97 protein-coding genes and 1 pseudogene are annotated in these 98856 nt (G+C 61.2%); 44 read left to right on the top strand and 54 right to left on the bottom strand.

Going from position 1 to position 98856, the window contains the following annotated elements; translation table 11 throughout:
* Positions 1-96 precede the first annotated feature (96 nt).
* Positions 97-843, top strand: a pseudogene (locus ACIQJ2_RS28400) (tyrosine-type recombinase/integrase); the annotation flags it as partial.
* Here the strand turns inward: ACIQJ2_RS28400 and ACIQJ2_RS28395 are convergent.
* The 12 genes from ACIQJ2_RS28395 to trbB form a co-directional block, all read right to left on the bottom strand.
* Positions 809-1105, bottom strand: coding sequence for a helix-turn-helix transcriptional regulator (locus tag ACIQJ2_RS28395; RefSeq protein ID WP_400676489.1), 297 nt, complete (start codon positions 1103-1105; stop codon positions 809-811). The pseudogene ACIQJ2_RS28400 and the gene ACIQJ2_RS28395 sit on opposite strands and share 35 nt — an antisense overlap.
* A 309-nt stretch (positions 1106-1414) precedes the next feature.
* Positions 1415-1630 carry a DUF2274 domain-containing protein gene (locus ACIQJ2_RS28390; protein ID WP_400676487.1) on the bottom strand — a complete coding sequence of 72 codons (216 nt, stop codon included), beginning with the start codon at positions 1628-1630 and terminating at the stop codon, positions 1415-1417.
* Between the two features lie 2 nt (positions 1631-1632).
* Complete coding sequence (locus ACIQJ2_RS28385) at positions 1633-2778, bottom strand: TrbI/VirB10 family protein (RefSeq protein ID WP_400676485.1); 1146 nt, start codon at positions 2776-2778, stop codon at positions 1633-1635.
* Positions 2775-3731 carry a P-type conjugative transfer protein TrbG gene (gene trbG / locus ACIQJ2_RS28380; RefSeq protein ID WP_400676483.1) on the bottom strand — a complete coding sequence of 319 codons (957 nt, stop codon included), beginning with the start codon at positions 3729-3731 and terminating at the stop codon, positions 2775-2777. The genes ACIQJ2_RS28385 and trbG overlap by 4 nt, the downstream gene beginning before the upstream one ends.
* Positions 3728-4417 (bottom strand): conjugal transfer protein TrbF, encoded by a 690-nt coding sequence (gene trbF, locus ACIQJ2_RS28375; protein WP_400676481.1) that lies wholly within the window; start codon positions 4415-4417, stop codon positions 3728-3730. Before trbF ends, trbG begins: the two co-directional genes overlap by 4 nt.
* Positions 4414-5787: a P-type conjugative transfer protein TrbL gene (gene trbL / locus ACIQJ2_RS28370; protein ID WP_400676479.1), complete on the bottom strand. Its 1374-nt coding sequence runs from the start codon at positions 5785-5787 to the stop codon at positions 4414-4416. The genes trbF and trbL overlap by 4 nt, the downstream gene beginning before the upstream one ends.
* Before the next feature lie 3 nt (positions 5788-5790).
* The gene (trbK-alt, locus tag ACIQJ2_RS28365) at positions 5791-6078 is read right to left on the bottom strand and encodes a putative entry exclusion protein TrbK-alt (protein WP_400676477.1); all 288 of its coding nucleotides are present in this window, start codon (positions 6076-6078) and stop codon (positions 5791-5793) included.
* 10 nt (positions 6079-6088) lie between these two features.
* Positions 6089-6859, bottom strand: a complete 771-nt coding sequence (gene trbJ, locus ACIQJ2_RS28360; protein WP_400676475.1) for a P-type conjugative transfer protein TrbJ — start codon at positions 6857-6859, stop codon at positions 6089-6091.
* Positions 6856-9306, bottom strand: coding sequence for a conjugal transfer protein TrbE (trbE, locus tag ACIQJ2_RS28355; protein WP_400676473.1), 2451 nt, complete (start codon positions 9304-9306; stop codon positions 6856-6858). The genes trbJ and trbE overlap by 4 nt, the downstream gene beginning before the upstream one ends.
* A gap of 10 nt (positions 9307-9316) precedes the next feature.
* The gene (locus ACIQJ2_RS28350) at positions 9317-9595 is read right to left on the bottom strand and encodes a VirB3 family type IV secretion system protein (protein WP_127645684.1); all 279 of its coding nucleotides are present in this window, start codon (positions 9593-9595) and stop codon (positions 9317-9319) included.
* A complete protein-coding gene (locus ACIQJ2_RS28345) occupies positions 9595-9927 on the bottom strand; it encodes a TrbC/VirB2 family protein (RefSeq protein ID WP_400676470.1) in 333 nt (110 codons plus the stop codon). Before ACIQJ2_RS28345 ends, ACIQJ2_RS28350 begins: the two co-directional genes overlap by 1 nt.
* Positions 9924-10922: a P-type conjugative transfer ATPase TrbB gene (trbB, locus tag ACIQJ2_RS28340; RefSeq protein ID WP_400676468.1), complete on the bottom strand. Its 999-nt coding sequence runs from the start codon at positions 10920-10922 to the stop codon at positions 9924-9926. Before trbB ends, ACIQJ2_RS28345 begins: the two co-directional genes overlap by 4 nt.
* A 263-nt stretch (positions 10923-11185) precedes the next feature.
* Here trbB and ACIQJ2_RS28335 point away from each other — a divergent pair, with 263 nt between their 5' ends.
* Positions 11186-12796, top strand: a complete 1611-nt coding sequence (locus tag ACIQJ2_RS28335; RefSeq protein WP_400676466.1) for a hypothetical protein — start codon at positions 11186-11188, stop codon at positions 12794-12796.
* A gap of 95 nt (positions 12797-12891) precedes the next feature.
* On the opposite strand, the gene ACIQJ2_RS28330 is transcribed toward ACIQJ2_RS28335, so the two are convergent.
* The 13 genes from ACIQJ2_RS28330 to ACIQJ2_RS28270 form a co-directional block, all read right to left on the bottom strand.
* Positions 12892-13338 (bottom strand): ribbon-helix-helix protein, CopG family, encoded by a 447-nt coding sequence (locus tag ACIQJ2_RS28330; protein ID WP_400676464.1) that lies wholly within the window; start codon positions 13336-13338, stop codon positions 12892-12894.
* Positions 13339-13348: 10 nt separating this feature from the next.
* Complete coding sequence (locus ACIQJ2_RS28325) at positions 13349-15334, bottom strand: conjugal transfer protein TraG (protein ID WP_400676462.1); 1986 nt, start codon at positions 15332-15334, stop codon at positions 13349-13351.
* Between the two features lie 128 nt (positions 15335-15462).
* Entirely contained in the window at positions 15463-16458 is a 996-nt protein-coding gene (locus ACIQJ2_RS28320; protein ID WP_083220383.1) for a LysR family transcriptional regulator, read from the bottom strand.
* A gap of 98 nt (positions 16459-16556) precedes the next feature.
* Positions 16557-17291, bottom strand: a complete 735-nt coding sequence (locus tag ACIQJ2_RS28315; protein WP_400676460.1) for an autoinducer binding domain-containing protein — start codon at positions 17289-17291, stop codon at positions 16557-16559.
* A gap of 68 nt (positions 17292-17359) precedes the next feature.
* Positions 17360-19423, bottom strand: coding sequence for a relaxase/mobilization nuclease domain-containing protein (locus tag ACIQJ2_RS28310; RefSeq protein WP_400676458.1), 2064 nt, complete (start codon positions 19421-19423; stop codon positions 17360-17362).
* Positions 19420-19749 (bottom strand): hypothetical protein, encoded by a 330-nt coding sequence (locus ACIQJ2_RS28305; RefSeq protein WP_400746653.1) that lies wholly within the window; start codon positions 19747-19749, stop codon positions 19420-19422. Before ACIQJ2_RS28305 ends, ACIQJ2_RS28310 begins: the two co-directional genes overlap by 4 nt.
* Positions 19746-20666 (bottom strand): lytic transglycosylase domain-containing protein, encoded by a 921-nt coding sequence (locus ACIQJ2_RS28300; protein WP_400676456.1) that lies wholly within the window; start codon positions 20664-20666, stop codon positions 19746-19748. The genes ACIQJ2_RS28305 and ACIQJ2_RS28300 overlap by 4 nt, the downstream gene beginning before the upstream one ends.
* A 4-nt stretch (positions 20667-20670) precedes the next feature.
* Positions 20671-21006, bottom strand: a complete 336-nt coding sequence (locus ACIQJ2_RS28295; RefSeq protein ID WP_400676455.1) for a DUF736 domain-containing protein — start codon at positions 21004-21006, stop codon at positions 20671-20673.
* A 67-nt stretch (positions 21007-21073) separates the two neighbouring features.
* The gene (locus tag ACIQJ2_RS28290; protein WP_400676453.1) at positions 21074-21619 is read right to left on the bottom strand and encodes a S26 family signal peptidase; all 546 of its coding nucleotides are present in this window, start codon (positions 21617-21619) and stop codon (positions 21074-21076) included.
* A complete protein-coding gene (locus tag ACIQJ2_RS28285; protein ID WP_400676451.1) occupies positions 21616-22134 on the bottom strand; it encodes a DUF2840 domain-containing protein in 519 nt (172 codons plus the stop codon). The genes ACIQJ2_RS28290 and ACIQJ2_RS28285 overlap by 4 nt, the downstream gene beginning before the upstream one ends.
* Entirely contained in the window at positions 22134-23255 is a 1122-nt protein-coding gene (locus ACIQJ2_RS28280; protein ID WP_400676449.1) for a replication initiator protein A, read from the bottom strand. Before ACIQJ2_RS28280 ends, ACIQJ2_RS28285 begins: the two co-directional genes overlap by 1 nt.
* Positions 23256-23525: a helix-turn-helix transcriptional regulator gene (locus ACIQJ2_RS28275; RefSeq protein WP_400676447.1), complete on the bottom strand. Its 270-nt coding sequence runs from the start codon at positions 23523-23525 to the stop codon at positions 23256-23258. It lies immediately after the preceding gene.
* Between the two features lie 194 nt (positions 23526-23719).
* Entirely contained in the window at positions 23720-23941 is a 222-nt protein-coding gene (locus tag ACIQJ2_RS28270; protein ID WP_400676445.1) for a helix-turn-helix domain-containing protein, read from the bottom strand.
* Between the two features lie 134 nt (positions 23942-24075).
* Between ACIQJ2_RS28270 and ACIQJ2_RS28265 the strand changes: the two genes are divergently transcribed.
* From ACIQJ2_RS28265 to ACIQJ2_RS28245, 5 genes are all read left to right on the top strand, one after another.
* Positions 24076-24366, top strand: coding sequence for a DNA -binding domain-containing protein (locus ACIQJ2_RS28265; RefSeq protein WP_400676443.1), 291 nt, complete (start codon positions 24076-24078; stop codon positions 24364-24366).
* A 76-nt stretch (positions 24367-24442) separates the two neighbouring features.
* The gene (locus ACIQJ2_RS28260) at positions 24443-25351 is read left to right on the top strand and encodes an ABC transporter ATP-binding protein (protein ID WP_400676441.1); all 909 of its coding nucleotides are present in this window, start codon (positions 24443-24445) and stop codon (positions 25349-25351) included.
* Between the two features lie 47 nt (positions 25352-25398).
* A complete protein-coding gene (locus ACIQJ2_RS28255) occupies positions 25399-26142 on the top strand; it encodes a hypothetical protein (RefSeq protein WP_400676439.1) in 744 nt (247 codons plus the stop codon).
* 80 nt (positions 26143-26222) lie between these two features.
* A complete protein-coding gene (locus ACIQJ2_RS28250; protein ID WP_400676437.1) occupies positions 26223-26879 on the top strand; it encodes a transglycosylase domain-containing protein in 657 nt (218 codons plus the stop codon).
* A gap of 76 nt (positions 26880-26955) precedes the next feature.
* Entirely contained in the window at positions 26956-27960 is a 1005-nt protein-coding gene (locus ACIQJ2_RS28245; protein ID WP_400676435.1) for a S41 family peptidase, read from the top strand.
* Positions 27961-28024: 64 nt separating this feature from the next.
* Here ACIQJ2_RS28245 and ACIQJ2_RS28240 read toward each other — a convergent pair whose 3' ends face one another.
* The 4 genes from ACIQJ2_RS28240 to ACIQJ2_RS28225 form a co-directional block, all read right to left on the bottom strand.
* Positions 28025-28549, bottom strand: a complete 525-nt coding sequence (locus ACIQJ2_RS28240; RefSeq protein ID WP_174064964.1) for a DUF2285 domain-containing protein — start codon at positions 28547-28549, stop codon at positions 28025-28027.
* Between the two features lie 64 nt (positions 28550-28613).
* Positions 28614-28817 carry a transcriptional regulator domain-containing protein gene (locus tag ACIQJ2_RS28235; protein WP_400676432.1) on the bottom strand — a complete coding sequence of 68 codons (204 nt, stop codon included), beginning with the start codon at positions 28815-28817 and terminating at the stop codon, positions 28614-28616.
* A 306-nt stretch (positions 28818-29123) separates the two neighbouring features.
* Positions 29124-29966: a DUF932 domain-containing protein gene (locus tag ACIQJ2_RS28230; protein WP_400676430.1), complete on the bottom strand. Its 843-nt coding sequence runs from the start codon at positions 29964-29966 to the stop codon at positions 29124-29126.
* Between the two features lie 347 nt (positions 29967-30313).
* Positions 30314-30631, bottom strand: coding sequence for a DUF736 domain-containing protein (locus ACIQJ2_RS28225; protein WP_400676428.1), 318 nt, complete (start codon positions 30629-30631; stop codon positions 30314-30316).
* 275 nt (positions 30632-30906) lie between these two features.
* Here ACIQJ2_RS28225 and ACIQJ2_RS28220 point away from each other — a divergent pair, with 275 nt between their 5' ends.
* On the top strand, positions 30907-31500 hold the full coding sequence (locus tag ACIQJ2_RS28220) for a hypothetical protein (RefSeq protein ID WP_400676426.1): 594 nt from the start codon (positions 30907-30909) through the stop codon (positions 31498-31500).
* Positions 31481-33661: an SEC-C metal-binding domain-containing protein gene (locus tag ACIQJ2_RS28215; protein WP_400676424.1), complete on the top strand. Its 2181-nt coding sequence runs from the start codon at positions 31481-31483 to the stop codon at positions 33659-33661. The genes ACIQJ2_RS28220 and ACIQJ2_RS28215 overlap by 20 nt, the downstream gene beginning before the upstream one ends.
* Positions 33662-33958: 297 nt before the next feature.
* Here the strand turns inward: ACIQJ2_RS28215 and ACIQJ2_RS28210 are convergent, their stop codons facing one another.
* Together ACIQJ2_RS28210 and ACIQJ2_RS28205 are read right to left on the bottom strand one after the other, a co-directional pair.
* Entirely contained in the window at positions 33959-36001 is a 2043-nt protein-coding gene (locus ACIQJ2_RS28210; RefSeq protein ID WP_400676422.1) for a ParB/RepB/Spo0J family partition protein, read from the bottom strand.
* Positions 36002-36108: 107 nt separating this feature from the next.
* On the bottom strand, positions 36109-36324 hold the full coding sequence (locus ACIQJ2_RS28205; RefSeq protein ID WP_400676420.1) for a hypothetical protein: 216 nt from the start codon (positions 36322-36324) through the stop codon (positions 36109-36111).
* A gap of 405 nt (positions 36325-36729) precedes the next feature.
* Here ACIQJ2_RS28205 and ACIQJ2_RS28200 point away from each other — a divergent pair, with 405 nt between their 5' ends.
* The 11 genes from ACIQJ2_RS28200 (at position 36730) to mug (ending at position 51568) form a co-directional block, all read left to right on the top strand.
* On the top strand, positions 36730-38658 hold the full coding sequence (locus ACIQJ2_RS28200; protein WP_400676418.1) for an ATP-binding protein: 1929 nt from the start codon (positions 36730-36732) through the stop codon (positions 38656-38658).
* Positions 38659-38822: 164 nt separating this feature from the next.
* The gene (locus tag ACIQJ2_RS28195; RefSeq protein WP_400676416.1) at positions 38823-40958 is read left to right on the top strand and encodes an ATP-dependent nuclease; all 2136 of its coding nucleotides are present in this window, start codon (positions 38823-38825) and stop codon (positions 40956-40958) included.
* On the top strand, positions 40958-42769 hold the full coding sequence (locus ACIQJ2_RS28190) for a UvrD-helicase domain-containing protein (protein ID WP_400676414.1): 1812 nt from the start codon (positions 40958-40960) through the stop codon (positions 42767-42769). The genes ACIQJ2_RS28195 and ACIQJ2_RS28190 overlap by 1 nt, the downstream gene beginning before the upstream one ends.
* 20 nt (positions 42770-42789) lie before the next feature.
* Complete coding sequence (locus tag ACIQJ2_RS28185; protein WP_400676412.1) at positions 42790-44172, top strand: FRG domain-containing protein; 1383 nt, start codon at positions 42790-42792, stop codon at positions 44170-44172.
* 177 nt (positions 44173-44349) lie between these two features.
* Positions 44350-44961: an AbiEi antitoxin N-terminal domain-containing protein gene (locus tag ACIQJ2_RS28180; protein ID WP_400676494.1), complete on the top strand. Its 612-nt coding sequence runs from the start codon at positions 44350-44352 to the stop codon at positions 44959-44961.
* A complete protein-coding gene (locus tag ACIQJ2_RS28175; RefSeq protein ID WP_400676410.1) occupies positions 44954-45832 on the top strand; it encodes a nucleotidyl transferase AbiEii/AbiGii toxin family protein in 879 nt (292 codons plus the stop codon). Before ACIQJ2_RS28180 ends, ACIQJ2_RS28175 begins: the two co-directional genes overlap by 8 nt.
* Complete coding sequence (locus ACIQJ2_RS28170; RefSeq protein WP_400676408.1) at positions 45829-46659, top strand: hypothetical protein; 831 nt, start codon at positions 45829-45831, stop codon at positions 46657-46659. Before ACIQJ2_RS28175 ends, ACIQJ2_RS28170 begins: the two co-directional genes overlap by 4 nt.
* The gene (locus tag ACIQJ2_RS28165; RefSeq protein ID WP_400676406.1) at positions 46656-47828 is read left to right on the top strand and encodes a hypothetical protein; all 1173 of its coding nucleotides are present in this window, start codon (positions 46656-46658) and stop codon (positions 47826-47828) included. Before ACIQJ2_RS28170 ends, ACIQJ2_RS28165 begins: the two co-directional genes overlap by 4 nt.
* A 458-nt stretch (positions 47829-48286) precedes the next feature.
* Entirely contained in the window at positions 48287-48892 is a 606-nt protein-coding gene (locus ACIQJ2_RS28160; RefSeq protein ID WP_400676404.1) for a dihydrofolate reductase family protein, read from the top strand.
* Positions 48893-49037: 145 nt separating this feature from the next.
* A complete protein-coding gene (locus ACIQJ2_RS28155) occupies positions 49038-51017 on the top strand; it encodes an oleate hydratase (protein WP_400676402.1) in 1980 nt (659 codons plus the stop codon).
* Positions 51014-51568: a G/U mismatch-specific DNA glycosylase gene (mug, locus tag ACIQJ2_RS28150; protein ID WP_400676400.1), complete on the top strand. Its 555-nt coding sequence runs from the start codon at positions 51014-51016 to the stop codon at positions 51566-51568. Before ACIQJ2_RS28155 ends, mug begins: the two co-directional genes overlap by 4 nt.
* Before the next feature lie 44 nt (positions 51569-51612).
* On the opposite strand, the gene ACIQJ2_RS28145 is transcribed toward mug, so the two are convergent.
* Both ACIQJ2_RS28145 and ACIQJ2_RS28140 read right to left on the bottom strand, forming a co-directional pair.
* Positions 51613-52569 carry an alpha/beta hydrolase gene (locus tag ACIQJ2_RS28145; RefSeq protein ID WP_400676398.1) on the bottom strand — a complete coding sequence of 319 codons (957 nt, stop codon included), beginning with the start codon at positions 52567-52569 and terminating at the stop codon, positions 51613-51615.
* 149 nt (positions 52570-52718) lie between these two features.
* Complete coding sequence (locus ACIQJ2_RS28140; protein WP_400676396.1) at positions 52719-53273, bottom strand: NADPH-dependent FMN reductase; 555 nt, start codon at positions 53271-53273, stop codon at positions 52719-52721.
* A gap of 59 nt (positions 53274-53332) precedes the next feature.
* Here ACIQJ2_RS28140 and ACIQJ2_RS28135 point away from each other — a divergent pair, with 59 nt between their 5' ends.
* Positions 53333-53815: a MarR family winged helix-turn-helix transcriptional regulator gene (locus ACIQJ2_RS28135; RefSeq protein WP_400676394.1), complete on the top strand. Its 483-nt coding sequence runs from the start codon at positions 53333-53335 to the stop codon at positions 53813-53815.
* A gap of 6 nt (positions 53816-53821) precedes the next feature.
* Here ACIQJ2_RS28135 and ACIQJ2_RS28130 read toward each other — a convergent pair whose 3' ends face one another.
* Complete coding sequence (locus ACIQJ2_RS28130) at positions 53822-54358, bottom strand: DUF6622 family protein (RefSeq protein ID WP_400676492.1); 537 nt, start codon at positions 54356-54358, stop codon at positions 53822-53824.
* Between the two features lie 54 nt (positions 54359-54412).
* Between ACIQJ2_RS28130 and ACIQJ2_RS28125 the strand changes: the two genes are divergently transcribed.
* The 3 genes from ACIQJ2_RS28125 to ACIQJ2_RS28115 all read left to right on the top strand — a co-directional run bounded on the left by ACIQJ2_RS28125 (position 54413) and on the right by ACIQJ2_RS28115 (position 56101).
* On the top strand, positions 54413-55027 hold the full coding sequence (locus ACIQJ2_RS28125; protein WP_400676392.1) for a TetR/AcrR family transcriptional regulator: 615 nt from the start codon (positions 54413-54415) through the stop codon (positions 55025-55027).
* 135 nt (positions 55028-55162) lie between these two features.
* The gene (locus ACIQJ2_RS28120; protein WP_400676390.1) at positions 55163-55531 is read left to right on the top strand and encodes a DUF4180 domain-containing protein; all 369 of its coding nucleotides are present in this window, start codon (positions 55163-55165) and stop codon (positions 55529-55531) included.
* A gap of 18 nt (positions 55532-55549) precedes the next feature.
* Positions 55550-56101, top strand: a complete 552-nt coding sequence (locus ACIQJ2_RS28115; RefSeq protein ID WP_400676389.1) for a GNAT family N-acetyltransferase — start codon at positions 55550-55552, stop codon at positions 56099-56101.
* Between the two features lie 27 nt (positions 56102-56128).
* Here the strand turns inward: ACIQJ2_RS28115 and ACIQJ2_RS28110 are convergent, their stop codons facing one another.
* Together ACIQJ2_RS28110 and ACIQJ2_RS28105 are read right to left on the bottom strand one after the other, a co-directional pair.
* Entirely contained in the window at positions 56129-56692 is a 564-nt protein-coding gene (locus ACIQJ2_RS28110) for a methylated-DNA--[protein]-cysteine S-methyltransferase (protein ID WP_199148747.1), read from the bottom strand.
* Between the two features lie 139 nt (positions 56693-56831).
* A complete protein-coding gene (locus ACIQJ2_RS28105) occupies positions 56832-56969 on the bottom strand; it encodes a hypothetical protein (protein ID WP_400676387.1) in 138 nt (45 codons plus the stop codon).
* A gap of 217 nt (positions 56970-57186) precedes the next feature.
* Between ACIQJ2_RS28105 and ACIQJ2_RS28100 the strand changes: the two genes are divergently transcribed.
* A complete protein-coding gene (locus ACIQJ2_RS28100; RefSeq protein ID WP_400676385.1) occupies positions 57187-57804 on the top strand; it encodes a 2'-5' RNA ligase family protein in 618 nt (205 codons plus the stop codon).
* 9 nt (positions 57805-57813) lie between these two features.
* Here ACIQJ2_RS28100 and ACIQJ2_RS28095 read toward each other — a convergent pair whose 3' ends face one another.
* Both ACIQJ2_RS28095 and ACIQJ2_RS28090 read right to left on the bottom strand, forming a co-directional pair.
* A complete protein-coding gene (locus tag ACIQJ2_RS28095; protein ID WP_400676383.1) occupies positions 57814-59454 on the bottom strand; it encodes a SulP family inorganic anion transporter in 1641 nt (546 codons plus the stop codon).
* Between the two features lie 189 nt (positions 59455-59643).
* A complete protein-coding gene (locus ACIQJ2_RS28090) occupies positions 59644-60558 on the bottom strand; it encodes a LysR family transcriptional regulator (RefSeq protein WP_246762099.1) in 915 nt (304 codons plus the stop codon).
* Between the two features lie 58 nt (positions 60559-60616).
* On the opposite strand from ACIQJ2_RS28090, the gene ACIQJ2_RS28085 reads away from it, so the two are divergent.
* From ACIQJ2_RS28085 to ACIQJ2_RS28075, 3 genes are all read left to right on the top strand, one after another.
* Positions 60617-61591 (top strand): quinone oxidoreductase family protein, encoded by a 975-nt coding sequence (locus ACIQJ2_RS28085; RefSeq protein WP_400676381.1) that lies wholly within the window; start codon positions 60617-60619, stop codon positions 61589-61591.
* 259 nt (positions 61592-61850) lie between these two features.
* Positions 61851-63032, top strand: a complete 1182-nt coding sequence (locus ACIQJ2_RS28080) for an MFS transporter (RefSeq protein WP_400676379.1) — start codon at positions 61851-61853, stop codon at positions 63030-63032.
* Positions 63033-63131: 99 nt separating this feature from the next.
* Positions 63132-64193, top strand: a complete 1062-nt coding sequence (locus ACIQJ2_RS28075) for a succinylglutamate desuccinylase/aspartoacylase family protein (protein WP_400676377.1) — start codon at positions 63132-63134, stop codon at positions 64191-64193.
* A 5-nt stretch (positions 64194-64198) separates the two neighbouring features.
* On the opposite strand, the gene ACIQJ2_RS28070 is transcribed toward ACIQJ2_RS28075, so the two are convergent.
* Entirely contained in the window at positions 64199-64351 is a 153-nt protein-coding gene (locus ACIQJ2_RS28070; RefSeq protein ID WP_400676375.1) for a hypothetical protein, read from the bottom strand.
* Positions 64352-64482: 131 nt separating this feature from the next.
* Complete coding sequence (locus ACIQJ2_RS28065; RefSeq protein WP_400676373.1) at positions 64483-65004, bottom strand: MarR family winged helix-turn-helix transcriptional regulator; 522 nt, start codon at positions 65002-65004, stop codon at positions 64483-64485.
* Between the two features lie 152 nt (positions 65005-65156).
* On the opposite strand from ACIQJ2_RS28065, the gene ACIQJ2_RS28060 reads away from it, so the two are divergent.
* From ACIQJ2_RS28060 to ACIQJ2_RS28050, 3 genes are all read left to right on the top strand, one after another.
* Positions 65157-65513, top strand: coding sequence for an ArsC family reductase (locus tag ACIQJ2_RS28060; protein ID WP_400676371.1), 357 nt, complete (start codon positions 65157-65159; stop codon positions 65511-65513).
* 8 nt (positions 65514-65521) lie between these two features.
* Positions 65522-65995 carry a Cys-tRNA(Pro) deacylase gene (ybaK, locus tag ACIQJ2_RS28055; protein WP_400676369.1) on the top strand — a complete coding sequence of 158 codons (474 nt, stop codon included), beginning with the start codon at positions 65522-65524 and terminating at the stop codon, positions 65993-65995.
* Between the two features lie 93 nt (positions 65996-66088).
* Positions 66089-67342 (top strand): aminopeptidase, encoded by a 1254-nt coding sequence (locus tag ACIQJ2_RS28050; protein WP_400746650.1) that lies wholly within the window; start codon positions 66089-66091, stop codon positions 67340-67342.
* A 161-nt stretch (positions 67343-67503) separates the two neighbouring features.
* On the opposite strand, the gene ACIQJ2_RS28045 is transcribed toward ACIQJ2_RS28050, so the two are convergent.
* The 3 genes from ACIQJ2_RS28045 to xseA all read right to left on the bottom strand — a co-directional run bounded on the left by ACIQJ2_RS28045 (position 67504) and on the right by xseA (position 70347).
* Complete coding sequence (locus ACIQJ2_RS28045) at positions 67504-67926, bottom strand: VOC family protein (RefSeq protein WP_400676365.1); 423 nt, start codon at positions 67924-67926, stop codon at positions 67504-67506.
* Positions 67927-68143: 217 nt separating this feature from the next.
* Complete coding sequence (locus ACIQJ2_RS28040) at positions 68144-68737, bottom strand: NAD(P)H-dependent oxidoreductase (protein WP_400676363.1); 594 nt, start codon at positions 68735-68737, stop codon at positions 68144-68146.
* Positions 68737-70347: an exodeoxyribonuclease VII large subunit gene (gene xseA, locus ACIQJ2_RS28035; RefSeq protein WP_400676361.1), complete on the bottom strand. Its 1611-nt coding sequence runs from the start codon at positions 70345-70347 to the stop codon at positions 68737-68739. The genes ACIQJ2_RS28040 and xseA overlap by 1 nt, the downstream gene beginning before the upstream one ends.
* Positions 70348-70583: 236 nt before the next feature.
* Between xseA and ACIQJ2_RS28030 the strand changes: the two genes are divergently transcribed.
* On the top strand, positions 70584-70814 hold the full coding sequence (locus tag ACIQJ2_RS28030) for a homogentisate export protein (RefSeq protein ID WP_199148512.1): 231 nt from the start codon (positions 70584-70586) through the stop codon (positions 70812-70814).
* Between the two features lie 103 nt (positions 70815-70917).
* Here ACIQJ2_RS28030 and ACIQJ2_RS28025 read toward each other — a convergent pair whose 3' ends face one another.
* Positions 70918-72747 (bottom strand): hypothetical protein, encoded by a 1830-nt coding sequence (locus ACIQJ2_RS28025; protein WP_400676358.1) that lies wholly within the window; start codon positions 72745-72747, stop codon positions 70918-70920.
* 236 nt (positions 72748-72983) lie between these two features.
* Between ACIQJ2_RS28025 and ACIQJ2_RS28020 the strand changes: the two genes are divergently transcribed.
* A complete protein-coding gene (locus ACIQJ2_RS28020) occupies positions 72984-73997 on the top strand; it encodes a glycosyltransferase (RefSeq protein ID WP_199148510.1) in 1014 nt (337 codons plus the stop codon).
* Positions 73994-74380: a GtrA family protein gene (locus tag ACIQJ2_RS28015; RefSeq protein WP_400676356.1), complete on the top strand. Its 387-nt coding sequence runs from the start codon at positions 73994-73996 to the stop codon at positions 74378-74380. The genes ACIQJ2_RS28020 and ACIQJ2_RS28015 overlap by 4 nt, the downstream gene beginning before the upstream one ends.
* A 9-nt stretch (positions 74381-74389) precedes the next feature.
* Here ACIQJ2_RS28015 and ACIQJ2_RS28010 read toward each other — a convergent pair whose 3' ends face one another.
* Positions 74390-75376 (bottom strand): Gfo/Idh/MocA family protein, encoded by a 987-nt coding sequence (locus ACIQJ2_RS28010; RefSeq protein WP_400676354.1) that lies wholly within the window; start codon positions 75374-75376, stop codon positions 74390-74392.
* A gap of 315 nt (positions 75377-75691) precedes the next feature.
* Here ACIQJ2_RS28010 and ACIQJ2_RS28005 point away from each other — a divergent pair, with 315 nt between their 5' ends.
* From ACIQJ2_RS28005 to ACIQJ2_RS27990, 4 genes are all read left to right on the top strand, one after another.
* Positions 75692-76261, top strand: coding sequence for a cysteine hydrolase family protein (locus ACIQJ2_RS28005; RefSeq protein WP_400676352.1), 570 nt, complete (start codon positions 75692-75694; stop codon positions 76259-76261).
* Positions 76258-77256: a GlxA family transcriptional regulator gene (locus ACIQJ2_RS28000; protein ID WP_400676350.1), complete on the top strand. Its 999-nt coding sequence runs from the start codon at positions 76258-76260 to the stop codon at positions 77254-77256. The genes ACIQJ2_RS28005 and ACIQJ2_RS28000 overlap by 4 nt, the downstream gene beginning before the upstream one ends.
* Before the next feature lie 106 nt (positions 77257-77362).
* A complete protein-coding gene (locus ACIQJ2_RS27995) occupies positions 77363-78313 on the top strand; it encodes an aldo/keto reductase (protein ID WP_400676348.1) in 951 nt (316 codons plus the stop codon).
* Between the two features lie 13 nt (positions 78314-78326).
* Positions 78327-78770 carry a GNAT family N-acetyltransferase gene (locus ACIQJ2_RS27990; RefSeq protein WP_400676346.1) on the top strand — a complete coding sequence of 148 codons (444 nt, stop codon included), beginning with the start codon at positions 78327-78329 and terminating at the stop codon, positions 78768-78770.
* Here the strand turns inward: ACIQJ2_RS27990 and ACIQJ2_RS27985 are convergent.
* Together ACIQJ2_RS27985 and ACIQJ2_RS27980 are read right to left on the bottom strand one after the other, a co-directional pair.
* Positions 78760-79377, bottom strand: coding sequence for a hypothetical protein (locus ACIQJ2_RS27985; RefSeq protein ID WP_400676344.1), 618 nt, complete (start codon positions 79375-79377; stop codon positions 78760-78762). The genes ACIQJ2_RS27990 and ACIQJ2_RS27985 overlap by 11 nt on opposite strands.
* Positions 79378-79582: 205 nt before the next feature.
* Positions 79583-80476: a LysR family transcriptional regulator gene (locus tag ACIQJ2_RS27980; RefSeq protein ID WP_400676342.1), complete on the bottom strand. Its 894-nt coding sequence runs from the start codon at positions 80474-80476 to the stop codon at positions 79583-79585.
* A 130-nt stretch (positions 80477-80606) separates the two neighbouring features.
* Between ACIQJ2_RS27980 and ACIQJ2_RS27975 the strand changes: the two genes are divergently transcribed.
* From ACIQJ2_RS27975 to ACIQJ2_RS27960, 4 genes are all read left to right on the top strand, one after another.
* On the top strand, positions 80607-81602 hold the full coding sequence (locus tag ACIQJ2_RS27975) for an aldo/keto reductase (protein WP_400676340.1): 996 nt from the start codon (positions 80607-80609) through the stop codon (positions 81600-81602).
* Positions 81603-81855: 253 nt separating this feature from the next.
* The gene (locus ACIQJ2_RS27970; protein WP_400676338.1) at positions 81856-87369 is read left to right on the top strand and encodes an MG2 domain-containing protein; all 5514 of its coding nucleotides are present in this window, start codon (positions 81856-81858) and stop codon (positions 87367-87369) included.
* An 8-nt stretch (positions 87370-87377) separates the two neighbouring features.
* Positions 87378-89465 (top strand): penicillin-binding protein 1C, encoded by a 2088-nt coding sequence (pbpC, locus tag ACIQJ2_RS27965; protein ID WP_400676336.1) that lies wholly within the window; start codon positions 87378-87380, stop codon positions 89463-89465.
* 93 nt (positions 89466-89558) lie between these two features.
* On the top strand, positions 89559-89918 hold the full coding sequence (locus ACIQJ2_RS27960) for a nuclear transport factor 2 family protein (RefSeq protein ID WP_199148498.1): 360 nt from the start codon (positions 89559-89561) through the stop codon (positions 89916-89918).
* A gap of 247 nt (positions 89919-90165) precedes the next feature.
* Here ACIQJ2_RS27960 and pheT read toward each other — a convergent pair whose 3' ends face one another.
* The 5 genes from pheT to infC all read right to left on the bottom strand — a co-directional run bounded on the left by pheT (position 90166) and on the right by infC (position 95488).
* Positions 90166-92589 (bottom strand): phenylalanine--tRNA ligase subunit beta, encoded by a 2424-nt coding sequence (pheT, locus tag ACIQJ2_RS27955; RefSeq protein WP_400676334.1) that lies wholly within the window; start codon positions 92587-92589, stop codon positions 90166-90168.
* A gap of 16 nt (positions 92590-92605) precedes the next feature.
* Positions 92606-93688 carry a phenylalanine--tRNA ligase subunit alpha gene (gene pheS, locus ACIQJ2_RS27950; RefSeq protein WP_199148496.1) on the bottom strand — a complete coding sequence of 361 codons (1083 nt, stop codon included), beginning with the start codon at positions 93686-93688 and terminating at the stop codon, positions 92606-92608.
* A gap of 298 nt (positions 93689-93986) precedes the next feature.
* The gene (gene rplT / locus ACIQJ2_RS27945) at positions 93987-94391 is read right to left on the bottom strand and encodes a 50S ribosomal protein L20 (protein WP_004108079.1); all 405 of its coding nucleotides are present in this window, start codon (positions 94389-94391) and stop codon (positions 93987-93989) included.
* Positions 94392-94428: 37 nt separating this feature from the next.
* On the bottom strand, positions 94429-94632 hold the full coding sequence (gene rpmI, locus ACIQJ2_RS27940) for a 50S ribosomal protein L35 (protein ID WP_003570998.1): 204 nt from the start codon (positions 94630-94632) through the stop codon (positions 94429-94431).
* Between the two features lie 319 nt (positions 94633-94951).
* On the bottom strand, positions 94952-95488 hold the full coding sequence (infC, locus tag ACIQJ2_RS27935; protein WP_184363066.1) for a translation initiation factor IF-3: 537 nt from the start codon (positions 95486-95488) through the stop codon (positions 94952-94954).
* A 278-nt stretch (positions 95489-95766) separates the two neighbouring features.
* Here infC and ACIQJ2_RS27930 point away from each other — a divergent pair, with 278 nt between their 5' ends.
* Entirely contained in the window at positions 95767-96579 is an 813-nt protein-coding gene (locus tag ACIQJ2_RS27930; RefSeq protein WP_400676330.1) for an alpha/beta hydrolase, read from the top strand.
* Positions 96580-96815: 236 nt separating this feature from the next.
* Positions 96816-97415 (top strand): transglutaminase-like cysteine peptidase, encoded by a 600-nt coding sequence (locus tag ACIQJ2_RS27925; RefSeq protein ID WP_199148494.1) that lies wholly within the window; start codon positions 96816-96818, stop codon positions 97413-97415.
* 117 nt (positions 97416-97532) lie between these two features.
* Here ACIQJ2_RS27925 and ACIQJ2_RS27920 read toward each other — a convergent pair whose 3' ends face one another.
* The gene (locus ACIQJ2_RS27920) at positions 97533-97718 is read right to left on the bottom strand and encodes a hypothetical protein (RefSeq protein ID WP_199148493.1); all 186 of its coding nucleotides are present in this window, start codon (positions 97716-97718) and stop codon (positions 97533-97535) included.
* Positions 97719-97836: 118 nt separating this feature from the next.
* Positions 97837-98820, bottom strand: coding sequence for an iron exporter MbfA (mbfA, locus tag ACIQJ2_RS27915; protein WP_199148492.1), 984 nt, complete (start codon positions 98818-98820; stop codon positions 97837-97839).
* Between the last annotated feature and the right edge of the window lie 36 nt (positions 98821-98856).

Raw genomic sequence — 98856 nt, 5'->3', positions numbered from 1 at the left:
GTCAGCGGCAATCAGCATGATAACTTGATCCCGACCGCGACCTAAGAATCTCATCCAGATTGTCGCAAGCGTCTCATCCTGATTGCCGCGCTATAGGTCTTCGCGTTTGCGAAGCTGCACGGGGAGAAGGTAGCGAACCCCGCCGAAGAGGTCGGGCCGGCGTCGATAGCGACCTTCGTTCCCAAGGACCGCTCGCTTTCGCCCGCTGAAATTCGAGTGATGCTCGGCCAGCTAGAGCATGTGGCGACGCTGCCCACCATTCGGCTCGGTCTGAAGCTGATCCTGCTCACGATGGTCCGCAAGAGCGAGTTGCAGGACGCGGTGTGGGGTGAGGTCGACTTCGAGAATGCGGTGTGGTCGATCCCGAAGGAGCGGATGAAGCGCTCCAAGCCGCACAACGTCTATCTGTGCGAACAGTCGCTCGACATCCTCGTTGCGCTCAAGACCTGTGCGGGCAATTCGCGCTACCTGCTGCCCTCGCGCTACGACGCTGATGCGCCGATGTCGCGCGCGACCTTCAACCGCGTCACCACGGCCGTCGTCGTGCAAGCCAAGAAGGCGGGACTGCCGTTGGAGCCGTTCACCGTGCATGACCTTCGCCGTACGGGATCGACGCTGCTCAACGAGCTGGGCTTCAACAGCGACTGGATCGAGAAGTGCCTGGCGCACGAGGACGGGCGTTCTTCGCGCGGCGTCTATAACAAGGCCGAGTATGAGCACCAGCGCCGGCACATGATGCAGGAATGGGGCAATCTGATCGACGCATGGGTTGGCGGCCAGAAATACACCCCGACGCTCTATCCGCCCTCTATGGACCTTCTGGTCCCGGAGCCCGGCCTTTGACCGGACGGGTCTTCCTGAGCGTAACGTTGGGCGCTGGCGCACGCTTGGCCGTCTTCGCCTTGGAGGCTCGGCGGCGTTCTTCAAGCCAGGCCTCCACTTCGCCGAGGTCCCACACGACGGTTCGAGAGGTCAGGTAGAAGCGCTGCGGAAACTCGCCGCGCTGCTCCATGTCGTAGATGGTCGTGTCGGCCAAGGGAACGATCTCTCGAAGCTGGTGCCTGCGGATGGTGCGTTTGTTGAGAGGGGCCGGTGTCTGGCTCATCGTCCAGCTCCACTGTCTGCGACCCTGCCATTCCATGTATTCATGCCAGACCTCCTTTGATGCGGCCGGGGCAGCGGCTTGGCTGCATTCCCGGCGTCTGGCGAACCATGGCGAAGGACCGGCCGCCCGTAGCGTGCCGCATTCGCGTTCGCTCGCGCACGGCACCCCAACCAACCGGGTTCGCATGACGTGTGCGGTGATTAGGGGCGCTAATCACCGCATATCGTGCGGAGATTATGCTCGTGAGAGCGGAAGCCGCCCGACGCGAGCGCAACGGCGTCGCCGGTACGACCCCCACCGGCATGCAGGTCAGCCCGTGGTGCGCCGGGCCTTGGCGAACCCGCGATCGGTCGAGATGAAGCGTTCGAGCATCGGCACGATGAGCTTGGCGGGTTCGATGGGCGCACTGCCTTCGGCGAGGAGGCGGCCGTAGTCAGTGAGGTCGCGATGGAGCGCGGCAGGCAGCTCCAAGGCGATCTTCACAGGTTTGTCGTCGGCGATAGGGCCGAGCTTCAGCTTGGTCATGGTCAACTCCTGTAGGGTTCGAGCACCAAATCCTTGGTGACAATGACGCGGACCGGGAAACCGGGCCGGATGGTCAGAGTCGGCGCGACCTGCAACTGGCGCTGGACGATCTGCTGACCGGCCTGATTGATGGTGTCCTGCGCGCCGTCGCGGATGGCGCGTATCAGGCGATCGTTATCGTCGGTCGCGAGTTCCGCGCCGACGCCGAGGAGGGTCGAGAGCGCGGCGGCCTTGGCGAGATCCCACCAGTGGTAATCGACGCCATCCTCCAGGCCGGCATAGCCTTGCGGGTCCGCGCCCGGCTGGCGTTCGAGAACGAACGAGCGGCCATTCGGCATGATGAGGCGATTCCAGACCAGCAGCACGCGGCGCTGGCCGAACTGCACGGCGTTGTCATACTGGCCGATGAGCCTCGTGCCTTGCGGCACGAGCAGGATACTGCCGGTCGGGCTATCATAGATGTTTTCCGTGACCTGCGCGGTGATCTGGCCGGGAAGATCGGAGCGGATGCCGGTGATGAGCGCGGCCGAGATGACGGCCCCGGCCTGAAGCACGAAGGGCGACGCCGGCGGCGTCACGCGATCATGCGTCATGGTGCGCCGGTCGGCCGCCGCGTTGAGAAAGGCAAGCTGCCGATCCTGGGGGGTCGGTTGCCTTGCGGCGCCGTTGCCGGGGTCAAACCCGGCGAGGCCGGGCGTGGCTCCCGGCGTCGCGGCGGCCGTCGATCCCTGCCGCGACTGGAAGAATACGGTGCTGAGGCGTGCGGCTTCTTCCTCGGCGCGGCGGCGCTGCTCGGCCTCGTCGACGCCCGGCGTCGGAACGACAGGCGGCACGACGTGCTGGCCGGCATTCTGCGCGGACAGGATGGGGCCGCCCAGATCGCCCGGCAACGCCGGTCCAAGAATGGGACCTGTATAGTCGCGCGGCAGGCCGGCAAGACCATCGGCGGGCTGGCGGTTGGACGTAGAATATAGCTCCTGACCATCATCGCCGCCCGTGCGCGTCTGGAGCGCATAGATCAGCGCCCCACCGATCCCGACCATAGTGACGGCGGCGACGCTGGCGAGCATCTTGCGTGACAACCGCGTGACTCGGGGCGCTTCGGCGCGCAGCCGCATCGGGGCGGCATTGGTATCGGCTTCGGTCATGACTGTGGCCTCCCGTCGGTGCGGACGATCCTGACGGTCTGCTGGTTCTTGCCACCGCCAAGACGCAGCTCGGCCGCGCCGAACAGACGGTCGACGATCAGCATGTGTTGGTATATGCGGCTGTTGGCGATCTGTGCCTCGCCTTCGGGGCCAATGACGAAGATCGGCGGCATTTCACCCTGCACGATCCCGCGCGGAAACTCGACATAGACGCGACGGCCGTCGTCATAGACCGTGACAGGTTTCCACGGCGGCGTGCTGCCGGTGAGGCCATAGCGGTAGTTGCGCGCGGCGACGGCCGGAATGACCGGCGTAGCCGGAACGGCTTGACGCCCACCGCCTGCCGGCTGCGGATAGGCCCAGGCGACGGCGGGCATATAGGGTTTCTCGCCCGCGCGCAGCTCGACCATGTAGGTGCGGCGATCCGTAGTAATGACGAGATTGGTCGTGATGTCGGCGCGCGTCGGCTTGACCAGCACATGAACGCGGCGGCTGACGCCGGAGCCGGATTCCGTGTCGCCGATGATCCAGCGGGCGGTATCGCCGGCAGCGATCGGTCCCGCGCCGGTCAGGCTCTCGCCGGGTTCGAGCGCAATATTGGTAATCTGGCCGGGCGCGGCATAGACTTGATAGAGCGCGCCTTCCGACCATGGATAGACCTGAATGGCATTGAAGTAGCCTTCGCGGCGCGGCTGCACGCGAGCGGCCGCATTAGCGTTCTCGACGCGGCCGGTCGCCGTGCTGGCACTCTGGCCGCCGCGCGCGACCGTCCAGGCCGGAGGGACATGCAAGGGCTTCAGCCGCTCGTCCGTCACCGATGCAGGAAGGGCCGGCAGCGGCGGCACGCTATTGTCGTAGCTGATCTGCGGCGGCTTGGTGGATGCGCAGCCGGCGAGCATGGTCGCCGACAACAGCAGTGCGGGAACGGCAGAGGTGCGAACAGCCCGGTTCATTGGCCCATCTCCCGCGACCAGTTGATGGCGTTGACGTAGATTCCGAGCGGATTGGCTTTCAGCCGATCGGCGTCTCGGGGCGGCTGGACGGCGATGGTCAAGATTGCCGTCCATCGCTCCGTCGTGGCGAGCTTGCCATCCTCGTAACGCCGTTCGGTCCAGGCGACGCGGAAGCTATCGACCGAGGCGCGGATGACGCTGGAGACCTCGACGGCGATCTGCTGCTTGCCGACCTTTGTGAACGGGTCGTTGGTGCGAGCATAGTCGTTGAGCGCGCCGGCGCCGCGATCGGTCGTCCATTCATAGGCACGAAGCCAGTTCTGCCGGACGATGATCGGATCGGCCGGAATGGAGCGCACCTGTTCGATGAAGCGGGCAAGATGCCAAGCGATCTGCGGATCGGTCGGCCGATAATCGGTGACGGCCGGAGCAATGGTCTGCGCCTGGCCGAGCTTGTCGACCTGCACCACCCAGGGAACGACCGTGCCCTGTACCGACTGCCACACGAGCGCTGCGGCAAAGCCTGCGGAGAGAACAAACGAGCCGAAGGCCATGTAGCGCCAGTTCTTCGCCTGCACGCGGGCCGAGCCGATGCGCTCGTCCCAGATTTGTGCGGCCTTCTGGTACGGTGTTTCGGGCTCGGGTGTCTTGCCGTAATGTGCGGCGGGTCGCCTGAAGAGGTTCATGAGCGGTCACTTTCAGAGAGGTTGACGGAAGAGCCGGAGCCGTGGCTGTCGCCGGATCGGACGGCATGGGCGGTCGCCTGCATGCCATGGCTGACGGACTGGCCGTGCTTCATGCGCCTGCCCCAATCGGGAGCGCCGCCGGTGGATGCGGCTGGGGAGCTGGCGGATGCGGTGTCATTGGCCGTGTCGGATCCGCCGATGGTGCCGCCGGTCGAAGAGCCGCCGGTCGCACCGAACCCGGCCTTTATGCCATCGGAGAAGCTGGATTTGACGCTGGTTGTGGCGCGGCGCAGCGGCGACGTGGCCGCATTGCCAGCCGCGTTACCGGCAGCATGCGCGACACCGCCCATGCCCGATGCCACGCCAGATGCGCCGGACTTGCCGAGCAAACCCAGCGAATAGGCGGAGGATGCTGCGCCGGCGGCTGTAGCACCGCCCCGGACGGCGGCAGCGCCACCCGAAAGCGCCGCGGCTCCGCCTTTGGCGGCCAGCATCGCGCCGCCGCCAGCGGCCAGAGCTGCGCCGCCGACCGCAAGCCCGGTTCCTACGGCAGCGCCAGCGCCAAGCTGCGGGCCGCCGGAGACGAGGCCATTGGCGATGCCGGGGCCGAAGATGCCGAGACCGACCAGCGAGAGTGCGGCGAGCACGACGGCCATGGCGTCGTCGATGCTCGGGGTCTGACCGCCGAAGCCTTGGGTGAACTGGCTGAACAGCGTCGAGCCGATGCCGATGATGACGGCGAGAACCAGAACCTTGATGCCGGACGAGATGACGTTGCCGAGCACCTTTTCGGCCATGAAGGCGGTTTTCCCGAACAGGCCGAACGGGATCAGGACAAAGCCGGCGAGCGTCGCCAGCTTGAACTCGATCAGTGTGACGAAGAGCTGGATGGCGAGGATGAAGAAGGCGAGGATCACCAGCGCCCAGGCGAAGAGCAGGCACGCGATCTGGATGAAGTTCTCGAAGAAGGCGACCCAGCCCATCAGGTCGGAGATGGATTCGAGCAGCGGCCGGGCCGCGTCGAGGCCGGTCTGTGCGACCTTGCCGGGGCGGAGCAGATCGGCGGTGGAAAAGCCGGTGCCGCTCGCCTTGAGGCCGAGGCCGGCGAAGCTGTCGAAGACGATCTTCGCGAGGTTGTTCCAGTTGCCGATCAGGTAGGCGAAGATGCCGACGAACAGCGTCTTCTTGACGAGCCGCGCCATGATGTCGTCATCGGCGGCCCAAGACCAGAACAGCGCGGCCAAGGTCACGTCGATGACGATCAGCGTCGTGGCGATGAAGGCCACTTCGCCGGACAGAATGCCGAACCCTGAATCTATGTAGCGGGTGAAGGTTCCGAGGAAGTTGTCGATGACGCTTGCGCCGCCCATGGCTCACCGCCCTTCGTTGGCGGACGGCACGGCCGGCGCAGCCGTGCGGCCAAGGAAGCGGTCGCGGGTCTCGGCCCAGACGCGCAGGCACCCCGTATCCTCGGCCGCTTTCTGGCCAAGCTGCTGGCACCGACGTTGGCCCTCGCGCAGCGGATCGCGCGAGGGCTCATGAAGACGCACGGGCGAGGATGGCGCAGCCTGTTCCTTGCGGGTCATCTCGATTGCCGTCGCGGTGACTGCGACGGCGACGAATATGATTGCGCCCAGCCGGGCCAGCATCTTGCCATCCATCGTCCGCGCCTCAGTTGCCGTTGTTGAACATCTGCGCGTTGCCGGGCGCGTAGCCGCCGCCCGGTGTCAGGAACCGGCGGCGCTGTTCGCGGCCCTGTTCGGCAGCGGCGCTGCGCTCCGCCTCCGTCAAAGCGCCAGCGCGCCCATTGGCGGCGAGCAACGCGACGAGATCGGAAAGCTGCTGCGACTGGAGGGCGAGAAGCTGGTTGCCGGCCTGCGTCGCCTGAAGTGCGCCGGTCGCGCCCTGGCTCTGGCCGACCAGCGCCGACATCTGCGCGCGGTTGCTGTCGATGTTGCCGACAGCGCCGGCCTGCACGCGCATCGCGTCCTGCAAGCCGCCGACCGTGTTTTGCCAGCGCGAACGGGCATTGGCCACAAGCTGCTGATCGCTCGTGGACATCGAGACGTTCCCGTATTTCTGGGAGAACATCTGGTCGATCTGCTGGACGTTGAAGGCGATGCCCTGCGCCTGGCTCAAGAGCTGCTGCGTCTTCTGGACGTTCTGCTGAAGCTGCTGGAGCGCCGAGAACGGCAGGCTGGCGAGGTTCTTCGCCTGATTGATGAGCATCTGCGCTTCGTTCTGAAGCGAGGTGATCTGGTGCGTGATCTGTTCCAGCGAACGTGCTGCCGTCAGCACGTTTTGCGCATAGTTGGTCGGGTCATAGACGATGCGCCAGGCATGGGCCGGCGTCGCCATCATCGGTGACAGGGCGATCGGCGCGGCGGCGAGCATGGTTGCCGCGAGCGCCAGGGTGCGCGAACGGATAAGGCGGGTCTTCATGATGCAGTCTCCTTTTCTGCGTGGGGGAGCGGGAAAGTCGGGATGAGATCGGCAGCCCAGCCGGCGTCGCGGGCCTGAAGCCAGGCGCCAAGAAAACCGTCGCGGCCATGTTCGGCGACGAGGTTGGCGATCAGGGTCTGGTCGGATTTTGAAGAAGCGGCGCAGAGCGCGAGGCCGACTTCGCTGAGGCCCAGCTCGAAGAGTCGGTTGCCGCGCCGCGACTGGTAGTAATAGTCCCGCTTTGGCGTTGCCCGCGCGAGGATTTCGATCTGGCGGTCATTGAGACCGAAGCGGCGATAGATCGCGGTGATCTGCGGCTCGATCGCGCGTTCGTTCGGCAGGAGCAGCCGCGTCGGGCAACTTTCGATGATGGCCGGTGCGATACTCGAATTGTCGATGTCGCTGAGCGATTGCGTGGCGAAGATGACGGATGCGTTCTTCTTGCGCAGCGTCTTCAACCATTCGCGGAGCTGACCGGCAAAGCCGTCGTCGTCGAGCGCGAGCCAGCCTTCGTCGATGATGAGCAGCGTTGGGCGGCCGTCGAGCCGATCGCCGATGCGGTGGAAGAGATAGGCGAGTACGGCGGGCGCAGCCCCCGTGCCGACCAGCCCTTCGATCTCGAACGCCTGCACGGCGGCGCTGCTGAGATGTTCGGCCTCTGCGTCGAGCAGCCGGCCATAGGCCCCGCCGACGCAATAGGGCCGAAGCGCCTGCTTGATGTCGTTGGACTGGAGCAGGACGCTGAGGCCCGTGATGGTGCGTTCCTCCACCGGCGCGGAAGCGAGCGAGGTCAGCGCCGTCCAGATATGCTCCTTGACTTCCGGCGTGATCGGCACGCCCTCGCGCATGAGGATCGCCGCTATCCAGTCACCGGCCCAGGCGCGTTCATAGGTGTCATGGATGCGCGCGAGCGGCTGAAGCGAAACGGAGGTGTCGGAGCCTTCGGTCAGGCCGCCGCCGAGATCGTGCCAGTCGCCGCCCATGGCGAGTGCTGCGGCACGGATCGAACCGCCGAAATCGAAGGCGAAGACCTGCGCGTTTTCGTAGCGCCGGAATTGCAAGGCCATCAGCGCGAGCAGCACGGATTTGCCCGCGCCGGTCGGGCCGACAACGAGGGTATGCCCGACATCGCCGACATGAAGGGATAACCGGAACGGGGTCGAGCCTTCCGTTCTGCCGTAGAGCAGCGGGGGAGCATCGAAGTGCTCGTCCCGTTCCGGCCCCGCCCACACGGCAGAGAGGGGGATCATGTGGGCGAGATTCAAAGTGCTGATGGGTGGCTGGCGGACGTTGGCGTAGGCATGACCGGGGAGCGAGCCGAGCCATGCATCGACGGCATTCACCGTCTCGATCATCGCGGTGAAGTCGCGGCCTTGGATGACCTTCTCGATCAGCCGCAACTTCTCGTCGGCAAGACGCGAATCGGCGTCCCAGACCGTGATCGTCGCGGTGACATAGGCCATGCTGGCGACATCCTGCCCAAGCTCCTGCAAGGCCATGTCGGCGTCGAGCGCCTTGTTGGCGGCATCGGTATCCACGAGCGCGGATGCCTCGTTGGTCAGGACTTCCTTGAGGATCGCAGCGATGCTCTTGCGCTTGGCGAACCACTGGCGGCGGATTTTGGTGAGCAGCATCGTCGCATCGGTCTTGTCGAGCAGGATCGCGCGGGTGCTCCAGCGATACGGGAAGGCCATGCGATTGAGATCGTCGAGCAGGCCGGGCGTCGTCGCGCTCGGAAAACCGGTGATGGTGAGGACGCGCAGATGATCGCTGCCAAGGCGCGGCTCGAGTCCCCCGGTCAGCGGTTGATCGGCGAGCAGCGCATCGAGATAGACCGGCGTTTCCGGCACGCGGACGCGGTACTGTTTTGTCGAGACGGTCGAGTGCAGATAGGTCAGCGTCTCGCCGTCATCGAGCCAGCCGCATTCCGGCATAAAGCCGTCGAGCAGCGCCACCACGCGGTCGGTACGATCGGTGAAGGCGCGCAAGATCTCGTTCGGATCGACGCCGCTGCGCTCGCGGCCCTCGTAAAGCCAGGTCTCGGCGCGGGCTGCTTCCTCTGCCGGGGGCAGATAGAGGAATGTCAGGAAATAGCCTGACACGAAATGCGCGCCGGCTTCTTCGAAATCGGCCTTGCGCTCGGCGTCGACCAGGCCAGAGGCCGGATCGGGAAATTGGCTTGCGGGATAGGTCGAGGCTTCCGAACGCTGCGCCTCGACGAAGATGCTCCAGCCGGAGCCGAGACGACGGAAGGCGTTGTTGATGCGGCCGGCGACGGCGACCAGCTCGGCGGCGACGGCGGAATCGAGATCGGGACCGCGAAAGCGCGCCGTGCGCTGGAAGCTGCCGTCCTTGTTGAGCACGACGCCCGGCGCCACCAGCGCGACCCAAGGCAGATAGTCGGCAAGGCGGCTCGCGGAGCGGCGATATTCGGCAAGGTTCATCATGTGCGCCTCCTCAGACCGACAGATGACCGGGGATGCGCAGATGGCGGCGGCCGACTTCCACGAAGAGCGGATCGCGCTTGGCGGCCCAGACCGCCGCGAAGTGCCCGACGGCCCAGATAGCCAAGCCGACCAGCCAGAGGCGCAGACCGAGGCCGACGGCCCCGGCCAGCGTCCCGTTCAGGATCGCGATGGAGCGCGGCGCTCCGCCGAGCAGGATGTGCTCGGTCAGTGCGCGGTGGACCGGCACGGTGAAGCCCGGCACGTCCAGTTGTTCGAACGCCGTCGCCATCAGATGAGCGCTCCGCCGCCGAACGAGAAGAACGAGAGGAAGAACGAGCTGGCCGCGAAGGCGATGGAGAGACCGAAGACGATCTGGATCAGCTTGCGGAATCCGCCCGACGTGTCGCCAAAGGCGAGCGCGAGGCCCGTCGCGATGATGATGATGACGGCGACGATCTTGGCGACCGGGCCTTCGATCGACTGGAGGATTTTCTGGAGCGGCGCTTCCCACGGCATGGAAGAGCCGGAGGCGTGGGCGACCGGGACGAGGACGAGATTGACATAGGCGAAGGCGGCGGCGGACGCGATCGTGCGACGCACGCGCAGGCAGTTGTGGATCATGCGGATTCTCCTGTGCTGGTGGGGATGGCCAAAGGGCTGGGTTGGGTGACGCGGTAGTCGCCGTCCGGGCCGAGCCCTTCGACGCGGGCGAGTTCGGCGAGCCGGCGTGCGGAACCGCGGCCGGAGAGGACGGCGACGAGGTCGATGGTCTCGGCGATCAGCGCGCGCGGGACCGTGACGACGGCTTCCTGAATCAGCTGTTCGAGCCGGCGCAGCGCGCCGATGCCCGTTCCAGCGTGGATCGTGCCGATGCCGCCGGGATGGCCGGTGCCCCAGGCTTTGAGAAGGTCGAGCGCTTCGGCGCCGCGTACCTCGCCGATGGGGATGCGGTCTGGGCGCAGGCGCAGTGAGGAGCGGACAAGGTCGGAGAGCGTGGCGACGCCATCCTTGGTGCGCATCGCGACGAGGTTCGGCGCGGTGCATTGCAGCTCGCGCGTGTCCTCGATGATGACGACCCGATCGGCGCTCTTCGCCACCTCGACGAGCAGCGCATTGGTCAGCGTGGTCTTGCCCGTGCTGGTGCCGCCCGCGACGAGGATATTGGCGCGCGCCGCGACGGCTTCGCGCAGGGTCGCGGCCTGCTCGGCGGTCATGATCCCGGCAGCCACATAGTCGGCGAGCGTGAAGACCGCGACGGCGGGTTTGCGGATCGCGAAGGCCGGCGCTGCGACGACGGGAGGAAGCAGTCCCTCGAACCGCTCGCCGCTCTCGGGCAGCTCGGCCGAGACGCGCGGGGATCGGGCGTGAACCTCCGCGCCGACATGGTGTGCGACCAGGCGCACGATGCGTTCGCCATCGGCGGGCGACAGGATTTCGCCGGTTTCGGACAGCCCTTGGGAAAGCCGGTCGATCCAGATGCGCCCATCAGGGTTCAGCATCACCTCGACGACGGCGGGGTCTTCCAGAAAGCGCGCGATGGCAGGACCGAGCGCCGTGCGCAACATGCGCGCGCCGCGCTGGATCGCCTCTGGTTTCTGATGAGAAGAAGAAGTCATGCCGTCCCCAAGCCAAGGGGACGCAACAGAGAGTTCCCCGATCGGGGTCGATTAAAAGAGCCCGAAATCGGGCCTGTTCAACAAATATCGAAGCCCGTGCGGCGGCCGGCGGCTATCGGCGGCGAATAGGATGGACAACGTCTGTGGTGACTTCCAGACTGTCCGCTAGCGCCTTCGCGATTTCGAGAAGCGAACAGAAAACCAAGAATATGGGTAGCGTGACGAGAGATTGGAAAGCGCGCGTCTGATCTACTTGTTAGATCTTGACCGCTAAGCCCGAATGGCGATTTTCACGCAAGCCATCTATATCTATCAGTAATATCAACTCTCTCAAAAACTGCTGCGAGGCAATCACCATTCCGCCGATAATGAAAGCTCTAGGCCTCACGCCAACCGAGAAGCATCTTGCCAAGCTGGCGGATGATACGTTCCTGGACCTCTGGTCCTGGCCCAACGTGTTCAAGAAGGCAGGTAAGGAACTATGTGACCTTCTGGTTGTCTGTGGTGACGATGTGCTGATGTTTAGCGACAAGCATATCGCGTGGCCGGATGCCCCTTTCGAACTCGCATGGACACGCTGGTACAGCCGTGCGATCGGTGAATCCGCCGAGCAGATCCGCAAGGCGGATCTCTGGCTGAAAAAGAATCCCCAAGCCGTATTCGCGGATGGCAAATGCCAACAGCCCATCCCGCTGAAATTGCCGCCGATCGGGCAAAGGCGCGTCCACGGCATCTGCGTCGCTTCCGGCGGAGAGGAGGCCGCTTCATCCTATTTCGATGACCCGGACGGAACATTCATGATCCTGCCGCACCTCCGCGGAAAAGACCATGTTGACTTCACCCTTCCGGGTCATCAGCCTTTCTGCATTGGGGATGTCGATCCCGATGGTCCATTTGTCCATGTGTTCAACATGGCAACGCTTGATGTCGTCATGTCGGAATTCGACACGATCACCGACTTCACAAAATACCTCAACGCGCGTGCAGATCTCATTCGATCGGGAAGGTTGTCGCTTTCACCGAGTGAAGCAGAGCTGGTGGCCAACTATCTGTTGATGATGGAGCCGAACGGGGAGCATCGATTCCCTACAATCTCGGATGTGAAGGATGCCCATGCGGATGCAGATACGGCGATAGCATTTGTGCAGGGTGAATACGCCTATCTTGTCCGCTCCCCGGAATATCAACGGCGACGGACGGCCAACCGCATCTCGTATGAATGGGACCGGCTGATAGGACTTTTCACCCACGGAGTCCTGAACGACACCCAATTCCGAATCTTGGATACCGATCCCACGGTCGAGCTAGCGGAACGAGCGCTGCGGATTATGGCGAGAGAAGATCGGGTGCAGCGGCGAGTGCTAGCCGAGGCGATCATCGGTGCGCGGGAAGCCCTTGAAGCGCAGAAGATGGGGCGGCTTGCCCGCGTCGCGGTGACGCGGGATCGATCCACGGGTGAGAAGGTCGCATATGTTTTTCTTGTTCTCGCCGGCGCCGACGCCATGGAACAGGCCGACTATCGCCGCGTCAGAGCAACTATGCTGCAGACATACTGCCTCGCAGTTTTGCAGGACGACCGCGATCTGAAACTTTGCGTTGGGATTGCTGTGATGGCGATCTCCGATACGGGCGATTCGGAGGATCTCGTAGCCTATCCTCAACAGGAGTGGACACCGGAGTTGATCGAAGATTTGCGCCTAGATCGCGAAAATTTCGAGGTCCTGCAAAAGCCCCTTGAATTGAAGACCACGACCGTTCGAGCTAGCAGCTTCCCTCCCGACCCCGCGTTTGAAGGCATGAGCCGGCAGCAGCGTCGCGCGCTGGAACGTCAACGAGCAAAGCAGCAACGATCGCGACGAGATGAGCGGCGATAGCTCGGCAGTTGAACGACAGTGTTCCGGACAATCTGTGGGCCGGAGAAACGGAAAGTTTCATGAGCTGGCCGCGGAGTCGAAATCCGACATTCTTCTCAGGGTCTATTGTCAGCCTCCGTCTTAGCGCGTTCAGAAGCGTCAATATCTCGCGACAGCTCTTTCAGGAACCTGTCGCCGGTCGCCAGGCGCTTGCCGAGGGTCTGCATGAAGCCGTCGAACCGCTCCGCGCCCTTGGCGCGCGCAGCGGCCTGTGCGGTGTCCGACATCGGCGGGGTGAAGGTCAGCCAGAAGCGGACGAACAGGGCCAGCGTCTCACCGAGCACAGCAAGATTCTCGTCGAGCGCCCCGACCTGACGGCCGAGCCGGTCGAGACGGCGGGACATGGCGGCTTCCAGCTTCTCGGTCGTGTCGCCTGACAGGAAGGATGCGACGGCCGCCTCCACGATCGCGGATTTGGAGATGTTCCGGCGCAGCGCCAGCGCCTCGACCTGTTTGAGCAGGGCCGGATCGAAATAGACGTTCATGCGGGTGCGCGAAGTCATGGGTGGCTCCTCAAAGCTCGATGCCGTCGCCGGGGTCGAGCGAGGCTTGCCGCGCCGTCATCCGCATCCGGGCGCGCATGGCGTTGGCCTTGGCGGCGTCGACGTCGGGTTCATCGTCCAGAAACTTGAATTCCTGTGCGGGCGACGGCGGCGGAGGCAGGATTTCTTCTTGCTCGGGCAGTTCGGGTTCGCGGCGGATGCCGGCATTGGCGGGATCGACGCCATCATCGCTGCCTCCGGCTGCGCCAGCCGGGCCAGCCGCCGCGACGACGCGGCAGGACCAGTCATCGGTTGCAAGGGCGTTCGCGGGTGTGGCCACCAGCTCGGGTGGCGCGACGATGCGCTCCTGCAAGCGCGCATCCTCGAAATACTTCGCCTTGATCGCGCGGATCGGCGGTGTGCCCGCCACCATGACGATTTCCTCATGGGGCGGGAGCTGCATGATCTCGCCGGGCGTCAGCAGCGGGCGGGCCGTCTCCTGCCGCGAGACCATCAGATGGCCAAGCCAGGGCGACAGCCGGTGGCCAGCATAGTTGGTAGAATCGCGCAGCTCGGTCGCGGTGCCGAGCGCATCGGACACGCGCTTGGCGGTGCGCTCGTCGTTCGTGGCGAAGCTGACGCGCACATGGCAATTGTCGAGGATGGCGTTGTTCGGCCCATACGCCCGCTCGATCTGGTTGAGACTCTGGGCGATCAGGAAGCCCTTGAGGCCGTAGCCCGCCATAAAGGCGAGCGCAGATTCAAAGAAGTCGAGCCGCCCCAGCGCCGGAAATTCATCCAGCATGAGCAGCAGCCGATGGCGTTCTCCGGAGGTGTTCAGCTCCTCGGTCAGCCGGCGGCCGATCTGGTTGAGGATCAGGCGAACGAGCGGCTTGGTGCGGTTGATGTCGGAGGGCGGCACGACAAGGTAGAGGCTGACGGCCTTCCTGCTGCCGACGAGATCGGCGATGCGCCAGTCGCAGCGTGCAGTCACACGCGCCACCACCGGATCACGGTAGAGGCCGAGGAACGACATGGCGGTCGACAGCACGCCCGACCGCTCGTTGTCGGACTTGTTCAGCAGCTCGCGGGCCGACGAGGCGATGACGGGATGAACTCCGGCTTCGCCGAGATGCGGCGTGTCCATCATCGCGCGCAAAGTGGCTTCGACCGGGCGGCGCGGATCGGAGAGGAAGTTGGCGACGCCTGCGAGCGTCTTGTCCTTCTCCGCATAGAGAACATGCAGGATCGCGCCGACCAGCAATGAATGGCTGGTTTTTTCCCAATGGTTGCGCTTGTCGAGCGAGCCTTCGGGATCGACCAGGATGTCGGCGATGTTCTGGACGTCGCGGACTTCCCATTCCCCTTGCCGGACCTCCAGCAGCGGATTGTAGGCGGACGATTTCGCATTGGTCGGATCGAACAACAGGACGCGGCCGTGCCTGGCGCGAAAGCCAGCGGTCAGTCCCCAATTCTCGCCCTTGATGTCGTGGACGATGCAGCTTCCCGGCCAGGTGAGCAGGGTCGGGACGACGAGGCCGACGCCCTTGCCCGATCGGGTCGGGGCGAAGCACAGCACGTGCTCGGGGCCATCATGGCGCAGGTAGTCGCAATCATAGCGGCCGAGCACGACGCCATCGGGACCGAGCAGGCCGGCGGCGCGGATTTCCTTGTCTTCGGCCCAGCGTGCCGATCCGTAGGTCGCGACATTGCGCGCCTCGCGCGACCGGATGATGGACATGGTGATCGCGGCAACGATGGCGAAAAGTCCGCCGGATACTGCGATGATGCCGCCCTCGGTGAAGATCGCGGGGGCATAGGCATCGAAAGAGAACCACCACCAGAAGAAGGCGGGTGGGTAATAGATCGGCCATCCCGCCAGCTCGAACCAGGGGCTTCCAAGCTGCGCCTGAAAGCCGAGCCGCCACGCGGTCCATTGCGTCGCCAACCACATCATCACGAACACGATCGTCAGGACGACGGCAATCTGGCCCCAGAGAATTCGGCCTCCACGCATACGAGCTCCAATCGGCAAAATTTTTGGAGCCGATCAAAGAATGCGGGATTTCGGAAGGAGCAACAGTTAAGACGATGCGGGAGGGCGGCCGGATACTGTCGACGGCGAATAGGATGGGCGCGTCAGATCTATTCTGCGCACGCCGTGGTTTCTGTTCGCCGCATCTTCGATGCCAGTGTGAGCAGATTTCGTAATGCGGCGCCGCGATTGTTCGGTGACCAGACCGCCGAGAAAACCACGGGATCAGGTTCATCAATGATCGGAACAAGCGCGACACCAAACGTAGGAGAAAGCTGGCTCGCAGCTCCTAACAGCGTGATTCCGAAGCCCTGCGCTACCATGGATAGAAGTGTGCCGCGCTCAACCGCGAATCGATGGATGGCAGGCGGCGGCCACCCTCGGGCAAGCCGCAAGATAATATGGTCGTGAACTTGTGGTCCGGTCCCACCATGGCGGACAAGAAAAGTCTCGGCAGCGAGATCAGTCCACTGGACACCTACCCGGCCGGCCAGTCTATGCTTTGACGGGAGCGCGACGACGAGCGGCTCAGTCCATATCGGTCGGGAATGGCAATCGGGCAGCTCAAAAGTGCCAACAAGGAACGCCACGTCGAGCTGACGGGCGCGTAGTTGCGTAATGGCGTCGCGTGCCGATCCTTCGGCCATATCAAGTGCTATGGCCGGATATTGCTCACGGTATCGCGTCAGCAGGCGATCGAGAAAGCTGCCTGCTATCAGGCCGTGAACACCGACGCGCAGGCGGCCGGATTCTCCCGATGCCGCCAAGCTTGCGGATTTCACAGCATTCTCAAGGTGGTCGACGCCGGCTGTCACGCGTTCGACAAAATAGCGTCCAGCTTCCGTCAGGCGAACGCCGCGGGTATTGCGCTCGAAGAGCGGAGTGCCAAGCTCATCTTCCAGCGCCTTTATGCGAGCGCTGACACTTGACTGGCTAGTGCCCAATGCTTTCGCCGCGTGGTGAAAGTTGAGATGCTCCGCAACGGCAATTGCTTGAATCAACGAGGCCATAGAGATGCGGTTGCGCAGGATCGCACAGCAGGTCAATGGTTTCGGTTCTGCTTCTGTTGACCTATTCGTTTGCCCGGCCTTGTTAGCGACGGCCATGGAATGCGCTCCTCCGTGCTCGCTTCACTCGTGGCCATCGCACTCGAAAATGAGGAATCCATCTAGGTTGCGTTTTGCAATGTTGAAAACGCGGGCAATTAATTCTCCCGTACTTGGAAGGAAGGCGAGACGTTCAGGAGGTCAAGCTTGGACGCTTTAAAAACGGCCGATGATAACGTCAGTGAACCGAGCTTCCGGCGCGCGCAATGCAAGTGCTCTCTGGCCATCGAACTACTAATTTTCAGCTGGGCCGCGATCTGCTTGGGCGCATAGCCGCGCGCGTAAAGCTCAAGGCATTGTTGCTGTCGATGGCTCAGGCGGACTTGCCTCGGCTCCCGTGCATGAAGCAGGAATGCGACTTCATGGAGGTAAGGAGCAAGCGCGGAAACAAACGCCTGGTAGCGCCATCTTTTTTGTTCCCACTCCCGGCAGGAATGAAATGATGTCAGCGTTATAAGCGCTCGCTCCCCGGAGGCTCCCCGCATCGGTACAGACACTCCTTGCCGCCCAACGCCGAAGCTTTCTGCCTCCGCAAATAGCCAGCGCAGCGAGGCCGTGCTGGCAACTGCCTGCCAATCAAACGGCAGCTTCCTGGTGATGCCGTCGGCAATCGGGTCGATTCCCAGATAACCACGATCAAAGTAACGGCCTTCCCATTCCCTTGAATATGTAACGTATCGAATCGGATCGTCAGCAGGCGCCAATGCGCCATCAGCCATATAAGCAATATTCGCGGCATCGATCTCTGTAGATATTTCCATCAGAACAGATTGTATCTGGTTCTCAAACTTGACGTTCTCTAGCCTCCGTACAGCGTCTTGCAGCACAATCATCGCACATCTCCTCCCGGCCTGCTCGTCGGGAGATGCTGCATGTATTGCCCGGCTACAGCAACCGTGCCTTATAGTCCCAAGCCGCGTTGCCGCCCCAACTGCCACGACACCGATCCGCCTTGAACGACGCCACTGACCTCGCGCCCGAGTTGGCGGTCGATGACCGGCCGCCATGGGACCATCGTGAACTCGTGGCTCTGCTCGACTAGGGCGAATTTGCCGCTCAATAGCTGGACGGTGCCGGTGAACTTGCCCGCGATGGTCTCGCCGTCAGCGGCGGGGCGAAAGGGCAGGTTCTTGCTTGCAGCCAGCTCGCCGCCGATGCGTTCGATCTCCCGTGCGCGCAACGTGGCGAGAAGGTTGCGCCGGTAGAGCGTGCCGCCGTTCGGGCCGGGCGAAGCATCGCCATGGTCGATATGATGCTGGCGGCGTCGGTCGATCGCGTCGCGAACCTGCTGGCCGAAGCCGGCCGGCGCAAGGTCGGAAGCGTCGGGCGTCACCAGCCGGCGGTCGAGCCAGGTCGCGCCGTCCGCGCCGATCTGCTGTTCGAGTCGGGCGGCCGAGAGGATGCGAATATTGGCCTGCCGGTTGCGGCCGGCGTCATAGGCGGCGGCGCGGCTCTCGAAGTCCTCGGGGATGCGCCACTGGTCGGCGTCGATCCGCTCGGCGATTCCGGCGCGGCGCAGCGCCTCCAATCGGCGCACATGGGCATCGACGTAGCCCTCATAGTCGCCGCCCGGAACACGGCCTTCGAACCTCGCCTGTTCGAGATGGCGGCTCGGCCGATAGACGCCGCCCTCGGCGATGCCTGCGATGGTCCGATCGGATGGCCGTCTCGCCGTCTCGGCCGGGCCGATCTCGATGACGCTGCCGATCCGCGTATCCTCGACGCGGGCTGGATCGATGCCGGCGATATGGTGGGTGCGCCCGTCCACGCCGTCGACCACGACGGTCAGGTTCTCGCCCAGCTCGTCGGTGAGATATTTATCGACGACGCGGCCGGTGATCGCGACTTCGAGCGCAGCGTCGTGAATCTGGAACGTCATCGGATCTCGCTCCAATCCGTCGGCCTTCAGCGCCTTGTGCATATTACGGATGATGTCGCCGCGCTCGCGCAGCTCGCGCAGCGCCGGTTCCATCCGCTCGCTCAATTCCCAGACGCCGGGCGCGTGCTCGGTGGCGAGGCCCATCTTCTCCAGCTTGCCGAGACGGCGCAGGCGCAGCGTGCGGTCGAACTGGCGGCGATGATCGGCCGCCTCATGGCGCAAGTCGAGGAAGCGGTCTTCGGCTACCTCGGACATGGCGCGGTCGATACGGGTGAAGCGGTCCTGATCGATCTCGGCCGAGAGCTTGCGGCTCTGCTCGATCTCGGTGACGGGACCGAGTTCGAGCGTCGCCAGATCGCTCGCCCGCTCGCGGATGCCGTTGGCGAGATAGTCGCCGTTGATAACGAGGTTCTCGCCCAACTCGTCCTTGCCGCGCACGATGACATGGACGTGGGGATGGCCGGTGTTGTGGTGATTGACCGCGACCCAATCGAGCCGGGTGCCGAGATCGGTTTCCACCTGAGCCATGAGGTCGCGCGTATAGGCGGTGAGATCGGAAAGGTCTGCGCCATCCTCGGGCGAAACGATGAACCGAAACTGGTGGCGATCGTCCGCACCGCGCTCGACGAAGGCAGCGCCGTCGGCGCGGTCGTCGGTCGCCGAATAGAGCTGGCCTTGCTCGCCATCGCGGGAAGTGCCGTCACGCTGGATGTAGCGAAGATGGGCGGCGGATTTGCCATTCTTTCCCGCGCCCTGGACGTAGCGGGTTTTGACGACGACGCGTCGCTGTCCGGGGCTGCTGTGCTTCCATCCGCCCGACAAGGTTCGGGCGCGCACGAAGGCCGCGCCACGTCCCCGTTTCAGGCCCGGTGCGCCGCTCGCCCGCGAAGCCTTGCCGCCCTTGGCCGACGCCTGCGTGCGGGCGCGCTGCGATGATGATCCCGACGAACGCGACGGGCTGTTGCTCTGCTGGCGGGCGATCTTCTTCGCCTGCGTGAGAAAGCTCTTGGCCTTGCTCATCTTGGGGGCATCGCTGCGGACGCGCCCGGGCCTCGGGCGGAAGCGAAACTCCTCGTCGTCGCTCAAACCCGCGCCTCCGGCCCGAAGGCGTCCAGAGCGGGGAAACGGCCCGATTTCGGGCTATGGTGCCGCTCGAAACCCAGCAAAGGCAAGGCTTTGCGCGACATCGCGGCACGCCGGCTCCAAAATGAAGGTGCCGCAACCGCCGCGCCAAAACAGTGTGCAGACAAGGGCTTGCCCTGAAACCGGCCCGACGTGGTGCCGGTTTCCTTTATCTTGCCCTCCGCCTTTTCTGACCTTTCCGCCCTTCCGACCGGGAATGCAGCTAGGCGCGACCTTGCCTGACTGCGCACCGGGCCAAGCGCAAGCGGACGCGGGAACGCTATCCTCATGGCGCCCTCCCGTCGTCGGCCTGCGCGACGAACATGCTGCCGTCACGCGGCTCCGCATCGCGATGCTCGCGCACCGGAACGGTGGGGCGAGAGTCGCCTGATGTACCGATGGTCTGCACTGGATCGGCTGTTCGCGTGTCGGTCGGGCGCATGACGAAGAGCGGTGCGTCGCGCCAATCGGACGGCGGCTCCGCGCGTTTCGCCGGATCGCCGGACGGAGCCGCGCCGCCGAGCAACGGTACGAGCGCGGCGACATAGGCGCGGGTTTCTGCCGGCAGCGGCCGGCCCGTCGCCCTATGATCGTCATAGCGGCCGGGACCGGCATTGTAGGCGGCGAGCATCGCCGCGACAGTGCCGTAGCGATCCCACATCTCGCGCAGATAGGCGGTCCCGGCGATGATGTTGTCGCGGGGATCGTAAGGATCGCGGCCGAGGCGATAGCGCATGCGCAGGCCCGCCCAGGTGTCGGGCATGACCTGCATGAGCCCGATCGCGCCCGCCGTCGAGATCGCGCGCACATCGCCCGCGCTTTCGGCGCGCAGCACCGCACGAATCCAGTGCTCGGGAATGCCGAAGCGCTGCGACGCTTCGGCGATATGCGCGCCGTGCGGATCGCTGACGGGCCGCGCGACGACGGCAGATTGCGCGATCGTGACAGTCGGCCCGGACGAGAACGCCAGCACGGCCAGCGCGATCAGGAGGGCATAGCGCCGTGCCGACCTTTCTCCGCCGAACCGCCAGCCTGCCAGCGTGCTCGCTGCGGTCAAGGGTGGGCGCGATGCGCCGGCCGATGGCCGCCCTTGAACTTCCCTGCGCGCGCCGGCCGACTTGTGGTCGAGCGGGACGAAGGAATGAGACGGCTTTCCCGCGAACAAAGGAATAGGAGCTGCGCGCTCTGTGATGACGGGAAGACGCATGGCTTCAATCCCGCTCTTCGCGCGGTTTGAGGCGCGTCCAGTGCAGCGACCATGACGATCCCGCATCGTCGTCGCGGAACAGATTCGCGCGGATCGGCTGCGGCAAGGCGGGGTCGTCGAGAAGGACCGAGAGGTATTCGCCGGCCTTCTCGCCGGTGCGTTTCCACGCCGCGCCGATCTCCGGGCCGTCGTCGGCTCCGTGATGGACGCGGTAATCCGGCCCGTTCTCCGCATCCGAAGGATCGGCGGGAACGATCGTGAGTTCGTGGTAGAGCGTAAGGGTGTGAACGCGCCCGGTGAAGCCGGACCCTTCGCGCGTGAACTGACCGATTTGCGGCATGACTGTCTCCATGCGGTGGCGTTGGGAAAGCCATCGGCGGGCACCGCTCCCGCCGATGGGGATGCGGTCAGCGCGTCGGTGCGCGCCAGACGAAGCGGCCGTCGCCGTCCTCGTCGGTCCAAAGCGGCAGCGCGCGACCGATGACGGCGCTGGCCGGAAGGGGGCCGAAGTAGCGCCCGTCCAGGCTGTCGCGGACGTCGAAGTTCATGAGGAAGAGCTGACCGTCGGCGACGGCACGGCAACCCCGCCAGACAGGCAGAGCGCGGCCCATCCGGTCGTGGTCGAGCGCATCGCCCATCTCCACGCCGTCGACGGCGATGGCGCGGCCGGTGCGGCAAACGCGCTGGCCGGGAACGCCGACGATGCGTTTCAGGAGCGGCGCGCCGCGCCCGACATAGCCGCGTGCCACCATGAATCCGGCGAACGGTTCGGGCGGCATGACCGCGACCAGCTGGGGCACAATAAGCCGGCCAGTCGGTTCGATGATGTAGAAGCCGACCGGCGCGCTGGCGGTGACGTTCCATAGGAGTTTCGTCGGCATGTCGGCGACGCTGGTGGCGGCGATGCCGGTCACGGCGAGCAGCGTAACGCCAAGGATGCGGTGGCGGCTCATGGATCGATCCTCCGGCGGCCGATCCATGCGGCATGGCGCTCTGGCGTATAGGCGGCCGGCTCCAGCCCCGCGCTGAGCCGGTTATGGACGTGCCGCCAGTGATCGGGGGAAGCGTCGGCCGGATCGAGGCCGAGGGCTTCCACCGCGTCGATCGCGGCAAGCGCGCGCTCGACCTTCGGCCAGCCGTCGAGCCTGAGGAGAATCTCGCCACCGGGGCGAACGAAAGGCAGCGTCTGGAACGGCTCGCCACGGCCGATGGCGCGCACGATGTCGATGCGCGAGACGATCGTGCCATGCTCGCCCGCCGCCCAGCGGACGAAGGCGAAGATGCTCTCGGGAGCGAAGCCGACGATGCTGCGGCGACGGTCGAGGATTTGTTCATAGCTCTTTCGGCCGAACCTGATCCAATGCTCGGTGCGGCGTTTCTCGAAGGTCAGCTCGACCAGGGTGGTGAACGGCGCTGGCCCGTCCGGTCGCGGACGGCCATGCGCGCGGTGCAAAGGTTTGCCGCTCATCACGGGCCTCCATGGCGGTCGTCGTCTGCCAGTATGTCGCGCAGCACGTCGGCGATGGATTGAGCGGCATCGGCACCACGCCTCGCGCGTGGGTGCGTCAAAGAAGAAGAGTTAGATTCTCTGTTAGACTCTAAGTTAGCGCTCGGATTCCGCGTTTCAGGCCATAGGTTTAGCTGTGGCTCGTGCGCCTGATGTGCCGATAGGGCTGCGCCCGATGTGCCGATACCGCGTGCGCCTGATGTGCCGATGGTTTCCACAGGCGTATCCACAGGCACTGTGGACAAGGTTTCGGGGTGGATGCGCAGCAGCTCGCGGCCGTGCTCCCGCTCGATCTGAAGGCGATAGCCGGGGAGCGGCTGGCGGGCCGCGATCCGGCGCAGGTCGAGCGCGAAGTCGGAGACGCGGGCGAGACTGCCGGACTTCACATGGAGATGCGCGACCTCGAACAGCCAGCCGTTGCGCTGGTGGCCGCCGTGCTTGCGGGCGACACGATAGAGCCAGCGCTCAATACCGCCGGTCAGCCGGAAATAGGCCGGGTCGATGGTGAGGACGAGCGTGCGATCGACGACGCTGTTGTAGAACCATTCGGGCAGGACGAATTCCATGCCCTCGACGCGGCCCGTGCTCGTCGTCATCTCCTCCCATTCGTTGATCCACGAGAATTGCCGACGACGCCAATGCGGGCCGTTGCGGATCGTCGTCGCGACGACGGTGGATTGCAGGCGCGCGAGCGCGGCCTTCAGCAGCACATACTGGCGGTTGCCAGTCGGCCGCCCAATGGCGCGCAGCAGATGATAAGGCGTGAAGCGGAAGAAGCGCGAGGTGCGCAGGCCGTCATTTTCGGCTGCCACTATCTGCGAGGCCGCCCATATCAGCACGTCGGCGTCCCAAATGGTCGCCATGCCGTGTTCAGGCATGGCGAGGACCTGCACCTCGACATCGGCGACCTTGTAGAAAATAGGCTTCGTGCGCGGCGTCTTTGCCAGCGAGAAGAAAGGCCGCTCCATCAGATCGCGCTGATCGCGCGGGCTAGCGTCGCCCGTCGCGACCACGAAGGGGGCTAGGTGATTGCGCTCGCTCGTGTCGGCCGGCTGCGCGGGGCTGTGATCGTCGTGCAGCATTCAGCACTTGCCCCGCTCTTGGGGCGTCAGCGGGCGCGCGGGGAAGACCGTGCCGGCGGTGATGTCGCGGGTAGATTTGCGGGAGCCGATTTCGGTCCATGTTTCGAGATCGTGGACCGTGTAGAGGACGCGGCCGCCGATTTTTCGATAGGTCGGGCCGGTGCCGTAGGTCCGGTGCTTCTCAAGGGTACGGATAGAAATGCCGAGGAAGCGGGCAGCTTCCTGCGTGCGCAGGAGTCGTGGCGGCAGGCCCGCCAATGGATTGGCCATGGAGTCACCTCTGGTTCGTCGTGACGCGCGCTGCCTTCGTGGCGGCGGGCTACGGCGAACCATGGCGAGGGATCGGCGGCGGGTAGCGTGCCGCATTTGCGCTTATGCGCAGGCGGCACCCCGGGGCGTACAGGCTGGAATCCCTATTCGGAGACAGGAGCGGCGGGCTTCTGGCTACAGTTATGCCTAGATGACTACTTTGGCGCGCTGGTATTCTTCAGCAATTCGCCCGGCTCGATCCCAAGTGCCTCGGCGATCTGGCCAAGAACCGTGACACTGGCGGACACGTCGCCACGTTCGATGGCTCCGATGTAACGCATACTCAAGCCTGCCCGGTCGGCGAGTTCTTCCTGCGTCAAATTTTCATCATGGCGGATCCGACGCAAATTCCTCGCCATGACCTCCTTGAGATCCATGGCAAAAGAGGAACCAGCATAGGAACGATCATTCTAGGAACGATCGTTCCTATTCGTATCAGACCATGCTATTCATCGGGTTGTCCTGAAGTGCTTCATTATGTCCGCGTTCTCGATAAAAAAGGGCAGAATTCATGCGTGAACCTCCTCTGCTTGACCCAGATGTTGAAGATGAGGCCCCCAGGGGGGCTGATATCACGACCTATGACGAACAGCACTACGTCACCTATTTGCGGCTGTTAGATGCCTGCCGAGACGGCGCAGACTGGCAGGAAGTCGCCCGCATTGTTCTGCATCGCGATCCCGACCGTGACGAAGCAGGGACAAGGCGATGCTGGGAAAGCCATCTCGAACGTGCGCGATGGCTCTCAAATAAAGGCTATCGACGTATTCTCGAACAAGAGATTGCCAACAATCAATTATAGGCTAACCGGAAGATGACGTCGTGCCGAAACGCCATTGTCGGCACGAGGATTGAGATGCTTAAGGCGGGATCATCTATTGAGCAATAGAGATAAGGAAGACGCCATTACAGTCTCTGGCGTCGAGAAAAGATTCGGGTGGGGAGGCCGTGCTTTTAAGGCGCTCGATGGGCTTTCTCTTGGTGTTCCCCAAGGCTGCGTATACGGCCTCCTAGGCCCGAACGGTGCCGGCAAGAGCACGTTGCTACGGATCATAGCTGGTCTCGTGCGCCCTGATCGGGGCTCGGTTTCCATCTTCGGAGAGAATGCTGCCAGGGAATCGCGACGCCGGCTCGGCATGTTGATCGAAGCCCCGGCGTTCTATCCGTTCCTGACCGCACGCGAGCATTTGGAAATGTTCGCTCGGATGAGCGATACCGTCACGATGGTAGAGCCTATTCTGCGGCGCGTTGGCATCGGCTACGCCGCTGACAAAAAAGTAGCTGCATTCTCGTTGGGGATGAAACAACGCTTGGGGATCGGCTGCGCGCTCGTCGGCCGTCCAGATGCTATCGTTCTCGATGAGCCGACCAACGGTCTCGATCCGGATGGCATCCTCGAAATGCGTTCGCTGATCGTGGATTTAGCCCAGAGGGACGGTATCACCGTGCTGCTTTCGAGCCATCTCCTCGACGAGGTGGAGCGCGTTTGCGAACGCGTCGCGATCTTACGCAGCGGGAAAATGGCGGCGCATGGGAAAGTCACTGATCTGCTCGACAGCCAAGCTCGCTTTTGGCTCAACGTTGATTCACCGCAAGCCGTGTTGGAGCGTTTGGCATCGCGGGCCGATACTGGTGATGGTGGAGTTTATGTTCGAATTGAGCGCGACGATGCACCTGAACTCATACGCGCGCTTGTAAACGCGAACATCCGGATATTCGAAGCAAAATGGATCACTCCCGATCTGGAGTCGGTCTTCCTGTCGGAGACGCGGAGAGAGCCACAATGAGCGCTCTACTCTCGGCAGAGCTTCTGAAGCTTCTACGACAGCCAGGAGTGCTGTTCTGGGGGTTTCTGTCGGTTCCCGCTGCCACACTCGGCCTTAAGATCGCGCTGGAGAGTTTTTTCGTCCTCCGATCAGGAAACCTCCCGCAAGCACAAGCCGATGCGCTTCTGTCAGCCGCGCAATCATTGGGCATCGCAGGCAATCCGATTGCACAGCTTCTCTATGCGATCGGTGTTTCCTCTGTCTTCTACGTCGAATACCGCTTCTCGGCTTGGCGTAACCTCGTGCCACGGACAGGGCGTATTCCTCTCCTCGCCGCAAAGTTCGCTGTTTGCCTCCTGTGCATGGTCGTCGGTCTTGTTTTGACAGTCGTCGGAGACATGATCCTCAACACTGCGCTTAGCTTTCTCGGCGGCGGCATCAGCAATAGAACACCAGTCCAAGCGGGCAGCATCCTCGTGCTCTGTGCGGCGTTTGTAATCGCCTTTCTCGAACTGGCGACCCTTGCTGCAGTTACCGCGACGCTCACGATCATATTCCGGAGCATGATCGCGGCAGTCGTTCCATTATTTCTGGTAGGGATAACATGCTCGATCCTGCAAGCTTATTTTGGCGCTGCCATAGCCAGCATTCCCATGCCGTCTTTTGCTGCCGATGCTGCGCGAGCATGGCTTTTTACAGGTGCCGAGGGGCCGTACGGCATCTCGGGTTTCGGCACACTATTGGCTTGGCTCTTGGCGGCGGTAGCAGCCGGGTCTTTCATATTTTGGCGTCAACCTCTGAATACCGAGTAGCAATGAAAACACTCATATAACTCGCTGAAGCCTTGATGAGTGAATCGACGAAACACCAATCTGAGGGATATGCAGATCGAATGATGCGGATACTTAAATATGCGGGCGTTGCATTTGCTCTCTTGCTGGTCGGCCTCGTCGGTTATGGCGCTAAGGGATACTGGGATGCGCTATCGGATGCAGAAAGCTTGCGCACTCGTGCCGACGCGGTGATTGCTCAAGGCCGCGGCGGCGACTCTCTGGGGGCAGCCCATAGGGCTATTCTGCTCGCGGTCGAAGACCCGAATTTCTCAACGCATTCCGGTGTTGATTTCTCGACCCCGGGCGCTGGGTTGACCACCATCACTCAATCGGCCGCCAAGCGGCTTGCCTTTGAGGAATTTCATCCCGGCATCGGCAAGATCCGCCAGACCGGTTATGCGCTAGGGCTGGAGAGGCGTCTTTCCAAGGAGCAGATCCTTGCCCTGTGGCTGGAGACGCTGGAAATGGGCAAGGGGCCAAATGGCTGGATAATCGGCTTCCATTCGGCAAGCTCAGCGATCTATGGGCGGCCTCCAGCCGAATTGACCGAGGCCGAGTTTATCCGACTTGCGGCGGTGCTGATAGCGCCGGCCTCCTATGATCTCGTTCGAAGCGACGCCAAGCTCGACGAACGCGCCGCCCGTATCCAGCGTCTGGCAGCCGGGGCGTGTGCGCCTGCGGGCTTTTCGGATGTTTGGCTTGAGGGTTGCCAGTAGCGCTACACGAATCGTATTCGTGGTCTTATTTTGATCTAATCAGCGTCATGCGCTCTTTTCGTGAGGTAGAGATTGAATGTCCCATAACTACTCATCGTTCCTTACTGTCTCCCTCTTGGCGATTTCACTGTTGGCAAGCACTCTTGCGGCGCGAGCCGATGTGCCTCCCGCCTCCGCGCAAAGCGTAACCTTGGATCGGGCAACGGTCGCCAAAACGATCGGTGGTATCGCCACCGAGTTGCGGGAGGGCTACGTGTTCCCGGAAATGGGCGCGCAGGCGGCGGAGGCGCTGGAGAAGGCACTGGCGGAAAACACCTATGGCGGCGTCACCGATCCAGCGCAGTTTGCGATGCGGCTAACGGAGCAACTCCGGGCGATCACGAAGGACGGTCATGTGCGGGTGATATTCGGTTCGCCCTTCGGCAATCAGCCTACGCCAGCGAGCCCGCAGGATGCCGGTTTCGAGGTGAAGCGGCTAGACGGCAATATCGGCTATATTCATTTGGCGCGGTTCGTTCCGCCTGATGTTTTCAATCCGGCCGCCGATCAGGCCATGCGCAGCTTGTCAGACACCGCCGCGCTGATCATTGACATGCGGGAGAACGGCGGCGGGCATCCGGCATCCGTTGCCTACCTCGTGAGCTTCTTCCTCGACCAGGGTGCGCGCGTCCATATCAACGACCTCATCTGGCGCAATCGCGGGACGTTGACGTTCAGAACGGAACCGTTCTGGAGTTCGCCGACGCCAGTGCGCTACGTCGGCAAGCCGGTCTACGTTCTGGTCGGTCCGAAGACCTATTCGGCTGGCGAGGAATTCGCATATGACTTGCAAGCCCTTCGGCGGGCGATCGTAGTCGGCACGGCCACCCGCGGAGGTGCGAATCCGGGCGGGCTTAATGAACTGGGATCGGACCTCTTCGTCGTTGTGCCGACTGGCAGGGCTGAAAATCCAGTCACGCGAAGCAACTGGGAGGGTGTCGGCGTACGCCCTGACGTTCAATCAACACTTGAGGACACGCAGGACACTGCAGTGGCGCTGGCGAAGTCCGAGGCTGGCGCACCACAAACGAGTCAACAATAACCGGCGGGCGTTGCCTGCGGCAGAGAGTGCAAACGTTGCGGCAAAGACGTGGAGAGGTGATGTTCTATCGCCATCTGCGACTGGGGAGCTTGATGGGATAGTGCAGTAGCAGTCGATAGCCGCCGCGCATCATTTTGATGCCGTGCGCGATCAGACGGCGGGCCTTGTTCTTGCGCGGATCGAGCTCAAAATCCTCCTTATTGCCGCGAAAGCCTAGCAGGACTTCGGCGACAGTACGATAGCTTTCGCCGCGAAGCCGAGCGTCGAGGGCCCGCAGAGATAGGATGTGCCATTGCCTGAGTTGCGCGGGCAATGCGCGGAAATCGCGCCCCGGCCCGTGGCCCTGAACTGCTTTAACCAATCGACGCGCCGCATGAGAGCGGAGATCGTAGAAGGCGTCCGCCGGCAAGACCGTGCCATAGAAGGCCGCCGCATCGGGAGCGGCCTGGGGCAGCCAGAATTGATGCGCGACGCCGTCAGCCTGCCAGATGCCGTGCCAGCCATCCTCAGCCTGGCGGAGGTCGAGACCGTCGAGATGCGCAAGCGTGACGATGGGTTCGGTTTCGCCATCATGGTGCTCCAGCGGCATGAGCCGTATGGCCTGCGGCTGGAGGTGTGGACTCCAGAATAGAGTCTGCCGATCCGATGGGGTTTCAGGATCGGTCGGAAAATCGCAGCCCCCACCGCAGCGCAAAAGCTTCCAGCCGCTCCGGGTCCGGCTCCCGCGACGCGATGATGGCCTGAAACTCGCTACGATACTCGTCGTCTCGGCGAAGATACTCCCAAGCGAAACCGGCGGCGGGAATGCTCTTGGCAAATTTATATGCCGCCGGAGAACGCCAGTCGATACTCAGCATTGGCGTTGCCTCTCTATTCGGGCGCACACAAAGCAGTGCCCGGATAGAGATCTTCAAGCATCGATTAAAACAACTGTAGCTGCGCTATCGAGATAACTAGATCGGCTAACGCGATCAATCTATTGGTTTTTCTTCTTAACAGTGCTTACGTGTTTCTGCGAGCCGGGCGTAGTCCGGCGAGCGCGGCCATGATCTCGGGCATGGCCGCACCGCCGATCCGCAAAGTCGGATCGGCGCGATTTTTCAGCTCCTGTGATCGCGGGAAGAGGCAGGGCCGCCGGGACCGCGGCCCTGTCGCGTTCGCGGTCAAAGCCCCTTCAATTTCTGCATCCCTTCCGCCAGCGTCCAGAGCGCACGATTGAGCGTCACATTCTGGTCGATGCCGTTGATGGCGCGGGTCTGGGCACGGCGGATGCGGCCTTCGGCATTCTGCTTGCGGCCTTGCAGCCCGCCCTTGGTCAAATGCTCCTGAATGACGTTGAACGTGCTCCAAAGGCTCCCGCCCATATCCTCGCGGCGGCGCGGTTCGATGATCTGTTCCGGGCGCAACGGGCTTTCCTCCTCGCCATAGCGGGCGACAAGGCTCGCCTCGGCCAACACGCGGCACTCTTCTGCGGAAACGCGGATTTCCTTCATGGTCTCGCTGGCGTCGATGAGACGCGGAAAGTCTTCCGCGACGGTGAAGACGCCTTCAATAATCTGATCCTGAATGCCGCCTTTGTGGGGCACGCGGATTTCCTCGAAGCGCTCGCCCGCAATCATGCTGTTGGTGCAGACGAAACGGAGCATCCCGGCGAACATTTGATAGGCGCTGGTCCCGTCATGGCTGTTGACGATGATGACTTCTGCGGCCTCCGGCTTGCCGATCCCGCCATCCCGACGCAGGCGCAGCATGTGCTTGGCGTGGCCGTGGCGGCTCCCGTCACGCGGAACCGACTGCACGGCGAAGAACGGAAACCACCCCTCCCGGCGCAGCCCCTCCACGATGTCGATGGTGGGAACGTAGATGTAACGCTCCGAACGGCTGTCATGGGCCTCGCGGGCGAAGATGGACGGGACGTGCCGAAACAGGGCCTCATTGTCGAGCGGTTCGCGTCCGCTGATCTGGTGAGCATTGCGGCCGAACCGGGTGGCGAGCTGGTGATACATGTTCTTTCCTTCCGTGGGCTTGGGTTGAAGCGCAGCGCTGCGCTGCAACCCTGGCCGTCGCCGAGACCGGGGTAGAAGGTGCAAGGGCGGCCGGGGCGGAGGGGGATCACCCGGCCTGCACGGAACGAAGGAACGACGTGGAGGAAGGCCGGGGAGACCGGCCCGGCCGAGCGTCAGCGATCCCTTGCGCCGCGCGGGGGCAGCGCCCCTAGCCAGTCTGCCGGCTAAAGCGGAGGCGGAAGCCGGAACAACGATCCGATCGGGATACCGATCTCCCTGTTCCTTGAAGGCGGCGGCCATGAGCATAGAGAAGCCCCGCTCTTTGCGGGGCTCCTGAAGGGCTGGCCTCAGTCGCCGTTGCGGCGGGACCAAATGAGGTTGTGACCGCTGCCATCCTCGGCTTCGACCAGGCTGGCGTAGATCGGGGCCGGGAAGCTCGGATCGTCCAACTTGACGGAGAGGTATTCGCGTTGCGTCTCGCGGGCGACCTTCTTCCAGGCCGCGCCGAACTCGGTCGCACCGGCGAAGATGCGGAAGTCCGGGCCGCGCTCGCTTTCGCCTTCGGCGGGAACGAACTTGGCCTTGACGTTAAGGGTCAGGGTCTTGACCGCGCCGGTGAAGCCCGCGCCGTTTTCGTTCTTTGTGAAGGTGCCGATGGTCGCCATTGTCGTGTTCCTTTTCCTGTCGGGCCGCTCCATTGCGACCTCGATGGGGGTCGAGAGACCGGGGACGATTGGCCCTGCACCCGAAGGGCTGGAACGCAGTGGAGGGCAGCCGGTGACGGCTTTTTTGCTTCGCGATGCAAAGCCGAAGGCGGCGGAAAAAAAGTTGGCGACGGACGTTGCGGGAGACGAGCGAGGCGAAGCCGGTCTTCGGTCAGACCCATGCCAGTCGAGTTCGCGGATGGAGCGCCCGTTACAGGAAATCGGGGGATACGGCAATGGCGGCAATCCCTCGCACATTACCGCTCGAGAACGGAAACGGCGCGGACCCCACTGGCCGATGCGCCACCACCCCAATCCTCGACGTAAAGGCCATGGCCATAATCGCCTCGGGCGAGAAGGACGGACACGCGGCCCTGTTCTCGCACCATCGTTGGCGCGATCCGCGGGCGGCGCTGCCGAATGTCCATCCGCGTACGGCCGCGTCGATGGTCTCGGCCCAACGGACGCTCTGCGCCTCCCTGCCGTTCTATGTCACCCTGACAGTGTGCGAGCGTAGCAGCCCAGCGCTTACTGGCGGCGGTGCAATTGCGATTGAGACCAGCCTTTCAGACGCCTCGCCGTTGCGGGGCAATTTGGCGAAATGCCGCTGCCGCCCCTTTGCGTTAGTGATTGAAGTCGAATGGCGGAAACGCGCCATAGGCGTGGTTCCGGCGCAGCCTAAAGCGCAGCCCGAAGGGCAACGCCAAGCGCTTGGTGCATCAGCCGCGCGGGGTGGCCTCCGTGTTGCCGTGGTTTCCAAACGATGCGACATCTTCAAAGAACAAAGTGAGTCTTTTCGGGAGGGAAAAATTGGGGAGCAGTGTAGCTGAAAAAAAACCGGTTATCCGTACTGAGGCAGAGGTGTTTGAGGAGATTGCCGCCCTCTGTGCGTCGCCCGGATATATTCATGCGATAGCGTATTTCTGCTTTCGGGATAACCTCATCAAGTTCAGTGAAAATCTGGTCGTAAAAGACATGGATTCTCACTATGAGGGCTCCAATCTTCTCCGCAGTGAAATCTCCACGTTGATCGGCTTAATGGCTCGGGCGCCGATCGGGCTAGAGCTTCCGGCTCCACAGGTCATGCAAGCCTACGTTGAACGCACAGATTCATTGATGAAAGAACTTCATCACGCAATGATGACGGGCGCGTTCTTTGGAGGAAAAGATTGGGCTGCACTTCTCGCAGAAGGTGGGGATCCGTTCGATGATGGGGCCGCAATGCGTGAGCCCATCTTTTACGGTGGAGAGTCTGCATACAACTTCCAATATGAGGCCCTGACTGCTCCGAAGTACAGTGCTGACGATTCTTGGCTTGTTGCTAAGCGCGGTTTCAGCATTACCGATGCTCTGACTGTCACAAAGGCGATTGGCGAAGGGCATATTTCCAAGCTTGCTTCACTTCGCGAGGAGATGCGCCCAAAAAGCCCGGATGAGTGGACCTTTCTGCCTGCTTTCATGTTCACTGCGCAGGAGGTTGTTGAGAGGTCGGGCCTAGACGCGGCTACTGTCGATGCTGTCCTGCGCGCGTTTCGGTTTGAGAGCCACGAGCGCAATGCGCCTTTTGCTGGCATCAGTGAATTCAACGAAACGAATGTGCGGCCAATCCTGTGCATTGCTGACGGCTCTTACGTCCTTCTCCAGCACTATCAGCTTCAAGAATCTCTGTATGAGTCGCCGTTTTTCTGGATGATGGTGGACGACAATTATCGTTCCACTGCCACAGCACATCGGGGAAATTTCACCGAAACCTATACGAGCGATCGGCTCCGAGCCGTTTTCGGCGACGCTCGCGTACTGAGAAACATAGACATCTATCGCGGCAAGAACCGCTATGCGGAAGCCGACGCATTAGTCCTGTTCGGCAATCATGCGATCGTCGTGCAAGCTAAATCGAAGCGGTTGACGCTAGAAGCGCGGAAAGGCAATGACCGCGCACTGCGGGATGATTTTAAAAAGGCAGTCGAGAACGCGTACGATCAGGCGTTACTCTGTGCAGAAGCCCTACAGAATCCCGACGCATTCGTATTTCGGGATCCGTCCGGAGCAGAGATAAAGCTCCCCCATTCCATCGATGTCGTCTTTCCGGTTTGTGTTCTGGCCGATCACTATCCCGCCCTGAGTTTCCAAAGCCGCCAATTTCTGAAGGTCCGCGCCACAGACTCTGTCAAGCCACCCCTGGTAACAGACGTGTTCACTCTCGATGTCATCGTCGAGTTTCTCGATACCCCACTGCAATTCTTGAACTACCTCGATCTACGGGCTCAGGCCTTTGACAAGCTTCTCATCACCAATGAGCTGATCCCGTTTTCCTACCATCTTCGGAACAATCTATGGCTCGATCCCAAGTACGACATGGTCAATCTTGGGGAGGATTTCACGGCACACGTCGATGTCGCAATGGCGGTGCGGCGGCAAGGCGTATCCGGGAGCCCTGAAGTGAAAGGGGTGCTGACACGGTATCGCGGAACGCGTACCGGAGCGGTTCTTGACCAGATTCAAGAAGCAACCATCCCAGAACTGACTGAATTGGGTCTTTGGATACTACAGCTTTCGGGCCAGACGGCCGATGGGCTATCACGGGCCCTTGAAAGCCAAATCCGAGCGGCGGTGAAGGAGCGCGTAACAAAAGATCTTAGTTTCCCCTTCGAGGGGCAGTCTGCCGGATTGACGATTCATCTCAGCGCACTGCCGGTTGAAATTGCGCGAGAGAAAATCCTTCAGCACTGCCAATTGAAAAAGTACGATCTTAAAGCCGATCGCTGGTACGGGCTCGTCCTTCGTCCAGAAGATCTTCGGATTAGAGATGCACTTGTTTTGAATGATCCTTGGAAGCAAAATGTCGCTATGGACAAAGTTCTCTCGGCACTCCCGCGACGTGCGCCGGTTCGGCTTGAATCCATGGGGCGGACTTCCAAAAAGGTTGGGCGCAACGAGTCATGTCCGTGCGGCAGCAGACTGAAGTATAAGAAATGCTGTTTGTCTCGATAGCGGCGAAAGCTGGCAGCTCGCTGATCCTGAATGATTGTTAGTTTGTTGTTGCGGATCATCGGTGAAGCCACAAGCCGTACCCACGCAGATTGGCTGGCGGCGCTCCCGTGACCGGCCTGCTCAGCCCCCTCGCGCGACGGGCCATCAACATGAGCACGATCATTGCAAGTTCCTCCTGAACCCGATGACGGTCACGGTCATCGGATCGGTCGCGCGGGGTCGATCCCCGCGTGACCGCGATTTTTTGGGGCTGAACGGCAAGAAGGCGGGACCGCTTGCGCGATCCCGGCCCGGTCCTCACTCGGCGGCTTGGAGGAAGGCGTCCGCCTCAGTCTCAGCATCGAGCCATGCGGGCCGCTTGCGCAGTATGGGCGGAAGCCAGCCGGTTCCGGCTAGAAGATGCTCGGCGGTTGCCGCCATCTCCTGCTTCTTCTTGTCCGCGATCCGTTTCGCAGCCTCGTTGCCAAGCGCTTCGCGCACGGCGGCGAGGATATGGGCCTTGGTGACGCGCCCGAAATAGCTCCGTACGGTCGGCGTCCAGTGCGCGGTCATGTCGAGCGTCACCGCCGTCGCCAGCTTGTCCGCCGTTTCATGGGCGCGGCGCCTGCTGCTTTCCCATGGCAGCTTCACCGCATTGACGGTTAGCGAGGCGCAATGCGCGAGCAAGGCCATGAGGCTCGCATGGTCCAAACCGGCGACAAAGCCCCAGAGGTCCGCCACGTCGCGCGGCATGTCTGCCGCCCATCCGGCATGGCGGTCGTTCAGCATCTTCGCCGCCGCCGTGTCCTCGATGCCGTCCGCGTAGGCGGCGAGGTAATTGCTGGTCGGGCTGATTTCGAGGCAATGCGCCGTGCTGCCGCCCCGATAGTAGGTCTGCGCGGCGAGCGTATGGACCACGGCGATCAACGCCATGTCCGGTTGCTCGCCAAGAGCGAGACGCAGGCCAAGGGTGCGATGCGCAGTCAGGTCGCGAATGAGCGCGTCCGACAGCGGTTTGCCCGCATCCCCGGCTTCCTCTTCCGGCTCGGCTTCGGGAAGCGCGTCGCCTTCGCCGTCCTCGCCGTCGTTGTCGAGGATTTCACCGTCCGCGTTGACGCGCACCCCGTCGATGACGGTTTCGCCGCCCTCGGCAAGTTCCGGTTCCGGCCCCGGGGCCTCGTCCTCGGTGCGGATGAAGCCACGCTCGATCCGAACATCGCCGCTATGGCCGACGACGACGAACGCACCGCCGCGCGTGATGTCGTCGGGATCGTAAGCATGGCGCTTGACGTCGATCCGCTCGACCTCGGCTTCAAGCTCCGCGAGCCGCGTATCCACCTCGGGCGGGAGGTCAATATCGGCATCCTCCCATTCCGCATTCAGGCGCTCAAGCTCGTTCTGCGCGGCGTCGTAGGCGGCAGCGTCTTCCTCCGAAAGCTCGACCGAATGCGGATAGACGCGGCGCATCCCATGCGCATGGGGGAAGTCCAGATAGGCGGCGGTCCACTTCCACCCCTCGGCCTCGCGCACCTCGGCGGCGATCCGTTCCAGCTTCTCGACGGCAAGCCGGTCCAGCAAGGCCGGGTCTTTAAAGAAGCCGCCGCGATCCTCGGTGAACAGGTCGCGGATGATGTTGCCGCCTGCCTCGGCATAGGCTTGCGCGCCGACAAAGACCGCGCAGCGATCCGTCGCCGCGACGTTCATCTTGGTCAGGTCGCGCCGGATGATGGAGGGATCGCGGTTATAGGACAGGTTCTCATAGACGTGTTCCTGCCGCGCGTGATCGTCGGTGATGGCGAAGGCCATCAACTGATCCAAGGTCAGTTCGCCGTCGCGATAGACCTGCAACAGCTTGGGGCTGACCGCGCCGAGACGCATCCGCTGCTTCACCACATGGGCGGTCACGCCGAACCGAGCGGCGATTTCCTCCGCACCCCATCCCCGATCTTCCGAAAGCTCGCGGAACCGCTCGTACTGGTCGGCAGGGTGAAGGTCTTCGCGGGTCACGTTCTCGTCGAGGCTGATTTCCGCCGCGTCGTTGGCCGTGTCGATGACGCAGCGGATGGGTTCGGTCTTCTTGATCTCCTTGCGCTTCACGCGCAGCATCTGCGCCTGCCTGCGGCCTTCCCCGATGCTGACGAGATAGAAGCCGGTTGCCGCGCCGTCCGCGTCCGCCTCCGGCTCTACCACCAGATTTTGCAGAATGCCTTTGGCGGCGATGCTCGCCGCCTTCGCCTCGATAGACGCCTCGCTGTGCGGGGTCTTGCGGGCATTCTTCGGGTGCTTCTTGAGCTTGTTGAGCGGGATGAAGACGGTCGCGCCGTGTTCGTCGGTCGGGGCGTTGGTTCCGGTCGTGGTCATGGTCTTTGTCCTATGGGCTTGGGTTGGAGCGCAGCGCTGCGCTGCAACCCTGCCCGTCGGCGAGACCGGGGGGTGCAAGGTGCAAGGGCGACCGGGACGGAGGGGGATCACCCGGCCTGCACAAGCGGATCGAAGCCATGGGCGAGAGTGAGAAACACGCATCCGCGCGGAAGGCTGGGGAGACCGTCCCGGTCGAGCGCCAGCGATCCCTTGCGCCGCGCCAGGGGGCTGCGCCCCCAAGTAACCGTCCCGGCCAGAGCGGAGCGGAGGCCGGGCATGAGGACCGGATCACCTTGTGCAAAGCAGCCGGACTTGAGAATCATGCACCCGGATCGCCGTTCTCTCCGGAACGACCTATCTAGGCAGGTGTGTATCCATTGGGTACACTCCCGACATGACCAAAAAAGATGTCGGGTTGCGCATCAGGTTGGACCGGGATCTGCGGGAGGAATTCGTCGCGGCGTGCCAGGTCCATGATCGTCCAGCGGCACAAGTGCTTCGGGAGTTCATGCGCGAGTACGTCCGCGAAAGCGTTGCGTCCTCCGCCACCAGAACTCCCCAACGAGAATCGAGAGGAAACGAAGAATGACATCGGCGAGTCCGTCCAAAGACAACATAGACGACGGCCTGACCGATGTGAGGGAGTTGGCATGAGCAATGTCAACGTCAGGCGGCTGGTCGAGAACATCCGATCGGGGACCAACGTCTATACGCCGCTAGTGGAGCTAGTGGTCAACGCCATTCAGGCCATCGACCAAAAGGGCGTCAAGAATGGCCTGATCCAGATCGAAATCCTGCGAAGCGGGCAGGCGGACATCATTGACCGCCTTGAGGATATTGACGGATTCATCGTAAAGGACAACGGGGTCGGCTTCACGAAGAGCAACCGCGATTCGTTCGATACCCTCTATACCGAACAGAAAATCGCCGATGGCGGTAAAGGCTTCGGCCGGTTCACTTGCCTCAAATATTTCAACCATGTGAAGGTGGCGAGCACCTTTGCCGTCGGTGATGTTTTCCACGATCGATCTTTCAGGATGGGCCTGGATAAGGACATCATCGTTGACGAGAAAACGTCCACTTCGGAAAAGCGGGAGACGGGTACGGCAGTCGAGATTTCCGGTATCAAATCGGTCAAATTTCCGGACAAGCGCCTCGATACCGTCAGCCGTGTTATCGTCGAACGCCTGCTACCGTATTTCGTAGACAAGGATCGGGCGTGCCCGCGTATCGTGATCCGGGAAGCGAAGGAGCCATCCGGTGGCGTCGCTCTCAACGATTATCTTGGCAAGGAGAACAGCCAGATTGTCGAGATGCGAGTTGAGCAGGGCACGTTCACACTCACAGCCAACGAAGAGGCTAAGGATTTTCAGGTCCGCGTCTTCAAATTCTATGCGCCAAGGTCGGCCAAGAGCAAAGTCAGTCTCGTCGCACATCGGCGCGAAGTGACTGACAACGCGCTTCAGGCCTATATACCTGAATTCGCCGAGGAGTTTTATGAGGCTGGTCCCGACCAAGATTTGTCCAAGGGGCGCAATTTCGTTGTCAAATCCTATGTTTTCGGCAACTACCTCAATGACAACGTGTCGCTCGAAAGAGGCGAATTTCGCTTCCAAACTGACAACGACCTACTGAACGGCATCTCCCAAAGCGAGATCGAGCAGAAGGCCGCCGAAATCGCGCAGTCGGCGGTGGGCTCGGAAATCACTGAGCGGAAGAGACGCAAGGAGGCACGCATCGCCGACTATGTGTCGGCCGATGCGCCCTGGCACCGGACGCTCGCAAATGAGGTCGATTTCGACGCCCTGCCCATGCGCCCGTCCAACCAGGATATCGAGCTTCATCTTCAAAAGAAGAAGTACGAAAAGGAAATCCAGACGCGATCACAGGTGGCCGCACTGCTGAAATCGGAAAACCCCGATGAGCTGGGTGAGAAAATCACTCAGCTTATGGAAAGCATTTCTGATACCAGTAAGAATGATCTCATCCATTATGTTTCTATGAGAAAATGCGTTCTCGACCTCTTTTCCAAATCGCTAGAAATCGATTCCGATGGAAAGCATAAATCGGAAGGTGATGTGCATGATATCATCATGCGACGTAAGAAAGATTCCGAAGGCCTTGATTACGAATCGCACAATCTCTGGATGCTGGACGAGCGGCTTAACTTTTCCTCCTACGTCTCATCCGATAAGCCGCTGAACAAGCCAAACGGAGACCGGACGGATATTACGATCTACAATCGGCGTGTTGCATTTCGCGGTGAGAACGAGGCGAGCAATCCCATCACTATCTTCGAATTCAAGAAACCCCAACGAGACAATTTCGCCGATCCTTCATCGAAGGAAGATCCAGTTCAGCAGATTGTCCGCTACGTCAATCAGATCAGAGAAGGAAAATTCAAAACACCCACTGGTCGCGACATTATCGTCAACGGCACGACACCGTTCTACGGGTACGTGGTTTGCGATTTGACGGCAAAAGTAAGGAAGTGGCTTGAATTCGAGAAGGAATTCACGCCCATGCCAGATGGCCTTGGATGGTTCCGATGGTTTGGCAACAACAGTCTCTACATGGAAGTTTTGAGTTGGACAAAACTGCTTCGGGATGCTGAAATGCGGAACAAGATATTCTTCAATAAACTTGGAATAGATTGACATCCGTGGCGGGGGGGGATGCCGTCGGATAAGCAGACTTGAATACGCTGAATTTAGGCGTGTAGGCTGGCCATGCCCTCGCCATGGAAGTTTAGACGTGGTGGAAAATTCCGTGCATCCGCCAAAGAAACAAAGCCGATTGCTATTTGGGGGGGGCGGCCGGAATGCACATATCGCGTGTTCAGTTGGTGAATTATCGCAACTTCGCCAACGCGACCTTTCAGTTCAACGCCGGTATCAACACCGTCATCGGGGAAAATGGTTCGGGGAAGACTAACCTCTTCCGCGCCATTCGGTTGATGCTCGACGACGACATGCTGCGATGGGCACACAAGCTTGACGATGGCGATTTTCATCGCGGACTTGGAAACTGGCGCGGTCATTGGATTATCATCAGCGTCGAATTTGCCGAGGTCTCCCAGGATGAAGCGATTCAGGCCCTTTTTCTGCATGGCACCGGTGTGGTCGAGGATGAACAGATTGGCACTGCTACCTACAATCTGATCTTCCGACCAAATGCCGCGATACGCGCCAAACTTGGTGAACTGGTCGCCGGCGATCAGGCAGGCCTCGACGCTCTCCTGAAAACCATTACGATTGACGACTACGAGTCCCTCTTTACCGGCAAGAGTACCGCAGATTTTTCTGATCCGGCGGTTTACCGATCCTTAGTCGGCAATTTCGAAACCGTCGAATTTCCCCAAGAGCTAAGTCCGCCTGAAATTGGTGGGCGTATGCCGGCAGTTCTCTCGGTCAGCAAAGAGGTTTGCTTCACGTTCGTTCAAGCGTTGCGCGATGTTGTGAGTGAATTTCAGGGCCAGCGAACCAATCCGCTCCTCACCTTGCTGCGAGGCAAGAGTGGCGAGCTGGATTCCGATAAGTTGGACCCGATCACGCAACGAGTGAATGACCTGAACGATGCCATCGAAGAGCTGTCAGACGTTACCGAAATCCGGACACATATTCGTCAGACCATTCGCGACGCGGCCGGCGAGGCCTATTCCCCGGCCAGGCTGTCGATCCGCTCGGGCGTGCCGACTGAGGCCGACAAGCTATTTCAATCGCTCAAGCTCTTTGTAGGCGAAACCGACGAGGAATATGAAGGCGCCATTCATGAGCTGAGCCTCGGCGGCGCCAACCTTATTTTCCTGACGCTCAAGCTGCTGGAGTTCAAATATCAGCAGTCCAAACGGGCCTGCGCCAACTTCCTTCTCATCGAGGAGCCCGAAGCGCACATCCATACGCACATCCAGAAGACGCTGTTTGACAAGCTGACCTACCCCGACACGCAGGTCATTTATTCGACCCACTCGACGCAGATCTCGGAAGTCAGCAATGTGGAGAACGTCAACATACTGGGCCGTCAAGGTGTCCGCTGCGAAGCGTATCAACCTGCCGCCGGCCTAACGACACCCGTCATTCGCAGCATTCAGCGTTATCTCGACGCCGTCCGCAGCAATCTCCTGTTTGCAAAGAGCGTCATTCTTGTGGAAGGCGATGCCGAGGAGATCTTGGTTCCAGCGCTCATTAAGGAGGTCTATGGGGTCAGCCTCGACGAGCTTGGCATCAGCCTCGTTAATATCCGCAGCACCGGATTCGAGAACGTCGCGGTGCTGTTCCATGACCAGCGCGTTCGGAAACGCTGTGCAATCATCACCGATCTCGACACCGCGTATTTCGATATCACACCCGATCCACTCGATAGTGATAGCGAAATTAAGGCCAAGGAGAAGGCTGCCGGGTCACAGAGTGCCGGACTGGCAAGACGTGCTCGCCTGACCGCCTGGATAGACGGCAACAACTGGCTGTCGCTCCACCTCGCATCCCACACGTTCGAGGTGGATTTTATCGCCGCCGGCAACGCTGAGATCGCAGTGGCGGCGCTGCCTTCGGTTTATGTCGATCCGCCAACTATCGCCACGGCGACTACGGAGCTGCGCTCAACCGATCCTGCGTCCTATGGCACGCGCATCATCACGATGGCCAAGGGTGCTGGAAAAGGCTGGTTCGCCATTCAGCTCGCCAAGCTAGTCACCCACAATGCCCGAATCCCGAGCTATATTACGGAAGCTGTGTTCGCGGCACACGGCCGGATCTCGCATGCGGTAGCGGCCAATATGGTCGAATACCGTATGGGCAAGAGTGCCCTGCCTGACCTCCTCGGTGAAGATTATTTCGATGAGCTGCGGGAGGTGGTGCGTCAGTTTCGCACTGGTCAGGCTGACACGCAGGCATTGATCGATGGTGTCGCCGCCACTTTGCCGGGTGACGCGATCCTTGACGTGCTGGGTTATGTCTAATGGTCTTCGTGTGGGGCAAAGATGACCTAAATGAAGAGCAGGTTGATGCCATCGAGCATCCAGGCAGCGTTTTCTTGAGCGCGTGTCCCGGCAGCGGCAAAACACGGGCGCTCACCTACAAGATTGCCCTCGAACTATCCCGGTTGGAGTCCGAGAAACAATGGGTCGTTGCGATCACCTACACCCACCGAGCAGCGGAAGAAATCGAGGAGCGCATTGAGCGGCTGGGCGTCGATACCAGCCGACTTTGGATCGGGACCATCCATTCCTTCTGCCTCGATTGGATTCTGCGGCCCTACGCCATCCTTCACGAGCAGTTGAAGCACGGATTCCGCGTCGTTGATCAACACGAGAGCGAGCGCCGCTTGGACGCACTTGGGTCGCAGATGATCCCGAGGATCGGGTCGCAAATCTGTGGCTACTACTTCACCACTACCAACGTGGTGCTGGCCGCTCCACCTAATCGGCGGGCCTCCGTGCGCTCCATGCTGGAGACATTTTGGGCGCAGCTACGCGAAGAGCGCCGCGTTGATTTCGAGATGATCCTTCGCTACGCATGGGAACTGGTAAGGGACAATCCCTCAATCTCGATCCTGCTCAGCCGCATATTCAAATTCATCCTCGTGGATGAAGTTCAGGACACTAAGGAGATTCAGTACGCTGTCGTCGCATCAATTCTAAAGGCCGGCGCCGGCCGGACGCAGGCATTCCTGGTCGGCGACCCGAACCAATCCATTTTCACATCGCTGGGCGGCTATGCGATGCCGCGTGCCGATTTCGAGCAGCTATCCGGGCTTGCGATGGAGCCGAAAAGCCTCTCCATCAATTATCGGTCCTCCGAGCGTATCGTTGAGTATTATGCCAATTACCATGTTGTGCCGGCCGTTGTGACTGCAGAAGGTCAGGTCAAGGATTATCCGAGCAAGATCAGTTTTGATCAGGAGGTCGCGCATCAAGGTTTTGAGGACGAGATCGTCCGTCTTATCCGGTATAATATCGAGCACCTGCACATCCCGCCGAACGAGATATGCATCGTCGGCCCTTGGTGGGTCTCGCTCGCAGCGTTGACCCGACGCCTCATGGGCGCAATGCCGGATCAGCCGTTCGACGGCCCGGGAATGGCGCCATTTGCTCGCGATCAGGACAATTTCTGGTACAAGGTGGCACGCTTGGCGCTTACCGAGCCTTCTCCACGGCTGTTCGTCCGGCGCCTGCGATGGGCGGGCGAAGTGCTTGCCGACCTACACCATGCCGGGGTGGCGCTACCGGACATCTCCCGGCGAGATGTGCTTCGGATTTGCAACTCCATCCAGATCGATTCTCAGGATGGGCTGGAATTCCTGCGCCTGTTTTTCGATGAGTTCAGCGACGCGATGGGTTTCGATCCAGCAGAGTACGTCCTCCTCGCCGAGCACCACGAAACCTTCTTCGCGAGGTCCGAGCGACAGATCGAGCGGTTGCAGGCAAGCGGTGTTCAGGGAGTGAACGACATTGGCATGTTCCGTCGCACGTTCGCCAGTCGGACCGGTATCACGATCTCTACGATCCATGGTGTCAAGGGATTGGAGTTTGACACCGTCATAGCCTTCGCGCTCTTGGAGGGAATGGTTCCCCATTTTGCCGACGAAAACAAAGAAGAGAGCGCGAAAAAGCTTCTTTACGTAATCTGTTCGCGCCCACGAAAAAATTTACACCTGATCTCGGAGGCAGGCCGCCTTGATGGTCGCGGCGGCCCGTATGTCTGCACTGCAGTGCTTGCGGATTGTCAGTTTTCGTACAGCGATATTCCCGTGGGGAACCAAGATGTTTAGTGAATATAAGGAGGAGGTATTTGGAAACGGTCAACTGCCAGACAACTGATGAGCTGCTGAATTTCTTTAATAGTTTGGCGCCCGGCGCCTTATTTCGCGGTCAAACTAAAGAATATCTGCGCGCCGACGGCGGTCCCGATCTTCGCACGAGCTTTGATCGCCACGGGTGTATTCCTTCGCGTATGCTGAAATGGTGGCACTATTCACGCGCCATCCTATCTACCTACGTCAAAGGATTTGACGGCCTCACCGATCTGGCGACGGATCAGGCCATCTTGCAGCACTATGGTTGGCGATCGTTCTTTCTGGATGCGACGGCGGACCCAGCCGTAGCCTGTTGGTTTGCCGCTAACAGCTACCGAAGCGAGCCCTGCGGTGAAATGATCGAGGATTGCTTCGAAGATCCGCTTTTCGTGGTTCGGCAACGAGCTTGGTATGAGCCTGCGGACGATCGCGGCTGCATTTATGTGCTCAGCCGGAAGGCGTTGCGCGCGCGCGACCTTCAAACGGTCGACCTAGTCGAGATTACGACCGCCTCCGGGCGTCATCGCTGTTTGGTGCAGTCCGCGTTCATGGTGGGGCCGTTGCACGGACCGCTACCCGACGACTGCATCATGACTCGGGTTTTCGCACCGTCATCAGTCTTCCGGAGCTATGCCGCACGATTCCCTGAACTCACATGCGAGGCGCTGTTTCCTGGGCCAGCGGTGGACCCGGTCATGGCGTCACTGCTGTCGATCCCTTGGGTAAAGCGGGAGGTCGAAGGCGATGGAATTGGTATCGACTTCTTTGACCGCGGCCTGCCGCTCCCCGAATATAATATGAAGGACATTCGCCGCACGGGCCAGACCACAGCCTATTATCGGCGGTTCTGGTTGGCGGATGCGGCGAAGCCTGAGACTCTATTGGGCGAAACGACCTTTTACCTGACGGAAGAAACGCTCTTCCTCGGCACGGGGGCGGGTGACCTGATCTTCCCGAATCTGACCCATCTCCTGCGCGAGCGCACAAGCGTTGCGTTAGAAATCGACGGATTGGTCCGGCATCCTTATGCGGCCAGTTCAGGCCAGTATGGCAAGGGTATCTATCTGGAGGGGCAAGAAGACGGTACGATGTTGCTCACGGAATTGGCGGTCGATCACTTCGGCACCCGTCCCGGTGGGTTTGGCATTACCCGAGGCTGCTATTTCCGGGTTGATGACGAGTCTCGCTGGCATCGCATCGAACACCCCGAGCAATGCGATTGCGGTAGGGATGCACATCATGCTCACCATCTGGTTGTTGCCGAGCATTTCGAACATGCTTTGAGAGAGCGAGAATTCGTTCAAATCCGTGAGCGGGTCTTTGCCGCCGCTAGCGTGGATTCCACGTCTGACCCCCTGGCATTGAAATGGATGGATTGAGGCGGAGAACTGTGTCGCGATCAACAGGCTGAGTAAAGCGGCTCGTTCGGGCCGGACATGTCGGCGCTCCGCGGTACGTTGATGCACGAACTTTCGGATAAGCTTTCCGTATGCATGACACGTGACAAAACCTCTGATAAGATCGGGATCGATTGGAGGAATTGTCACGTGCCCTCGATGCAAGATTCGCAAAAGGCAAAGCTCAGGAGCCTACTCAATGTGCGCAGCATGATGCGTTCGCATGAACTGCGTGAAGCTGGCATTAGCGCGCAAACGATCGCCCGCGCCGTCGAGAAGGGTGAAATCGAGCGCATTTCGCGTGGCGTTTATCAGAAGCGTGGCGCAGAGGTCGAAGAGAACCAGATCCTTGCTGAAGCTAGCATGCGTGCCCCCAAAGGCGTGATTGCTTTGGTGTCGGCACTCGCCTTTCATGGGCTGACCGACCAGATGCCACGGCGCGTTTGGATGGCCATCGGCACGAGCGATTGGGCCCCGGTTCAGTCATATCCTCCGCTGCGTATGGTTCGTTTCACGGAGGCCTATCTGCGACAAGGCATTGAGTATCATGCGATCGCTGGGCTCGACGTCCCGGTCTATTCGATTCCCAAAACCCTTGCCGACCTCTTCCGAAATCCCAAACTGATCGACCGGTCAGTCGCTGTAGAAGGGCTGCGCGCTGCTCTTCAGCAACGCAAGGCAACTCCGAGCGCAGTTGCCCAGGCCGCGAAGGCCGGCGGCGCTTGGAAGGTGATGCAACCTTATCTTGAGGCGCTCACCTCCAATGGCTAAAGCACCAGTGAATATAGCGAAGTCGATCAAGGACCGGCTGCTCAATATCGCCCGCAAAGAAGGTCGCGCATTCGACGTCCTGCTGGTGCGGTTCGCGCTCGAACGGCTGCTTTATCGGCTGTCGATCTCAGCACATAGGGACCGCTTCGTCCTGAAAGGCGGCATGCTGGTCACGGTCTGGGTGGCCGACGACAATCGGGTGACGCGGGATGCAGACTTTCTCGGACATGGGGACGCCGATCCTGACCATCTGATCGCTGACTTCGGGGAGATCATGGCGATCGAGAGCGACGATGGCCTCGCGTTCGATATCGACGCGCTCGCTGCGACGGTTATTCGAGAAGAGATGGAATATGGCGGCGTTCGCCTTAAGACCGTGGCCTATCTCGAAAGGACGCGCATTCCCGTCACGATCGATATCGGTTTCGGCGACGCTATGGCCGATGCGACGCAGCGGCTTGACTATCCGACCCTACTTGATCTTCCCGCTCCGCAAGTTCGTTCCTATCCGCCCGCCACAGTGATCGCCGAGAAATTCCAGGCGATGGTGGCGCTTGGCGTCCTCAACGGACGCATGAAGGACTATTACGACCTGTGGGCGATCCCGCGCGCGATCGACATTTCCGCTGACGATCTAGATGCGGCCATCCGCGCGACGTTCGAGCGCCGGCGGACGCCGATCCCGAAAGAACGCCCACCAGGCCTCTCGGTCGAGATGTCTGGCGACGAAGGGAAGCAGCGGCAATGGCGCGCTTACGCCGCGTCGCTCGAACTCGACGCTGTTTCTCTGGAATCGGTCATTGAAGGTGTTTGGGAGTTGGTCGGCCCGTCATGCGCGCGGATCGCAGCGAGAAGCGAGAATGAGGCATGACTGAGGGCGTCGCCATCATTGACGTCTGGGACGTCGAAACCTTCGACAGCGAGTTGCGCGGCAACCTCGACGCCCACGCCGATGTCATCCGCAATTACATGCTCACCTCACGCCGCCAATGGCTGGAGCGTGAGGCCTCCGATCACACCATGCCTTATCCCGAAAATCCTTACGCGGGCGAGTTCATTTGGGTGAGGGAGCATATCATGCGGCTGATGGAAGTCCGCACGATCCGCGCCTGGCACTATACCCGCCTGACCAACGCAGAAGTCGACATTCTCCGGCAAGGCGGGATTTATCCATCTAGCCTCGACACCATCCGATCACGCTTCGCGGCGCAAGTCGCTGCTGGCGCATTCAGCCAAGAGGTCGCCGATCGCTTGTTCGCTGACAGCCCGTATCAAAGCGATCAGCTCGACTCCCGCTCCCACAAGTTCTGGATGGTCTCGCATCCCGTTGACGTCGAAGACGGCGGCGTTGAATTGCTGCTCGAGAGCTGGGGCGGCGAGTCAGCCTATTTCTGGCAGCGAGATGCGGCGCTTCAGGACATGCTGAAGCAGATCGGTCGGCCACGTGTCCTGGAGATTGCCATGCCGCTCGCCCATTCCCGTCATGGTTACTCGGCGGCTGAGGCAGTGGTTGCCACATATGGCCGGTTGCTCGGCTGCCAGCCGGACAAACATGCGTTCGACCTCTACACGCATCAGCCGCTCGGTCCTGAGCATGTCCTCGCCGTTCATAGCGAAGGCGAGCCCAATTTCGGCGTAATGGCCCGGGGCTACCCGGCCGGCTTCGTCGACGTGAACCTTGGGCGGTGGGACGAATGAGGGGAGCGGACACTGCCCCCGACGCGGTAGCATTCCTGCGCGGGATCGCTGGAGAACTCGCCGAGATCCACCGCGGCAGCGACTATTCACTCTGGCGCGGCGAGGCGAAGCACCGCGTCGATCAATATCTCTCCGGCGCGGAGCCGTTCTCCGATTTCGCGACGTGTTGGGTGTTTAGTGGTGACGGCGGCGGCTCTATCGTTGGGGGCCGCGTCGGTGAATGGGCGATTGACCGGCTCGTCGAAAAAATAGCGCCGGAAGATATCGTTGCACTCTTCACGGACGAAGTGGCGCGGAATGCCGCAGTCTACGAGGACGTTTCACCGGTGCTTGGCATCGAGATTAACGAGCCCTGTGAACTGGGCGATGGTGTTCGCCTTGTGCCGCCAGCGGCCGACATCTTCAGCGCGTTCGACTACCCTTGGCGATATTCGTGGCCGAGCATGCCCACCGGAACCGGCTTCCTCATTCAGTCCTACAAGGTAAAGCCAGCCTTTGAGCAACGCCCCATTGAAGCAAATGGGCCAGCCGGGGGCAGTATAACACAGCCCGCCTCAACAGCGCGTGATGCAATCCGCCGTCGTTTCCGGCTCGCCTGTTTGCTTGGCTCCAGTGGCGGGGTCGAGTTGCCGATGTCGGTAATTCTGTCGGATCGCCGCGCCTTGTTGTCGGCTGGGGGCACCATGTCCGGTCGCCCGTTTGCGGCTCACCCGCTAGTGGCTTTCCCCGCGGACATGGCGATGATCAAGACCGCCTTCGGGCAGCTCGCGGCATTCGCCGAAGGAGACAGCCTTACCCGTGCGATTGATCGGCTCGGGCGCTCGCGGCTGGCAACCCATCCCGTCGACCGCGCTCTCGATTTGGGCATGGCGGCGGAAATCGTGCTGATGCACGACCTCGGAACGTCGAATACCGAAATCACCTATAAGATCGGCAGCCGCGCCGCCTGGCTTCTGGGAGAGGATGCGAACGAACGCGCTACGATTTTCGACGAGATGAAGCACCTTTATAAGGCCCGCTCAGACGCGGTCCATTCGGGTGTACTGTCACCGAAGTCCAAGGTGGATCTCGACCTCGCCGACCAGTTGGTGGTCCGCGTCGTGCGAGCTATCCTTGAACGCGGCAGCTTCCCGGACTGGGCAAGCCTGACGATGGGGGGAGGTGGCTGACGATCTTGATTGATCGGTGGCGGTTACATCGTGCAAGGTTATCACGTAGATTCGGGGGGAACGACGCGAGCGGTATAATGTCTTACGCTCTCGCGTGCTTGACGATAGTCCCCGAAAGCACGATTTTCGCGCCCAGATCGAAAACTCCAATGTTTTCAAGAGCGTCGTTTTTTGACGGGCCGGCGGACGGTATATTACAGGTAAGAATATTTTTTTATGCAGTGATTTCAAATTGTTAAGCTATCTATTGATAATAGAGTGGGAATAAGCGTATAGTTCGCCAGGGCGGCTCATCTTCCTCACGGAATGCGAGAACCGCTCTGGCGCCTTGCTTCATGCAAATCCCGACGGAAAGCTCCCGCACGCTTTTCCTGAATCCTCCTAGAAAATCACAATAAGCTGTCGGCAATCACCAATCTCGTCCGTCCTCGGAATAGAACCGAAACGAGGAGAGAGCGGTGAGAGAGTTGATCTTGAAAATGTCGATATCGATCGACGGCTTCGTGAGTGACATGGATGGCACCAACAAATGGATGTTCGGCGCCGATCAGGAAGCGAAAAACTGGTCCGTTGAAACCCTATGGGACGCCGGGCTTCACATCATGGGCAGCCGAACCTTCCGGAGCATGGCTGGCTGGTGGCCGACATCCACAGACATGTTCGCTCCGCCAATGAATCAGATTCCGAAGGTCGTCTTTTCACGGCAAGGACCCGCGACGCTCGATGAAGTCCGCGCCCATGTGGGGAATAGGCAGTCCGGTGAGCGGCAGTCGGGTGCTGAGAGCTGGGCGGAGGCCTATGTGGCAAACGGCGATCTGGCCCAAGAAATCGCCAGGCTGAAAGCTCAGGATGGCAAACCGATCATAGCTCATGGCGGCGTAAGCTTTGCGCGTAGCCTCATCGCCCTGGGGCTGATTGACCGGTACGTCCTCCTGGTTTGTCCCGTCGTGCTGGGCAAGGGTTTGTCGTTGTTCTCGGAACTTGATGCGCCGATGCGCCTCAAGCTTGCAAGCTCCAAAGCCTTTCCGGGAGGCGCGGTGGCGCAGATCTACTGCGCTGCGTGAGCTGTCTCGAAAGGAGTTGGCTTTGCCTCATTCCTGTCATGGACGAATACGCCCTGTGATATATGTTGGAACGAGATACACTCCGGCCTCAAGGTCGGGTCCGACGTCTTGAACCACTGACATCGTCGACAGATTGGAGGCTTCCATGACACGCGCGCCAAACTCCAGCCAGGATAGCAGCAAGGCATTCGCGGTGGAGAACGACACCACCGCAGGCTATTGGCACCACCGCCCGGAAAATACCCTGCCGCCGCCGGACATGATGGGCGCCTATATGCGCAACCGCCCCGTGCCTGGGAACCAGGTGGAAGGACGCAAGGCCTGGATCATCGGCAGCGGCATCGCCGGTCTTGCCGCCGCCTTCTACCTGATCCGCGACGGCCGTATGGCGGGAAAAGACATTACCATCCTCGATACGATCGATATCGAGGGCGGCTCGCTCGACGGCGCGGGCAATGCCGATGAAGGCTACATCATCCGCGGCGGCCGCGAGATGAACTGGAACTACGATAACCTGTGGGACATGTTCCAGGACATTCAGGCGCTTGAACTGCCCGAAGGCTACAGCGTCCTCGACGAGTATCGTCTGGTCAACGACAACGACCCCAATTTCTCCAAAGCCCGGCTGATGCACAAACGCGGCGAGATCCGCGACTTCTCGACACTTGGCCTGACGCGCTCGCAGCAATGGGAGCTGATCCGGCTGCTGCTAAAACGCAAGGAAGACCTCGACGACATCACCATCGAGCAATATTTCAGCGCCGGCTTCCTCGAAACCAATTTCTGGTACCTTTGGCGTTCGATGTTTGCCTTCGAGAACTGGCAGAGCCTGCTCGAGATGAAGCTTTACATGCACCGCTTCCTCGATGCGCTCGATGGGCTAAAGGATATGTCGGCGCTGATCTTTCCGAAATACAATCAGTATGACAGTTTCGTGCGACCGCTCGTCCGGCACCTTCAGGAGCATGGTGTCAAAGTTCAGTTCGGCACTCGCGCCTATGACCTCGACATGGCGGTCGACGGCGATGCGCGCACCGTAACGGCGATCCGCGCTGATATCGACGGCAAGGATGATGTCATCGCCGTCGGGCCGAACGATGTGGTGTTTGCGCTGACCGGATCGATGACGGAAGGCACCGCCTATGGCGACATGGAGACCGCGCCCGTGCTTCAGCGCGGACGGCACGAGCCCGGCGAGGCCAGCGACTGGACACTGTGGAAGAACCTTGCGCAGAAGTCGCCGATCTTCGGCAAGCCGGAGAAATTCTACGGCGACACCGAAAAATCGATGTGGGAGTCGGTCACGCTGACCTGCAAGCCTTCCCCCTTCGTGGACAAGCTGAAGGAGCTTTCGGTCAACGATCCCTATTCGGGAAAGACCGTCACCGGCGGGATCATCACCTTCACCGATTCCAACTGGGTTCTGAGCTTCACCTGCAACCGTCAGCCGCATTTCCCCGAACAGCCGGACGACGTGCTGGTCGTCTGGGTGTATGCGCTGCTGATGGACAAGGAGGGAAATTACATCAAGAAGCCGATGCCCGCCTGCACCGGCCGGGAGATCATCGCCGAGCTCTGCTATCATCTGGGGATCGAGGATCAGCTCGATGCTGTTGTCGCCAACACCAAGGCGCGCCTTGCCCTGATGCCATACATCACCGCCATGTTCATGCCGCGTGCCGCAGGCGACAGGCCGCATGTCGTGCCGGCAGGATGCACCAACCTGGCGCTGATGGGCCAGTTCGTCGAAACGTCGAACGATATCATCTTCACGATGGACAGCTCGATCCGCACAGCCCGCGTCGGCGTCTACACGCTTCTGGGCCTGCACAAGCAGGTGCCCGACATCAGCCCCGTCCAGTACGACATCCGCACCCTCCTCAAGGCGGCCCGGGCGCTCAACAACGACGAGCCCTTTCCGGGCGAACGCCTGCTTCATCGGCTGCTGGACAAGACCTACTTCTCGCATATCCTGCCGCCGCTGCCGGATCAGGAAACAACGCTGCGTGAGAAAGCCGAAGCGGAACTAGCCGAACTCTTCGGCGCAGGCGGACAAACGGTCGGCCGGGTCATCGGCTGGCTCGAGAAGATCAGGGAAAATCTGGTGTCGCGCAGCAAACGATGAATGAGCCGATAGACAACGCGGAACCGACAAACGGGCTGGCGGAAATTCTGGCGCCTCGTCTGTCGGTGATTTTCTGCGGATTGAACCCTGCGCTTTCGGCGCAGCGGGACGGCCATAATTTTTCCAACCGCAGCAACCGCTTCTGGCGGGTGCTGCATCTTGCCGGCTTCACCCCTCGCCTGCTGCGGGCTGAGGAAGAGCTGGAGATGCTGGAATATGGTCTCGGCCTGACATCGGCGGTCTCCCGCCCGACGAAGAGCGCGAGCGAGCTGAAAAAGAGCGATTACGTTGCCGCCGCCCCTGTGCTGGAAGACAAGATCCGAAAGCTTGCTCCGGCCAATCTGGCATTTCTGGGCAAGGCGGCTTACGCCGCAATCAGCCTTCGGACCGATGTCGACTGGGGCAAGCAACCAGAGGCATTTGCCGGCACCTCGATCTGGGTGCTCCCCAACCCGAGCGGCCTCAATCGCGCTTTCGATCTGGTGACACTGACGCAGCATTATCGCGAACTGAAGTTGGCGATCGAACGCGATAAGTCTGTCGTCACATAGTTGCCGCTTCCGGACCAGCGCATGGCCAAGCCAGATGGCGGCGATCAGTTGCCTTTCTGCGGCTCAAGCACGCCGATCGTATGCAGCCACCGCTCCACCAGCATCGGCCATTGGCCAATGGGAAGGTCGGCCTTGCGAAGACCGAAGGCGTGGCCACCCTGCGCGTACAGGTGCATTTCCGTCGAGACACCGGCTTTCTGCAGGGCGATGTAGTAGGCCAGCGACTGCTCGATGCCGTCGACATCGTCGTTCTCTGCCTGCACCAGAAAGGTTGGCGGAGTGTCGGGCCTGACGCGGATGTCCGGACGCAGCCTCATATCCGCCTCGTTGCGATTGTCGCGGTCCTCGTCCTCGTGCATCCATAAATGGCCGGGGTAAAGGGCAATGGCGAAATCCGGCCGACTGCTCAGCCTGTCCGCGTCATCGACCGGCGCATATGTTCGTTCAGCGAAATGCGTGCTGACGGCGGCGACAAGATGTCCGCCAGCCGAAAAGCCGATGACGCCGATCCTATGGGGATCGACATGCCACTGCTCGGCGTTTTGGCGCACCAGCGCCAGCGTGCGCTGGGCATCCTGCAGGGCCGTTTCCACCTTGGGATAATGGCGATGCCCTTTCTCCCATGTCGGTCCCGAGCGAGGAACCCGATACTTCAACAGCACGCAGGTGATGCCGCGCGAGGTCAGCCAATCGCAGATCTCCGTGCCCTCTATGCCCATGGCCAGAACCTTGTAACCACCGCCAGGAAACACGACCACAGCTGCACCGGTGTTGGCACCTTCAGGGGCATAAACGGTCATCGTCGGTCGGCTGACATCGCTGACCGTCGCCCCATCCGTGCCAACGGATTCGGGCTTGGCGTCAGGCACGGCATTCGGCACGGCCCCGGGCCAGATCGGCACCTGGACATGACCTGCCGAAGGCTGCCAGACCGCCGAGTGCGCTTGGGAAGCGGCACCAAAGAGCAGGAGAAAGGAAAGTGCGAATGTCGATTTCTGCATGGCGCGATTTGCCTCGCTACGAGCATCGATTCCTGGTGCCGAACAAAGGCAGCTCACCTTTGGTGGCGATCGATTGCAGCTTTCTCATGACCCCAGGGAGCCTCGCCGTAGCGACCGATCGGAGAAATGGAAGCGGTAGGGTTACAGGGTCAGCCTTGGCCCATCTCTTCAAAAGCCTGCTCGAGCATCGCGCGACCCTCGGCGAATTCCGCAGCCGGGTCCAGCTCACCGGCATTCGCCTCGATGAGGGTGCGCGGCAGGGTGAAACCCGGCATGATTTCGAGCGGCCTCATCTTCAGTCCGGTCAGCACCTGATGAAGCTGTGCCGCACATTTATTGCCGCCGTGACCGCCATAGGTAACGATCATCGCCGGTTTGCCCGCCCATTCCCGATAGAGGTGATCGAGCGCATTCTTCAATACGGCCGGATACCCCCAATTGTATTGCGGGCTGACGAAGACGACAGCGTCACCGCTGGCGATCTTTTCGCTCCAGGCCTTGGTGAGACCGGTGCGATAGTCTCCCGTCGCCGGGATGCTCGGCTCGCTGTCCATCGGCAGAGGCCAGTCGCGGAGGTCGACGATCTCGAACTCAGCAGGCAGGATTTTGCGTCCGACCGCTGTCACCCACTCGGCCACGACAGGGCATATGCGGTTCGGCCTGACGCTGCCGACAATGACGAGAATTCTGGATGGCATAGGCATGGCGCCCTCGCTATTTATGTGCATAATACACTTAATTTGAAAAGGCAGGATCTGTAAAGGTGCAAAATACACATATTCTCGATGAGCTGGCCGGCGGCCTGCTCGATATCGTCAATTTCCTGAATGCTCCGCAGCGCGACGAGGCCCTGCTACGGGCGGCCGGCGTCGAGCTCGATCGCGCCTTGTTTCCTCTGCTCGCACGCCTTGGGATGCAAGGGCCGCTTGGTGTCGCCGAACTCGCGGAGCAGGTCGGTCGGGACTATACGACAGTCAGCCGCCAGTTGGCTCGGCTTGACAGTCTCGGCCTACTGACCCGCAACCCCGATACCGAAGACAGGCGCCGGTCGATCGCCGAGATTACCGAAGAAGGCAACGCTCGCTTCAATGCCGTGCGCGAAGCGCGCAGGCGTGCCCTGACGCAGGTTCTCGCTGACTGGACGGATGAGGATCGGCAGTCGCTCACACGGCTTGTGCGCCGGTTCGCCGATGGGCTCGGCAAACTGCCGCTGACGCAAGGTGACAGGGAGCGTGGTTCAGCCTGAGGCGCCCTATCCCGCCTGATCGACAGGGTCGGCGGGAACATTCATGTAGCGCGAAAAAAGATGCAGGTTTCGGCCGAGGGACATGCCGATGAAGCCAGCCCAGATCGCGGCTGCAAACGGCCGCACGGCGGGCGCAGCGAACCATGCTGCATGAGTTTCCGCTGCCGCATGCAGCAGGAATTCGAACGCGAAGGTCGCCAGGATAATCACGAGCATCATGATGTCGCCGGGCAAGGAAAGCGATCCTCTCTCTCTGTCGATCCCGATCTTCCAGGCTCTGACATGGTGCCAGCCGATCGCCATGCCGACACATAGACCCAAGGCTGCCGAGAGCAGATCGAATATGTCCGGTTGCGAGAAAAGCCCCTCAAAGCCGCGAAGACCGAGTATGGCCATAAGGATTGGCATGATCACAAGGCGCTCAACCCGAATCGTGCGCGGCAGACACCGCGAGACCCCCATCCAGAGCAGCAAGAGAAACAGGCAATAGACATAGGCCGGGATATGAGACATCGCCGAAACTCCGTAACGGCAGGATTGCAGTCGAAAGAGAATTAGCCGATAATCTTAACGCCGTAAAGATGTGAGACAAAAGCATTGACGACGAGAGAAGCCGGCACTCCGGCACGCTATCATCATGGAGATCTGCGAAATGCCCTTCTTGAGGCAGGCCGTGCCCTGCTTGAAGAGGGAGGACCAACCGCGCTCGGCATCCGGGAGATCGCGCGCCGTGTTGGCGTTTCCGCGCCGGCGGCCTATCATCACTTTTCCGGACTGGATGACATCGCCGTGGCGCTGGCCGAGCGAGGCTTTGGGGAGCTCGCAGCACGCCTGCAAGCGGCGCCGAGCAACGCAAAGGGCCAGCTCGCACCAGCGGGGATGGCCTATGTTGCCTTTGCGCGCGACAATCCCGGCCTCTATCGGCTGATGTTCGGCGAGGGGTTCAAAGGGGCTTTTTCGGCCCATGATCGGATACGTGCGTTGCGTTCCGATGCTTACGAAGTGCTCAAGACGGGACTCTCGAGGCGTCTTCCCACCAAGGAGATCGGCACGGCCGCACTCTTCCTCTGGTCGCTGACACATGGCCTTGCGCTGCTGATGATCGATGGACAATTCGATCCCGGCGCCGATCCTGAAGCGCTCGTGGCCGCCGTGCTGCGGCTATCCGGCAAAGGCCTTCCGACCTCGGCTGAACGGACGGATCCTGCCTGAATCCCCTCTAGCAACGATAAGCAGAGCGCGATGTCGTCCGAAGACCGCCCATACTTTTCAGCATCACGCTCTGGCGATAAGAGACAAGAATAGCGACATATCTTCCAACAGAAAGCGAAGTCGAACAGCATGCATATGGTCAAGAATTTATCCGGCTACAAAGTCATCATTGGTGATGAAAACGGGCCATTGCTGGCCAGCGAGCGAGATGTGAACGACTGGCTTAGTGCTGCGTGGGACGCCGAGGCGAGCATGATCGCCGTTCCCGTATCGCGACTGAGCGACGAATTCTTCCGGCTCTCGACCCGCATCGCCGGCGGAATCATCCAGAAATTCGTCAATTATCGCTGCCAGCTTGCCGTCATCGGCGATATCTCACGATGGGTCGCCGACAGCGATGCGCTGCGGGATTTCGTCTACGAAGCGAACAAGGGGCGCGAAGTCTGGTTCCTGCCGAGCGAAAATGCTCTGACCGAACGACTGCGGCAGAATTCCCAAAAGTAGACCCGAAGAGCGACCCACATGAAACCGACGACATCCCCTCCCCGGCTGGAAACCGAACGCCTCCTGCTCACTGGGCATACGGTCGATGATTTCGGCCCTCTTGCGGCGATGTGGAGCGACCCGCTGGTCGTGAAGCACATCTTCGGCAATCTGGTATCGACGCCGAGAGAATCGTGGATGCGGATGTTGTCGTATCATGGACTCTGGCCGCTTCTTGGCCATGGCTACTGGGCCATCCGCGAGAAATCTTCCGGCCGTTATGTCGGAGATCTGGGCTTTGCCGATTTTCACCGGGTCATGGAGCCGTCGATCCGCAGTATTCCCGAGGCCGGTTGGGCGATGGCAGCATGGGCCCATGGCAAGGGATTTGCCACCGAAGCGCTGAGCGCTGCCACCACATGGCTGGATGAGCAACCGCACTTCGAGCGGAGCGTCTGTCTGATCTCGCCTGACAACACGGCCTCGATCCGCGTTGCCGAAAAGGCAGGGTACTGCGACCCGAAGCCTGTCCGTCTCAACGACAAGGACACAATGCTGTTCTCACGCCTCCGCCGAATGGCGCAGAACTAGGCTCGGCGTCATTCTCCGGACTTCGATTTAGAATCCCAACGACTGCTGGACCGGCTTCGGTGGTGCCAGCTGAACGCCCTCAAGCTCCAGCATGCGGGCCTTGGAATTCGAGCCGCCCGGGGCGGAGAAGCCGCCGATCTTGCCGCCTGCGGCCAAAACGCGATGGCAGGGTATGATCAATGCGACCGGGTTCTTCGCCATGGCCTGGCCGACATCGCGCGCCGCTTCCGGTCCCGCGCCGAGCTGCTTGGCAAGCGTGCCATAGGTGGTCGTATGGCCCCAGGTCACCTGCCGGGCAGCATCGTAAATCCGCTTGAAGAACTCATCCTGTTCGCCGAGGTCGAGCGTGACACCAGAGAAATCAATCTCCTCGCCTGAGAAATAGCGCTTCACCTGCACCACCACCTGCTCGATGTCGGAGGTCGGAGTTCCCGGCTGCGCATTCGGCAGGCGGCGCAGAAGCAGACGTTCGGTCGCGCTGGCGTCCTTTGTCGGCAGCTGAAAACGCAACACGCCAACATCGTTCCAAGCGATGCCGCAGAAGCCGCCAGCGGTTTCGAAAATCAGATAATGCTGTGATGCCTCGTTCATGACGAAAAGCTCCTGTGTTTCCACTTGTCATGAAAATCGTCCTCAGGCGCTTCGAATTCAACCCGATTCTTGCGAAGAACCGGAATTGCCACCGTTTTGACAGCGATGGGGCGAGGCTCAGGCAACGGCAATACTGAAATCAATATCCGCCGCCGGTCGGAGGAGCGCTCAGCGTCATACCGCCGCCGGAATTGTGATCGCCCGAGGTAGAGCAAGACGCGGCACCAAGGCCGATGAGAACGAGGAAGAGGACCGTAAAGACAGATCTGGTGCACATGATTGTCATTCCCTGTTGCTGACGATGGGCACGAGGGCCCGAACTTGGGATGAACAGATCAGATGGGCTTTTTATTCGATCATATTTTGAGAGCGGCAGATAGCCTACTCAGGAATCACAATGTTCATGATTTGTTCTTGATTCAATAATCGCCTGATCCTATTATGGGGCGTTTGGAACAGGAGGAGGCAAAGCGCCGATGCTTTGAAGCAAGCCCATGAAGAACAAGAACCAGCTCTCACTCTATCTCAGCGGCGGATCGTCCAGCCGAACACCACTGCCGGCCGATCAAGGACCGGTCAGCGAACTCTATTTTGCAATTCTTCCCGATCCGGAGATCGCTGCGCAAAGCCATAAGCTTGCAAGTAATTTCTATCGACAACACCGGTTTTTCGCAAAGCCTAGAAGACCTGATCTTTTCCATGTGACTCTTTATGAGATCGGATCGTTTCGTAACCTGCCCGAAGAAACGGTTTTTGCGGCGATGGAAGCGGCATCAAGGGTCAGAAGGCGACGCTGTTCCGTGAATTTCGATCGGGCTGTCAGCTTCGGCAATGGCGACAATCGCCCTCTCGTTCTTTGGAACGAGAATGGAAATGCCGAGCTCAAGGCAATCTATGAGGAGTTGGTCTATTCCATGCGGCTCACTGGCATTACACCTGCCAAGGAAAAGCGGGTCGAACCGCATATGACGCTGCTCTATCGAGGCCGAGTGGTTCCCGACATTATGCTCGATGAACCTGTGATCTGGACACCCAAGGACTTCGTCCTCATCAACAGCCTGCAGGGCCAGTCAATCCACGAGCATCTTTGCTACTGGACTTTGCACGACTGAGCGCCGCTTTCAGGCGTTCACCGGGTTCGCCGCTCCCTTCACCGCCGCCACGGCATCATCGACGCTAAAGCTGCAGCGATTGGCGACGTCGGTAACTCCGGCGACGGTCATGAGATCGCGGACGCGGTCATGCACGCGGGCGAACTGCAAGCGGATGCCGGCGCGGCGCATGGCGCCATCGAATTCCATCAGGGCATCCATCGCAGTGCTATCGAGATCGAAGCTCTCCTCCAGGCTGAGGACGACGGCGCGCAGCCCTGTATCGCTGTGGCTGCGCAATAGAATCTCACCGAAGATCGTGTCGGCATTGCCGAAAAACAGCGTCTCGCCGGGGCGCCAGACCGCGATACCAGGCATCTCGGACGCGTCGTCGTGACGGCTGACATCAACGAAATTATGGCTGTCGCCAAGCCGTCCCAGACGGGCGACATAGGGCGACGCCAGACGATGCATCATGGCGGCAAGCGAGAGCGCGATGGCCAGCAACATGCCGTTGAGCACGCCAAAGATCAGCACACCGATCGCAGCCCCGAGCGCCACGTAGAAATCGCGATGCAGGCGGCGCAGGCGCAGAATTGGGCTCGGATCGAGCGCATGGGTCAGTGCGGCGATGACGACGGCCGCTAGCACCGGCTCCGGCAGGAGAGCTACCAGCGGACCGGCACACGCAATCAGGATGGCAAGGCCGATGGCGGCAAATACGGTGGTTGCGCGCGTCTTCGCGCCGGCCGCCTCGCTGGCGAAGCCGGCGGAAAAGCCCGCCCCGACCGGCATGCCTTGGACGAGCGCACTGGCAATGTTGGCGGCGCCCAGCGCGCCGAGCTCGCGATTGACCTCCAGCGTCTCGCCATAACGCAGCGCCAATGCCCGCATGGTGCCCCAGGATTCGGCAAACAGGATCAACACGAGAGGCACTGTAAACTGCACCAGTCGCGAATAGGACGTCCAGCCGGCATCGGGCAGCGACGGCCATTGCGGCAGGATCTCTATGGCGCCGACCAGCTTGACGCCATGCGCCTCGAGGCCGAACAGGTATGAAGCGAAAATACCCGCGACAAGCACAAGGAAGGCACCCGGAATGCCCGGCATACGTTTGAGCATGAGCAATGCCGCGAGCGCCACGACGCCAACGGTAACGCTGATCGGGTTCCATTGCAGGATCGCACCGAACAATGCGGCCGCATAGGTGAAGATATTGGAGCCCTGCACGGGAACGCCAACCAGGATCGGCAGCTGGTGGAGAATGATTGTTATCGCCAGTCCCAGCGCGAAACCCCGCAGAACCGGCCGCGAGATGAAACCAGTGATGCCGCCGAGGCGCAGCAACGCGGCAACGACGAACAGGGCGCCGGCAAGTGCTACGGCGACGGTAGCAAGGGCCATCTTGACCGTGGCGTCACCGGGCACGACCGCCAACGTCGCGGCAAGAATGGCGGCGGAAGAAGATGTGGGAGAGATGATCGCGAAACGGCTGCGGCCGAATATGGCATAGACCAGACATCCGGCGATGCCGGCGAGAATGGCACGATGCGGCGGCAACCCGGCAATGCCGGCATAGGCCACCGCTTCCGGCAGCATCAATCCGGCAACCGATATGCCCGCGACCAGATCTGCCCTGTCCACCATGAACCAACTGCCCAGCTTCGTCATCGATCACCGACCATTAGAGCGTCGTGCTTCTTTTCAGAAGCACAAAGACGCTCTAACCCTTTGAATCTACGCATCGGGCTCTCCGAAAATCGGAACCGATTTTCGGGCCGATGTTGTAGGAGGCTCATCCGATTATCGATAGAGATTCGCCGGCAAGCTGCAACAGGAAAATAAGGCCCAGACCTCGTCCTACGCGGCTCCCTCTGCGCTGTCGCGCGATGGACAGCTCTTGCCGATGGTGTCGGTAACAAAATCCATCACGGCGCGGATCGCCGGAGAGCGGCGAAGATCGGGGTAAGTGACGAGCCACAAATCGCGCGTGGGCGACTGGATCGCGACCGGCAGGCGCACCAATCCTGCCTCGCCATCGCCCAGAAAGGCCGGAAGGGCAACGACACCAAGACCTGCACGCGCGGCCTCCAGCTGACCGAAGACATCGGTCGCACGAAACACGATCGGGCGCCCTTCCAAGAGACTGCGCAGCCAGGTCTGCTGCGTCAAATGCTCCATCGCCGAATCATAGCCGATGAAGGCCCAGTCCTTCTCGGGCATTTGCGCCACTGTGGGTATGGCATAGAGGCCGAAACGCATGACGCCGATGCGCCGCACAAGAAGATCGCTTTCCTCCGGGCGCGTCATGCGCACGGCTATATCGGCCTCACCATAATTGAGCGCCGCGCGGCGGGTGACGCCGGCAATGGTCAAGGTGATATCCGGATGCTCGGCGCGAAATAACGCTGCCTTCGGCGCAAGAAGATGGGCCGCGATCGAAGGCGGCGCGCTGACCTTGACGGCCGCTGAGAGACCGGCGACGGCGCTCTTCGAATAGCGCCTGATAGCCTCGACATTTTCTTCCATGCCGGAGACGAGCTCGGCAATGGCGCGGCCATCAGCCGTCAGCGGCGACGTGCGCGGCCGCCGATCGATCAGACGGAGATCGAGAGAGCGTTCCAATGCGGCAATGCGCCGGCCGACGGTTGCATGATCCACGCCCAGTTCGCGCGCCGCCGCCGAGAGCGAGCCCGTTCGCGCCAGGGCGGCGAAATGAAGGAGGTCCTGCCAGTCGATCATCGGTGCATTATTGCACAGATGCGGTGAGTTCATACCGAATTTATTCAGACCGGAGTTTGTGGTCAAAGATCTCGGGAAAGGAGACTTCTCAATGCCCCTAGCGATTGCCGTTACCGGCCCCGGAGGACCCGAGGCCATGAAAGCCGTTGATCTCCCAGCAACAGACCCCGGCCCCGGCCAGGCAAGAATCCGCCAGAGCATATCCGGCGTCAACTTCGTCGACATCTACGTGCGCTCCGGCCTTTATCCGCTGCCGCCCGGCCAGAGCGTCCTCGGCTTCGAGGGTGCGGGCGTTGTCGAAGCGCTCGGTGCCGACGTCGACGGGCTGAAGGTCGGCGATCGCGTCGCCTACATCGGCCATCCGCTCGGGAGCTATGCCGAGGTGCGCACGCTTTCCGCGGCACGGCTCGTAAAGCTGCCCGAAGGCGTCAGCGAACGGGTGGCCGGCAGCACGATGCTGCGCGGGCTTACCGCCCATATGGTGCTGCAAAAGGTCTACCCGGTCAAAGCGGGCGAATGGGTGCTGGTTCATGCCGGCGCAGGCGGTCTCGGCCAGCTCGTTACGCGCCTTGCCAAGCGGATCGGCGCCAACGTCATCGCCACGGTCGGATCGGAAGCCAAGGCAGGCTTTGCCTATGAGGCCGGTGCCGACATCGTTCTTCTGCACACATCCGAAGATTGGGTGGAGGAAACCCGCCGCATCGCTGATCGTCGCGGCGTCCATCTGGCCGTCGACGGGATCGGCGGAACGATGCTGTCGCAGACGCTTGCCGCCGTGCGCCCCTTCGGCATGGTGGCCAGCCTCGGCCAGGCCGCCGGCCCCATACCGCCGATCGAAATAGAGGAACTGACGGCGCCACGCGCCATCGCCCTGTCGCGACCCAGCGTCCTAACCTACGCCAACGACCCGGAGCTTTATCGCCAGGGCACCGCGGCCCTGATGGAGCATCTGCGGACCGGATTGATCAACCCGATCGGCGCCGAATACGAGCTGAAGGACGCGGCCCGGGCACATGCGGATCTCGAAGCAGGCCGCACCACCGCCAGCGTCGTTCTGACAATGTGAAGCTCAGCTGAGCGGGGCTATCAGCCCCGCTCCATGGCTGGATCTTCGGCGCAGCACGCACATTCTCGCCATGCCGTCAATGAACTTTGCTGCAAGGCAGCAATTCGTTGACCCTGCCCGTATTTGCCTGATAGCTGTTATTCATGGCGACGCGCAGCCATTCGGCTATCGCCGCCATCTCTATTCGATTAAGAAATCCCGACCCTTCGTGGCAAACAGTTTGGGCACCTTTCCTACCGGTGCCCGCAGGCGACATCCCGTGAACACTGCCTCCCAGACCATCCGGTCCAACTCGACCCTGGCCCTCGTTTCCATCGTTGCACTGACATTTTTCGGCTATATAGCCATCGGCCTCCCGCTCGCGGTGCTGCCGACCTATGTCGATAGCGGCCTCGGCTTCGGTGTCGTCTGGGCCGGCATTGCCGTCAGCACGCAATATGTGGCGACTATCATCAGTCGCGCGCATGTGGGGCGGCTCTGCGACCAATACGGGCCGCGCCGCTCTGTCCTCCTCGGCTTTCTTGCCTATGGGCTCTCGGGCATCCTGACGATTGCATCGACTTTCACGGTCCACGTCCCGGCAGCGAGCCTTGCCCTTTTGCTTGCGGGACGACTGGCGCTTGGCATCGGTGAAAGCTGGGTCAGCACCGCGGCGATCACCTGGGCGATAGGCCTGATGGGATCGCGCGAGACCGTGCGCATCATCTCATGGAACGGCATCGCCACATATGGCGGCATTGCGCTCGCCGCTCCCTTCGGTGCGTGGCTGCAGGGACAATATGGTTTCGCTTCCATCGGCGCGGTGACGATGATCCTTGCCGTCGCCGGGCTGATGCTGGCACAAACGCGGCCACCCGTGCCTGGCGTGAAGGAAAAGGGCATCGGCACCGGTCAGGTCTTGAGCCGCGTCGCGCCTTTCGGCGTAGCGCTGGCCCTTGCTTCCAGTGGCTTCGGCGTCGTCATGGCCTTTGTCGCCCTGTTTTTCCATAGCCGCGGCTGGGAAGGCGCCTCCTTCGCACTCAGCGCCTTCGGTCTCGCGTTCATGGGCGTTCGTCTCGGCCTTGCGCAAGCCGTTGCCCGGTTCGGCGGCCTGCCACTGGTGCGTATTTCGCTCGTGGTGGAAATGATCGGCCTCGCCGCGCTGGCGCTCGCCCCGTCGCCGACGGTCGCCATCATTGGCGCGGCTCTTGCGGGCGCTGGCTTTGCGCCCGTCTTCCCAGCGCTCGGCAACGAGGCCATGGTGCGCATCCCGCCGCAGAACCGCGGCGTCGCGCTTGGGCTATACTCGATCTTCCTCGACGTCTCGCTCGGCGCTACCGGCCCGATTGCCGGCATCGCTGCCGATCATCTCGGCTATGCCGCTCCCTTCTCTCTTGGGGTCGGCGCAGTGCTCCTCAGCCTCGTCTTGAGCCTCGGTCTGCGCAGGCACGACGGTTCCTGACGACTATCGACACCTCCGCGTCCGGTCTGCAGCAACGGTTGCGGAAGACCGCTTTGGCTTGTTATGGGTCTCCGATCATGAATTGGAGGAACCCGTTACATGGATATCACCGAAATCGTCATTGAAGGCGACACTCCGGGCATTGCATGGCGATTTCCGGTTCTGCATTTCGCCGGCAACAAGGCGGGTGCGCCGAAGATCTATATTCAGGCTGCACTGCATGCCGGAGAGTTGCCGGGAACTGCGCTGGCTCACTTCCTCTGCGCGCGACTACGACAGGCAGAGAGCGAAGGCACCATCCAGAGCGACATCATTGTCGTGCCACACGCCAACCCGATCGGTGCGGCGCAATCGCATTTCGGGGAGATGCAGGGCCGCTTCGACCTCGGTTCCCGCACCAATTTCAACCGCGATTTTCCGCTGATCTCGCTGCGAGACCGCGACCTGCTGATCGAAAACCTCGAGCGCTATCCTTCTGTCGACCGCCTGAAGCGTCAGCTCATCCATATGGCGCTGGGTGCCGATCTGGTGATCGACCTCCATTGCGACGACGAATCCCTGCAATATGCTTATATAGATGAGGCATTCTGGCCCGAGGCTTCAGATCTCGCTGCCGCCTTGCAGATGGATGCCGTGCTGCTTTCGGATGGCGAAAGCTCCGCCTTCGAGGAAGCCGTCAGTTTTGCCTGGAAATACGAAGTGCCGGGCGAAAAGAAGGCCAGGTTGCCGGGCAAGCTTTCGGTCACCGTCGAGTTGCGGGGCACGCGCGATGTCTATCCCGAAATGGCGAAGCAAGATGCCGAAGGCCTTTGGCGCTTCCTTGCCTCCCGCGGCGCGGTGCGCGACGACAGCGTAAATCTCGCTGCCTTTGCCGGGCCAGCAGTGCCGCTCGACAATGTCGAGATGATCCGCGCGCCGCAAGCGGGCACCGTACTTTTCCATCGCAACATCGGCGAACGCATTGCGGAAGGCGACCTGTTGGCGACGATCATCACCGCACCCGGCATGCCGGACGGGACCATCGAGGTCCGCGCGCCGCAAGCCGGCCTCATCGTCACCCGCGTCTCGGATCGGCTCGTGCGTCGGCGCGGCGATCTGATGAAGATCGGCTCCGACAGGCCAAGCTCTGTCGCCCGCAAGCCGGGCACGCTGGAAGACTGACGTGTTTAGCGGCGGTCGATCACCCTGCAACGCAAGGTGAAAGCGATCGCCGCCGCCTCCCGAAGAAGAGTGCCGAGGCGGCGGGCATGATCCGGTGCGCCGGCAAATGCCGCAATCACCCTGCCCGATAGCCGGGCACGCATCGAACGATTTTCCATTGAGATCATGCCTCCGATCGAAACGATGCAGGCGGTGTTCAGAGCATCCAGAAGTAAACTGGGCACCCCCTTAAATATATGTATGCATAGTGCATATATTTAAGGGGTATGTCAAGCCTGCCTCTCCGAGGTTACGACATGAAGGCGATGGGGCAACGATCCTGATCGCAGACACCCTGATCGCAAACGCGGCAAACCACATCCTGATCGTCGCCGAGATCGACCAGAGCCGGCAGCAACTTCTCCACCAGACGGCCGAGCTGTTCGGCTTCTTCAGGCTTGAGCGCTTTGAAAGCGCGCTCGATGACGGCGCGGCGAGCGGTGAGGCTTTTGTCAAACAGTGCCTGGCCGGCCACTGTCAGCTGCAGCGAGCGGGCACGCTTGTCGCCTTCAACACCGCCGGCGCGCAACACGAGATGAGACGCCACGAGTTGATCGACGAGGCGCACGGTGGCCGAATGGGAGAGCGCGATCATTCGGCGCAACGTCTCGATCGTCAGATCCGGCTCGGAGCCGATCTGGATGACGGCGGCAACGGCGCTCGGGCCGAGGCCTGTTTCATCGGCAAAGGCCTTCTCCATCTTGTCCACCAGAGCAAGGCTCATGGCGCCGAAGAGGTTTTCCAGCCGTAATGTTTCCTTGTCCGTCGCCATGCTCACCCGCGCGATAAATATGCACGCTGCATATTTACAGGATTATATGCGGTGACTGCAACGGATGAGAGAACCGCTTCCGCCTCCGGCCGGCTTTCAACCGGCTTTGCTCGCATGCTATGCCCTATCAGACAGCAAGAGACGGATTCGCCATGACGATTACCATTTACGGCATCAAGAACTGCGACACGATGAAGAAGGCCCGGACTTGGCTTGAAAGCCACGGCATCGCCTATGATTTCCACGATTACAGGGCTGTTGGCATCGACCGGGATCACCTGGAGCGCTGGACCAAGGAAGCCGGCTGGGAAATCGTGCTCAATCGCGCGGGGACGACCTTCAAGGCTCTGCCGGAAGCAGATCGCACAGATCTCACAAAGGACAAGGCCATTCAGCTGATGATGGCGCAGCCATCGATGATCAAGCGCCCGGTGCTGGAAGCGGACGGCAAATTGCTCATCGGCTTCAAGCCGGATATTTATGCGGCTGCATTCGGCAAAACCGCCTAGAGGCAAGCATGTCCAAAACCACCCGCGCAACACAAGTGCTGACCCAGGCGAAAGTCGCCTTCACCGTACACGCCTATGACTACGATCCGAATGCGGAGCGCGTCGGTCTGCAGGCGGCAGAGGCGCTCGGCGAAGAGCCGCATCGCGTATTGAAGACGCTGATGGCGGAAGTTGACGGCAAGCCGGTTTGTATCGTCGTGCCCTCCGACCACGAGGTCAGCATGAAGAAGCTTGCCGCGGCCTTCGGCGGCAAGTCGGCCAACATGATGAAGCCTGCCGATGCGGAACGTCTGACGGGATATCATGTCGGTGGCATCAGCCCCTTCGGCCAGAAGAAGATCGTTCCGACGGCGATCGAGGTGCAGGCGATGACCGAGACCTATGTTTATATGAACGGCGGCCAGCGCGGTCTGCAGGTGCGCCTCAGTCCACAGGATGCCTTGACCGCTCTCAAGGCCAAGGCCGCGCCGCTGATTGCCTGACGATCTTCAGGATCGGACAAACCGCCTTCAATTTCGCCGCAAAGCGGTCTAAGTCTTCTCACCATCTTCGATATCAGCCAAGCAGGTTTTGCCATGACATCCGCCTCTCCGAACCATCATCCCGTCGATCACGCCAAGCTGGAAAAGCTTGCGGAAGTGGCAGTCAAGATCGGGTTGCAGCTACAGGCCGGTCAGGATCTGCTGATGACGGCGCCGGTTGCGGCAATGCCGCTGGTGCGGCTGATCACGCGCGAGGCCTACAAGGCCGGCGCCGGCCTCGTCTCCACCTTCTATTCCGACGAAGAGACGACGCTTGCCCGCTACGAATACGGCCATGATGCAAGCTTCGACCGCGCCGCAACCTGGCTTTACGAGGGTATGGCCAAGGCCTTCTCCAGCAACACGGCCCGCCTTGCTATCGCGGGCGACAATCCGATGCTGCTGTCCAACCAGGACCCGGCCAAGGTGGCGCGCGCCAACCGCGCCAATTCGGCCGCCTACAAGCCGGCGCTTGAGAAGATCTCCAATTTCGACACCAACTGGAACATCGTCTCCTATCCGAACCCCTCCTGGGCGAAGCTGGTCTTCCCGAATGACCCGGAAGCGATCGCTGTTGCCAAGCTTGCCAAGGCGATCTTCTCAGCCTCCCGCGTCGATGTCGAAGATCCGATCGCGGCCTGGGCTGAGCATAATGCCAATCTGCACAAGCGTTCGGCCTGGATGAACGGTCAGCGCTTCGCGGCCCTGCACTTCCAGGGACCGGGCACCGACTTGACGGTCGGGCTTGCCGATGGCCATGAATGGCATGGCGGCGCTTCGACAGCCAAGAACGGCGTCACCTGCAACCCGAATATCCCGACCGAAGAAGTCTTCACCACGCCGCATGCACTGCGCGTCGAAGGCCATGTCTCCTCCACCAAGCCGCTGTCGCATCAGGGCACGCTCATCGACAACATCCAGGTGCGCTTCGAAGGCGGCCGGATCATCGAAGCCAAGGCAACGCGCGGCGAGGAAGTGCTGAACAAGGTGCTCGACACCGATGAAGGCGCCCGCCGGCTCGGCGAAGTGGCGCTGGTGCCGCATTCCTCGCCGATTTCGGCAAGCGGCATCCTGTTCTACAACACGCTCTTCGACGAAAATGCCTCCTGCCATATCGCGCTTGGCCAGTGCTATTCCAAGTGCTTCATCGACGGCGCCAAGCTCAGCCAGGAGCAGATCAAGGCGCAGGGCGGCAATTCCAGCCTGATCCACATCGACTGGATGATCGGCTCCGACAAGGTGGATATCGACGGCATCAATGCCGATGGTTCGCGCGTGCCCGTCATGCGCAAGGGCGAGTGGGCCTAGAGCAATTCCAGGAAAAGTGCGCAGCGGTTTTCCGTCCGGAATTGCGTAGCAATAAAGGGATAGAGCGTTTCCGCGCTTCGGAGAAAGGCAGAAACGCTCTAAGCGCAACTGGCGGCGATCTCAGAGAAAGGAAAGCGGGCCATGAGCCCGCTTTCTTGCATTTAGATGCCGAACCTCACCAGGCCGTTTTCATCGATCGGCCAGAAGGGGTTCCAGGCGATTTCCCAGGCATGATCGTCGGGATCGGCAACATAGCCGCGAAAGCCGCCATGCGGCGGTGCATCGGCCTTGCGAAGCATGCTCCCGCCCGCCAGCACCAATTGATCCATGACGGTGTCGACATCCTCACGCCGCGCAACATTGTGCGCCAGCGAAAAGGCGCCGGGCGTTTTCAGGCCTGATCGGCCGATATCCTGCTCCAGCGACGTGAGCTTGAAGGTGCCGAGGACGAAGCCGTTCATCTGGTAGAAGATAATCTCCTCATTCTCGAAGACGGGCGTCCAGCCGAACCCTTCCTCATAGAAGCGTTTGGATCGGTCGAGATCGAGAACGCCGATGGTGATGACGGAAATCTGTTGTTGCATAACCAAGCCCTTTCGTTCGCCTCGCGAGATTGCGAGCCGTTCAAGGCCTTGGGCCGCTACCGAAGTGGCGGAAGGACCCGCATGAGGCGGGGGTTGGGCCAACCGCACCAACCTAACCTGTTTCAGACCGTACAAACTTCTCAGATTTGGAAAATGGAATCAAGATGGCCGCTATACGTCGGCTCATTGCCCATCGCCGCGGTGTGCCTTGAAGTTCCTATCTGATATTCGCCAGCGCTTTTCTAACGCGGTCAAGATGCGCCTTGCGTCCGGCATCGCTGACGCGATCCATGTCGTGCAGCGCCAGCATCCGGAAATTTAGCCGCTTGGCGCAGAAGGCGGCGATGCCGCGTCTCAACAGCCGCCGCACCGGATTGCCCATGTAGAGATGCACGATCCACCAAGGCGAGCCCGTTGTTGTCAGCGCCCAAAACAGGCGGATATTGGTGAGCTGCGGCACGATGCGGCCGCCGGCCGGATCGTGCGTGAAGGCCACACCGGGCGCAAAGGCGCGATCGAAGAAGCCCTTGAGGATGGCCGGAAAATTGAACCACCATTGTGGAAAGACCAGTATCAGCCCTTCGGCCGCCCGCAGCCGCGCGACGATATGGTCGACGCCGGAGGTGTCATAGGGCTGATCGAAATAGCCGCCGCGCTCGGCCTGCGACAGGCGGGGATCAAAGCCTTCGCGGTAGAGATCGAGCAGGTCGACCTCATGCCCTCCTGCGACAAGCGTTTCCTGCGCGGCCTTCGCCACCGCAGCGGCATAGCTATCCTCAAGCGGATGGGCCAAAACCAGCAAGACGCGCATCAGAACAGACTTCCCTGTTTGGGTGGAGCGGCGGGCTCGGCAGGCTTGGCGCTACGCTTTCTCGTTGGCGAGGCGCCGCCCGGAGGAGGCGTTGGCGATGCCTCGCCCTCACCGGCGACCGCGCCGATACGACCATCCGCGAATTCGATAGAGATGGCTGCGCCGGTGGTGAGCGCTGCGGCAAGCGAGACCGGGCGGTCATCCTCATCGCGAACCACCGCATAACCGCGTTTCAGAACGTTCTTGTAGGAGAGCGATTGCAGGATGCGCTCCTGCGCGACAAGTTCGCTGCGCGCCCGCGTCAACTGATGGCGTATAGCAGTATCAGCCTGTCGCGCGAGATTGCCGAGGCGGTCGCGCGAACGGCCGGTCTGCGCTTCAAGCCGGGACGGCAGCGTGGCGAAGACGGCATCGGCCCGTTCGATACGGGCTCGGGAGCGATCAAGCATGCGCTCGATGGTCCGTTCCGCCCGGGTCATTCGTTCGCCCAGTTGCTGGCGACGCTCGGCGATGCGGTTCGAGAGGATATCCGGGCGCAGCTGTGAGGCCATGCGTTCGAAGGAACGGCGCTTGTTCAGCGTGTTCAATTCCAGTCCGCGGCCGAGACCGGCAGCCGCCTCATCGAAACGACGGCGCGGCAAGGCGAGGATCTGGTCGAGCGACGGCAAAGCCCGCAGCAGCGCACGCACAGCCTGACGGCGCTGATCCATCTGTCTGCCCACTCCGCTCTGCAAGCGCGCGGCGAGGCTTGCAAGCTGCGCCTCCAGTTCGGCTTTGACCGGCACGGCCATTTCAGCAGCACCGGTCGGGGTCGGCGCACGCACGTCGGCGGCGTAGTCGATCAACGTCCAGTCGGTCTCGTGACCGACGGCCGAGATCAGCGGAATTTCGCTTGCAGCAGCGGCACGAACGACAGCCTCGTCGTTGAAACTCCAGAGATCCTCGAGACTACCGCCGCCGCGTGCAACGATCAGCACGTCCGGACGCGGGATCTGGCCGCCAGGCTCAAACTCGTTGAAGCCGCGAATGGCGTTCGCCACCTCGTCGCCGGAGCCCTCGCCCTGCACTTTCACCGGCCAGACCAGCACATGCACGGGAAAGCGATCGGAGATGCGGTGCAGGATATCGCGGATGACGGCGCCGGTCGGCGAGGTGACGACGCCGATCACCTTTGGCATGAAGGGCAGCCTGCGCTTGCGCTCCGCATCGAAAAGACCTTCGGCGCCGAGCTTGCGCTTACGCTCCTCCAGCAGCGCCATCAGGGCGCCCGCGCCGGCCGGCTCCAGGCTCTCGATGACGATCTGATACTTCGACGAGCCCGGGAAGGTCGTCACCTTGCCGGTCGCGATGACCTCCATCCCCTCTTCGGGACGGAATTTCAGCTTGGAAAAGCTGCCTTTCCAGATGACCGCATCGATGCGGGACCGGTCGTCCTTCAGCGAAAAATAAGCATGACCCGAGGAATGTGGCCCACGATAGCCGGAGATTTCCCCGCGCACGCGCACCTGATCGAACGCGTTCTCAACAGTACGCTTGATCGATCCGGACAATTCCGAAACGGAGTATTCCGTCAGGTTCGAGGGCGAATCATTCTCAAAAAAGCTGCTCATGGCTTCTTTCTAGCCCAAGTCGTGGAAAATGCGGAGCCCGGTGCATCATTCCTTCAACCGCAATCCGCCGAAGGAAGAACTGTGCGCCGGTTCGAAACGTGGGTGCCTGTTCGATGTCTCAATAAACGCATGGAGCCAATTGTTTCATGAAGCGTTAACCTTACTGACAAAGCCTTTTTTAGCCATCCGCGAGTAAACCTGTGCAAACTGGTTCTGGGTAAAGAGGATATGGAGCGATGATATTCGCGACCGCCACGATCATCGGAATTGCCGCCGGCCTGCAGCGCTCGACTATCGGCGCTTTGCTGGGCGTGGCACTGATGAGCATCGCCTTCATGGCGGCCGTCGCGATATCGGTCACTCCGCCGCCGCTCACAACGCTGTTCCTGGCGCTAGGGGGCTATAATCTCGGCTTCATCGGCTATCTCGTGACCGCAGATGTGATGGAGCATCGCCGCCGCGCCTGACGCGGACCCGCCCTTCAGAGGCTCTTTTAGCCGTTCTGCTCTAGTGTGCTCACGCCGTTCCGGCCGGAAAGCCGGTCTGCACTTTTCCTGAAATTGTTGCCAGTCAACCCTGTGGCTTGAAGCGGAAGAATTGCACGTCCGACTTGGGCGATGCCGGCATCGGCTCCAGATAGGACGGTATATTGCCGGCGCTCAGCCGGGCATACAGCCCCTGGGGATTGCGCTCGGACAACAGCTGCACCTGCGGGTCTCCCTTGCAGAAGGCCACCAGCGTCACATGCGCTTTGCGCAACAGCGTTTCCGCCTCGGGCGGTGGAGCAAGGCCGATATTGAGCTCGGCCAGCATCCCGTCGGGATCGCGATGATAGGGGCCGGAGAGCGTGCGGTGCGGTGTGAAGCGCAGAAGCGGAGCTCCCATATTGGAGGCTGCTGCAACCACGCCGGGCTCAAGACCGGCGATAGGCGAAAGCACATCCTTCGACGCGCAATCCACCGTCTCCTCGGCCTTGGGCTCCATAAAGCCGTTGGTCACACCTTTGACCGCCAGCGTGCCGCCTACAGCCCAGACCATGGGCGCCGAGATCAGCGCCGTACCCACATAGATCAGGGATGCCCGGACGTTTTTGGTATCGGCCATCGAAATCCGGCGCAACTCCGTGAGCAAGAGCGCCAGCGGCGGGATAGCCAGCAGATTGGCGAATTCCGCGCCGCGGACCTGCACGAGCGTGATAACCCAGTTGATCGCGATCAGGGCAATCAGAACCGCGTGCAGGCGAGCCCGCTCCCCGCGCAATATGCGGACGGCGCAGACCAGCATCGCGATCAATCCTACCGCGTAGAAGGTGCCCAGTGTCTCCGGCTGCCGATGGCCGATAGAGACGATCGACTGCGCCTCGGTTACGCGGCTCAACCAGAGGTCCACCAGCATGGGATCCAGGTCGGCAAGCGGATTGCGCAGGCATTGCGGTGCAAGCGCAACCGTCGTCGCCAAGACGAATGCGCCATTGGCGGCAAGCACCGCCAGACGCCACGGCCGCGAAAGGCGGCTGGCGAAAACCGCAGACAGCAGCAACCCGACGCAACCGGCGCTTATAATTCCGTAAAAGCCGAGCGAAAGATTGTCGCAGGTGACCATCGAATAGAAGCGCGGCGGCACGAGCGAGAAAAAAGCGATGCTGACGGCAATCGTCAGCGTCAGTGCGAAAGCCTTTGCGGCGGGGGCAAACAGCTCCCCATCCCAAGCCCAGAGGCAGGCGACCGCCACGCAGGCGAAGGCCACGAAAGGTGTCGTTTCCGCGCCGATGCCGAGCTGGATGGCAAGGGCGACGGCGGCGATTGCGAAATTTCTGGGCTTGTATTTTTCGTCGACCAGCATGGAGAGAGCAAGGGCGACAAGGCCGAGCTGGACGTTGTCGTGATCGATGGATCCCGGCACGAAACGCGGCGAGAGCAACACGAACAATGCCGTCATCAGCAGCGAGAAATGCATGCCTTCGGTGCCGGCAATGCGGCGACCCGCAAGGCCCATGAAAGACATCAGCGGAACGATCAATATCAGCGGCCAGACGGTCAGCGCCGCTGCCTCGGCGCCCTCTGGCGAAAAGAACATCCGGAAGAAGAGAATGAGGCTTGCAATCGGCAGATCGATGAAGCGCGACCAGTGCATCAGCGTCCCGCCATCGAGGCCGAGCCGGTATTGCATCATGTCGAACCAGCCCTGACCGGCGAGAAAATCGCGCACCTCGACCAGGCGCATGACGTCATCATTGTCAGGGCCGACATAGTCGGCGACGTTGCGGTGAATGATCAGCTGCGCAACGATGAGCAGGATGCTGTAGATCAGCGGAACAAGGACCGGATGCGACCAGCGCGTGGAGGCATTTCTGCCTGGTGCAGGCGCTGCTTCAGGCGACATTGTCAGCGTCTGCGTCATACGGATAAACCCCGGATTGGAAGGATGTTCGGGGTGTCACAGTAACGGCTGCCCATCAAAAAAAAGTAAAGCGCGCGCCAGCTGCGGATCCATCACGATAATGTTTTTTCCAAGGGAGATACCCCGCCATTTTTCCTTCGCAACCATAGGGTCTTATTAACAGCCCGCGGGATAAGCTCTTGTCCGGATCGTCCATCGGGCCTCATTGATATCACGCGTAGGAAGCGGCCAAGACCATGTGGAATGACAAGCTGAACATCGCCGTCCTGCTGCCGTGCTACAACGAAGCGGCCACGATCGGAAATGTCGTACGCGGCTTTCGCCAGGCCATCCCGCAAGCCAGCATCTATGTCTATGACAACAATTCCACCGACGGCACGGCGCTACAGGCCATGCTCGCGGGCGCGAACGTGGTGCGTGAGCGCCGGCAGGGCAAGGGACATGTGGTACGCCGCATGTTCGCCGACATCGAGGCCGATATCTATCTGATGGCCGATGGCGACGGCACCTATGCGCCAGAAGATGCCGAGGAATTGATCCGCACGCTTTTGACCGAAGGCTCCGACATGGTCGTCGGCACCCGCCGCAACGTTCACAACGACGCCGGCCGCCAGGGCCATGCCTTCGGCAACCGCATCTTCAACTGGCTTTACCGTTCGATCTTCGGTGCTGATTTCACCGACATCTTTTCCGGCTATCGCGCCTTTTCGCGCCGCTTCGTCAAAAGCTTCCCCGCCGTATCGGGCGGGTTCGAGATCGAGACGGAAATGTCGGTTCATGCCTCGCGGCTGAAGCTGCCCGTCAGCGAACTGGAGCTCGATTACGGCAGACGGCCGGAAGGCTCGCATTCGAAGCTCTCCACCTTCCGCGACGGCTGGAAAATCCTCTGGATGTTCGCCATGCTGATGAAGGAAACGCGGCCTTTCGCCTTCTTCGGCATTCTTGGCGTCATTTGCATGGAAATGAGTATCGGCTTCTCGATCCCAGTCTTCGTCGAATATTTCGAGACCGGCCTCGTGACGCGGATGCCGACATGGATCCTCTCCGTGGGACTGACGATGATCGCCTTCATGCTATTTACGGCCGGCCTGATCCTCGACTCGGTCGCCCGCGCCCGTGCGGAGCATCTGCGTATCCACTATATGAGCCTGCCCAAACTGGCGTCCCCGCAGATCGGCAATGAGCGCACTGTTTACATGACGGAACTCGAAAAGCCCGCAAGCCGGAAGAAAAGGGCGAAAGCTGCATGAAGAAGCTCTTTCGCTTCCTGATCGCCGGCGGCGTTGGCTTTGTGGTCGATGCCGGAGTACTGCATCTTCTGATCTGGTTCACACCGGTCGGCCCCTTTGTCGGCCGAGCCATCTCGATCCCGAGCGCGCTGCTCGCCACATGGGTGCTCAACCGCAACTTCACCTTCGGCCGCTCCAACCGGTCGCTGGCGGCGGAAGGTTTTCGCTATGGCTCAGTCGGGTTGACGTCGGCTCTGCTGAACTATGCCCTGTTCAGCTCGCTGCTGATGACCGAACCGTCGCTACGGCCGATCATCGCCCTGACACTTGCTTCGGCGGCGGCGACGGCGTTCAGCTTCTTCGGCTATTCACGCTTCGTCTTCCGCCACCGGCAAAATCCCTGAGACACTGGGTCAGAGCGTTTCCCAGCCATCCTTTTCGCTCGCGCGGTAGATGGCGTCGATGACCTTCTGGTTGAGCTTCGAGCTTTCCAATGACACGACTTCGGCGCCCTGACCCAACGCAGCCGACGCAAAGGCTTCCGCCTCGCGCCTGTACTGCCGGCTGTCGGGGAAGCGGAAGATCTGCGATTCCAGGTGATTGCGGTTGGTCAGCTCCAACTCTTCCGCACCATACCTGTCGGCATTGAAGGGCGATTTCACCTCGATGAAGCCTTCGGTGCCGTGGAAAACCATGACCTGGCGGTTGGCCATCTGCGTCGAGACATAGAAGCTGAGATCGAAATCGCCGAAATCGGCCTTGACGCTGGAGTAGATGTCGGTGCCGAATTCCGGGTCGCGCTCCGTGGTTGCCTGAACACGTAAGGGTTCACGGCCGGTGACGAAACGAGTGCTGATCGTGGGATAAACGCCGATATCGGGCAGGCCACCGCCGCCGAGCGCCGGAATATTGCGCATATTGCCGGCATCGCGGTTGAAATAGGTGAAGGCGCCCTGGACATGCCGCAAGCGGCCGATGGCGCCATCAGCCAGCAGCGAACGAACCTTCCGCCAGACCGGCGTATAGGTGAGCATGTACGCTTCTGTCACCACGACCTTGTTGCGATCGCGAGCGGCGATCAGGCTGTCGATTTGCTCGGCCTTGAGTGCGATCGGTTTTTCGCAGAGCACATGCTTGCCGGCATCGGCGGCCTTGATGGTCCATTCGGCATGCTGCGAGGTCGGCAGCGGAATATAGACAGCGTCGATCTTGTCGGAGGCGAGCATCTCCTCATAGGAGCCGAAAGCATGCGGCACGGAGAAGCGGTCCGCCATCTGCCGCGCACGGGCAAGATCCCGGCTGGCGATTGCGGTGACGACACAATTCTCGGCATCCTGGATGGCAGGCACCACCACGTCGCGGCCGATCTTCGCCGTCGATAGAATTCCGAAACGCAGCATGATGTCTCTCCTGAAGCATCCCCCGAAGCGGAGGCAACAAGCGTGATCGCGATGCTGCCTTTCCGATGGGGTCGATTTGTGAACTCGGTGGGCAAAGCGAAACGAGGGGCATTTCGCTTTGAACAAAACCGGTGCCAACCTTATGCGGCCATAGTCCAGGGCGCAACGCCTTGCGCTGAAAGCGCAGGCAAACATAGCAGCACGACAGCCAATACGTTATGGCCGTATTTGTCCCCTTTCTGTCTGCCAGATGACTTTCGAAGCTTTTAAGGCAAGCCTAGTTTCGGCTATCCTTGAAGCACAGGAGATACGAAAATGTCCCATACGGATACCGCGCTACTCGTTATCGATGTTCAGGAATCCTTTCGCCAGCGCCCCTACTGGCGAGTAGACGACCTGCCTGAATTCACCAGCCGCCTGCAAGCTCTGATCGACGGAGCCAAGGCGAAGGGCATTCCCGTCGTCCAGATTTTCCACGTCGAGGATAGCGACGCTCATTTCAGCCTGAAGAGCGGCTATGTGCGCAGGCTCGACGAAGTTTCACTTGAGGCCGATGCTGTATTTCACAAGCGCCGTCATTCGGCCCTCGTCGGCTCTGGTCTCGATGTCTGGCTGGTGGCGAACGGCATCCGCAAGGTCATCGTTTCCGGCATCCGCACCGAGCAATGCTGCGAAACCACCACTCGTCACGCATCCGATCTCGGCTACGAAGTCGATTACGTCACAGAGGCGACGCTGACCTTCCCGATGACGCATGCCTCGGGCACCGTCTTCAGTGTCGACGATATCAAGAAGCGCAGCGAACTGGTGCTATCAGGCCGTTTTGCCCGGATCGCAACCGTCGAGGAAGCGCTTGCGGACACATCGATCCGGAGCGCCGCATGACACAGGGCGACCGGCGCCTCCATCCGCGGATCATTCCCGTCTACGTGCTTCTGCCGCCTTATACGCTGCTGATGGACGTGGCCGGGCCGGTGGAGGTGTTGCGCCGGGCCAATATCGAACAGGACGACGTCCTGTTCGATTATCGTTTCATCGCCGCTCAACCGTCGCAGACGACTTCGGTCGGGTTGATTCTTGCCGACCTGAAGCCGCTGCCGGATCACATTCCCGATGGCGCCTATGTAATCCTGTCCGGCAGCGTCACGCCGCCTGATGATGCTGAGGATATTGAGCCCGAACTGGCAAAGCTCGCGGCCTGGCTGGGAAGCGCGATCCGTCCCGGCATCACCCTTGTTACCATCTGCTCCGGTGCGGTCATTGCGGCGCGGGCAGGTCTGATGGATGGCTATGCCTGCACCACGCACGCAGCCTGCCTCGACGAAGTCAGGGAATATGCGCCGACAGCAAGGGTTCTCGACAACCGGCTCTATGTCGAGGATCGCGATCGCTATTCGAGTGCCGGCATCACCACAGGCACGGACCTGATGCTGCACCTCGCCTCCAAGCTGACCTCGCCGATGACGGCGCTGACCATTGCCCGGCACATGGTCGTCTATATGCGAAGGACCGGCGCCGAGCCGCAGCTCTCGCCCTGGCTCAGCGGCCGCAACCATGTGCATCCCGCCATCCATCGCGTTCAGGATGCGATCATGGCCGATCCGGCCCACGGCTGGTCGCTTTCCGAGCTTGCCGGCATCGGTGCGATGAGCGCACGCCATATCTCGCGGCTGTTTCAGGAACATGCCGGCCTCTCGGTGACGGCCTATGTCAATCTGATGCGCGTGACGCTGGCGCGGGACGTGCTTGCCAATTCGCGGCTGGACATGGAGCGCGTGGCGGAGAAATCCGGCTTTGCATCGCCGCGCCACATGCGGCGCGTCTGGTCGAAATACAACACGCTGCCACCAAGCCACTATCGGCGCTCGACGACCGAATAAAGAAATCGTTAGTAGCCTTTGGCCGGAAAGGCCGGTAGCCTGCCGTATCCCTCCCTGCCGGCGCCTCCGACGCCGGCTTTCTGCTCAAGTGACTTGGAGAAATATCATGGACATGCGCAAGCTTGGACGAACCGATCTGTTTGTCGCCCCCATCGTTTTCGGCGGCAATGTCTTCGGCTGGACGGCCGATGAGAAGACCTCCTATGCACTGCTCGACGCCTTCTTCGACGCCGGCTTCAATACGATCGACACGGCCGACGTCTATTCCCGCTGGGTTCCCGGCAACAAGGGTGGCGATTCCGAAGAGATCATCGGCAAATGGCTGAAGCAGGGCCGCGTCTCTCGCGACAAGGCCATCATCATCACCAAGGTCGGATCGGAGATGGGTCCGGGCAAGAAAGGCCTCAAGGCCGACTACATCATCGAGGCAGCGGAAGCCTCGCTGAAGCGGCTGCACACCGACCATATCGATCTTTATCTCTCGCATTGGCCCGATCCCGAGACGCCGCACGAAGAGTCGCTTGCTGCCTATGCGAAGCTGAAGGAACAGGGCAAGATCCGCCACGTCGGCTGTTCGAACCTCGATGCGACGCAGCTCCAGGCCTCGCTCGATGCCGCTGCCCAAGCCGGCCTGCCGCGGTACGACGTGCTGCAGCCGGAATATAATCTCTACGCTCGCGACAGTTTCGAAGGACCGCTGGCGGATCTCTGCGTCAAGGAAGAGATTGGCGTCATCACCTATTTCAGCCTCGCCGCCGGCTTCCTGACCGGCAAATACCGCACCAAGGCGGATACCGAAGGGCGGGCGCGCGAGAACCGGGTTGCCGCCTATCTCGACGACAAGGGCCTGCGCATCCTCGCTGCTCTCGACAAGGTTGCCGCCGAAACCGGCGCGAAGCCCGCCGAGATCGCGCTTGCCTGGCTGCTGCGCAAGCGCGGCGTTACCGCGCCGATCGCCAGCGCCACTAGCCTCGGCCAGCTCGACGCGCTAATCAACTCGGCGAAGCTTTCGCTTTCCGACGAAGCCATGCGCCTGCTCGACGCAGCCGGCGAATAAGAGAGGCAGGCCGATGACCGTGACGATCCGAGACGCCAGACTTGAAGACGAAGCCCGCTGGCGTGCTCTTTGGGACGGCTACCTCGCCTTCTACCGCGTCACCATCGCGCCCGAGATCACCGATGCAACTTGGCGCCGGGTCTTCGATCCGGCGTCGGCAATCTTCATGCGGGTCGCCGAAGTCGATGGCGAGGTGAAGGGCTTCACGCTCTGCATCACGCACGAAGGCACATGGACACTCGCTCCCGACTGCTATCTGGAAGACCTGTTCGTCGATGAAAGCGCCAGGGGCCACGGCGTCGGCCGGGCGCTGCTCGACGATCTCGTCTCGCTCTGCAAGAAAAACGGCTGGGCGCGTCTCTACTGGCATACGGAAGAAACCAACACGACAGCCCGCAAGCTCTACGACACCTATGTCGAGACGGACGGACATATCCGCTATCGCGTCAATATCTGAGCTTCGGAAAGCCCTCATAATGGGCGGAATGATCGCCTTCCCAGTTCGCCATGCCCGGTTTGGTCAGCATGCCGCGCGGCCCGACAAAGCTCTGAATGGTTCGCTTCGGCCGCTCGTGCCACTGGATGTTGAAGGCCCACAGCTTCGGGAAGAAGCAGAGCGATGCGTAGGGCAGATGGTCATGGATCCACCACGCCAGCTTCTGCCAGTCGCCTTCATGGATGTGGTGATCGATCAGCCACGGCACGACGATGCAGACCGCCGCGCCCATGCAGCCGTCGAGATCGCGCATATCCCAGATGTGGTGCGCGGCGGTGTGGGGATTGGTCGAGCAGTTCAGCCCGTTCCTGTTGCCGAAGGCGTTGACCTCGGGCGAGCGATAGCCTGAACGGATATGTAGCCGGCCAAACGTTGCTTCCAGCGGCTCCAGCAATTCCTCGCAGAGCCTGCGGCCCGTCTCGATCGCGAGATCGGGATCCTCCGGAATATTCGGGATGCGATAGAAATCGGCGATTTCAGAATGCAGGAAATCGCGGAAGAAGAAATTCTTCGACAGCCTGACGCGACCGAGATCCTCAAGCCCCTTCATCGACCCCGGTTTTCTCATCGCGGCACTCTCCTTTCTGAAACCATCCGATCAGTCGAGACGAGTTATGACATTGCCGCCACCCGATTTCTGTCAGCAGTCGCTTTTGCCGCTCATTTACGCGATTTCGGACGGAAAGCCGGTACCCACTTTTCCTGAAATCGCTCTCGCTGTTCGGCTGCGCGATTTCGGACGGAAACCGGTACCCATTTTTCCTGAAATCGCTCTATGGCCCGGTATACCTGAAGAAATCGATGAAGGCTCGCAGCGCCGGGCGCATCTGGCGGCGGCTCGGATAATAGATGCAGAAGCCTGGATAGGGCGGGCACCAGTCCTCGAGCACGCGGATGAGCGTGCCCTCGGCCAGCTCCTGCTGCACGCGAATGTCGAAGAGATAGGCGAGGCCTGCGCCGTTGACGGCGGCCAGAACCCCGAGCCGATCCTCGATGACGATCAGGGGACCATCGACGGCGACGACCAGTTCGCGGCCATCCTTCTCAAACTCCCAGCGGTAGAGCGAACCGTCGGTAAATCGCCGTTTGATGCAGCGGTGATGAACGAGATCACGGGGATGTAAAGGCTTCGGATGTTTCTCGAAGTAGGCCGGGGAGCCGGCAATGACCGTGCGTATGTCAGGCGAGACCTTCACCGCGATCATGTCGCCCTCAATGCTCTCGGCCAGCCGAATACCGGCATCGTAGCCTTCCTTGACGATATTGCTGAAACCGTCCTCATTGGCGATTTCCAGCGTTATGTCCGGGTAGGTATTGAGGAAATCGCCGAGCCGCGGCGCCATCAGAAGATCGGAAGCAAAGCGCGGGGCTGTGATGCGCAACGTACCCGCCGGGCGGCCACGGGTGGCGAGCGCATCCTCCAATGCGATATCGATTTCCTCCAAAGCCGGCGCGAGCCGCTGGAGCAGCGCCTGCCCCTCCTCAGTCGGAAGGACGCTGCGTGTGGTGCGGGCCAGCAGCCGCACGCCAAGACTTTCCTCGAGGCTGGAAACGGCATGGCTGACAGCAGACGGCGCGATCGACAGTTCCTTGCCCGCAGCACGGAAGCTGCGATGGGCGGCGACAGCGGCGAAAACCGCGAGTTGGGAGAGCTGTGTTCTGTTCATTGATCTAAATTATAGAACAGCCTGTAAGGATTTGCATGGATTTTCATTCATTATGCAGATCCCTACCTTGAGCTGGTAGGCAGAGGACATGAGCCACTGCCGCTCCCATAAGGCTCAAGAGGAATAGACCATGAAAACCCGCAGGCTTGGTAAGGATCTCACCGTTTCCGCCGTTGGACTCGGCTGCATGGGCATGAGCTTTGCCTATGGCGCCACCGACGACAATGAATCCGTCAAGACGCTCCTTCGCGCCGTCGATCTCGGCGTCACCTTTTTCGACACCGCCGAAACCTATGGCCCCTTCACCAATGAAGAGCTGCTCGGCCGCACGCTGAAGTCCGTTCGCGACCGTGTGGTCATCGCCACCAAGTTCGGCTTCAAGCTCGACCATACCAAAACCGGCCCGGCCGCGATGATTGGCGTCGATAGCCGGCCGGACCATGTGAAAGAGGTCGCCGAAGCCTCGCTGAAGCGGCTCGGCACCGATGTCATCGACCTTTTCTACCAGCACCGCGTCGATCCCAACGTGCCGATCGAGGACACCGTCGGCGCAATGGCGGAGCTGGTGAAAGAGGGGAAAGTGCGGGCGCTCGGCCTTTCGGAAGCCGGTTCCGCCACCATCCGCCGCGCCCATGCCGTCCATCCGATCGCTGCGGTGCAGAGCGAATATTCGCTCTGGAGCCGCGATCCGGAGGAGGACGTCCTTGCGACCTGCCGCGAACTCGGCATCGGCTTCGTGCCCTATAGCCCGCTCGGCCGCGGGTTCCTGACCGGTGCGATCCAAAAGACGGATGATCTTGCCGCCGACGATTTCCGCCGGTCACTGCCACGCTTCCAGAGCGAGAATTTCGATGCCAATGCGGCTCTCGTCGCCAGGCTGCAATCCCTTGCCGAGGAAAAAGGCATCACGGCGGCACAACTGGCGCTCGCATGGGTGCTGCACCAGGGCGACGACATCGTGCCTATCCCCGGCGCACGCAAGCTGCATCACCTTGAGCAGAATGCTGCAGCTGCCGACATCGCGCTTTCGCCGCAGGAGCTTGCCGAACTTGGCGACACTATCGCGCCGCAGAACGTTGCCGGTAAGCGGTATAGCGATGCCTCACTTGCCATGACGAATATATGACTATCGAGGCGCTGAACACGCGCAGCCAAGGACACCGGCCGAAAGGGCCGGTGTCATTCCGGGACTGAAAAGAAAAGTGAAGTACCATCAAGGCACAGCGGAATATGCAAACCGCCTGATTTTCAGTCTTTTTCAATCTTCTAGACAGATCGTCATAGGCGTAAAACGCGTTCGTGCCTCCACGCTCGGTTGACAAACCGGCCCGAAATTTGAAGATTGCCGCATCAAAAATGGGGTAGCGTTGGGAGGACTTATGTCTAAGCGCGCGTTTATCGGCTTCTCTGCTTTTCTTCTCGCCACTTTCGCATCCTTGAGCCCTTCGGCGGCCGCTGATGTCAAGCGTCAGGTGGTGACCACCAAGGACGGCGACTATTTCGGCTTCGATCTGCGCACGGAGCAGAACGTGACGCTGGACCAGTGCTCAGCGTCCTGTATCGGCGACAAGTCCTGCAAGGCCTTCACCTACAATCCCAAGGTGAAGTGGTGCTTCATGAAGTCCGACTTCAATCAGCTGAACAGCTTCCCCGGCGCGATCGCCGGCAAGGTCGTCGAGACCGCCGCAACCAGCGAGCCGGACATCGGCGCCGCCCCCACCCTTTCCTTCCTGACGGGTGATTTCATCAAAAGCGCCGGCGACGCGAAGAGCACGCTGACGCTCGGTGACGAACTCAAGGGACAAGGCGTCGAAAGCCTGATCGCGCTCGGCCGTATCGAGCTGACCTCGGGCAACATCAATGATGCGCTGAACGCCTTCCAGGGCGCGCTTTCGCTCAGCCCCGACGATGGCGACCTTTGGATCGAGATGGCGCGCGCCGCCAACACCGTTACGAACGATACGTCTCTCGCCACCAAGGCTGCCTATGCGGCGCTCAACGGCTATCAGCTGACCCGCACGACGACGAGCCGCGCCGATGCGCTCGCCGTTCTCGCCGAGGCGCTGAAGAACGCGCAGAACTACCGCCCCGCGCTCAATGCCTACAAGGCGAGCCTCAATCTCGTCAGCTCCGCCGCCGTGCAGGCGGCCTATAACAATCTGCTGGCGCGCCAGGGTTTCCGCGTCTCCGGCAACACGCTCGACAACGATAACGCCTCGCCGCGGGCCTGCGTACAGTTCTCCGAAAAGCTGGTGAAGAGCGGCGTCGACTATACGCCTTTCGTCACCGTCAACGGCGCGGCACCGAAGGGCGTCGACGCCAAGGACAACCAGATTTGCGTCGAGGGCCTGGAGTTCGGCCAGCATTATCGCATCTCGCTGCGCGCCGGCCTGCCCTCCTCCGTGGGCGAAAACCTTGCCGCGCAGGTCAATGTCGACGTCTACGTCAAGGACCGTAAGGCTTCGCTGCGCTTCACGGGTGACAATTTCGTGCTGCCCTCCACCGCACGCCGCGGCATCCCGATCGTCTCCGTCAATGCCAACACGGCCAATCTCAAGCTATACCGCATCGGCGATCGCAATATCGCGCAGACCCTCAACAACTCGCAGTTCCTGACGCAAGTGGACAGCTACAACGCCCAGACCATTCAGGACACCAATGGCGAGCTGGTCTGGCAGGGTTCGATCGAGATCAAGCAGGAACTCAACAAGGAAGTCGCGACCAGCTTCCCGGTCGACGAAGCCCTGCCGAAGCGCAAGCCCGGCGTCTATGTGCTGACGGCCGTTGCGCCCAACAGCGGCGGCCAGGAATGGGATCCGCAGGCGACGCAATGGTTCGTGGTTTCAGATATCGGCGTCACCACCTATGCCGGCACCGACGGCCTGAACGTCTTTGCCCGCTCGCTCGGCAGCGCCAAGCCGCTTTCCGGCGTGCAGCTGCAACTGCTTGCCAAGAACAATGAAATCCTCGGCACCGCCAAGACCGACGACAATGGCCGCGCCGTCTTCAGCGCTGGCCTGATGCGCGGCACGGCGGGCATGACCCCGGCCGTCATCACCGCTCAGAATGGCGATCAGGATTATGTCTTCCTCGACATGACGCGCGCCGGCTTCGATCTTTCTGACCGTGGTGTTGCCGGTCGAACCGCGCCCGGCGCGATCGACCTGCTGACATGGACCGAACGCGGCATCTACCGCGCCGGCGAAACCGTCCATGCATCAGCACTTGCTCGCGATGTCAGCTCGACCGCTGTAGAAAGCCTGCCGCTCACCTTCGTCTTCCTGCGCCCCGACGGCGTCGAAGATCGCCGCATCGTCACCGACGGCGGCAAGCTCGGCGGTTACAATGTCGACCTGCCGCTACAGCAGACTTCCATGCGCGGCACCTGGACGATGAACATCTATACCGACCCGAAGGGCTCCTCCATCGGCTCGCAGACCTTCATCGTCGACGATTTCGTGCCGGATCGCATCGAATTCGACATGAAGAGCGACGCGAAGGAAATCGAAGTCGGCCAGCCGACGCCGGTCAATGTCGATGGACGCTACCTCTATGGCGCGCCGGCGGCCGGTCTAAACCTCGAAGGCGAAGTGACGCTGAAGCCGACGCGCCAGAGCGATGCCTACAAGGGCTATCTGTTCGGCCTCGCCGACGAGGGCGCCGGCAAGACTAACAGCGACGACGACAATAGCGGCGGCGACAGCAAGGCCGAAAACACGCAGGTGCCGCTCGAAGACCTGCAGGCGCTGGACGAGAATGGCAAGACGACCTTCGATGTCACCATCAAGGACACGCCTTCGACCACGCAGCTGTTGAACGCCAACATTACCGTGCGCATGCAGGAGGCCGGCGGCCGTGCCGTCGAGCGCTCGCTGACGCTGCCGGTCAAGGCGGATGGTCCGCGCATCGGCATCAAGCCGGAATTCGACGGCAACCTCGGTGAGAATTCCGTCGGCAAATTCCATGTCATCGCCATCGACGAGAACGGCCAGAAGCAGGCGATGCAGGGCCTGACGTGGAAGCTGCTCAGTGTCGAGCGCAATTATCAATGGTATCGCGACGGCAACAGCTGGAAGTTCGAGCCGATCATGTCGACCAAGCAGGTGGCGGTCGGCACGGTCGACGCGACGACGGACGGTGCGGCGATTTCGATGCCCGTCACCTGGGGTCGCTACCGGCTGGAAGTATCCACCGCCGACGCGAACGGGCCGGAATCCAGCATTGAATTCAATGCCGGCTGGTATGTCGCCTCAAGCTCGACAGAGACGCCGGATGCACTGGAAATCGCGCTCGATAAGCAGAGCTATCATGTCGGCGACACCGCCAAGCTGAAGGTAACCTCGCGCTATGCGGGCCAGTTGATGGTAACGGCCGGCTCAGAGACACTGATCTCGGTCACCAATGCCGATATCGGCGCCACCGGTGGCGAAGTCGACGTTCCCGTGACCGCCGATTGGGGTGCCGGCACCTATCTGACCGCTACCCTCTTCCGTCCCGGCGACGCACAGGAAAGCCGCATGCCGATGCGCGCCATCGGCATCAAGTGGGCGCCTGTCGATCCCGGCGAGCGCAAGCTTCAGATCACGCTCGACGCGCCGCAGAAGACCCTGCCGCGCCAACCGCTTAATATCAGCCTTCAGGTTGCCGGCGCAGGCGCCAACGAGGATGCCTACGTTACCCTCGCCGCCGTCGATGTCGGCATCCTGAACCTGACGCGCTACCAGCCGCCGGCACCGGATGACTGGTATTACGGTCAGCGCCAGCTCGGCCTTGAAATCCGCGACATCTATGGTCGTCTTATCGACGGCTCGCTCGGTGCGACCGGCAAGCTGCGTACCGGTGGCGACGGCGGGCAGGTCGCCTTGCAGGCAAGCCCTCCGAAGGAAAAGCTGGTCGCCTTCTTCTCAGGCCCGATCAAGCTTGACGCCAGCGGCAAGGCGAACGTCAGCTTCGATATCCCGCAGTTCAACGGTACGGCGCGCCTCATGGCAGTGGCCTGGTCGAAAGCCGGCGTCGGACATGCGACGCAGGATGTCATCATTCGCGATCCGGTCGTCGTGACCGCCAGCCTGCCAAAGTTCCTCGCACCGGGGGACAAGGCGAACCTGCGGCTCGATGTTGCCAATACCGACGCTCCTGCCGGCGAGTACACGCTTGCCGTGACGGGAAATAGCGCCGTGACGGTGGATGAAAGCGCCACGCAGCAGAAGATCAACCTGCAGGCCGGCGGCAAATACAACATCACCCTGCCACTCACCGGCGGCCAACCGGGCGACGGCACGGTCTCGATCAAGCTGTCGAATGCTTCGGGCATGTCTCTGGACCAATCGGTCGATATACCGGTTCGCCCGGCACAGCTTCCGATCACCGAACGCCGCGTGATCGCGCTCGCACCCGGCAAGAGCCTGACGGTCAATTCGGACCTTCTCGCCGACAGCGTGCTGCCCGGCGCCTCGGTCAGCGTCAATGTCAGCCGTTCCAGCGCCTTCGACGTGCCGGCGCTGCTGATGAGCCTCAGCCGCTATCCCTATGGCTGCGCGGAACAGACCGCCAGCGGCGCGCTGCCGCTGCTCTACTTCAGCGACATGGCCGTCAAGAACGGCCTTGCCGATGACGCCGAGATCCGCAAGCGCGTGCAGGACGCCATCTATCGCGAAATGTCCTACCAGTCCTCGACCGGCAGCTTCGGCCTCTGGGGCCCTGGCTCGGGCGACCTCTGGCTGGACGCTTACATCACCGACTTCCTGACCCGCGCGCGCGAGCAGAAGTATGCCGTGCCGGATCAGGCCATGGTGCAGGCGCTGGAAAACCTCCAGAACGCGCTGAGCGCCAATACCAACGTCAAGGACAACGGCAACGAGATCGCCTATGCGCTCTATGTGCTGGCACGCAACAAGAAGGCCTCGATCAGCGATCTGCGCTACTATGCCGACACGATGCTGAACGACTTCCCGACACCACTGTCCAAGGCGCATCTGGCCGCGGCTCTGGCGCTCTATGGGGATGCCCAGCGCTCGCGCAACATCTTCATCGATGCCTTGCAGATGTCGCAAAAGGCGGCGGTCACGAAGGTCAGCTTCGCCCGCTCGGATTACGGCTCGTCGCTGCGTGACGGTGCCGCCGTGCTGGCGCTTGCCGCCGAAAGCCGCCCCGTACCGCCGATCATTCCCGATCTGGCAAGTGTCGTCGCCAAGGACTGGCAGAGCCGGAAATATACCAGCACGCAGGAGCAGACCTGGATGCTGCTTGCCGCCCGCGCCCTGCAGAATGGCGATGACGGCCTGACGCTCGACGTCAACGGGGCTGCCCATACCGGCACCTACATGGCGCAAATGTCGGGCGATGCCCTGATGGGTCATCCGCTGACCGTCACCAACACGACGCGCCAGCCGCTATCGGCTGCCGTGACCACCGTGGCAGCCCCGGCTTCGCAGCTGCCGGCCGGCGGCAACGGCTTCAAGATCGAGCGCAAGTACTACACGCTCGATGGCGAGGAGGCCAACGTCAGCCAGGCGCAGCAGAACGAGCGCTATGTCGTCGTGCTGCACGTGACGGGAGCCAATGACTGGCCGCAGCGCATCCTCGTGACGGATCTCTTGCCCGCCGGCTTCGAGATCGACAATCCGAGCATCGTCGGCAGCGCCCAGCTCTCGAACTTCGACTGGCTGAGCGATGTTCAGCCCGCCCATGTCGAGTTCCGCAGCGATCGCTTCGTCGCCGCCTTCGACCAGACAGACGGCGCCAATCGCGACATGAGCTTCGCCTATGTCGTGCGCGCCGTGACCCCCGGCGTCTACGACCACCCGGCGGCGAGCGTCGAGGACATGTATCGTCCGCAGTTCTCGGCCCGCACCGCAATGGGCCGCATGGAGGTGCTGGCAGCCCAGCAGTAAGTGCAGCCATGAAAGCACGATGGAAGATTGCGATCGGTTTTGGAGCCACTGCCTTGACGGCGGTGGCTCTGGTCTTCGGCCTGGAGGCCGCGGACCGCGCCTATCCGCCGCCGCTGGACGCTGCCCGCGTTGTGTCTGCCGAGGTGCTCGACGCCAATGGCGATCTTCTGCGCGCCTTCGCCACGCCTGAGGGGCGCTGGCGGCTAAAGACCGGGGTTGCCGATGTCGATCCGCAATATCTGCGCATGCTGGTCGCCTATGAAGACCGACGCTTCTACGATCATCACGGCATCGACCCGATGGCGATCGGACGCGCCTTCGTGCAGCTCGTCACGCATGGTCGCATCGTCTCGGGCGGCTCGACTCTCTCCATGCAGGTGGCGCGACTGATCGAGCCCCGTGGTCAGCGCTCGATGAGCGCCAAGCTTCTGCAAATCGTTCGTGCCATCCAGATCGAGCGGCGCCTGACAAAGGAGCAGATCCTCGATATCTATCTGACGCATGCGCCCTATGGCGGCAACTTGGAGGGCGTTCGGGCGGCAAGCCTTGCCTATTTCGGCAAGGAGCCCCGCCATCTCAGTGTCGCGCAAGCCGCCCTCCTCGTCGCCCTGCCGCAGCTGCCGGAGAAGCGACGGCCGGACCGCAATCTCTCGGCGGCGCAAGCAGCCCGCCACCGCGTCCTCGAACGCGCAGCCGTCGCGACCATCATCGGCGAAGGAGAGGCCGAACGCGCAGCGTTGACACCTGTGCCGGCCGACAGGCGGCAATTGCCGGCTTATGCGGCCCATCTCGCCGAGCTAGCGCTCAAAAAGCAGCCCGACGTCATTCAGCGCCGAACCACCTTGCGGCGCGGCGTGCAACAGGGACTGGAAGCCGTCGCCGATGCGGCTGCGAAACGGCTTGGGCCGAAGGTGTCGGTGGCCATGGTCATGGCCGACGCCAAGACCGGCGAGATCATCGGCGAAGTCGGCTCGGCCAACTATTTCGATTCCGGCCGCGCGGGCTGGATCGACATGACCCGTATCTTGCGCTCTCCCGGCTCGACGCTGAAGCCCTTCATCTATGGGCTCGCCTTTGAACAGGGTTATGTGGCGCAGGAGACGATCATCGAGGACCGTCCCGCCGATTTCTACGGCTACCGCCCACGCAACTTCGATATGAACTACCAGGGCGATGTCAGCGTGCGGCAGGCGCTGCAGCTGTCGCTCAACGTACCGGCCGTGCGCCTGCTCGATGCCGTAGGTCCCACCCGGTTGCTGGTGCGCTTTCGCCGCGCCGAGGTGAACCTCAAGCTGCCACCGAACGAAGCTCCCGGCCTTGCCATCGGTCTTGGCGGCGTCGGCGTCACCCTCAAGGATCTGGTGCAGCTCTATGCCGGTCTTGCCAATCGGGGCAAGGCGATGCGGATCGGCGACGGCGTTCAGGATCAGCCCGGACCGATCGACAGCGAGCCGTTGATGGAGCCGGTGGCCGCCTGGAACATCACCGACATTCTCTCCGATATCATCGCGCCGCGCGGCAGCAAGCAGCTCGGCATCGCCTACAAGACCGGCACCAGCTACGGCAATCGCGATGCATGGTCGATCGGCTATGACGGCGCGCATGTGCTCGGCGTCTGGGTCGGCCGGCCGGACAATGGCGCCGTGCCAGGGCTGGCGGGCTATGTCTCGGCCGCCCCCATCCTGTTCGAAGCCTTCGCGAAATCGGGCGTCGCCATTACCCCCTTCCCTCCGCCTCCCATGGGCGCCGTGCGCATCTCCGCAACCGAGCTGCCCATCAGCCAGCGCCGTTTTTCCGTTACCGCCGCAGGCCTGCTGGCCGCGTCGAGCCGCGAGCCGGCGCCGCAGATCGTCTACCCGCCCGAAGGCGCGCGCGTCGATCTCGGAGCGGGCACCGGCGCCGATCAGATCGCGCCGCTGGCGCTAAAACTGCAGGGCGGGCGGGCGCCGTTTCGGTGGCTCGCCAATGGCAAGCCGCTGCCGGAACTCTCTCGTCGCCGTACCAATCAGTGGACGCCCGATGGCGCCGGCTATTCGACGCTGACGGTCATCGATGCGGCCGGCCGTGCCGCCAGCGTGCGCGTCTTCGTCGAGTAAGAGCCGTCACATCATTGCGATCACGCCGTCGCATTTTTGTCAGCCGGTATCGTCTATGCTATCTTAGGCGCAACTCAAATGAGGAATGGCGAGATGTCGGAAGAGCAGGCAATCCGTGCGGTTGTTCACCTCTATGTCGATGGCATGGCCTTCGCGAATGAGCCGGCGCTGCGCAAGGCACTCCACCCGCGCGCCGATATCATCGGCAATTATCAAGGCGCGGTCGAATGGATGACGCGGGATGAGTTCATCGCGGCGATCGTCGAAGAAGGCAGCGCACCCCCCGGTACTATACCGTTGATGGAGATCGAGCTGATCGACATCGAAGGCGATGCCGCAAGCGTCAAGGTCGTCGACGAATTCGCCGGAATGCGGTTTTCGGACTATCTGTCACTGGTGAAGATCGACGGACGCTGGAGCATCGTCAACAAGGTCTATCATCTGCATCGGTAGAACCGATTGCTTTCGATATGCCACACCTCTGATATCCCCTCTGCCACTTTGGGACATCTGCCCCACATGGGGGAGATCATTGCGAGCAGCTTCTTATCCGTAAAACGACACGCTGCGGTTTCCACGGACCCGATACTTCCCTGAGGCAGACGCGCTCCGCGAGTTATCAACCTCCCCCATGTGGGGGGAGATGTCGCGACAGCAACGGAGGGGTTGACTCCCCTCCGCAAATTCAAAAGCCGGCAGATTAACCCCGAAGCACGCCACCCGTCGACTTCGTGACGTTCGCCACGATCTTCTGGGTCAGTGCTTCGAAGTCCTCATCTGTGAGCGTCCGCTCTGCGGGCTGGATCTGTACCTCGATGGCGATGGACTTCCTGCCTTCGCCGAGCGATGTGCCTTCGAAAATATCGAAGACGTTGACGCCGGTTACCAGCTTGCGGTCGGCGCCGACGGCAGCGCGGACGATGGCGCCGGCTTCCACCGACTTGTCGACCACGAAGGCGAAGTCCCGCTTGACGGCTTGGAACGGAGAAAGCTCCAGCGCCGGCTTGGTACGGGTCGCCTTCTTCTTCGGCTCGGGCATGGCATCGATATAGACTTCAAAGCCGGCGAGAGCGCCCGACACGTCGAGCGCTTCCAGCGTCTTCGGATGGAATTCGCCGAAATAGCCTAGCACGACCTTCGGACCTATCTTGATGGTGCCGGAACGGCCGGGATGATACCAGGCCGGGCCACCCTGCTCGATCTGGATATTGCCCATCGGCAGACCGCAGGCTTCGATCACGGCGAGAGCATCGGCCTTGGCATCGAAGACATCAACCGGCTTGCCGCCGCCCTTGGCGGCGTTCGACCACATGCGGCCGGCGCCGGAGAGCGTTGCCGTGCCGCGGCGGATGCCGCCTGCCACGCGACGCTGGCCCTCGGGCGTGTCGCTCTCGTACGTGCCGGAGACTTCGAAGATCGCGACGTCGCCATAGCCCTTATCGGCATTGCGCTGTGCAGCCGAGAGCAGGCCCGGCAACAGCGACGGGCGCATGTCGGACATATCTGACGCAATCGGGTTGGCAAGCTTCAGCGCGTTGGAGCCACCGCCGAAGAGCTTGGCCTGATCTTCCGAAATGAACGACCAGGTGACGGCTTCCAGCATGCCGCGCGATGCGAGCGCGCGCTTGGCCGTGCGGGTGCGGATCTGCAGCGTCGTCAGGATCTTGCCATTGACGGCATTGTGACTCTCAAGCGGCTGCGGCTTGATGTTGTCGACGCCGTGGATGCGCATGATTTCTTCGACGAGATCGGCCTTGCCGTCGACATCCGGGCGCCAAGAGGGAACAGCGACCGAGATACGCTCGCCCGAACCGGAGACCGAGAAACCGAGCTTCGCCAGGATGGACTTGCTCTCGTCAGAGGAGACTTCGAGGCCAGTCAGGCGCTTGACTTCCGAAAGCGGGAAATCGACGATCTTGGCATCATAGCCCTTGTAGCCTTCGACACGCGCCTTGGCAGCGGTGCCGCCGCAGCAGGCGAGCACAAGTTCCGTGGTGCGCTCAAGACCGGGAACCATGTACTCCGGATCGGCGCCACGCTCGAAACGGTAGCGCGCATCAGTGATGATGCCCAGGCTACGGCCGGTCTTGGCGATGTTCATCGGATCCCAGAGTGCGGACTCGATCAGCACATCCGTGGTGTTCTCGTCGCAGCCCGAGTGTTCGCCGCCCATGATGCCGCCGATCGACTCGACGCCGTTATCATCGGAGATGACGACATTGCTCGGGTTGAGCTTGTATTCGCGTTCATCCAGCGCCAGCACGGTTTCGCCGTCCTTGGCGCGGCGCACGACCAGATTGCCCTTGACCTTCGCAGCGTCGAAGACGTGCATCGGCCGACCCTGGTCGAAGGTCATATAGTTGGTGATATCAACGAGCGCGCTGATCGGGCGCAGGCCGATGGCAAGCAGACGCTGCTGCATCCACTTCGGGCTCGGGCCGTTCTTGACGCCGCGCACGAGACGAAGCGCAAAGCCGGGGCAAAGGCGCGTGTCGTCCAGATCGATCTTGAGCTCGGTCGTCGTTTCGCCTTCGATGGCGAAGGACGGCGTGCCGCGCGGCTTCAGCGTGCCGAGGCCGGAGGCGGCGAGATCGCGGGCGATACCGTAAACGCCGGTGCAGTCCGGGCGGTTCGGCGTCAGGTTGATCTCGATCATCGGATCGTCGAGGCCGGCATAGGCGGCAAAGCTCGTGCCGACGGGCGCATCTTCGGACAAGTCGATGATGCCGTCATGGCTGTCGGAGATTTCCAGCTCCTTTTCCGAGCACATCATGCCGCGGCTCTCGACGCCGCGGATGTTGCCGATGGCAAGCGTCACGTCGATGCCGGGAACATAGGTGCCGGGCGCCGCGAAGGCGCCGACGAGGCCGGCGCGCGCATTCGGAGCGCCGCAGACGACCTGGATAGGCGCGCCGCTGCCGGTATCGACCATCAGCACCTTGAGGCGATCGGCCTGCGGGTGCTTTTCGGCCGAGAGAACCTTGGCGATGACGAAGGGCTTGAACGCGGCCTTGTCGTCGACCTCTTCCACTTCCAACCCGATCATCGTCAGGCGGGCGCAGATCTCGTCGAGCGTGGCGTCGGTTTCCAGATGCTCTTTCAGCCAGGAGAGTGTGAATTTCATGTGCTTTATCCCTTCCTTACGCGCTCAGACCGCCGAACAGCGTCGGCATATCGAGCGGGCGGAAGCCATAGTGATTCATCCAGCGGACATCGGCGTTGAAGAAGTCGCGCAGGTCAGGCATGCCGTATTTCAGCATGGCGATGCGGTCGAGGCCCATGCCCCAGGCAAAGCCCTGGTACTCATCGGGATCGAGACCGCCGTGGCGCAGCACGTTCGGATGCACCATGCCGCAGCCGAGAATTTCCATCCAATCCGTGCCTTCGCCGAACTTGACGATCGGGCCAGAGCGGTCGCACTGGATATCGACCTCGAAGGACGGTTCCGTGAACGGGAAGAACGATGGGCGGAAGCGCATCGTCACATTGTCGACCTCGAAGAAGGTCTTGCAGAATTCCTCCAGCACCCAGCGGATGTTGCCGACATTGGCCGTCTTGTCGATGACGAGGCCTTCGACCTGATGGAACATCGGCGAATGGGTGGCGTCGCTATCCTGGCGATAGGTCTTGCCGGGGATGATGATACGGATCGGCGGCTTCTGCGCTTCCATGGTGCGCACCTGCACCGGCGAAGTGTGCGTGCGCAGCACCTTGCGCTCACCCTTTTCGTCCGGCTGGAAGAAGAAGGTGTCGTGCATCTCGCGGGCCGGGTGCCCTTCCGGGAAATTCAAAGCCGTGAAGTTATAGTAATCGGTCTCGACATCGGGGCCTTCGGCGATCGAAAAGCCCATGTCTCCGAAAATGGCGGTGATTTCATCGACGATCTGGCTGATCGGATGGATGCGGCCGCGTTCGGCAGGCGACGAACGCACCGGCAGGCTGACATCGACGGTCTCGGCCTTCAGCTTCGCATCGATCGCAGCATCGCGCAGCTCGCCCTTGCGGGCATTGATCGCATCGGTGACGGAATTCTTGAGGGCGTTGATCGCCGCGCCGCGTGTCTGCCGCTCTTCCGGCGACATCGAGCCCAGCGTCTTCAACAGTTCCGAGACCGAGCCCTTCTTGCCGAGCGCGGAGACCCTGACGGCTTCGATCGATTGTTCGTCGGTCGCCGCGGCCACCTCGGCCATAAGTTGGGTTTCGAGTGTTACGAGTTCCGTCATCTGATCCTGCCTTGCGGGCGGCGGGCTTGGAACGCCGCTCATTCCGCGGAATAATGGATGAACGCCCGCATCAGAGAGCTTGTGGCAACGATGAGGCGCTGCAGATCACTATCCATGTGCAAGCGGCCAATCAACCGGGCAAATGACAAAAACACGCCGAGAATGCGGTCCTTGGCACTTGTCGCCCGACAAGACGGCCTGACACGATGGAAAAGCGCATGCTGCAAAACACAAAACCCGCGCCGGTTTCGCCAGCGCGGGTTTCATAATGAATTTACGAAAGACGTGCGAGGCAGCGTTAGTTAACGGCTGCTTCGAACTCGTTCTTCGTGCCAGCTTCCTTGAGGTACTCAAGCGCCTTCTTCGAAGCAGCAACGAGCGCACCAAAAGCTTCCGACTCATGGATCGCCATGTCGGACAGAACCTTACGGTCAACTTCGATGCCAGCCTTGGTCAGACCGTCGATGAAGCGGCCGTAGGTCAGGCCGTGTTCGCGGACAGCAGCGTTGATACGCTGGATCCAGAGGGCGCGGAAGTTGCGCTTGTTAACCTTGCGGTCGCGATAAGCGTACTGCTTGGAGCGATCGACAGCGGCCTTGGCTGTGCGGATGGTGTTCTTGCGGCGGCCGTAGAAGCCCTTGGCTGCCTTCAGAACCTTTTTGTGCTTGGCGTGGGCGGTAACGCCTCTTTTTACGCGTGCCATTTCATGATCTCCTTAGTCTATAGCGTTACGAATAGTCTTAGAGACCGTTCGGCAAGTAGTTCTTGATTACCTTACGGCCATCCGGTTCTGCGAGAACCATGGTGCCGCGGGCATCGCGAATGAACTTGTTGGTACGCTTGATCATGCCGTGGCGCTTGCCAGCAGCTGCGGCCTTGACCTTGCCGGTCGCGGTGATCTTGAACCGCTTCTTGGCAGAGGACTTCGTCTTCATCTTGGGCATTTTGCTACTCCTTCGATGCTCCCTGACGTGCTTTTCTAAAAAGCCCTTCCCACAGGTCCGGACAGGCCGGGCTGCGACAAGGTGCCGGAGCGTTTGTTGTTGAACGGCTGAAACGGTGACGAACCGCTCCGCCAGCATTCTGAACTGCCACGGCATGCCCTGCCGGTCAGTTCGGACGCGCGCTTATAACCGCAGTTGTCCGCAAGTGCAACGGGCCGAATGTGCGATTCTTTGCAGATCGATGACAGATTTATCCTGCGGACAAAAGGAAAAAGCCGCCCATGGGACGGCTCCGACCTCTGTTACCTCGACCTGCGCCTCACTTCGGCGCAAGCACCATCATCATCTGGCGGCCTTCGAGCTTGGGCTCGGCTTCCACCTTGGCGATCTCGAGCGTGTCTTCCTTGACCTGCTGAAGAAGTTTCATGCCGAGTTCCTGGTGAGCCATTTCGCGGCCACGGAACTTCAAGGTCACCTTCACCTTGTCGCCTTCTTCGAAGAAACGGCCGATCGCCTTCATCTTCACCTCATAGTCATGGGTGTCGATGTTCGGGCGCATCTTGATTTCTTTGACTTCGACGATCTTCTGCTTCTTGCGCGCCTCGGCTGCCTTCTTCTGGTTGGCATATTTCAGCTTGCCCAGGTCGAGGATCTTGCACACAGGCGGTTCAGCATTAGGGGAAATCTCTACCAGATCGAGACCGGCCTCCTCTGCCATTCTCAATGCCTGGTCCGTCGCGACGATGCCCATATTCGCGCCGTCAGCCGCAATGAGCTGAACTTTGGGAATGCGGATTTCCCTGTTGGAACGTGGCCCGTCCTTTACGGGCGCATCGGTTTTAAAGGGTCTGCGAATGGTCGTATTCTCCACGAATTGTTTCGGATAGCTGCAGCCTATCGCTCCCCGTCGGCGCAACTGACGGAAATGTCGTAAAAGCTACGTTGAAGTCAATAGCATGACATCAGGAAAAAAGCACCTCCCGCGTGTCAATAGAATGTCATAGAGACACAAGATGCGCGAAGGACACACTATCGTAGCCAGATGACGCGCAAACCCGCGCTAAAAAGCCGAGCATTTTTGGGGTCACATCGGCGCGAATCTGTTTTATAGAGCGGAAAAACGGGAGTTTCTTGATGTCCGAAGCCGCGACAGCTAGCCAACCGACCTTCATTTCCGTTGGCGAGGGTGAGAGCGAACGCCAGATCGCGATCCGCGAGCGCGTGGCCGGCAAAGGCGCAAAGAATGTCAGCTTCCTATGGCTATCCGGCTATCGGTCCGACATGAGCGGCACCAAGGCGGTCGAGCTGGACGCGCTAGCGGAGCGGGCCGGCCTTGGCTGCATCCGCTTCGACTATTCCGGCCACGGCCAATCGGGGGGCAAGTTCACTGACGGTACGATCTCGCGCTGGCTGGAAGAGGCGCTTGCCGTCATCGATCATACCAAACCAAAGAAGATCGTCCTCGTTGGCTCGTCGATGGGCGGCTGGATTGCGCTCAGGGTCATTCAGGAGCTGCGAAAGCGCAAGAAGGCACCCAGCATTGGCGGTCTCGTCCTGATCGCGCCTGCACCCGATTTCACCGTCGATCTCATCGAGCCCAATCTTTCGGACAACGAGCGACGCTCGCTGGCCGAGCGCGGCTATTTCGAAGAGCCCTCGGAATACAGCCCCGAGCCGAACATCTTCACCCGCGCCCTGATCGAAGACGGCCGGACCAATCGTGTGTTGACAGGCATCATCGAGACCGGCTGCCCCGTGCACATCCTGCAGGGCATGGAAGACGCCGACGTGCCCTTCTCGCATTCGTTAAAGCTGGTCGAGCATCTGCCGGCCGACGATGTGGTGTTAACACTTGTGCGCGATGGCGATCATCGCCTGTCGCGGCCTCAGGATATCGAGCGCATACTCACCGCGGCGGAAACTCTGGCGCTTCATAATAGCCAGTAAAAACAATCCGATATACTTGAAGTAGCTCGCCGTGAAATTTCCGCGCCGGGCATCGTTTTCGCGCGCCTGCCCAATCGGGAGAGGTATAGAATTGTGGCAAACACCGTCTCGATTGTCCCGAAATTAACCATACGCGCCGGTTCCCACGTTAACACTTAAGTAACGATTGACTTGTCAGGCCCCGCTACATTAACAATTTGTTAACAAATGCAGGGACGATACAAGGAATAGTGGGCGTGCGTATTAAGGGCGTATTGGTTGCCTTCGCTGCTATAATTGCGATGTCATCGGCGGCGATGCCGGCGTCTCGGCAGAGCGCATCGATGACGGTCGGCAACGTCACTTCTCAGCCCATTGGGCATTATGATTTCTGCCAGAGGCATCCCGATGAATGCGGTCCGGTACGCAACGCCGGCCCGGTGGATATGAACGCCGCTGCCTGGGCGCTGGTCAATCAGGTTAACCTGCGCGTCAACAAAACCATCCGTCCGGCGACGGACATGGAAGTCTACGGTCAGGAAGAATACTGGGAATACCCGAAGACCGCCGGCGACTGCGAGGATTTTGCTCTGCTGAAGCGCCGGTTGCTGATACAGAACGGTATCTCGGCTTCCAATCTGCTGATGACGGTCGTGCGCAAGCCTGATGGCGAAGGCCATGCGGTTCTGACACTACGCACCAAGCAGGGCGATTATGTGCTCGACAACCTCGAGGACGAAATCAAGATCTGGTCGAAGACGCCCTATTCCTACCTGAAGCGCCAGGCGAGCTTCAACACGGGGCGCTGGGTCACCATCGAGAACGGCAGCGACATTCTTGTCGGCTCCGTCAAGTAAGCACAGGCGCTCAAAGACAGCCAAAAGGCCGGCGAAAAGCCGGCCTTCCGTTTTTGGGGATTTAGTCAGAACAGTCCTCACTCGCACGTGCGGACGGATTGGACCCTAGCGGATACGTCAGCTGTTCTTGTGGCTTTGCTGACCCGCTTTGGCAGGTTGCTCGTGTGTGCCACCGCGCGCATTGCCGGATTGCTGCTCATGTGAGCTGCCGGAGGAAGCGCTGCGGCTATTGTGATCCATGTTCTTGTGGCTCTGCTGGCCTGATTTGACGTGCTGGTCGTGGCTTCCAACTTGGTGTGCCATTAGACAATCTCCTTGGGTTTGCAGAACGAGGCCAAGAGCGGCCTCGTGTTGCTAACCGATGGCAGTGGCAGGCGTTCCGAATTTTAACATTTCGTGAACGGAGCGCCCCAGCCACACGTCAGGCATTTCCGATCAGAATACCGGCCGCCAGCACCAGGGAGCCGCCGACCACCACCTGGAAGGCTGCGCGAAGGAACGGCGTTTCCATATATTTGTTCTGGATGAAAGCGATGGCCCAGAGCTCGAAGAAAACGACGATCGCAGCCGTGATCGTTGCGGTCCAGAAATGCGGAATGAGGTAGGGCAGTGCGTGGCCGAGGCCGCCGATCGCCGTCATGATGCCGCAGGCAAGGCCACGCTTGATCGGCGAGCCGCGGCCGGAGATCTTGCCGTCATCGTGTGCCGCCTCGGTGAAACCCATCGAAATGCCGGCGCCGACGGAGGCCGACAGACCGACGAGAAAGGTCTGCCATGTCTGCTGCGTGGCAAATGCGGCGGCGAAAATCGGCGCCAGCGTGGACACGGAACCATCCATGAGGCCGGCAAGGCCCGGCTGCACATAGGTCAATACGAACTGGCGACGCGCCTGGGCATCCTCTTCCTGCTTAACGGTTTCCGGCGTGTGCTTGTCGCCAAGCAGACGGGCAACATCCTCGTGTCCCTGTTCTGCCAGCGCCAGGTCGCCCAGAAGCTGTCTCGTCGACGCGTCGGAAACCTGTTTTGCGGCCTGAATATAGAAATTATAGGCCTGCTGCTCCATCGCCTCCGCTTCCTCGCGAATGGAATCGAGGGAGAGATTCTTGCGCAGCCAGTCCGGCTTGCGCTCATAGAAGCCGCTGACGTGCTCGCGGCGGATCAGCGGGATACGCTCGCCGAAACGCTGCCGGTGCATGTCGATGAGGGTCTTGCGATGGGTATCCTCAACCTCTGCCATATCCTCGAAGACCTTGGCGGACTCGGGATAATGCTGGCGAAGTATATCGGCATAGGCGAGATAGATGCGCGAGTCGTCCTCTTCCGCGGCGATGGCGATGGCCAGGATTTCCTGTTCCGAGAGGGAGGTGAAGGGACGTTTCGACGGACGAAAAAGGCCGAGCAACATGGGAGGCAACCTTATAACTTTAGAATTATTCTAATT

Origin of the sequence: Rhizobium sp. NPDC092011 (assembly GCF_044756305.1) — a bacterium.
GTDB lineage: Bacteria > Pseudomonadota > Alphaproteobacteria > Rhizobiales > Rhizobiaceae > Rhizobium.
Note: the sequence above shows the minus strand (reverse complement) of the source record. Positions and strands in the feature narration are given on the sequence as shown.

What these genes read in the sequence shown, in the direction of transcription:
- ACIQJ2_RS28285 (WP_400676451.1), bottom strand. Translation starts at nt 22,134, where the DNA reads ATGAGCGGCAAACCTTTGCACCGCGCGCATGGCCGTCCGCGACCGGAC.
- ACIQJ2_RS28090 (WP_246762099.1), bottom strand. Translation starts at nt 60,558, where the DNA reads ATGAACTCACCGCATCTGTGCAATAATGCACCGATGATCGACTGGCAG.
- ACIQJ2_RS28295 (WP_400676455.1), bottom strand. Translation starts at nt 21,006, where the DNA reads ATGCCGCAAATCGGTCAGTTCACGCGCGAAGGGTCCGGCTTCACCGGG.
- ACIQJ2_RS28065 (WP_400676373.1), bottom strand. Translation starts at nt 65,004, where the DNA reads ATGGCGACGGACAAGGAAACATTACGGCTGGAAAACCTCTTCGGCGCC.
- ACIQJ2_RS28225 (WP_400676428.1), bottom strand. Translation starts at nt 30,631, where the DNA reads ATGGCGACCATCGGCACCTTCACAAAGAACGAAAACGGCGCGGGCTTC.
- ACIQJ2_RS28180 (WP_400676494.1), top strand. Translation starts at nt 44,350, where the DNA reads ATGCAAGATTCGCAAAAGGCAAAGCTCAGGAGCCTACTCAATGTGCGC.
- ACIQJ2_RS28075 (WP_400676377.1), top strand. Translation starts at nt 63,132, where the DNA reads ATGGATATCACCGAAATCGTCATTGAAGGCGACACTCCGGGCATTGCA.
- ACIQJ2_RS28070 (WP_400676375.1), bottom strand. Translation starts at nt 64,351, where the DNA reads ATGGAAAATCGTTCGATGCGTGCCCGGCTATCGGGCAGGGTGATTGCG.
- ACIQJ2_RS28350 (WP_127645684.1), bottom strand. Translation starts at nt 9,595, where the DNA reads ATGGCGACGGCGTTCGAACAACTGGACGTGCCGGGCTTCACCGTGCCG.
- ACIQJ2_RS28325 (WP_400676462.1), bottom strand. Translation starts at nt 15,334, where the DNA reads ATGCGTGGAGGCCGAATTCTCTGGGGCCAGATTGCCGTCGTCCTGACG.
- ACIQJ2_RS28320 (WP_083220383.1), bottom strand. Translation starts at nt 16,458, where the DNA reads ATGGCCGTCGCTAACAAGGCCGGGCAAACGAATAGGTCAACAGAAGCA.
- ACIQJ2_RS28140 (WP_400676396.1), bottom strand. Translation starts at nt 53,273, where the DNA reads ATGCCTATGCCATCCAGAATTCTCGTCATTGTCGGCAGCGTCAGGCCG.
- ACIQJ2_RS28395 (WP_400676489.1), bottom strand. Translation starts at nt 1,105, where the DNA reads ATGAGCCAGACACCGGCCCCTCTCAACAAACGCACCATCCGCAGGCAC.
- ACIQJ2_RS28205 (WP_400676420.1), bottom strand. Translation starts at nt 36,324, where the DNA reads ATGATTCTCAAGTCCGGCTGCTTTGCACAAGGTGATCCGGTCCTCATG.
- ACIQJ2_RS28170 (WP_400676408.1), top strand. Translation starts at nt 45,829, where the DNA reads ATGACTGAGGGCGTCGCCATCATTGACGTCTGGGACGTCGAAACCTTC.
- pheS (WP_199148496.1), bottom strand. Translation starts at nt 93,688, where the DNA reads ATGACGGAACTCGTAACACTCGAAACCCAACTTATGGCCGAGGTGGCC.
- ACIQJ2_RS28235 (WP_400676432.1), bottom strand. Translation starts at nt 28,817, where the DNA reads ATGCTGAGTATCGACTGGCGTTCTCCGGCGGCATATAAATTTGCCAAG.
- ACIQJ2_RS28095 (WP_400676383.1), bottom strand. Translation starts at nt 59,454, where the DNA reads ATGACGAAGCTGGGCAGTTGGTTCATGGTGGACAGGGCAGATCTGGTC.
- pheT (WP_400676334.1), bottom strand. Translation starts at nt 92,589, where the DNA reads ATGAAATTCACACTCTCCTGGCTGAAAGAGCATCTGGAAACCGACGCC.
- trbE (WP_400676473.1), bottom strand. Translation starts at nt 9,306, where the DNA reads ATGATGAACCTTGCCGAATATCGCCGCTCCGCGAGCCGCCTTGCCGAC.
- ACIQJ2_RS27985 (WP_400676344.1), bottom strand. Translation starts at nt 79,377, where the DNA reads ATGAGAAAACCGGGGTCGATGAAGGGGCTTGAGGATCTCGGTCGCGTC.
- ACIQJ2_RS28030 (WP_199148512.1), top strand. Translation starts at nt 70,584, where the DNA reads ATGATATTCGCGACCGCCACGATCATCGGAATTGCCGCCGGCCTGCAG.
- ACIQJ2_RS28025 (WP_400676358.1), bottom strand. Translation starts at nt 72,747, where the DNA reads ATGACGCAGACGCTGACAATGTCGCCTGAAGCAGCGCCTGCACCAGGC.
- trbF (WP_400676481.1), bottom strand. Translation starts at nt 4,417, where the DNA reads ATGAACCTCTTCAGGCGACCCGCCGCACATTACGGCAAGACACCCGAG.
- trbG (WP_400676483.1), bottom strand. Translation starts at nt 3,731, where the DNA reads ATGAACCGGGCTGTTCGCACCTCTGCCGTTCCCGCACTGCTGTTGTCG.
- ACIQJ2_RS28105 (WP_400676387.1), bottom strand. Translation starts at nt 56,969, where the DNA reads ATGTGCACCAGATCTGTCTTTACGGTCCTCTTCCTCGTTCTCATCGGC.
- ACIQJ2_RS28280 (WP_400676449.1), bottom strand. Translation starts at nt 23,255, where the DNA reads ATGCTGCACGACGATCACAGCCCCGCGCAGCCGGCCGACACGAGCGAG.
- ACIQJ2_RS27980 (WP_400676342.1), bottom strand. Translation starts at nt 80,476, where the DNA reads ATGAACAGAACACAGCTCTCCCAACTCGCGGTTTTCGCCGCTGTCGCC.
- rpmI (WP_003570998.1), bottom strand. Translation starts at nt 94,632, where the DNA reads ATGCCCAAGATGAAGACGAAGTCCTCTGCCAAGAAGCGGTTCAAGATC.
- ACIQJ2_RS28100 (WP_400676385.1), top strand. Translation starts at nt 57,187, where the DNA reads ATGAAGAACAAGAACCAGCTCTCACTCTATCTCAGCGGCGGATCGTCC.
- mbfA (WP_199148492.1), bottom strand. Translation starts at nt 98,820, where the DNA reads ATGTTGCTCGGCCTTTTTCGTCCGTCGAAACGTCCCTTCACCTCCCTC.
- ACIQJ2_RS28020 (WP_199148510.1), top strand. Translation starts at nt 72,984, where the DNA reads ATGTGGAATGACAAGCTGAACATCGCCGTCCTGCTGCCGTGCTACAAC.
- ACIQJ2_RS28385 (WP_400676485.1), bottom strand. Translation starts at nt 2,778, where the DNA reads ATGACCGAAGCCGATACCAATGCCGCCCCGATGCGGCTGCGCGCCGAA.
- ACIQJ2_RS28110 (WP_199148747.1), bottom strand. Translation starts at nt 56,692, where the DNA reads ATGAACGAGGCATCACAGCATTATCTGATTTTCGAAACCGCTGGCGGC.
- ACIQJ2_RS27975 (WP_400676340.1), top strand. Translation starts at nt 80,607, where the DNA reads ATGAAAACCCGCAGGCTTGGTAAGGATCTCACCGTTTCCGCCGTTGGA.
- ACIQJ2_RS28010 (WP_400676354.1), bottom strand. Translation starts at nt 75,376, where the DNA reads ATGCTGCGTTTCGGAATTCTATCGACGGCGAAGATCGGCCGCGACGTG.
- ACIQJ2_RS27990 (WP_400676346.1), top strand. Translation starts at nt 78,327, where the DNA reads ATGACCGTGACGATCCGAGACGCCAGACTTGAAGACGAAGCCCGCTGG.
- ybaK (WP_400676369.1), top strand. Translation starts at nt 65,522, where the DNA reads ATGTCCAAAACCACCCGCGCAACACAAGTGCTGACCCAGGCGAAAGTC.
- rplT (WP_004108079.1), bottom strand. Translation starts at nt 94,391, where the DNA reads ATGGCACGCGTAAAAAGAGGCGTTACCGCCCACGCCAAGCACAAAAAG.
- ACIQJ2_RS28145 (WP_400676398.1), bottom strand. Translation starts at nt 52,569, where the DNA reads ATGCAGAAATCGACATTCGCACTTTCCTTTCTCCTGCTCTTTGGTGCC.
- pbpC (WP_400676336.1), top strand. Translation starts at nt 87,378, where the DNA reads ATGAAAGCACGATGGAAGATTGCGATCGGTTTTGGAGCCACTGCCTTG.
- ACIQJ2_RS28165 (WP_400676406.1), top strand. Translation starts at nt 46,656, where the DNA reads ATGAGGGGAGCGGACACTGCCCCCGACGCGGTAGCATTCCTGCGCGGG.
- ACIQJ2_RS28195 (WP_400676416.1), top strand. Translation starts at nt 38,823, where the DNA reads ATGCACATATCGCGTGTTCAGTTGGTGAATTATCGCAACTTCGCCAAC.
- ACIQJ2_RS28270 (WP_400676445.1), bottom strand. Translation starts at nt 23,941, where the DNA reads ATGGATCTCAAGGAGGTCATGGCGAGGAATTTGCGTCGGATCCGCCAT.
- ACIQJ2_RS28175 (WP_400676410.1), top strand. Translation starts at nt 44,954, where the DNA reads ATGGCTAAAGCACCAGTGAATATAGCGAAGTCGATCAAGGACCGGCTG.
- ACIQJ2_RS28345 (WP_400676470.1), bottom strand. Translation starts at nt 9,927, where the DNA reads ATGATCCACAACTGCCTGCGCGTGCGTCGCACGATCGCGTCCGCCGCC.
- ACIQJ2_RS28315 (WP_400676460.1), bottom strand. Translation starts at nt 17,291, where the DNA reads ATGATTGTGCTGCAAGACGCTGTACGGAGGCTAGAGAACGTCAAGTTT.
- ACIQJ2_RS27930 (WP_400676330.1), top strand. Translation starts at nt 95,767, where the DNA reads ATGTCCGAAGCCGCGACAGCTAGCCAACCGACCTTCATTTCCGTTGGC.
- trbB (WP_400676468.1), bottom strand. Translation starts at nt 10,922, where the DNA reads ATGACTTCTTCTTCTCATCAGAAACCAGAGGCGATCCAGCGCGGCGCG.
- ACIQJ2_RS28330 (WP_400676464.1), bottom strand. Translation starts at nt 13,338, where the DNA reads ATGACTTCGCGCACCCGCATGAACGTCTATTTCGATCCGGCCCTGCTC.
- ACIQJ2_RS28085 (WP_400676381.1), top strand. Translation starts at nt 60,617, where the DNA reads ATGCCCCTAGCGATTGCCGTTACCGGCCCCGGAGGACCCGAGGCCATG.
- ACIQJ2_RS28290 (WP_400676453.1), bottom strand. Translation starts at nt 21,619, where the DNA reads ATGAGCCGCCACCGCATCCTTGGCGTTACGCTGCTCGCCGTGACCGGC.
- ACIQJ2_RS28300 (WP_400676456.1), bottom strand. Translation starts at nt 20,666, where the DNA reads ATGCGTCTTCCCGTCATCACAGAGCGCGCAGCTCCTATTCCTTTGTTC.
- ACIQJ2_RS28230 (WP_400676430.1), bottom strand. Translation starts at nt 29,966, where the DNA reads ATGTATCACCAGCTCGCCACCCGGTTCGGCCGCAATGCTCACCAGATC.
- ACIQJ2_RS28155 (WP_400676402.1), top strand. Translation starts at nt 49,038, where the DNA reads ATGACACGCGCGCCAAACTCCAGCCAGGATAGCAGCAAGGCATTCGCG.
- ACIQJ2_RS28265 (WP_400676443.1), top strand. Translation starts at nt 24,076, where the DNA reads ATGCGTGAACCTCCTCTGCTTGACCCAGATGTTGAAGATGAGGCCCCC.
- ACIQJ2_RS28050 (WP_400746650.1), top strand. Translation starts at nt 66,089, where the DNA reads ATGACATCCGCCTCTCCGAACCATCATCCCGTCGATCACGCCAAGCTG.
- ACIQJ2_RS28005 (WP_400676352.1), top strand. Translation starts at nt 75,692, where the DNA reads ATGTCCCATACGGATACCGCGCTACTCGTTATCGATGTTCAGGAATCC.
- trbL (WP_400676479.1), bottom strand. Translation starts at nt 5,787, where the DNA reads ATGGGCGGCGCAAGCGTCATCGACAACTTCCTCGGAACCTTCACCCGC.
- ACIQJ2_RS28305 (WP_400746653.1), bottom strand. Translation starts at nt 19,749, where the DNA reads ATGAGGATAGCGTTCCCGCGTCCGCTTGCGCTTGGCCCGGTGCGCAGT.
- trbK-alt (WP_400676477.1), bottom strand. Translation starts at nt 6,078, where the DNA reads ATGGATGGCAAGATGCTGGCCCGGCTGGGCGCAATCATATTCGTCGCC.
- ACIQJ2_RS28190 (WP_400676414.1), top strand. Translation starts at nt 40,958, where the DNA reads ATGGTCTTCGTGTGGGGCAAAGATGACCTAAATGAAGAGCAGGTTGAT.
- mug (WP_400676400.1), top strand. Translation starts at nt 51,014, where the DNA reads ATGAATGAGCCGATAGACAACGCGGAACCGACAAACGGGCTGGCGGAA.
- ACIQJ2_RS28040 (WP_400676363.1), bottom strand. Translation starts at nt 68,737, where the DNA reads ATGCGCGTCTTGCTGGTTTTGGCCCATCCGCTTGAGGATAGCTATGCC.
- ACIQJ2_RS28120 (WP_400676390.1), top strand. Translation starts at nt 55,163, where the DNA reads ATGGTCAAGAATTTATCCGGCTACAAAGTCATCATTGGTGATGAAAAC.
- ACIQJ2_RS27920 (WP_199148493.1), bottom strand. Translation starts at nt 97,718, where the DNA reads ATGGCACACCAAGTTGGAAGCCACGACCAGCACGTCAAATCAGGCCAG.
- xseA (WP_400676361.1), bottom strand. Translation starts at nt 70,347, where the DNA reads ATGAGCAGCTTTTTTGAGAATGATTCGCCCTCGAACCTGACGGAATAC.
- ACIQJ2_RS28220 (WP_400676426.1), top strand. Translation starts at nt 30,907, where the DNA reads ATGGCGGCAATCCCTCGCACATTACCGCTCGAGAACGGAAACGGCGCG.
- ACIQJ2_RS28275 (WP_400676447.1), bottom strand. Translation starts at nt 23,525, where the DNA reads ATGGCCAATCCATTGGCGGGCCTGCCGCCACGACTCCTGCGCACGCAG.
- ACIQJ2_RS28060 (WP_400676371.1), top strand. Translation starts at nt 65,157, where the DNA reads ATGACGATTACCATTTACGGCATCAAGAACTGCGACACGATGAAGAAG.
- ACIQJ2_RS27995 (WP_400676348.1), top strand. Translation starts at nt 77,363, where the DNA reads ATGGACATGCGCAAGCTTGGACGAACCGATCTGTTTGTCGCCCCCATC.
- ACIQJ2_RS28250 (WP_400676437.1), top strand. Translation starts at nt 26,223, where the DNA reads ATGATGCGGATACTTAAATATGCGGGCGTTGCATTTGCTCTCTTGCTG.
- ACIQJ2_RS28245 (WP_400676435.1), top strand. Translation starts at nt 26,956, where the DNA reads ATGTCCCATAACTACTCATCGTTCCTTACTGTCTCCCTCTTGGCGATT.
- ACIQJ2_RS28240 (WP_174064964.1), bottom strand. Translation starts at nt 28,549, where the DNA reads ATGCCGCTGGAGCACCATGATGGCGAAACCGAACCCATCGTCACGCTT.
- ACIQJ2_RS28000 (WP_400676350.1), top strand. Translation starts at nt 76,258, where the DNA reads ATGACACAGGGCGACCGGCGCCTCCATCCGCGGATCATTCCCGTCTAC.
- ACIQJ2_RS28045 (WP_400676365.1), bottom strand. Translation starts at nt 67,926, where the DNA reads ATGCAACAACAGATTTCCGTCATCACCATCGGCGTTCTCGATCTCGAC.
- ACIQJ2_RS27970 (WP_400676338.1), top strand. Translation starts at nt 81,856, where the DNA reads ATGTCTAAGCGCGCGTTTATCGGCTTCTCTGCTTTTCTTCTCGCCACT.
- ACIQJ2_RS28015 (WP_400676356.1), top strand. Translation starts at nt 73,994, where the DNA reads ATGAAGAAGCTCTTTCGCTTCCTGATCGCCGGCGGCGTTGGCTTTGTG.
- trbJ (WP_400676475.1), bottom strand. Translation starts at nt 6,859, where the DNA reads ATGAAGACCCGCCTTATCCGTTCGCGCACCCTGGCGCTCGCGGCAACC.
- ACIQJ2_RS28115 (WP_400676389.1), top strand. Translation starts at nt 55,550, where the DNA reads ATGAAACCGACGACATCCCCTCCCCGGCTGGAAACCGAACGCCTCCTG.
- ACIQJ2_RS28390 (WP_400676487.1), bottom strand. Translation starts at nt 1,630, where the DNA reads ATGACCAAGCTGAAGCTCGGCCCTATCGCCGACGACAAACCTGTGAAG.
- ACIQJ2_RS27960 (WP_199148498.1), top strand. Translation starts at nt 89,559, where the DNA reads ATGTCGGAAGAGCAGGCAATCCGTGCGGTTGTTCACCTCTATGTCGAT.
- ACIQJ2_RS28210 (WP_400676422.1), bottom strand. Translation starts at nt 36,001, where the DNA reads ATGACCACGACCGGAACCAACGCCCCGACCGACGAACACGGCGCGACC.